This window comes from Arthrobacter russicus (assembly GCF_031454135.1).
Taxonomy (GTDB): domain Bacteria; phylum Actinomycetota; class Actinomycetes; order Actinomycetales; family Micrococcaceae; genus Renibacterium; species Renibacterium russicum.
Map to the genome: position 1 here is coordinate 1 of NZ_JAVDQF010000001.1, position 115343 is coordinate 115343.

The window sequence follows — 115343 nt, forward strand, 5'->3', positions numbered from 1 at the left end:
CGGGGTCCTGGCCGAATACAAGATCCCCGGCTTGTTCTTCGAACTGCGGGAACTGCCGCTCGGATCCTCCGGAAAGCTCAACCGGGCGCAGTTCGCGGAATGGATCGCCCGGGGAGACCAGCGTGTCCGGCGAATCGGCTGACCGGACCGCGGTCGTCGTTGCAGCCCGGCGCACCGCATTCGGCCGGGTCGGTGGCCTGCACGCGGGATTGGGCGCAGCCGAACTGCTGGCCCCGTTGCTCACTGAACTGGCCGCGGCATTGCCCGGTGCCCCGGATGACGTGCTGATCGGCAATGCCGTGGGCGGGGGCGGGAACCTGGCCCGGCTGGCGAGCCTGCGCGCCGGACTGCCGGTCCAGGTTCCGGGCGTGACCGTAGACCGGCAATGCGGCTCCGGACTCGAAGCGGTGATCCAGGCCTGCCGGCTGATCCAAGCCGGCGCCGGATCCGCGTATCTGGCCGGTGGCGTCGAGAGCATCAGCACGGCTCCGGCCAGGGCGAACCGGCGCGCGGACGGCAGCTTGGAATTCTTCGACCGGGCCCGGTTCGCGCCCGCCGAACTGGGTGATCCGGACATGGGCGTCGGTGCGGAGAATGTCGCCGGGGCCTTCGGCATCAGCCGGGAACGTCAGGACACCTTCGCCTTGCGCAGCCATCAGCTCGCCGCGGCCTCGGCCGCCGGATTCCGTGCCGAGATTTCGGGTCCGGCGGCAGACGAATGCCCACGCGGCCGGATGACGGCTTCGGTGCTGGCCCGATTCCCCGCCGCGTTCGTCCCAGGCGGCACCGTGACCGCGGGCAATTCCTGTCAGGACGCCGACGGGGCAGTGGCCTTGTTGGTGCTTTCCCGGCGTCGGGCTGAAGCGCTGGGCTACGCCGGCGGATTGGTGTTCCGCTCCGCGGCAGCCGCGGGAGTGGATCCGAATCTCCCCGGAATCGGAGCCGCGGAGGCGATCCGGAAACTGGGTGGTGTTCGGGCTGCGGGATTGATCGAAATCACCGAAGCCTTCGCCGCCCAGGTGCTCGCCTGTGCAGATCTGCTCGGTGTGCCCGAGCAGCAGCTCAACCTCAGTGGCGGGGCTTTGGCGCTCGGCCACCCCTATGCTGCTTCCGGTGCCCTGCAGGTGCTGCGCCTGTTCGGACAGTCAGCCGAACGCGGACCGGGAACGGAGTCGATCGCCGCGATCAGCATTGCCGGCGGCCTCGGGCTGGCCACGCGCTGGTGCTGGGAAGCGCTGAACGCGGGGGACGCCGGTCAGCCGAGCAGCTAGTCGCCCAAGCCGCTAGTCGCCCAAGCCGCGGGCGGCGAGCGCTTCGCCGGTGGATTGCGCCAAGCCCACCGTGGCGATCACGGTAGGCAGCACATGGGCACGGATCGAGCGCTCCAGGCCACGGGCCTTGGCAGCGTCGTGGACGTCGGCATAGGAGCCCAAGAGGTAGGGGATGCTGCGGAACATGATGCTCACGGTGAGCGCGAACTTCTCATCGTCCACGCCGAGCGGTCGCAGTGGCCGGACCAGCGCAGCCAAGCCGTCGAGAACTTCCTGCACCGGGGTGCTGAGGCTGAGCAGGCCGGCCGCGTAGACGCAGCTGAGCAAGACCGCGACGAGGTTCACCGCGACGGGCCAGCCTTCGGTCCAGCCTTTGCTCCAGAACTGGTATCCGGCCAGGAAAACCAAGACCGGCCAAAGCAGCTTCAGCGAGCCCATAAGGCTGCGCCAGGACAGTCCGGCCAGCGGGTAGCAGGCCACCAAACCGGCAAGCAACAGCAACACTGGCAACCAGCCGGGCGGCCAGAGCAGCGGGAGCAGGTAACAAAGCGCGCCGACGGCGGCCATGCCCAGCAGTTTGACCAGATACGGGGTCCGGTGCAGCCAGGAGTTTCCCGCCTGGTACTGCCCGATCAGAAAACTGTGCCCTCGCATTCAGGACTCCTGCCGCGGCCAAATCTCAGAACCGGCCAGTTCGCGGTAGCGTTCGATGCCCGGCCCGGGGGCGCCGTCGAAGGCGATGCTTCCCCGGTCCACCCACAAAAGCCGGTCGGCACCGGCAGCGAAGTCCAAGTCATGGGTCGCGAAGACAATTTGTTGATCCAGGCCGCCGAGCAGCTGCCGAAGCCGGTGCGTGTTGGCCAGGTCCAGCAGCGTCGTCGGTTCGTCCAGGACCAGCACCTCCGGCCGCACGGCCAGGACGCTGGTCAGGGCGACCAGCTGGCGTTCGCCGCCGGAGAGCGAATAGACGCTGTTGCCGGCAAGCCCGAGCAAACCGAACCGCGCCAGCCAGGATTCGGCGGCCGCCCGTCGGGCCGTCCGGTCCGGGTATTGCCGTCGCAGGGAAAGCTCGACGTCCTCCAGAGGTGTGGGCATGACCAATTGCGAGAGCGGGTCGGTGAACATGAACCCCACCGAGCGGCGAACCGCGGGTCCGTCCTTGGCGGTGTCCAGACCGTTGACCGTGACTGAACCGGCGCTGGGCCGGACCAGGCCATTGACCAACCGGAGCAGCGTCGACTTGCCAGAGCCGTTCGCGCCGATCACCGCGATCCGGTTTTCGGTCAGGTGCAGCGAAGTCGGGGCCAGCAGCTCCAGGTCCGCCGCCGCATCAGCGGCCGGTACGTGGACGGTCGCCGCGCTGAATTCGATCGGCATTCAGCGGTTCCGCAGCAGCTGGGGGAATGCCCGGTGCAGGCTCAACGCGAGCAGCACCGCGAGCGCGATTTTCACCAGGTCGCCCGGGATGAAGACCGCATCGGCAGTGATCGCCGCGGTCAGGCCGAGCTTGCCGTTGAGCATCATACCGACGATGCCGAGCGCGTGGTTGAGCAGCAGGCCGGCAATGCCGGCAATGCCGAGCCAGAGCGCCCGGGCCCGCAGATTCCGCCGGATGACGATTCCGGCGAGCAGCCCGACCAGCGCCGCAGCCAACGGGAAGCTCAGGATGTAGCCGGCGCTCGGGCCGGCCAGGATCGCCAGGCCGCCGCGGAATCCGGAAAAGATCGGCAGGCCGAGCAGGCCCAGCAGGGTGTAGAGGCCGACGGCGGCGAAGGCGCGGCCGGCGCCCAGGAGCAACCCGGTCAGTGTGATGATCAAGGTCTGCAGCGTCAGGGGCACGCTGAGCACGTTTCCGATCTGCAGCGGCGGCACCACCGCGGCGACTACCAGCAGGGCGGCGAAGACCGCGATCAGCGACAGGTCCTGGGCGCCCCAGCGACGGCGGACCGATCGGCCGGCGACCGCGGTACGGGCCGGAGTGCTGAGCGGGGTCGGATGCTGCGTCAAGGGGACTCCTGGGCTGGCTGGCCGGGAATCGCTGATTCCCGGTTTGCCGGTTCGCGGCCGGCAACGGATGGTGCGGATCGAACTCATTGAACGTAGTTCAATGATGATACAGCGGACCTGGCCGGGTGGCCGAGCGGGCTCGATGCGATCCGTTCTTGTTAATAATGTGTAAAGCCATTGACCTGTGACCTGGAACACGGAATCATCGTGCTTCGGAATCTTCGCCGGTTGTTCTTCTGGCGTTTGAAATCGATTCCACCATCATTTGCGACCATGTCGCGGGCTCAACCAGGCAATCGCCGTCGTCAGCCCGGGCACAACCAAGGGGAGCGTTCTTGAGCAAGATCTTGAAAAAGACTGCGCCGGCGAGCTTGATCGGTTTAGTCATCCTGTCCGCCAGTGTGCTGTCCGGAGCGGGCGCCGCAGTCGCCGGTCCGGGCGCGCCCACTGCGACGGCCCCGGCAGCGCGCCCGGCCCTGCCCCAGGCGCTCAGCGCAGAAGGACTGCTGTCCCGCCAATCGATAGCCACCTGGGCTCCCGGAGCCTCCGCGTCCTCGAAAACCACGGCTCCGGGGAAGACTGCGGATGCCGGTCGGCGGTTGCCACTGGACCCGAGTGATCCGATAATCCAGGGCGAAAAGATGCCGGCCGATCAAGGCCTCCCGGACAGTGCGCAGCAGTTCGCTGTGCCCGGTTCGGCCGGGAGCTTCAAGTTCACCCGTCCGGTCAGCGGCGGCACGAGCACCGGTGCGGTGCCGGCCGGGCTCGACGAGTTTTACGCGCAAAAGGTCTCCTGGGGTTCCTGCACCCCCTTCGATGCTTCGAACTTCCGGGGCTGGATCGATTATTTGGCGCAACGCGACCCGTCCAAAGGATTGGCTGCCAGCTGCGCTTACGTGATCGTGCCGGTCGACTACAAAAACCCCTCCGGGCCGACCGCAGCGATCGCCGTGGCCAAAGCCTCCACCGGCCTGGGCGCGGACGGCAAGCCCAAGCACGCATTGTTCGGAAATGCGGGCGGGCCGGGGCAGCCGTCTTTGCCATTCACCGGACAATGGGCCGGCCAGTACCGGAACTCGTTGGCCGATTACGACATCGTCGGCGTGGACACCCGGGGCGCCGGTGCTTCGTTGCCGCAGATCCGGTGCGCCACGGACAAGTTCCTGCAGGCCCAGTCCGAGGGGATGGACGGGCTGGCCAGCACCACCGAAGGTTTGGCCAAGCTGGACCAGATCAACCGGGCCAACACGGAAGCCTGCTACACCAACACGGGCTTGGGCTTCCTGAATCCGGACGGCACGAAGTTCAGCGCCGAAACCTACTTGCCCAAGGTGAGCGTGGACGATGAAGCCCGCGACATGGATGTGATCCGGTCGGTCCTCGGAAATGCCAAACTGAGCTATCAGGGCGGATCGGACGGAACCGGCGTCGGCTACACCTACGCCCAGGAATTCCCGGAGAGCACCCGGGCGATGATCCTCGACTCGCCCGAGAACCCGTTCGAGAACAACCCGGCGGAAGCAGCCAAGTTCCAAGACATCACCGGGCATCCGAAAGCCGATCCCTATGCCCAGGACCGGGGTTTCCAGGACACCTTCAACCAATTCGCGGCCAAATGTGCGCAAGACGACGGCTTCGACTTCGGCGGCACGAAGGTGCCCTGCGCCCTAGGCACGAATGCGGACCGGGCGACCCTGATCGGTGCCTACCAAGCGATTGCGCAGAAGGCCTTCGGCGGCACCACCTACTACAGCGAGTCACTCAACCGGCCGTTGAGCTTCAAAGACTTCACCCAAGCCACCACCGGCGCGCTCTACGGGTCGAGCAACTGGGCCCAGTTGAACGCCGGGCTGGCCGCGGCCAAGGAAGGCGGAGACGTCAAGGACCTGTTCGAGCTCAGCGACGGCTATTACAGCTGGGATGGCAAGAGCTCGTACCCCTTCTTCGTGGTGGCCACTTTCCCGACCATTGCCTGCCAGAACTTCACCGCGGACGCGACCGATATCACGGCAAAGGGGTCCTATGCGGCTGCGCCCTACAAAAACCCGGGCAACGACGCGGCCACCGGGGTGCAGCGCGACGGATTGGACAGCAGTTTCGGCTGGTGCGATTTCTACCACACGAAAAATCAGAAAGCCTTGGCCCAGTCGGTGAAGGCGTTGCCGAACATCTTGGTCGTGGCCTCCTCGCACGACCCGGCGACGCCCTACGTGGGCGGCGTGGTGATGGCCAAAGGGCTGGGCGCCAGTTTGCTGACCGTCGAGAACCCGCAGCACATCGCCCTCGGCCGGAACATCACCTGCGCCAACCAGATCGCCGAGACCTATTTGAAGGACCTCACGGTCCGCACGGATCTGCCCGGCAAAACCGGAATCCAGGTGCTCGATCTGAGCCAGCGCCCGATCGACATGGACAAGAACGTGGTCGGCAACCAATGCCGGGTGGATACTGCGAACCGGCCGGTGCCGACGATCGCCCCGGCGGCTGCGGTGGTCGGAGCCAAGGAGGCGGTTCAGCTGACCGCGAGCGGTTTGGTGCGCGGCGCGGCCTACCGGTTTGCGCTGACTGCCGCGGACGGCGCGGAGCTGCCCGCCGACGCCGCGGCGAAGCAGTACCCCGCGGATGCAGACGGTCGATTGCAGATTCCTGTGACCCTGCCGGCCTCGCTCAACGCCGGTCAGTACGGATTGGCGTTGGTCGGAACCGAAGACGTGAATCGCAAGATTCCGGTGGCGCCGGGCGTGCTGACCGTGACCAAGGCGCCGCCGGTGCTCAACGTCGTGAAGCCGAGCTTGCCGGCCGGAACTGAGCAGACCGTGACCGGAAGCGGATTCGACGCCGGTTCGGTCCTGGCGTTGCAGTTCCATTCGACTCCGGTCGACCTGGGAAATGTCACGGTCGGCGCGGACGGCACCTTCAGCAAGAGCTTCGCGATTCCCGAGGACGCCGAGCCCGGCAGCCACAAGATCGTGGCGGTGGCGGCTGACGGAACCGCCGTCGAAAGCGGGTTCCAGGTTACCGCGAAGCTGCAGCCGCCGGTGTTGCAGCCGACGGGCAGCGACGGCGGTGCACCGGCTGCCGGTGCCGGGGCGGCGGGCCCGAACCCGGACCTGGCCGTGACCGGTGCCGGCGGCATGGTTTGGGCGTTCGGCGGCATCGGCACCGCGATGCTGCTACTCGGCAGCCTGGCCATGGTCTTGGTGCGGCGGAGCCGGGGAGCCGCGGCCTAGCCGAGGCGGACCGGTATCCGGATGCCGCGCTGCCGAGTTTCGGCAGTGCGGCATCCGGAGGTATTGCCGAAACCGCAGGCCGGCCGTCCTCGGTTTCGCGGGCCGCATTGGCGCCGTCGAGCAGCACCGGCGGTTCGGACTCCGCGCGGGTGGTCATGATCTGGTCGATTTGCGCGCCGAATTGCCCGATCTTCTCCGTGTTCTGAATCGGCGGCTCGCCTGCCTCGGCCAGCGGTCGATCGGCGTCGATGTACCGGGAACCGAGGTTGGAGGTGAAGGCGATGATGTAGTTCCGTTCGGTTTCGCCGGGCAGGGATTCGACGATGCCGGCATCGGAGCTATTGATCTCGGTCCAGCCGTTCTTGTGCGCGAAGGTAACCTCGGCCTGATCATTGCAAGGCTGCACGTCGGATCCGAAGTCGCCGATGCCCGGCAACACGATGTCCCCGGTCTGCGGATCGGTTCCGGTGAGCTGGAGCATGCCGAGACCCAATGCCCGGAACTCGGCATTGAGCGGATCAACTGGGTCCTCATCGTACAGCAGCTTGATCAGGGCCCAAGTGGCGTAATTGTCCGAATAGGTGATCATCTGGCTGAAGAAACTGCTGATCGGTTGCGATGAAGCTCCGACGCAGTCGGTACTGGGTCCCTGCGGCGCATAGTCGTAGACGTCGTCGAGCGAGATAGCGCCCTGATCGACCAAACGGAGGACCCCGAAGGCGACCAGCAGCTTCAGCTGCGACCCGGGGTAGGGGATCATGAACTCGGTTTCCGGTTCCGCGGAGCCGGGCAGCAGTGCGGTGCCGCCCAGACCGCCGTTGTCGGCCCAGAGCGCTTCGTCCCAATCGGTCCAGGTCACGGCGGTGCCGGTGGAGAAATTCTGGTCGATGGGGAGCACCAGGCCGTCCGAGTAGGCGGGGCTGGTCAGAACATTAGCGGCAGCCACCGGGGCCGAGGGGTCTAGCACCTCGGCGTCCAGCGGAGCCTCGGTGTCCAGCGGAGCCTCGGTGTCCAAGACTTCGGTGAAATTCTGGGACACGATGGCGGCCTGCAGTTTCTCTGCGAGGGACGATTGCTCTGGCTCGGCCTGGGTCGCTGGTGTGGTGGGTTCCGGAGCCGAAACCTGCGCTGCGAGCATGGAATATAACCCCACAACCAACAGGAGGGCCAAGAGCAAAGCTCCGGATAAAGCGAGTTTGAGCGGAGAGTTCATGTTGTCCAATGGCCGCGCGTTCCGGGCCGATGCGGCCACCGCTCGACTCGTTCGGTGGTTCGGCGCCGACGTGCTGTCCGGAGAATCAGGTTCATTCGAACGTGGCAATCTGTGCTGTGCGCGTATTGTGGCCCAGGGAAAAGGCTGTTGTGGGATGGCCGGTGGCCGCGTTGTGCCGGTGCTCGGTCGGCAGCGTAGACTGGACAAGCTTTTGCGTGCCCGTCGTCGTGTTCCGCACCGCACACCGCGCCGCCGCCCAACTCCCCACCGCTAAGGAAATCACTGTGATTACCGTCCAAGACCTTGAGTTGCGCGCTGGTGCGCGCCTGTTGATGGATGAGGTGTCCTTCCGGATCGACAAGGGCGACAAAATCGGTTTGGTCGGACGCAATGGCGCCGGTAAAACCACGCTGACCCGAGTGCTGGCCGGCGAGGGCTTGCCGGCCGCCGGCAAAGTGACCCGCAGTGGCGAGATCGGCTACCTGCCCCAGGACCCGCGGACTCCGGATATGGAGCAGTTGGCCCGGGACCGGATCCTGGCCGCCCGTGATTTGGACAAGGTGGTGACCAAGCTCCGTACCGCCGAAGCCGAAATGGCCTCCGAGGACGACAAAGTCCGGGACAAGGCGATGGCGCGCTACGACCGTCTGGAACAGGAATTCCTGGCCAACGGAGGTTACGCCGCGGAGTCCGAAGCCGCTGCGATCTCGTCCAACCTGGCGTTGCCCGAACGGATCCTGAACCAGCCGCTGCGTACCCTCTCCGGTGGCCAGCGCCGTCGGGTGGAGCTGGCCCGAATCCTCTTTTCCGGTGCCGAGACCATGCTCCTGGACGAGCCGACCAACCACTTGGACGCGGATTCCATCACCTGGCTCCGGGATTTCCTGAAGAACCACCAAGGCGGCCTGATCGTGATCAGCCACGACGTGGAACTACTGGAAGCGACCGTGAACAAGGTCTTCCACCTGGATGCCAACCGGGCCACGATCGACCAGTACAACTTGGGCTGGAAAAAGTACTTGGAACAGCGCGAGACCGATGAGCGCGCCCGCAAACGGGAACGCATCAACGTGGAGAAAAAAGCCACCGTGCTGATCGATCAGGCCAACAAGATGCGGGCCAAAGCGACCAAGGCCGTTGCTGCGCAGAACATGGCCCGCCGGGCCGAACGGATGCTGGCCGGCCTGGCGGAGGAACGGACCTCCGACCGGGTCGCCGCGTTGCGCTTCCCGGATCCGGCGCCGTGCGGCAAGACCCCGCTGACCGCGGAGGGGCTGAGCAAGTCCTACGGTTCGCTGGAGATCTTCACCGACGTCGATTTGGCGATCGACCGCGGGACCAAGGTCGTGGTGCTGGGCCTGAACGGCGCAGGCAAGACCACCTTGCTGCGGATGCTCGCCGGAGTCGACAAGCCGGACACCGGAACGGTGCTGCCCGGGCACGGCCTGAAGATCGGGTATTACGCCCAGGAACACGAAACTTTGGACACTGATCGCAGCGTCTTGGAAAACATGCGTTCGGCAGCGCCCGAGCTCCGGGACGCCGAAGTGCGCGGGATCCTGGGTTCCTTCCTGTTCTCCGGCGACGACGTCGAGAAGCCGGCCGGGGTGCTCTCCGGCGGCGAGAAGACCCGGCTGGCGCTGGCGACGATCGTGGCCTCGAGCGCAAATGTGCTGCTGCTCGATGAGCCCACCAACAACCTGGATCCGGCCAGCCGGCAGGAGATCCTCGGCGCGCTGCGCAATTACACCGGATCAGTGGTTTTGGTCAGTCACGACGAAGGCGCGGTCGAGGCGCTCAATCCGGACCGGGTGGTCTTGTTGCCGGACGGCGTGGAAGACCACTGGAGCGAAGACTACCTGGACCTGATCACCCTGGCCTGAGGCCCTGGTTTCAGCGCACTTGCAGTGGCTGCGCGCCGGTGATCCGGAGCAATTCCGGGTACTCGATGGAAAACATCGAGAGGTGGTCGCCGGCACCGGCCCAGAGTATCGGCTGTTCGGCCAAACTGGCGTCGACGATGGTGCGGATCGGCCGCGGGTGGCCCAAGGGAGCCACTCCGCCGACGTGCTGGCCGGTGTGCTCGAAGACGAAGGCCGGGCTGGCCCGGCGGATTTTGCCGCAACCGAGCAGGGTCGCGACCAATCCGGTGTTCACCCGTGCAGCGCCGCTCGCCACAATCAGCAATGGTTCTGCGGCCAACTCGAAGATCAGGCTGTTGGCGATCGAGCCGAGATCGCAACCGAGCGCCTTGGCCGCGGCCTCGGCGGTCGGCACACCGTCGTCGAGCGTCACGATGCGGTCTTCGGCGCCGGCAGCCAGCAGGGCCTGGCGCACCAAGCCGACCGGATCGGGCAACTCGGCGCCGGGGCCCGGCGAGTCAGCCACGCAGGGTGTCCTGGGTTTCCGGCCGTGCCGCTTGCGGCCGGGGCGTCGGCGATGTCCGCATCGGAGCCTGACCGCCCTCGAAGCCCTGGGCATCCAGCATCGCATCCTCTTCCTGCTCCGCGCTGGCTTGCCTGCGGTGCCGCCGGGCCGCAGCCTTGGCGGCGTTCTGGAATGCCGAGCCGCGACCCAGCTCGTCTTCCGGTTGCAGGCCGCCTTCGGCTTCCAAGCGATTGAGCTTGGCCTGTTGGAAGGCGATGTAGCCGAAGCCTATGAAGAACAGCACGCCGAAGGCGAACCATTGCATGGCGTAGGACAGGTTGGTGCCTTCATTCACGCTGGGCACCAGGAAACCCGCCGGGTTCTGGGCTGCGGCCGGAGTTTCCTGGGCCATCTGCAGGTAGGCGCCGGTGAGCACCGGATAGCTCAGTTCCCGGGCATAGGCCGGCAGGTTGATCGAGGCGATCTGCCCCTCGGGCGCACCCCGGGCCAATTCCGGCTCGCTCGGCTTCAGCCGGCCGACGACGGTGATCTGGCCGCTCACCGGTTCCGGGATCAGATCCGGGCGGCCGGCTTCCTGGTTGCCGATCGGCAACCAGCCCCGGTCGATGATGACGGTCTCGCCGGTGACCAACCGGAACGGGACCACGACTTCGTAGCCTGGTTGGCCGTTGAGCGGCCGATTCCGGACCACTCGCTGGTCGCTCACCTGATAGCTTCCGGTGAGCTGGACCTGAGTCCATTCCTTGGCCTGGTCGAACTGGCTGAAAACCGGTTTCGCGGCTTCGAAACTGATCGGTGCCGCCGAATAGTTGTTGGTGATCCGGGTGATGTTCTGCACCACCTCGGCCCGGCGTTCCATCTGCCAGACGCCCAGACCTGCGGCGACCGTGGCGAAGAACGCAGCCAGCACGAAATAGCCCAGCCAACGCCTGCTGAAGAGGAAGCGGTACATCAGTGCCCCGCTTCGCCGTCGATGGCAACGGTGTCCCGGAAGAAGCCGCGCAGTTTCAAATAGTCCTCCAACCATTCCCGGTGTTCATCACAGGCCGACCAGATCTTGAGCCGTTCCGGTGTGTGCACTTTCGGATTGTTCCAGCGCAGATTCCAGCGGGCACCCGAACGGCACCCTTTGCGCGAGCATTGTGCGGCGACCGGCCCGTCCGCGGTGCCGAGGCTGTCCAGGAAACTCATGCGGCGCCGTCCTGCTGGGCCGGCGGCGGATCCGCTTCGGCATCAGGCACCACTTCGCCCTGCAGCAGCACCGGTTCGGGTTCCGGGGCCGGCTCGTCCGCGGCCGGCAGCTCGGCTTGCGGCGCGTGGTCCAGCAGAGCGTTCTCATCCGGGCTGACCGTATCCCCGCCGCCATTGGCGATGATCACTGCGAACCACGGGATGAACACGGCGCCGAGGATCGGCAGCACTTTCCACCAGCCGGGAACCACGAAGAGCAATCCCAGGCAGACCATGCGGATTCCCATCGCTACGCCGTATTTGACCATCCGAGCGCGCATGTCTTCGCTGTGCGCGGTGTGCGCGCTCGTGATCTTCGCTACTTCGTCGCCTTGGCTCAAGGTCTGGTGTCTGCTCACTGAGGTCTGTTCTGAACGGAATCGGGATTCGTCGTCGGGCCGGGATGCAGGCCCATCCCATTCTCCCACCGCTTGAGTCCGCGGACAAACAGGCGGCGCCCTTGGCGTGCCCGGCCTCGCCTCGGCAGTTCCCGGGCCCGGAACCGATAGGATCTTAGGCGAGCAAGCGAATCGGACAAGAGGAACAGGTGCAGGAGATGGCTGACGCCGCAAACGGCCGCAGTGTGTTGATCACTGGCGGAAATCGGGGGATCGGCTTGGCGATCGCCGAGGCTTTCCTGGCCAACGGGGACCAGGTCGCGGTGACTTTCCGCAGCCAGACGGAGCTGCCGGAAGGGATCTTGGGCGTGCAGGCCGATGTCACCGACGAAGCCAGCGTCGATGCTGCCTTCAGCGCAGTCGAAGCCGCGCATGGGCCGGTGGAAATCGTGGTGGCCAACGCCGGGATCACCAAGGACACCTTGTTGCTGCGGATGAGCGAGGACGATTTCACCTCGGTGATCGACACCAATCTCACCGGTGCTTTCCGGGTGATCAAGCGCGCATCGCGGGGCATGATCAAGCTGCGCAAGGGACGGGTGATCCTGATTTCCTCGGTGTCCGGGCTGTACGGCGCGCCCGGCCAGATCAACTACTCGGCGTCCAAGGCGGGCATGGTCGGAATCGCGCGTTCGCTGACCCGGGAACTCGGCTCGCGCAACATCACCGCGAATGTGGTGGCGCCCGGCATGATCCGGACCGATATGACGGACGAACTGCCCGAGCAGACCAAGCGGGACTACCTCGCTGCGATTCCGGCCGGGCGGTTCGCCGAGGCTTCGGAGGTCGCCGACGTGGTGCGCTGGCTCAGCAGCGACGAAGCCGGCTACATCTCCGGTGCGGTGATCCCGGTCGACGGCGGACTGGGCATGGGCCATTGAGCCCGGCGGATCAAACGGATTTTGAGGAAGCATTCAGGAAAGGCAGCAAAATGGCAGATTTGACCGGCAAAACGGCGCTGATCACCGGTTCTTCGCGGGGGATCGGGGCCGATGTGGCGAAGTTCTTGGCCGCCGAGGGTGCAGCCGTAGTGGTCAACTACCGGCAGAAGGCGCCGCGCGCGAACAAGGTCGTGGCGGAGATCGAAGCCGCCGGCGGCAAGGCGGTTGCGGTGGGCGCAGACCTGACTGCGGCCGAGGGGGTCAAAGCCCTGGTCGACGCCGCAGTGTCGAATTTCGGCGGCCTGGATTACTTGGTGCTCAACGCATCCGGCGGCATGGAGACCTCGATGGGTTCCGACTACGCCTTGGCCTTGAACCGGGATGCCCAAGTGGCGATGCTCGAAGCTGCTGCGGAGGTGATGCCGGCAGGATCCCGCGTGGTATTCATCACGAGCCACCAAGCGCACTTCATCAACGACGTCGCCACGATGGACGCCTACGAGCCGGTGGCGCGCAGCAAGCGCGCCGGTGAAGACGCGTTGCGAGCTTTGATCCCGGATATGGACGCGAAGGGGATCAGTTTCGTCGTGGTCTCCGGTGACATGATCGAGGGAACGATTACCGCGACCTTGCTGGACCGGGCGCAACCGGGTGCCATCGAAGCCCGCCGTGCGGATGCCGGACGGCTCTATTCGGTCGCCGAGTTCGCCGCCGAAGTGGCCAAAGCGGTAACCGCCGACCTGCCGACCGGGCACACCGAATACGTCGGCGGCGCGGAGTCGTTCCGCAAATAGCCGCTCCGCCAACCGCAGGCCCGTCCAATTCGCCGGTTCAGTGGGCAGAGACGTCTGAGCCCACTGAACACCTGAGTTGGACGGGCCTGCGGCGTCGGTGCCGGAAGGTCAGAGGCCGGCCAGGTCCACTACCAGGTCGAGCCGCCAGATCGCGGCATCTGCGGCCTCGACCACTGCGGGCTTGGCATTGAAGGCGACGCTGAAACCGGCTGCGGACATCATGTCCAGATCGTTGGCGCCGTCGCCGATCGCGATGCTCGCGCCGAGCGGAATGCCGACTGCAGCGCTCCATTGCCGGAGCGCCTGCGCCTTGGCCGCGCGATCGATGATTCGGCCTCGGACCCGTCCGGTCAGCCGGCCGTCCTCGACTTCCAGATCGTTGGCCGTGGCGAAATCGAGGCCCAAGCGAGCGGCGATCGGAGCCAGGATTTGGCTGAACCCGCCGGAGACTGCGGCAACTGTATGGCCGCCAGCCCGGGCCGTGCGGATCAGCCGTTCGGCGCCAGGGGAGAATCGGATCGCCTCGTGGACCTCGCCGAATACGGTTTCCGGCAGGCCGGCCAAGGTCTGCACCCGGGCATGCAGGCTCTGTTCGAAATCGAGCTCTCCGCGCATGGCTGCTTCGGTGACCGCCCGGACTTCCTCGGCCCGCCCGGCGTGCGCGGCGAGGAGTTCGATGACTTCCTGTTGGATCAGCGTCGAGTCGACGTCCATGACGATCAATTTCTTGGCGCCTTCGCGCAAGGAGGTGGGCACCAAAGCGGTGGAAACCGGTGCTTTGGCGAAGGTTCCACGGAGCAGGTCCCGGGTTTGCCGGATCTGCTCGGACGGCAGTTCCAGAGTCTGGCTGTGGAACGAATAATCCGGCGTCCGGCCGTCTCTGGGGCCGGTGGTGGAGTCCGTGAACCGGGCGATCGCTTCGTCGAATCGACGGCATTGCTGTGCGGTCAGTTCGGGGGCATAACAAAATGCGGCGTAACGATCGGGCATGGCCTACAGTCTACGCACTGCCACGGTTCGCGTTCGATACATGACGTGGCCTAATGTCTTGTTCTATGGGTGATGTTCTCGAATTGGCTTCCGTGCGCGTTGTGCGCGGCACAACGACCATGCTGGACGATGTTTCGTGGACGGTCAAAGAAGGTGAACGGTGGGTGGTGCTTGGCCCCAACGGCGCCGGAAAGACCACCTTGCTGCAGATCGCCGGGGCCCGGATGCATCCGACGTCGGGCATGGTGGGGATTTTGGACGAAATCCTGGGCGCGGTGGACGTTTTCGAATTGCGGCCCCGGATCGGCTTGGCTTCGGCCGCTCTGGCGAAGCAGATCCCGGAGCACGAAAAGGTGCTCAACGTGGTGGTGACCGCGGCATACGGAGTGACCGGCCGCTGGCGGGAGAGCTACGAGCGCGACGACGAACGGCGGGCTTTCGCTTTGTTGGACGCCTGGGGCATGTCGACCTTCCTGAACCGGCCGTTCTCCTCATTGAGCGAAGGCGAACGCAAGCGGGTGCAGATCGCCCGAGCCTTGATGACCGATCCGGAATTCCTGCTGCTGGACGAGCCGGCCGCCGGCCTGGACCTGGCCGGGCGGGAAGACCTGGTGCAGCGGCTGACCGGCTTGGCAGAGGATCCGACGGCGCCGGCGATCGTCCTGGTCACCCACCATCTCGAAGAGGTCCCGCCCGGCTTCACGCACGCATTGTTGATGCGCGACGGCGGTGTGGTCGCGCAAGGCGAAATCGCCGAGGTGCTCACTGAAGAACACCTCTCCAAAACTTTCGGCATCGCGCTGGAGGTGACCCGGCACAACGGGCGCTTCAGCGCCGTAGCGCGCTAAGGCTCCGGGGGCTCTGATGCTCGACCTGACCTGGTGGAGCGGGGTGCTCGTCGCGATTGCCGGCCTCTGGGCCGGTACGGTCAACACGGTGGTGGGTTCCGGGACTCTGGTGACTTTCCCGGTGCTGGTCGCTCTGGGCACAATCCCGGTGACCGCATCCATTTCCAACGCGATGGGCTTGGTCGCCGGAAACGCCTCCGGCGCTTGGGGCTACCGCAAAGAACTCAAGGGCCTCGGCGGCCAGGTGCTGAAGCTGCTCCCGGCCTCGATTCTGGGCGGCATCGTGGGCGCCTGGCTGCTGCTGCATTTGCCCGCCACGGTGTTCGGCATCGTGGCGCCGATTTTGATCGTGGTCGCGTTGGTGATGGTGATTTTCCAGCCGAAACTGCAGCGTTGGGTGGCCGGGCGGCGCCGGGACGGCGGAACCGGCCCCAGCCATTCGGTGCTGCTGACCGTGCTGGTTTTCCTCACCGGCGTTTACGGCGGCTATTTCGTCGCGGCCCAGGGAATTCTGCTGGTCGGGATCTTCGGCATCCTGCTCAGCGGCACCATGCAGGCGGCCAATGCGATGAAAAACGTACTGGTGCTCGCGGTCAACGTGGTGGCGGCGCTGTCCTATCTGATTTTCGCCTTCGACCGGATCGATTGGCCGGTGGTCGCGGTGATTGCGGTCTCCTCGCTGATCGGCGGGTACATCGGCTCGACGATCGGCCGCAAACTCAAGCCCGTGGTGCTGCGTACTTTCATCGTGCTGCTGGGCCTGGTGGCGCTGTACTTCATGCTCGGCAAACTCTTCGGCTGGGCGTGATCATCCGGCTGGACTCGGCGGACGACGCGCGGGTCAAAGATTACGGCAAGCTCACCGATACCCAGCTGCGGCGCAGCGTCGAAGCCGCACAAGGGCTGTACATCGCGGAGAGCTCCAAGGTGCTGCGCCGGGCGTTGGCCGCCGGCCACCGGCCCCGTTCGTTCTTCATGGCGGAGAAGTGGCTGGACAGCCTGGCCGATGTCTTCGCCGCCCACCCGGAGACGCCGGTGTATTGCGGCTCGGATGCGGTGCTCGAGGAAATCACCGGCTTCCACTTGCACCGCGGCGCGTTAGCAGCGATGGACCGGCCCGAGCCGGTGGATTTCCGCAGTCTGCTGGCTGGTGCCCGGCGGCTCGCGGTACTGGAAGACATCGTGGACCACACTAATCTGGGTGCGATTTTCCGTTCTGCCGCCGCGCTGGACGTCGATGCGGTGCTGATCAGCCCGCGCTGCGCGGATCCGCTGTACCGGCGCAGCATCCGGGTCAGCATGGGCACGGTGTTCCAGGTGCCCTGGGCCAGGCTGCCGCAGTGGCCCGATGATCTCGGGGTACTCCAGGTGGCTGGCTTCCGCACCGTGGCCTTGGCCTTAGCCGACGACGCTCTCAGCCTTGACCAGTTGGCGGCGGACCCGCCGGAGCGGCTCGCCTTGATCCTGGGTACCGAGGGGGAGGGGCTCAGCGCGGCGACCCTCGCCGCGGCCGATGCCTCGGTGATGATCCCGATGAGCGGCGGAGTCGATTCGCTCAACGTCGCGGCGGCCTCCGCGGTGGCGTTCTGGGCGGTGCGGTAGCGGTTTGGTAATAGTTTTGGTAGGAGTGTAGGTCGGGGGATCCTTTCCTGTAGCGGTTTGTCTCGACACGGAACTCGACACGCGGAACGGAGCAATAAAGCGTTTGTGCTCGAATTGAGTGGCATACTGAAGTTCAATGTTAGTTCTAAGCAGCGATTCCAAATTTTCATCTAGGAGGTTCACCGTGGTTCCAAACTCGCCTGTCGATGCTCTCGGAGTCCACGCTAATGGCGTTCGCGACCTACTTGTCGAAGTCGTGAAGTCCAGGCATGATCGCTTTGCGGAAGCGCACCAGATTTCGGGATCGCGGTACGGAATGGCGTTTGGAGCCCAGTGGCGAGACCTACTTGAAGACGTCCGAGAAGCGTTAACGGAGCGCGGCTTCCAGTCGCACAAACTAGCTCCGGCGGGTTACAAAATTCCTGTGATCAACGACTGTCTCGTCTATGTGTGGAGAGTTTCAGGTGCCGTTGACTCGGTCGCTTCGTTCGCGTCGAGCCCTACGCGGAAGAACGGCTTCTTAGCGTCGCCTCCCGATCCGATGCTTTTCGACCCGGCTCTATTAGCCGAGCCGTGCCCGGTTGATGACTCGGACGAAGAGACCGAGCTTGAAAGCATTGTTCGCGTTGTAAGCGACACGATGCCGTTGGTGCTCGTCATGGTGCAGTCGTCTCCTAGGCAACTACGTTTGATCGAATGGGCGGTCGCTGAACTTAGCCATGTGACCGGCGAGATTTTGCTTCACGGTCAGAGAGTCATTTGGGAACCGGAGCTCATTACAGCCGATGTTGCATCCGATATCGAGTCGTTCGATAGTGGCATTCCAGTTGCGCCAGCAGTCGAGCTGCAGAAACAGGAGGCGACGCGGCCGGATGCATGAGTATACTCCGAGCCCGTTTTACTTGCCTGGTTCCGGGCACACTCATGGACGTTTCGAGCCTGCAAGATTGACCCAGGCTCGGGTTCGTGTCGGGGTGAGTAAATCGGATCTTGCCGTTGAGATTGGGGTGTCTGCCGCTGCGATTGGCCAATACGAAGCGGGGGTAAACTCGCCGCGCCCCGACGTGCTTGACCGGTTAGCGCGGACACTGAATGTTCGTCCTGGTTTCTTTGGTACGGGTCGTCCTCTGGCGCGTATCGATACCGTGAATGCGCATTTCCGGAGCTTACGATCCGCCCGCGTCAGTGATCGACAAAAAGCAATCGCTACGGCAGCCATGGTGTGGGAACTGACGTTTGCTCTTGAGCGCTACGTGAAACTTCCTGTGGCTGATATTCCTGCGTTGGCAGCAGGGGCATCGCCTGCAGCTGCTGCAGACTCGTTACGCAAGCACTGGGGACTGCCCGACGGGCCTGTTAAACACCTCGTTGCTACAGCTGAGTCCAACGGCATAGTTGTAGTGGTACGGCCGCCCGGCGAGATTGACGCGGTGGATGCATTCTCAGCGGTGATCATGGATCGTCCTCTCGTCATAACTACGCCTCGCAGGATAGAAAACGTCTTTCGCCACCGCTTTTCGATTGCACACGAGATCGGGCACCTGTTATTGCACGCCGATTGTGGTGAGCACAGTGCGCTGATCGAAAAAGAAGCTGACGAATTCGCTGCAGCTTTCCTAACTCCCACATCTTCGATCGATGCGGTTCTCCCACAGCGCCTTGATTTGTCAGCGCTAGACCGTCTAGGCAGGACCTGGGGTGTCTCATCGCACTCGTTAGTCCGCCGGATGGTTGAGCGTGGCCGTACTACTGAGTCGTCAGCGCGTCGGGCTTACCAGCGTTTAGCGGCGCTTGGCGATTCCGGTGCCGATCCGACTAGCTCCTATGCGGGTGAGGTCCCGACACTATTGAAAAAGGCGGTGGCGCTGGCTGGAGACTATGGGGTTGGAGTACCCGAACTGGCTGAGATCTTGAAGCTCAATATCCCGCAAGTACAGGATCTGCTCGGAATGCCGGATCAACGTCCAGTATTGCGTCTCATCGATCATGACTGAAAATCAAGGCACCCGTCATGCACTAGGGCCGGGCTCTATCAATATTCCGGTGCTTTAGTGTGCTGTGGTCGTCAGCCGACGTGCTCCGCATGATATTTAGTTGTGGTTCGGCCTGACCTGTCTGACAGGGTAGGTCCTGCTTTCGGTAACACTTTGGCAGAATTGCTATTCATATCCATGATGGGAGGAGCCGTGGCAGCAGGAGATCAGCTTTGCTCGACCGAGGATTGTGGCAAACCAGGGGCTTTCAGGACGATGTCTAAGCCGACCTGGTGTACTGACTGCCTGAACGACATTGTCGCTGAGCTGGGCTTAGAACCCGTTGTTCCATTCTCGGGTCCCAAAAAGTACTGGCGTACACGGTGCCTGAGATGCAACGCGGAATGCGATTACCGCTTCGAATACCTTCTTGAACTGAGAGGCAGGAACGGACCTGTCTGTCGGCGCTGCTTCTGGAGAGCGCAAGCAACGTTGATCGGCTACTCTGAAAAACCTGTCAACAGAGAACAGCTGGCTGAGCTCTTGCAGGTAAACGGCTTCGAACCGGTAGAAGATCTCACGTCGATCGCCAGCTACGAGCACGCACTCATAACGCGGTGCAAGCGGTGCGGGCGTCAAGAGGCGAGGCGACCGGGTGACCTTGGCTGGGGTTGCAATTGCCAGCGCAACCCCAAGTCGGGGAGCACCCCGAAGCCGAGCAACGGGAAGCAGAAAGACCTCCTGTGCGACTCCGAGAATGATGCTTTGCAATGGTGGGACTATGAAGCCAACGACGACGCTAGCTTCAAGACCGTGACTCTACGAGCCCAGCGTGTCTGTCATTGGGTGTGCCCTGAGCACGGGCACAAGTTCACTGCGGCCGTCTTAGAGATTACGAGGCTTCCAGACTGTCCGCAATGTCGGCAGCGAAGGCGCGAGGAATATGAGCGCTATCGAGAAACTCCGGTGAGTGCCGTGGCCGAATTATTGGCCGCCTGGGACGATGAAGACGAAGCCTCAGCGGTGATGGTTGCTTCTGGCGCATTACGCAGATTTGCCTGCTCCGAGGGACACCACCCCCGGGTGAGCCCCTATACATATCTCAGCGCAGGCTGTCCGGCGTGCCGCAGCAACGCCACAAGACAGAGGGGCGAAGCGACTTTGCGGCAGACTCTGCCAGAGATCGCCGACCAATGGCATCCCGCGCTCAACGGGTCCAAGTGGAACCCCGACACCGTCGGACATGATTCTAAGAGGACTGTCTGGTGGAGAGCGGAATGCTGCGGACACGAGTGGAAAGCGCCCATAAAGGACCGTGACAAGTACCGCCGCCTGCGATGCCCCTGCTGTGAGACGATTCTCGGTTCGCTTGCTTGGGTGGATCCAGGCCTAGCCGCTGAGTGGAGCCTGGAGAACCCCCTGAGCGCCTGGCATATCCGCCCCACTGCGTCGACCCCATTCACTCCAAAATGGGTATGCTCGGTAAACACCGAGCATTGCTGGGAGGCTTCTCTCCCGTCCCGCTCAGCCGGGGCCGAGTGTCCGGAGTGCCGAAAAACCGGGAAATCCAAGGTCGAGCTCGACCATTTCACCGAATGCAAGAAGGTTTTCACCGGAGTGCGCTCGGGTGCATCCTTGCGGGACCCAGTCTTCGCGACCCGAAAAAGCTGGACGGTTGATATTCTCGCCAAACACGGCGATCGGAAAGTCGCAATTGAATATGACGGCTTTTACTGGCACTCACCAGCCGCAAAGGTAGAAGTGGACCATCGAAAGTCTTTGGACCTGCTCGCCGCAGGTTACACGGTTGTTCGCCTGCGAGAAGATGACCTGCCAGGCCTTGGCATCGAAAATGAGCAATATCTGGAGATCCAGGTTTTCTCGAGAGCGTCGCGACCTTCGCACATCATCTTGCAGATTCTCACCTTGCTCGGGGGGGGAGATGAAGACCGGAAGCAATAGATGAGGGCACCAGTTGAAGCGGGATCCCGTATGGCGATTTTGTTGGCCGCGGCCGATGCTTCGGTGATGATCCCGATGAGCGGGGGAGTCGATTCGCTCAACGTCGCGGCGGCGTCAGCGGTGGCTTTCTGGGCGGTGCGCGATAAGACCACTCAGTCACGGCACAGCGCTTCGGGATAGTGTGGTGTTATGCGCAAAGGTGACGTAGTCGAAGATTTCGAGCTGCCCGACCAATCGGGTACGCCGCAGCGGCTGAGCACGCTGCTCGAGAACGGGCCGGTGGTGCTGTTCTTCTACCCGCTCGCGATGAGCGGCGGCTGCACCAAAGAAGTCTGCCATTTCCGCGATGTGGACGCCGAGTTCAAAGCGCTCGGCGCCCAGCAAGTGGGAATCAGCCGGGACAGCGTGGCGCGCCAAGCCGAATTCGCCAAGCGCACCGGGATCGACTACCCGTTGCTTTCCGACGAAGCCGGCGAGGTCGCCGAGGCCTTCGGGGTGAAACGGCGCCTGCTGGCCAAGGCCCTGCCGGTCAAGCGGGCCACCTTCGTGATCGACACCGATGCCCGGATCCTGGAGACGGTGTCCAGCGAAACCGACATGAACGGGCACGCCGACCAGGCCCTCGCCGCACTCAAGGCCCGGCAAAGCTGAGCCGTTGCCGCGCAGATTCCGCTTTCTGGCCGACCCAGGGTAAGATTGAATGTTGCGTTGTGCGCCCTCGATGATTTGCAATGAATTCCGAGGCGCTACCGCAGCTCCTATCCGTGAAGTACCGGGGCTGGCAAAATCCAGGCCCACCCGAGAAAAAGGCACAAACGTGAAAAGCGATATCCACCCGAAATACGAAGCAGTCGTCTTCAACGACCTGGCTTCCGGCACCAAATTCCTGACCCGGTCCACCGTTTCTTCGGACAAGACCATCGAGTGGGAAGACGGCAAGACCTACCCGGTCATCGACGTCGAAATCTCCTCCGAGAGCCACCCGTTCTACACCGGCAAGCAGCGTATCATGGACAGCGCCGGCCGGGTGGAGCGCTTCAACGCACGCTTCAAGGGCTTCGGCGGCAAGAAGTAAGCCACGTCGAGTCCGCACGAAGCGGGCCGGAACACCTTCGGGGGTTCCGGCCCGCTTTTTGTTTGCCTCGAAGCTGCTCCGGCTCAGGCCGCTGCGGCCAGAATCACCTTAACCACTTCCTCCGGGTGTGACAGCATCACCGAGTGGCTGGCCCCTTCGATTACCGTGGTCTGGGCGCCCATTCGCTCGGCGCAGGCAGCTTCCAGTTTCGGATTGATGATCTGATCGTTGCCGGCCACCACGTACCAGGTGGGCACGTCTTTCCAAGCGGGTGCACCACTAGCCCAGGTGAACCGGCCGGCGTCGCTCGGTCCTTGGGTCGCGGCATTGATCCGGGCCTGCTCTTCCGGCAGGTCCGGTGCGAAGTACGCCACATAGTCGTCTTGGCTGAGCGTGAACCGGCCTTGCGGATCGAGCACGAACTTACTGGCCGAGGGTAAGGCGCCGTACTCCTCGGTGAGACCACCGGCGGATTCGCCTTCTTCTGGGCCGAACGCCGCGACGTAGACCAGCGACTTCACATTCGGCGCGCCCTTGGCCGCGTTGCTGATCACGAAACCGCCGAAGGAGTGTCCGACGACGACGGTCTCGCCGTCGAGCGTGTCCAGCAGTTCCCGGACCTTCTGCACGTCATCCGGGATCGAGCTCAACGGCTGCTGCGCGGCGACCACATGGTGTCCGGCGGCTTGCAGCGCCGGGATCACCCCGGCCCAGGATGATCCGTCCGCGATCGCGCCGTGGACTAAAAGGATATTTGCCATTGTTGTTCTCCTCGGTTGGTTTGAAACACAACGGACGAGGCTCCTACGACCTCCCCCATACGCTTCAAGCTACGGGGGAGCCCTAAACTGGTCAAGGGATTTGCTCTGCGGGAAAGGTGTCAATTGGCTGAGAAAAACGTCGTCCACGGCGAGTACAAAGTGCCCGGGGGCAAACTGGTGGTGGCCGATCTGGAGGTCGCCGACGGGGTGTTGCAGCGTGTGTCGATCAACGGCGATTTCTTCCTGGAACCGGATGAGGCGTTGACCGAGATCAATGCCGCTTTGACCGGCCTTCCGGTGGCGACGTCCGCGCGGGAGTTGGCTGCCGCCGTCGTGCGCGGAGTGCGTCCGGAGGCGGTGCTCTTCGGCTTCTCCGCCGAGGCCGTGGCGATCGCCGTGCGCCGGGCATTGAAGTTGGCGACGAGCTGGACCGACCACGAGTTCGAGATCATTCCGCCGACACCGCTCGACACCTATCGGCACGTCGCGATGGACGAGGTGCTGACCCGCCAAGTCGGTGCCGGATTGCGCAAACCGACGCTGCGGTTCTGGGAATGGGAAGCACCCTCGGTGGTGATCGGCAGCTTCCAATCGGTGCGCAACGAGGTCGACGCCGACGGTGTGGCGCGCTACGGGGTCACCGTGGTGCGCCGGATCAGCGGCGGCGGCGCGATGTTCATGGAACCCGGCAATGCGATCACCTACTCGTTGTACGTGCCGCAGAGCCTGGTCGACGGTTTGAGCTTTGCCGACTCCTATCCGTTCTTGGACGCCTGGGTGATGGCGAGTCTGCAGAAGCTCGGCATTTCGGCGCACTACGTCCCGTTGAACGACATCGCCACCGAGCAGGGCAAGATCGGTGGCGCGGCGCAGAAGCGGCTCAGCAACGGAGGGCTGCTGCACCACGTGACCATGTCCTACGACATCGATGCGGACAAGATGACGCAGGTGCTGCGGATCGGCCGGGAGAAACTCTCGGACAAAGGCATTGGTTCGGCGAAGAAGCGGGTCGACCCGTTGCGCCGGCAGACCGGCTTGGCCCGCGAAGCGATCATCGAAACCATGATGGAGACCTTCGAGGAACTGCATTCCGCAGAACGGGTCCCGCTCAGTGAAGCCGATCTGGCCGCCGCCGACGATTTGGTGACCGCGAAATTCCACACCGACGGCTGGACCAACCGGGTTCCCTGAGCCGGGTCGCGGGCTGGTCTGGCCGGCCAGCCCAGTCGGTTCGCTGGAACCGTCCACTTGGGCGCAGTTGAGCCGGGCTGGGGCTGGCTGAACCCGGCTCAACTGCGCCCAAGTCAGTTGACCGTGACGGCCGGCCGCAGAACACTACCCGCCTACCGCGACCGCCTCGACCTCCACCAGCTGGCCCGGGTAGCCGAGGACCGCCACGCCGAGCAAGGTGCTCGGCGCATCGTGGTCGCCCATCGCGGCACGCACCGCGCGCCATGCGGACACCAGATCATCCCGGTCGCTGCTGGCCACGTAGACCGTGGTCTTGAGGATCGAGGACAATCCGGAGCCGGCATCCTGCAGCGCCACCTCCAGGTTCCGCAGGCAGAGTGTGGCCTGTTCCGCGAAGTCGAGAGCGGGCACTTCGCCGGCCTCGTCCAAGGGGCAGGCCCCGGCGGTGAAAACCAATCTCGGGGCCTCCGTGGATGCGGCGTAGGCGTACTGGGCGACGTCGGACAGGCTGGGGCTACGGTGCAGGACAGGATCCACGCCGATCAGAATACCAACGCACCGGAGGTCCGTGCGCGGTCGGGAATCAGGCCAGCTGCGCCCGCAACGACCGTTGCAGTTGGTCCAGGCACTCGATCACGATCCGGCGCAGGGCCTGGGGTGCTTCGGCCCGGTCCGCCAGCCAGTCGGTGGCCCGGCGCACTACGTCGTGCTGGTCCAACGGCAGCCCGGGTTCGGCGTCCTGCTCCGGAAACAGCCCGCGGACGATGCGGCTGGAGATTTCGATGCTGCGGCTGGACCAGATTCCGTCAAGCACTTCGAAATAGCCGGCCCGGTAGGGTTCCAGAAGCGAGCCCGGGCCAGCCCGGAAGCCCTCGATGCTGGCACTGATTTCCGCATTCGAGAGCGAGTCGGATTCCACGACCTCGGACCAGACCGCAGCCTTCACCGGAGCCTCCGGACGGGCCGCGGCAGCACAACGGTAGCCGATCGCCGCGGTCGAACTCTTGTCGGTTGCCAGTTCGGCGGCCAGCTCCGGCAACGCGGCCGAACCATTGGCGGAGAGCGCCTGCAGGAGCCGCCAGCGGAGGTCGGAGTCCACTGCCAGCCCGTCTGGTCCCTGGCCGGCCAGGGTGTCGCGGAGCAGTTGGTTCGCCGACGTCGAATCCCGGGCGAGCAGCGCCAGGCTACGCATCCAAGCCAATTGGACTCCCGAGCCCGGGATCGCGGTGCGGGCCTGAGCCATGGAGGTCTGCAGCAAAGCTTCGAGCAGTTCCGGCCGCTGGTCGGCCGGGCTCAACCGTTGGACCGCGATTCGGGCATTGTCCAGGAGCGTGGCGAGGACCCCGTCCTTGGTGATCACGGAAGCGAAATGCCGGACCGCGCCGACGAAGTCTGCGGCAGGCAGCACCGCATCCCGGGTCATATTCCACAGGGCGGACCAGCAGAGCGTGCTGGCCAAAGGATCGTCGAGCCGGTCCAGCGAACCCAGTACCGTGCGCAAGGATTCCGGGTCCAACCGGACCTTGGCGTAGCTGAGGTCATCGTCGTTGAGCAGCAAAAGCTCCGCCTGCCGATCGCCGGCCAATTCCGGGACCTCGGTCCATTCGCCGCTGACCTCGACCGGAACCGAGCGGGTCCGCAGCAAGGTGCCATCAGCGGTGCTGGAGTACAGGCCGATCCGCAAGGTGTGCGGCCGGTGCGCCGGCCGGCCGGTGATCGGGTCCTGGGCCTGCTGCTGGATCCGGACCCGGCGATAGTGGCCGTCGGCGGACTCGATTTCCGCGCTGAGCGTGGAAATGCCCGCGGTCTGCAGCCAAGCTGCGGCCCAGGCGTCCATGTCCCGTCCCGCAGCCGCTGCGTCGTTCCGGGTGGCACCGGCCAAAGCGGTCAGGAAGTCCTGCAGTGTGGTGTTTCCAAACGCATGGTCTTGGAAGTACTTCCGGGCGGCGCTGAAAAAGGCCTCCGGCCCGACGAAGGCCACCAGCTGCTTGAGCACGGATGCGCCTTTGGCATAGGTGATGCCGTCGAAATTCTGCTTTGCGGCTTCCAGATCGACGATGTCGGCCACGATCGGATGGGTGCTGGGCAATTGGTCCTGGACATAGGCCCAGCCTTTGCGCCGATTCGCGAAGTTGACCCAGGATTGGGCGCCCCAATCGGTGGTCTCGGCCACCGCAAGCGTGCCCATGTAGTCGGCGAAGGACTCCTTGAGCCACAAATCGTCCCACCAGCGCATGGTGACCAGATCGCCAAACCACATGTGGGCCATTTCGTGCAGCAGCGTGTTCGCCCGTTGTTCGTATTGCATCTCAGTGGCCCGCGAGGTGAAGACATAGCCGTCGCTGAAGGTGACCAGACCGGGATTCTCCATCGCGCCCAAGTTGTATTCCGGAACGAAAGCCTGGTCGTATTTCCCGAACGGGTAAGCGAAGTCGAAGAGCCCGTGGAAATAGTCCAAACCCCGTTTGGTGAGCTCGAAGACCTGCTCGGCGTCGAAGCTGGCCGCCATCGAGGCACGGCAGTACGCGGCCAGCGGGACGTCGACCACGCCGGACCAGTGCGACTCGAACCTGGCATACTCGCCGGCCAGGATGCAGGTGATGTAGCTCGAGATCGGTTCCGTGGCGGCAAACACCCAGCGGCTCAAGTCCGGTGCGCTGGCCAGCGGGCTGACGGCTTCCGCAGCACCGTTCGAGGCGACCTGCCAGTGCGAAGGCGCGATCACTTCGATCCGGTAGCGCCCCTTCAAATCCGGTTGTTCGAAGTTCGCGAAGACCCGGCGTGCGTCGGCCGGCTCGTACTGGGTGTAAAGGTAGATTTTTCCGTCTTCCGGATCCAGATAGCGGTGCAGTCCTTCACCGCTCCGGGAGTATTGCGCGGTAGCGGTGACCAGGACCTGGTTTTCGGCTTGCAGATCCGGAAGCACGATCCTGGCGCCCTGGTAATCGACCGGCAGTTCGCGCCCGTTGAGGTTGACCCGCTGCACCGAGCTGCCCACGAAGTCCAAGAAGCTGCTTTCGCCCGGGACCGCGCTGAAGGTGATGATGCTCTGCGTGGTGAAGCCGTCTGCTTCAGCGGAGACCGCGCTGCGCAGGTCGACCGTGACGTGGTAGTCGTGCACCGAGATGATCCGGGCGCGTTCTGCGGCTTCGGCGCGGCTCAGGTTAAGGGCTTGGGAGTTGAAAACAGGCACCAGGACATCTAATCATGAGCCGGGCGCAATCGGTGCCGGGCGCAGGCCGTCCGGCTAGTGCGAAATCAGCTGTACCGCAAGCAGGCCGAGTACCGCGACGAGCAGCCAGGAGAGCAGCGCCATGGCCACCGCGCGGAGTCCGGAACCGAGCAACTCGCGAACCCGGATCGCCGATCCGAGGCCGAACAGGGCCGCGCCCAGCGCGATGTCCTGCAGCACCGAACCGGCGTCGCGCACTCCTTCGGGCAACCAGCCGGTGCTGCTCAAGGCGATCATCGCCAAAAAGCCGAGCACGAACAACGGCACGATCGGAGGCAGGGCGCCGATCGCACCGGCGGGCCGTTTGCGCCGTTCCAACAGCGAAGCCGCGGCGACCATCGGCGCCAACAGGATCACCCGGGTCAGTTTGATCAGGATCGCCGCAGCCAAGGCGCCGGCGCCGGCGGTCTGCGCGGTCGCCACGACTTGGCCGACGTCGTGCACCGAAGCACCCACCCATTGCCCGAAATGCAGGGGAGTCAGGCCCAAGGGCACCATCAGCAGCGGCAGCATACCGATCGCCAAAGTTCCGCACAGCGTGACCAGGGCTACCGGGAGGACCGTATCGCGTTGTTTCGTACCACGCACCGCGGCCATCGCACCGATCGCCGAGGCCCCGCAGATGGAGAAGCCGGTGGCGATCAACAAGGGGGCGTCGCCGGGCAGCCGGAAGATTTTTCCCAGCCCCCAGACCCCGGCGAAACTGAGCAGGACCACGCCGGCCACTATGGCCAGGGTCTGCCAACCCAGACCGAGCAGGTCGCCGAGCACCAGTTTGAGTCCGAGCAGGACGATCCCGACCCGCATCAGGTGTTTGCCGGCGGCATTCAGCCCGGGCCGGAGAACTCCGAAGACCGGTCGCGAAATCCCCGGCAGATTCGCGGCCAGGATGCCCAACACCACTGCGATCGTCATGGCCGGAAGCACCGGCACCAGGGAATGCAGGGCGAGTGCTGCAGCTACCGCGACCAGGCTGGCGAACAGTCCCGGGACCAGCGGGCGGGCGGCGGCCATGGCGGCGGAAGCTGAACGGGGCACTGTTCCACTCTAGTCACCCGGGACGGCGCGCCGGCCCGTTCCCGGACATGCCGTGTTTCGGGAAACCGGCGCGTCGAGTAGCATGTGTCACTCCGGCGGAGGCGATGGCGGGTCATCGCGGAGGTGATCCAGCGAGGTTGCGATGTCGGGGCGAATTGATCGGGGAGGCCGGAATGGAAAGTGTCGATGCGGAGCTGGCCGGCAAAAGGTGGCAAGGTAATCCCATGTCAGCTGAGTTGTTCCAGGATTATGACGCAGGGATCGCGCGCAGCGGAGCCTACGACGAAATGTTCACTGCGCAATTGCAGCCCCGGGACTCCTACCGGCAGATCGGTGCGGCTCTCGACCAGCTGACGCTCTCCGACGTCAGTGCCCGGGCCGATTCGATGGCCCGGACCTTCTTGGACCGCGGGGTGACCTTCGACTACGCCGGGGAGGAACGTCCGTTCCCGCTGGACATCGTGCCCCGGGTGATCGCTGCCGATGAATGGACCGTCCTGGAACGCGGAGTAGCACAACGGGTGCGTACTCTGGAGGCCTTCCTGAATGACGTCTACGACAAGATGAATGTGGTCAACGACGGGGTCGTGCCGCGGTCTCTGATCACCTCAAGTGCGCATTTCCACCGGCAGGTCTCGGGATTCACGCCCTCCGGCGGCGTCCGGGTGCACGTCTCCGGGATCGATGTGATTCGGGATCAGGCCGGCGTCTTCCGGGTCTTGGAAGACAACGTCCGGGTGCCGAGCGGGGTTTCCTACGTGTTGGAGAACCGGCGGGCGATGGCCAAGGGATTGCCTGAAGCCTTCGGCCAACAGCGGATCCGCCCGGTGGAGGAATACCCCCGGCGGCTGCTTTCCGCGCTGCGCAAAACTGCCCCGCAGGGCGTGGATGATCCGACCGTGGTGGTGCTGACCCCCGGAGTGTTCAATTCCGCTTATTTCGAACACACCTTATTGGCCGGGCTGATGGGGGTGGAACTGGTCGAGGGCCGGGACTTGATCTGCCGCGGCAACCGGGTCTACATGCGGACCACCGCGGGGGACCAGCGCGTCGATGTGATCTACAAACGGATCGACGACGAATTCCTGGACCCGCTGCAGTTCCGCTCCGATTCGATGCTCGGTTGCCCGGGGCTGGTCAATGCCGCCCGCGCCGGCGGGGTGACGATTGCTAACGCGGTGGGCAACGGCGTGGCGGATGACAAGCTGGTGTATTCCTACCTGCCGGATCTGATCCGTTACTATCTGGGCGAAGAACCGGTCTTGGCCAATGTGGACACGTTCCGGCTCGAGGAGCCGGAAGCCCGGGAACAGGTGCTGGACCGGCTCGAAGAACTGGTGGTCAAGCCGGTGGACGGATCCGGTGGCAAGGGCCTGGTGATCGGCCCGGATGCGTCGAAGGCGGAACTGGACGCCTTGCGGGCCCGGGTGCTGGCCGATCCACGCGGCTGGATTGCACAGCCGGTGCTGCAGCTGTCCACGGTGCCGACCCTGTCCGGCGACCGCTTCGGCCCCCGGCACGTCGATTTGCGTCCGTTCGCAGTGAACGACGGCGACGACGTCTGGGTGCTGCCGGGCGGATTGACCCGGGTGGCCTTGAAGGAAGGATCCCTGATCGTCAACTCCTCGCAAGGCGGCGGCTCGAAGGACACTTGGGTATTGTCGGACTCGCCGGTGTTGCCCTTCGAACGGGTCGCGCGGCCATCGGTGACGATCCGGGAGCAGGTTTCGGTCTGGCCGATCGAATCGAACTGGCAGGATCGGCAGTCGGACCAATGAGGCTCCATCGATCGCACTACGGAAGGGGAATCCATGCTCAGCCGGATTGCTGAATCACTGTTCTGGATCGGCCGGTACGTCGAGCGGGCCGACGGAACTGCCCGGATCCTCGACGTGCACTTGGAACGACTCAACCATTTGCCGCTCGACGAGCAGCAAAGCGTGGCCCAGGAACTGCTCTCAGTCATGGGCGTGCGGGCATCCGGCGAGGATTTCGGCCTGAACGAACTGCTCCACGCGCTGGCCTATGACCGGCAGAGTGCGACCTCGATTTCCGGATCGCTGGGCGCGGCCCGGGAGAATGCGCGGCGGGCCCGGGAAACGGTATCGTCGAGTCTCTGGGAAAGCCTCAACACGACGTATTACGGGCTCAATCAGCACCGCAAAGACGTGGTCGGCACTTATCGGTTCTGCAACTGGGTCCTGGAACGCACCGCGATGGTGCGCGGCCTGGCGGACACCACGGTCAGCCACGACGAGTCCTGGCAGTTCTTGGTTCTGGGACGTTCCCTGGAGCGGGCGGATATGACTGCCCGGATGCTTTCCACCCGGGACGTGCTGTCGGCCGGGATGTCCTGGGTGAACATGTTGCGCTGCGCCGGAGCTTACGAGTCCTTCCTGCGTACCCGCAAGGCGGCGTTCAGCGACGAGCACGCCGCGGAATTCCTGTTGTTGGACCGGCTGTTCCCACGTTCCATCGTGTACGCCCTGCGCGATGCGGACGAATGCCTGACCACGCTCGACCCTTCGGCGCAACGCGTGGGTTTCATCAACGATGCCCGCCGGATCGTCGGCCAGGCTCGGACCTTCCTGGAGTTCCACCGGACCGACGATCTGATGAGCGAATTGCCCGAACACATGGAGCGGGTGCAGAAAGCGGTATCCCAAGCTTCGGATGCGATATCCCGGAAGTATTTCAATCAGGCGGCAGAGCTCGCCTGGGTGGGGGAGGTTTCATGAGCCGGTTGCGGATCGAGCACACCACACGCTACGAGTACCACAAGCGGGTGACACTCTCCTACAACGAAGCGAGGATGACTCCGGTGACCGATCCGCAGCAGGTGGTTTTGGAATCGGTGCTCAAAATCTCGCCGAGCTTCGCTGCGGTCAGCTCCTACCGCGACTACTGGGGCAGCCGGGTCACCGCTTTCGACATGCAGGCCCCGCACGAGCGGCTGGAGGTCACTGCGGCGAGTACGGTGGAGGTCTACCGGGCCGAGCGGGTGGCCAACGACGACGACGTGTTGAGCTGGGCGGAACTGCGCTCGCCGAAAACCGCCGAAGCATTCAGCGACTGGCTGCCGCAGACGCCGCTGAGCACGCCGGGCAGCGACGTCGAGTCGTTGGTGCGGGAAGCAACCGCGGGACTGGACCCGAACCGTGCCGCGATGACCGTGTTCGAGTGGATGCGCAGCGAAATGGAATACGTCAAGGGGATCACCGGAGTGCACACCAGCGCCGCGGAAGCCTGGCTGGAACGCAAAGGAGTCTGCCAGGACCTGGCGCACGTGGGCATCGGAGCACTGCGTTCGCTCGGCATCCCGACGCGTTATGTTTCGGGTTACATCCATCCCAAGGCGGACGCCGACATGGGCCAGATGGTCGCCGGCCAATCGCATGCCTGGCTGGAATGGTGGGACGGCGAATGGCGTTCCTGGGACCCGACCAACCATAAGCCGGCGGGCGATCTGCACGCTTCGGTGGCACGCGGCCGGGATTACCGGGACGTGCCGCCGCTGAAGGGAATTCTCTCCGGCGGCGGCGGATCGGTGCTGGATGTGCGGGTGGAGATCACCCAGCTGGTCTAGCGCTTCACCATGGGTGTTTCACCAGGGACTGGGCTTGAAATCCTTGAGGAAGCTGCCGTGCAGATCGGTACCGGCTTCGCCCATCACGATCGGATCGTAGACCCGCGCTGCGCCGTCGACCAGATCCAGCGGGGCGTGGAATCCCTCTTCGGCAAGCCGGACCTTGGTGTAATGCGGCCGTTCGTCGGTGATCCACCCGGTGTCCACTGCGGACATCAGGATCCCGTCGGTATCCAGCATCTCCTGCGAACTGGTCCGGGTCATCATGTTCAGTGCGGCCTTGGCCATGTTCGTGTGCGGATGGCCGGGACCCTTGTACGCCCGGGAGAACTGGCCTTCCATCGCGGAGACGTTCACGATGTACTTCCGACGCGCAGTGGAGCGGCGCATCGCCGGGCGGAGCCGGGAAACCAGGAGGAAAGGCGCGGTGACGTTGCACAGTTGCACCTCCAGCATCTCCAACGGATCCACCTGGTCGACCACCTGGGTCCAGGAGTTGATCGTGGCCAGGTCCGGAACCAGGCCGCCGGCATCGATCGCGGTGCCGGCTTCGATCCGGTCCAAGGTGGCCGAGCCGGTGGACAAAGCCAATGAGGTGATCGCATCGGCGGCGAGCACCGGATGTTCGTTGACCGAGCTGGCCAGAGCGAGCGGATGCTTGTCATGGGCGTGGCCGAACGTGAGGATCCGGGGCATCTTTCCGGCCAGGTCGTCGGGCAACGGTTCGTTTTCCGCCTCGACCAGCGGCTGGTAGGCACCGGGGCTGCGCCGCACCGTCTGCGCGGCGTTGTTGATGATGATGTCGAGCGGGCCGGCTTCGTTGAGCGAATCGGTCAACGCCATCACCTGCGCCGGATCACGCAGGTCGATGCCGACGATCTCCAGCCGGTGCAGCCAATCCGCGGAATCCTCCATTGCGGCGAAGCGCCGCGCCGCGTCCTGCGGGAACCTGGTGGTGATCGTGGTGTGCGCGCCGTCGCGCAGCAGCCGCAACGCGATGTACATGCCGATTTTGGCCCGGCCGCCGGTGAGCAGGGCGCGCCGTCCAGTCAGATCGGTCCGGGCATCGCGCTTGGCGTGGTTGAAGGCCGCGCATTCCGGACAGAGCTGGTGGTAGAAATAGTCCACCTGGGTGTACGGCTGCTTGCAGATGTAGCACGGGCGCGGCCGGATCAAGGTGCCGGCGATCTCCCCGGTCGCCGAGGATTGCAGCTTGTTGCCCCGGGTCTCGTCGTCGATCCGGTCCGGTGCCGCAGTCGCGGTCAAGGCGATCACGGCTTGGTCTGCGGCGTTGACCGCATCCCGTTTGCTGGTGCGCCGGTAGCGCTTGACCGCTTTGAACATCTTGCCGGTTGCCCGGCGTACTGCGACGTATCGCGGGTCCTCCTCATCCAGGAGATGCACCGCGCCGAGCACGCGCACCGCGGCTTCGATCTGTTCTGCGGTCAACTGTTCTGCGGTCAACTGTTCTGCGGCCAACTGGTCCGCGGGCAACTGGGCCGCAGCGCTTGCGTCGGCGTCGGAAGCCGGGTCTTGATCAGGATTGCTCACCGGGCAATTTTACCGGGTTTTCCGGCGGCTCCGGTGCGGCGCCGGAGTCGCCGCTCAGGCCGGGATCTCCTGGCCCTTGGCCAGTACGGTGATCCCGGAGGGGGTGACCGTGAACCCCCGGGCGGCATCGAGCGCCGGGTCGACGCCGACGCTCGCCCCGGCCGGAACCCGCACGTTCTTGTCCAGGATCGCCCGGTGCACCACGGCGCCCGGCCCGATCGAGACCTTGTCCATGAGCACCGAGTCGGTGACCGTGGCGCCGTCGGCGACGTAGACGTCGTGCCCGAGCACGCTGCCGGAGACCCGGCCGCCGGAGATCACCACGCCATTGGCCACAATCGAATCCTCCGCGGTGCCCGCCGCGCTGTTGCTGCGGACCAGCTTCGCCGGAGGCGAGATCGACTGCCGGGTATAGATCGGCCATTCGAGGTTGTACAAGTTGAACACCGGCAGTGGCGAAATCAGGTCCATCTGGGCGTCGTAGTAGGAATCGATGGTTCCGACGTCGCGCCAGTAGTACCGGTCGCGGCTGGTGGCTCCCGGGATGTCATTGTGGTTGAAGTCGTAGACCCCGGCCTCGCCGCGGGCCACCAGATAGGGGATGATGTCGCCGCCCATATCGTGTTTGGTGTCGAGCTGTTCGGCGTCGTGCCGGAGGGCTTCGAGCAAGGCGTCGGTGTCGAAGACGTAGTTGCCCATCGAGGCCAGGAACTGGCCCGGATCCTCGGCCAAACCGGGAGTCTGCGCGGGCTTCTCCACGAAGGCCGCGATTTTGCTCGGGTCTGCCGGATCGGTTTCGATCACCCCGAACGACGGTGCAAGTTCCAGCGGCTGCCGGACGCCGGCCACGGTCACCGAGTTTCCGGAGGCCAGGTGAGCTTCGACCATATCGGCGAAATCCATCCGGTACACATGGTCCGCGCCGACCACCACGACGATGTCCGGTTGGGCGTCATGGATCAGGTTGAGCGATTGGTAGATCGCATTGGCGCTGCCCAGGAACCAGCTTTTGCCGACCCGTTGCTGCGCCGGCACCGAGGCGATGTAATTGCCCAGCTGGGTGGACATCCGCCAGGTTTCCGAGATGTGCCGGTCGAGCGAATGCGATTTGTACTGGGTCAGCACCACGATCTGCCGATAGCCCGAGTTGACCAGATTGGACAGCGCGAAGTCGATCAGCCGGTAACCCCCGGCGAAGGGCACCGCGGGTTTCGCCCGATCCGCCGTCAACGGCATCAGCCGGTTTCCCTCGCCGCCAGCCAGCACGATAGCCAGAACTTTCGTTATCGCCATGACAGATCCCCTTCGCCGTCGATATGGAGTTAATTCGGCTGGCCGCGGTGCGAGCCGGTTCCACGCCGAACACCTTCACACTAGAACACCCGGAGCCCATGCACTACCGTATGAGCGTGCGCATCGATATTGTGACCAAAGAATTCCCGCCCGAAATCTACGGCGGAGCGGGTGTGCACGTCGCCGAGCTGTCCCGGGTGCTCGCCGGCTCCGTGGAGTTGCAGGTGCACGCCTTCGGCGCGCCACGGGACGTCGAGTTCCACGGTGCTTCGGTGCACTCGTATCCGGTGCCGGAGGAATTGGCGGAGGCCAACCCGGCAGTCCAGACCCTGGGCGTGGATTTGGCGATGCTCTCCGAAATCGCCGGTGCGGATCTGGTGCACTCGCACACCTGGTACGCCAATCTGGCCGGGCATCTCGCGGCCATGCTGCACGGCATCCCGCATGTGCTCAGCGCGCATTCGCTGGAGCCGTTGCGGCCGTGGAAGGCAGAACAGCTCGGCGGGGGATATGCGGTGTCCAGCTGGGTGGAGCGGACGGCCTACGAGTCCGCGGCCGCGATCATCGCGGTGTCCGCCGGGATGCGCCGGGACATCCTCGAATGCTATCCGGGAGTCGACCCGGGCCGGGTCAAAGTGGTGCACAACGGCATCGACGTGGCGCGTTGGCAGCCTGCGGAAAACCCCGAAGCGGTCCGTGCCTTGGGCATCGATCCGGATCGGCCCAGCGTGGTCTGGGTGGGCCGGGTGACCCGGCAGAAGGGAGTGTCCTACCTGCTCCGGGCTGCGGCTTTACTGCCGGAACGGGTCCAGGTGGTGCTTTGCGCCGGAGCTGCCGACACCCCGGAACTCGCGGCGGAGGTGGCCGCCCTGATTGCGGAGCTCAAGTCGGCCAGGGGCGCAGACGGCGTGGTGCTGATCGAACGGATGCTGCCTCGGGACGAATTGATCCAAGTGCTCTCCAGCGCCACGGTTTTCGCCTGCCCGTCGATTTACGAGCCCCTGGGCATCGTCAATTTGGAGGCGATGGCCTGTGGCGCGGCGGTGGTGGCCAGTGCCGTCGGCGGAATCCCGGAAGTGGTCGACGACGGTGTCACCGGCGTCCTGGTGCCGCTGGAACAAGCGGCCGACGGCAGCGGCAAACCGCAGGACGCCGAGCAGTTCGTCCGCGATTTCGCCGCTGCGCTGACCTCGGTGCTGGAGGATCCGCAACGCGCCGAGGCGATGGGCCAGGCCGGGATCCGCCGGGTGCAAGAACACTTCTCCTGGGAATCGATCGCGGAACAGACGCTCGAGGTCTATCGCTCAGTTCTCTGATCGAACCAGTGCTCTGCTCGAACCGGTACGCTGACCGGCCGGGCGCGCTCAGTGGTGGTAACCGGGCGTCGGCTGCGGGTCGGGGAGCGGTGCGGAGAGTGATTCCAGGTATGCGACCTGCTCGCGGAAGTCTTCCAGGAAGTCCATTGCGAGGTCTTTGCTGAATCCGCTGCGCACCACGATCCGCTGCACGGTGATCTCGGTGAGATCCGCGGGCATGGGGTAGGTGGGAACCTGCCAGCCGGACATCCTGAGCCGGTCCGAGAGCTGGTGCAAATCCCAGTGCCGCTCGTGGCCCGACCGCAACCGCCAGGCGAAGACCGGGATGTCCGAGCCGTCATTCCAGAGTTCGAAGGGCTCGAGCTTGCCGATTTCCCGGGAGAGGAACAAGGCGATGTCCCGGGACGCGCCCTGCACCGCGCGGAATCCGTCGAAGCCGAGCCGGAGGAATTGGTAGTACTGCAGCAATACCTGGGCTCCCGGCCGGGAGAAATTGAGCGCGAAGGTTGGCATGTCGCCGCCCAGATAGCTGACCCGGAAAATCAAGTCCTCCGGCAAAAGCTCCGCCGAACGCCAGACCACCCAGCCCACGCCCGGGTAGACCAGGCCGTATTTGTGCCCGGAGGTGTTGATCGAAGCGACCCGGGGCACCCGGAAATCCCATTCGAGTTCGGGTTGCAGGAAGGGGGCGACCATCGCGCCGGAGGCTCCGTCCACATGGATCGAGAGATCCAGCCCGGTGTTCTTGTGGATCTTGTCGAGGGCCTGCGAAATCTGCAAGACGGGTTCGTACATGCCGGTGTAGGTGACGCCCATGATCGCCACCACGCCGATCGTGTTCTCGTCCACGTAGTCGGCCAGATCGTGTCCGTCGAGCACCCGGTGGTCTTCCGAGATCGGCACGTAACGGGCTTCCACGTCCCAGTAATTGCAAAACTTCTCCCAGCAGACCTGCACTGCCGAGCTGAGCACCAGGTTCGGTTTGTCGGTCGGCAATCCATGCCGGCGCCGGGTGTGCTGCCAACGCCGCTTGAGCGCCAGACCACCGAGCATACAGGCCTCCGAAGAGCCGATCGTCGAGGTGCCGATCGAGCGGGCCGGGTCCGGGGCATGCCACAAATCGGCCAAGATCCGCCAACAACGGTTTTCGATCGCCGCGGTGTGCGGGTACTCGTCCTTGTCGATCATGTTCTTGTCCGCTGATTCGAGATAGAGCCGATTCGCTTCCGGATCCATCCAGGTGCCGACGAACGTCGCCAGGTTCAACCGGGAGTTGCCGTCCAGCATCGCCTGGTCATGCACGATCTGGTAGGCGGTCTCCGGCAACGACTCTTCCTTGCGCAGGGTGAACCGGGGGAACTCGGTCCGTTCGCCGGGCCGGGTGAAGATCGGATTCAGCGCGAGTCCTTCATGGTCCCGGGGGTCTTGGTTGTGCATGGGCGGTTTCCTTTCCACGACGGTGCTGCATCCGGGCAGCCATTGGCGGTCGATGCCAGCCTATGGCCTGGGGCTTTCGATTTGCCAAGAATCTGCCGCCGCGCTCTGTCCCCGGTCCGATCGGTCCGGCACCTGGAGAGGGCAAAGTGCAGCGCTGCCCCGCTTCCGGTGCCGGAAACGGGGCAGCGCTGCAGTTGACCGGGGTTATTTCTTGTTCTTGGCCGCTTGCTTCTGCTTCAGCAACAGGATCTTTTCGTCGATCGGCGCGGAGCCGCTGGCGCGCTGGGCCCGGAAATAGTCAGCCGCTTCTTCCTGCCGGATTTGTTCCGCGCCGGAAGCAATCGGCGCCCGCAAATGCTCCTGGGTGTATCCGAAGGCGTCCACCAGATCCACCGCGTGCGGCCGGATTTTGGCCAACAACCGGTTGATGTAGTCGCCCACGGTGCGGCCGCGCTGCATCGAGATCCGGCCGTTCATCAAGTACCAGGACAGGTGCTTTTCGATCAGACCGAGACCGAAAAGGTCGCGCAGCCAGGTCAGCACCTCTTTGGTTTTCGGGTCTTCGATCGACTTCAAGCCCTCGGTGAAGGCTTCCCATTGCAGCAACTCGGCATGCGCCCGGGCAGCTTCCACCAACTCGTGCTGGTGCTGGTTGAAGATTTCCGCGCCTTTGCTGCGCGGAAGCTTCGCCGCTTCCTGGAGTGCTCCGCCGACGTCGGCGACCATGCCTTGGACGCGTTCGCTCAGCAACGCCCGCTGGGTTTCCTCGTCACGCAGCGCCATGGCCGAGCGCTGCACCGAACCGGTGTCCGCGACGAACTGGGCGACTTGCCGCAGCCCGGTCTTGTTGATCGCCAGATCCGCGGCCTGGTTGAAGGCGTAGCGCGCCATCACGCCGAAGTCGACGTTCTTGAATTCCTTGGCGTAATCGGTGAGCAGCCGCTTGGCGACGAGCTGCAGCAAGATCGTATTGTCGCCTTCGAAGGTCACGTAGATGTCCAAATCCGCGCGCAACGAGGTGAACCGGTTTTCCACCAGGAACCCGGCTCCGCCGCAGGCTTCCCGGCATTCCTGGAGCGTGTCCAGCGCGTGCCAGGTGGAAAGCGACTTGAATCCCGCGGCAAGCGTCTCTAGGTCTTCGCGGTCCTCATCGGTGTCGTGTGCTCCGGAGAAGACGCCGTCGAACTTCTGCAGCAGCTGCTCGTGCGCGAAGCTCGCCGCATAGGTGGTGGCCAGCAGCGGCAGCAACCGGCGTTGATGGCGTTGGTAGTCCAGCAGCACGTCTTCTTCGATGTCCGAGCTGGCGTTGAACTGACGCCGCTGCGCGGCATAGGTGATGGCGATCTGCAGCGCGACCTTGGACGCGGCCACCGCGGCGCCGTCGAGCGAGACCCGGCCCTGCACCAAGGTGCCGATCATGGTGAAGAAGCGCCGTCCCGGGCTGGCGATCGAGGACGTGTACTCGCCGTTCTCATCCACGTTGCCGTAACGGTTGAGCAGATTGGTCCGTGGCACGCGGACGTGGTCGAAGTGCAACCGGCCGTTGTCGATGCCGTTGAGGCCGCCTTTGATTCCATCGTCCTCACCGCCGACCCCGGGCATGAACTGGTGGGTCACCGGGTCGCGCAACTGGACGTAGAAGGCATGGACGCCGTGGCTGACGCCTTTGGTGATCAACTGGGCGAAGACCACCGCAGCCAGGCCGTCGATGGCGGCATTGCCGATGTAGTCCTTCCAGGCCGCCCGGAACGGCGTGTTGATCACGAACTCATCGGTGGCCTCGTCGTAGGTGGCGGTGGTGGCGATGGATGCCACATCCGAGCCGTGCCCGGTCTCGGTCATCGCGAAGCAGCCGGGGACTTCCAGGCTCATGATTCCCGGCAGCCATTTGTCCTGGTGCTCGGTGCTGCCCAGGTGCATGACCGCGGAGCCGAAGAGGCCCCACTGCACACCGGCTTTGATCTGCACCGAAGGATCGGCGGTGACCATTTCTTCGAAGCCGGCCACATTGCCGCCGTGGTCCTCGTCGCCGCCGAGCCGCTTCGGGAAGGCCCGGTGCACGGCCTTGAAGTCGACCAGCAATTTGAGCTGGTTGAACGCGCGTTCGCGCTGTTCGGTATGGGTCAGGCCCTCCACCTTGTGCGCCCGGGTGTCTGCGGCCAGCTCCCGGGCGAGTTTGCGGATGTCCGCCCATTTGCCGAGCAGCAGCTCGCCGAGCTCGGCCGTGTCGATGTGTCCGTCCGGGTCCCCGTTGGAACCGGTGAGGGCTTCGCGAGAGGTAGTTTCGGTCATCGTGTTCCTCTTTTTTCGGGTGCGGTTAGTTCTGAACTTATTCCGTTGAAAAGCCATCTGGTGATGTTTTGCGCCATGGTTTCGGCATCGGGACGGGTGCTCGGATCGCTGGTGAGCCACAGCTCGCCCGCAGTGCGGACCATGCCGATGGCTGCGGTCGGCCAATAGAGCGCCAATGCAGTGTCCGCGCGGCCCAGGTGTTCGCCCAGGGGACTGGACACCATGGAGATGATTGCGTCGAAAAAATTGCCGAGCGCGCCGGTGGCATGGGTGATGTCCTGGGTGAACATCGATTCTCCGGTGAGGCTCTGCGTTGCGAACACGTAGACGTTCGGCGACGTCTGCGCCATGGTCAGGTACGCCGAGACCATGCTGTTCAAACCCTGCTCCGGGGTTTTCGCGGTCTGCCCCGCGGCCAGGACCTTTTCCTGCATCCGCCGGATCACCATCTCGCCGAGCGCCTGCTGCAAACCGGCCTTGTCGCCGAAATAGCGATAGAACACTGATTTGGATGTTCCGGCGGCGGCGGCGACATCGTCCATCGAGGCGTCCGGGCCGAGTTTGTGAATCGCCAGCCGGGCAGCCTTGATCAGCTCACGGCGTCGTTGTTCACGATGCGTGGCCCAACGGGCAGACCGCCCATCGACGGCTTCGGCGCCGCCGTCCATGTGCACCATCCCTGCGGTATTCACGATACCCAGCGTATCAGGTACGCTAGGTATCGGTAACCTCTTGCGGGAAGACACCCGCACCGAATGGAAATCCGCTGGGAAACAGGAGCAACGCATGGCCGCCACATCGAGCAACACCCCGCGCAACCGCAGCACCGCGACGTCCACCGCTGCCAATACCGCAGCCAAAGCTGCCGCGCCGAAGGCGGCGGTTCAGCCCAAGGCGGCGGAACAGTCTTTGGCCGCCAAACACCACACCGCACGCGACGCCGTCGTGATCGGCGGCAACCGGATTCCGTTTGCCCGGACCGGTGGCGCTTACACCTATGTCTCGAACCAGGACATGCTGACCGCGGCCCTGGACGGCCTGGTGGCGCGTTTCGGCCTGCAGGACGAACGGATCGGCGAAGTCGCCGCCGGTGCAGTGCTCAAGCACGCACGCGATTTCAATCTCGCGCGTGAAGCGGTCCTGGGTTCGGCGCTTTCCCCGGAGACGCCGGCCTACGATTTGCAGCAGGCCTGTGCCACCGGCCTGGAGGCCGTGCTGGGCCTGGCGAACAAAATCAAGCTCGGCCAGATCGACTCGGCGATCGCCGGTGGCGTGGATTCCGCCTCGGATGCGCCGATCGCGGTCAGCGAGGGCCTGCGCCGGATCCTGCTGGACCTCAACCGGGCCAAGACCACCGGCCAGAAGCTCAAGCTGCTCAGCAAGATCCGGGTCAAAGACCTCACACCGAATGCGCCGAATACCGGCGAGCCGCGGACCGGTTTGTCGATGGGCGAGCACCAGGCGATCACCACCGCGCAGTGGAAGATCTCCCGGCAGGCGCAGGACGAACTCGCCCTGGCCAGCCACCAGAACCTCGCGGCAGCCTATGACCGCGGCTTCTTCGACGATCTGGTGACTTCCTACAAGGGCCTGGCCAAAGACTCGAACCTGCGCGGTGACACCTCGCTGGAGAAACTCGGCAAGCTTTCGCCGGTGTTCGGCAAGCGGTTGAGCACCCCGGCGACCATGACCGCGGGCAACTCGACCCCGCTCACCGACGGTGCTTCCACGGTGCTGCTCGGCAGCGAAGAGTGGGCGAAGCGCAAGGACCTGCCGATGCTGGCCCGGGTGATCGACGGCGAAGCCGCCGCGGTCGACTTCGTGCACGGCAAGGACGGCCTGCTGATGGCGCCGGCGTTCGCAGTGCCGCGCCTGCTGGCCCGCAATGGGCTGACGCTGGCGGACTTCGATTTCTACGAGATCCATGAAGCCTTCGCCGGAACTGTGCTGAGCACCTTGGCCGCTTGGGAGGATCCGGAGTTCGGCCGGGAGCGCTTGGGCTTGGACGGCGCGTTCGGCTCGATCGACCGCAGCAAGCTCAATGTCAATGGATCCTCGTTGGCGGCCGGGCACCCCTTCGCCGCCACCGGTGGCCGGATCGTCGCTTCGCTGTCGAAACTGCTGCATGAAACCGGGCTGGTGGGCGGGCGCCCGGCGCGCGGTCTGGTTTCGGTCTGCGCGGCCGGCGGCTTGGGCGTCGTGGCGATCCTCGAAGCCTATGTCCCGGAGGCGAAGTAACCGTGGCTCGAATCAAGGCCGATAAGTACACCGAGTTCGTCTCCGCCGGCTTCGGCAAGGATCTGGCCAAGCGTTTGGGCTTGCCGCAGCCGGCGATCCTGCGCCGCTTCGACCCGGCGGCTCCGTTGCTCACCGGGCCGGTGCTCGTGGTCGGCAAGGGTTCCGGCGCGGACGCGCTGGCCCAAGCGCTGTTGGATTGGCAGCTCGACGTGCGGCGTACCGCGACACCGAAACAGAAGCTCGGCGGCATCATCCTGGTGCTCGATGAGATCAGCGATCCCACGGAGCTCTCCGAGCCGGTGCGCACGGTCGGCGCTTCGCTGCGCGATTTGGCCGCCAATGCCCGGGTACTGACGATTTCACGGCCCTCCTCGGCCGCGCAGGATCCGGCTCTGGCCGCGGCCCGGCACGGCGTTGACGGTTTCCTGCGTTCGCTCGCAAAAGAGTTGCGGGCCGGCGGAACCGCCAACGGCATCCTGCTCGAAGACGGGGTCCCGACGACGGCACCGAGCGCCTTGGGCGCACTGCGGTTCTTCCTGTCCGGGCGTTCGGCCTTCGTCGACGGCCAGTTCGTCACGGTTTCCTCGGAGAAAGGCGAGCTGCCCGCGGACTGGGCCCGGCCGCTGGCCGGGAAAGTCGCAGTGGTCACCGGGGCCGCTCGCGGCATCGGCGCGGCGATCGCCCGGACCCTGGCCCGCGACGGAGCCGAGGTCATCGTCGTCGACGTGCCGGCTGCGGGCGATCATCTGGCCGCAGTGGCCAATCAGGTCCGCGGAACCGCAGTGCAACTGGACATCACCCGGGACGACGCCGCGGAACGGCTGCTCGCGCACGCCGCAGAACGCTACGGCCGCTTGGACATCGTGGTGCACAATGCCGGGATCACCAGGGACCGGCTGCTGGCGAACATGGATCCGGGCCGTTGGGAATCGGTGATGGCGGTGAACATCGCCTCGCAGTTGCGGATGAACCGGGCACTGTTGGCCTCGGACCTGTTCCAGAACCGTCCGCATATCGTTTCGGTGGCCTCGACCAGCGGCATCGCCGGCAATCGCGGACAGACCAATTACGCAGCGTCGAAAGCCGGTGTGATCGGCATGGTGCGGGCAACCGCTCCGTTGCTCGACGGCGTCGACGGCACCATCAATGCGGTGGCGCCGGGCTTCATCGTCACCGAAATGACCGCGAAGATCCCGTTTGCCACCCGTGAAGTGGCCCGTCGGCTCAATTCCCTGCTCCAAGGCGGCCTGCCGGAAGACGTGGCGGAGACCATTGCGTTCTTCGCCAGTGAATCTGCCGGCGGGATCAGCGGCAATGTGCTCCGGGTCTGCGGCCAGAACATGGTGGGGCAGTGATGGCCGCCGTGGTGGACTTGCCGGGGTCGCCGTCGTTGGGCGGTCTGTACGCCGCCGCGCTCAAGGACCAGGCGCTGGGCGCTTTGGGGCTGGCGAAGCGTTCGAAGACTTTCCCGGAGACCGAGTTCCGGGTCTCCGGGGTTCGCCCGGATTCAGTCAAGCTGGGCGAATTCAACCGTTTGATGCACGGTGCCGGACGGGATAGCGTTCCGGCCGGCTTCGTGCACATCATGAGTTTCCCGATTTCGGTGGCGCTGATGGGCAGCACTGGATTCCCGGTGCCTTTGCTGGGTTTGGTGCACTTGGACAACAAGGTGCAGCAGCACCGCCGGATCGATCCGGGCGAATTGCTCGACTTCCGGATCAAGGTGCAGAATCCGGCCGGTCACCGCGCCGGAACGCAATTCGAGATCTCGGCACAGGCCCGGGCCGCCGGTAGCGATGAGCTTTTGTGGCAAGGGCTTTCCACCTACCTGGCCAGGGGAGCCAAGCTCGGCTTGCCGATGGCGCCGGATCACCGTGAGCCGTTCAATGCGCCGGATGCCAATGCGTTGTGGCCGCTGGCCGCGGATCTGGGCCGCCGTTACGGGGCGGTGTCCGGCGATATCAATCCGATTCACACGAGCAAGCTCGGTGCCAAAGCGCTCGGCCTGAAAACCACGATCGTGCACGGCATGTACCTGGCGTCCCGGGCGCTGACCGCCGCGCTGCCGGCCGGCGTCGAGGCCTATCGCTGGGACGTGGAGTTCGCCACCCCGACCTTCATTCCGGGCTCGGTGGCGGTGCGTTTCGAGACTGAATCCGAGCCGGCTTGGCAGGGCACCGATTACCTGGGCTGGAATCCGCGCAGCGGCAAGATCAATTTCAGCGGTTCGATCAAACCACTGTGATTTGCCCCTGGTGATCCGGCTCTGACTCCCGGACGGCTGCACCGCATATGCTGAGCAGATGAGCACCGACCTTAGCTTCGAAGCAGCCGAACAACTCGACCTGGACGATCCGTTGCAGCAGCACCGCGATGCCTTCATCGGCAGCGATGATCCGGCGCTGGTCGCGTATCTGGACGGCAATTCGCTGGGCCGGCCGTTGCGGGCCAGTGCGGAGCGCGTCGGCAGCTTCATCGCCGAGCAGTGGGGCGGCCGGTTGATCCGCGGTTGGGATGAGAACTGGCTGGGCTTGCCGGCCAAGATCGGCGACGATTTGGGCCGGATCATGCTCGGGGCCGCAGCCGGGCAGTGCACGATCGGCGACTCGACCACGGTCCTGCTGTACAAACTGTGCCGTGCTGCAGTGGCGGCTCGGCCCGGGCGGAACGAGATCGTGATCGATACCGACAACTTTCCGACCGACCGGTACATCGTGCAGGGGATTGCCGCCGAATGCGGCTTGACCCTGCGTTGGATCCGGCCCGCTTACGACGGCGGGGTAACCGCTGAAGACTTGGCTGCAGTGATCGGCGAACAGACCGCCTTAGTGCTGCTCAGCCAGATCGCCTACCGGTCGGGGTATCTCGCGGACATGGCAGGGTTGACCTCGATCGCGCATGAGCATGGCGCGCTGATCCTGTGGGATCTGTGCCACTCCGCGGGCGTGCTGCCGGTGGAACTGGATGCCAGCGGAGCGGATCTGGCGGTGGGCTGCAGCTACAAATACCTCAATGGCGGTCCTGGTGCGCCGGCTTTCTGCTACGTCCGGTCCGAGCATCTGGAAACCCTGAAACAACCGATCCAGGGTTGGCTCGGCAGCGTGGACCCGTTCCAGATGGGGCCGGATTACCGCCCGGCTGCCGGGATCCGCGGATTCACCTCGGGCACCCCGCCGATTTTGGGCATGACCGCGCTGCGGGACATGGTCGAGCTGATCGATGCGGTGGGCATCGACGCGGTCCGGGCGAAATCGGTCGCACTGACCGACTACGCGGTGGCCTTGTACGACGGCGTGCTCGCTCCGCTGGGCGTCGAGCTGGCGTCGCCGCGGGATCCGGCCCGGCGCGGTGGCCATGTGACCATCGACCACCCGGCGTTCCGCACAGTGACTGAGCAGCTATGGGAACAAGGAATTATTCCGGATTTCCGCAACCCGGATGGCATCCGATTGGGCTTGTCCCCGTTGTCCACGAGTTTCACCGAGCTGTGGATCGGCGTGGATGCCATCCGGGCCGCGCTGGGCACTAATCGATAGAGGAATCGGCAACGAAAACTCGTCGGTGGGGTTCTCACAACTTTAATCTATTTTTTGGATTATAGGGTTTCGATACTGAAATTTTGTTGTTAGGCTGCTGAATATTGATTGCAGGGCACCACGCTGCTGCGACTTTGCCTACTTGTTGGGGGAACTTCCGCGATGGCTGGTTTTTGGTTTCGTTCGGTGGCAGTGGTTGTTGGTTCGGCGGTGTGTCTGACCGCTTTGGCCGGCACAGCAGGAGCGGCGGATCTTCCACCTGCGCCGCCGCAGGTGGAGTATCCCGAGCCGAGCGTGTGGGAGGCCCCGTCTGAGGTTAATCGGACTCCGGTTGGCGGAGCGCCGTCGGGCGTTTGGGCTGAGACGCCGGCGCAAGGCGCGGCGACCTTGGAAGAACGCCCGGCTCCTTTATCCCGGCAGGCGCAGTCGGCTCCTTTGCGGGAGGCAGCCGCCGCTCCGGCAGCTAGTTCGCAATTGGGGGTCTTGCCGTATTACGCCCTGCATCAGATTCAGCTGACCAAAGGACTGACCGCCGCGGTGAATATGGCGACGGGCAATCTGGTTTTGGCGCATCAGAACTTGGCGATGAACGCCCCGGGCGTCGCTCCTCAGTTTTCCGAGGTCTACAACAGAACAGCCTGGACACCGTCCCCGGATCGTTGGGCGGCAACTGGCGGGGCTCCTACGGCCAGGACATCGGCGTTGCCTATAGTGCGGATCGGAATCAGGTGACGTTCCGTGATACCTCCGGGTTCAACCAGGTCTTCACCAAGAACGCTGATGGATCTTGGAAGTCGCCGGTCGGGTTGAAAGCCACATTGGCCACTCCGGCGGACGGGACGATGCAGGTCACCTATAACAGCTCCGGTCAGAAACTGACGTTCTCGCCAGGTGGATTCATCGTCTCTGATGTCGATCGAAACGGTATCGGCACCACCTACGCTTACACCGGCACTCAGCTGGCTTCGATCACTGATGCTGCTGGAAGAGTTTCGACGGTGACCAAGACCGGGGCTGAGACTACCGTGAAACTGCCGGACAGTCGGGTGGTCTATTACAAACGCGATGATGCCGGACGACTGATTCAAACCGGAGTAAAATCTAATCCGGCACCGGCAACCAAGCTCGCGATCTCTAACGAATTCAGTTATGGCAGCAACGGCAAAGTTGCCTCTGCGACTTTGAACCGGGCCAACTCGTCCTATGGAACAGTCGGCGGAGTGAAGGTCACCTACAACTTCGCATACGACGAGGCCGGCAGGGCAGCATCCGTGACGCTGCGTTCTGAAGGTGCGGACCAGAACGCACCCAAGGTATATGCCGAGCGAGTCACGAAATTCGCATACAACGATACGAACACGGTGGTGACGGATCCGGCCGGGAAGAATTCCACGGTCAATCTCGATGCCCAGGGTCGGCAAATTTCTTCGGTGGATCAATTGGGTCGGACGAGATCCCAGGACTGGACGGCGAATAGTGATATCCAATCGGTGACTTCGGGTTCGGCTACCGGTGGGCCAGCTGGAGACGTGACCAAGTACGAATACGATTCGCTGGGCAATCAGTCCGGTGTTTCCTTGCCGACCGGCGCCGCAGCCTCAGCCGCTTATGCACAGAACGCTGATTGCAACAACGGTGGCTCTGGCAACGCTTACCAGGTCAAGTGCGCCACCGATGCGCAGTCGAACAAATCGACATTCGCCTACGACGGACAGAACAACATGATCTCCGCCAAAGACGAGACAACCGGCGGGCAGAAATTCCAGATCACCAGGGAAAAAGCCGACCGCAGCGTGTCCGGGGCCTTCGCCGGTATGACATGCTCCTCCACTGATGCAAACGGCAAGGTCACCACATTCGGCTACAACACGAACGGTGATTTGACCAAAGTAACCCCACCTGCGCCCTTGAAGCCAACAACGTATACGTATGACTCAGTGAGTAGGCCGAAAACAGTCACCGATCCGCGCGGCACGAAAGTCACGTACAACTACAACGCCACCGATGCGCTTTTTTATACAAACCAGCCCTCAGCTGACGGAAACACTGCCAATGCATCTTTGGGGTTTGACGGGTTGGACCTCGATTCGTCCAATAGGTACAACTACTCCGATAGCACTTATCCCAGTCCGACCGGCCGGGGAGCCACGGAGCAACGGTTCACGAGGTTCAATATTTTCGGGGATCCGCAAGGCCCGCGGATCTACCGTTACAACAGCCAACCGGATTTGGATAAGTCGGCAACCCCAGACGCGAATGGCAATCTCGCCGATTTTTGGGGCAACTATGGCGAGGGTGGATACGACTACCTTGGCGGGTATGGTCGGGATGCGGCGAATCAACTGACCAATGCGGGAACAGCCTCGTCCCGGAGCTGCACGGCGGCGAGCCCTGCTCCTGCGGGATCGGATTGCATTGCTTACGAGTACAACAGCGCCGGGTCAGTGACCAGCCAGGTTTTCCCGGGTGGCGCGAAGAAGACCACAACTTATGACATCTCCCAGCGTCCCACGCGGAGCACCGTCAAGGACGCGACCGGCGCGGTGGTTTACGACGTCGGCTATGTTTTCAAAGACGTCGCAGGCACTGATCGTGGACTGTTGCAGACCAAAACCTCTTATGTCGAAGAAGGCGTCGCTGCTGGCGCGGTATCGACCTATGCCTATGATTCGAAGAACCAACTCATCAATGCCACCGAGCAGACCGGGGCAACGGTGAGTGCCTCGTGGGCTTATGAATACGATCCTGCGGGCAATCGAATCAAGACTGTCACCACGGGTGCCTCCGGTTCGCCGGCGGAGACCAAAACATATTCTTTCAACGACGCGAACCAGATCACCGCTTCCTCAGCCAAGCCTTCGGGTTGGATCTATGACGAGGCCGGGAACATGACCGCGAATCCGGAAAGCAGCACCCAGTTCGCTTGCAACACTCGAAACGGCGCCCGGAACATTACCAAAAATGGGACTGAAACGAAGTACCAGTACATGGGCCAGGGAAACACCAACCGAGGCGAGAACGGGACGGTGAAGGAATACCAGACCCAGCTCGGTTTGGAGATGACCGTGGACGGGAACGAGAAGACAACCTATTTTCGGGATCCGAACGGGAACATTCTCTCTAAAAATACCGGAAGCACGCGTATCTACTACGTCACCGACGCTCAAGGTTCAGTCATCGCCCTGTTGGACAGCGCTGGCAAAAAGGTCGGCGGCTACTCATACGACCCCTACGGAGTAGGCCGTACGGTCACACCGGGTGCGGCAGAAACCAACACGCTTCGCTACATCGGAGGGATCTACGACAGCGCAACCGGACTCTATAAACTCGGCGCCCGCTACTACGACCCGGCCCTGGGTCGCTTCACCCAACAAGACCCCTCCGGGCAAGAAGCCAACCCCTACACCTACGCGGTCAACAATCCGATCAACAACTCAGACCCCAGCGGGTTGCTGACGGCAGGTAGTGCCGTAGGCTTCGGTATCGGATTTGCGTTTACCGCAGTCATCACTGGAGCCTTTTGTGCCGCTACTCTAGGTGGTTGCGGTTTTGTTGCTGCTGCCGCTATCGGCGCAGTAGCGGGCGGAGTCGGAGGATTTACCGGTGGCGCTGTAGCAGCAAAAATTGATGGAGGAGATGTGAGAACTGGAGCCTTTACCGGAGGACTATTTGGAGCCTATACTGGCGGATTAGGCCGATCTGGATCTTTCCTCGATGGAATTTCTGCACTATTTTCTTAGGATATAAATTGATTAAAAAGCCCGCAACAATTGCCTTCTTAGCTGCCGGAATTGCGGCCACGGTTTTGATCGGATTATTTTTTGGGTGGGAGAAGTCTCTTTACGCGATCGTTGGCGTAGGAGTTGGCCTCGGTGCTTTTGTTGGAATTTCTGCAGGAAATCGAAGTGCGAAAAAAACTGACGAGTATAGAGAAAATTTGATTCGTAAAAAATCTCCAGATCGAAATAATGATGCTTAACTGATTTATCGTCTAAATTAAATACAATTAGTCTCGGATGCCAACGTGAGAAAAATGTCCAACAAAAGGTTTACACTCGCGTTCTTTGCATAACAAAGTCAACTGATGTCCACGATTCGGATGACAAACAGTCAGAGTAGATGAGCTGTGGTTGGCTATTTCATGAAGAATTCGGCAACGGTGCGATTAAATTCTGTCCGGGTTACAACCGCTCTACCAAAGAGCAGTAACACAAGAACGATGTACTCAGCGGCATGACCGGACTACTTACGACTGAAGAACTTGTCCGGAGGCTGCAGCTCGGCGGTGCTGATGGCTTCGGAAGCGGGGCGTGGATGCCATCCAGGCCGCTCTGGGCACAGAGCAGTAAGCGAACTCCGAAGACTAATAGCGTGAAGACTAATAACGTCAGGGACGAAAGGCCGTGGGTATGGAACTGGACTCGGCGATCAGCGGTTGGGTGCATGGTTGGGCGCATTCGAGGCGGAGCGGCTGGCCGGAGCCGATGGCCGGTGGCTTCTCGATTGCCGTGCACAACGCGAAAGAAGCGACGCGCTACGTTCTCCAAGACGGCAATCCGGATCGAATTCGGGCGCTGGCTGCGGCGGTATCTCAGGAGCTGAACTGGATCAAGGCTCCGGGTACTGAGGCAGGGCTGCGCGATTGTTTCCCCGAAGGTTGGCAGTTCGGCCCACCCCTGTTCCTGATGGGCACAGGGCTTTCCGCAGTGCCGTCGGAACTGCAGTTGTTGCCGCCCGGTTATCGGCTGTTCGTCGAGCCTGAGGCCAATGCCCGCCAGGTCTGGATCACGGACCACGACGGCGCGCCTGCCGCACGGGGCCGAATCGGCATCGCGGGCGGGGTCGCCGTGGCGGACCAGATCGTCACGGAAACCGCACATCGACGTCGGGGGCTGGGGCGGGCGATGATGAACTCCTTGGCCGCCGAGGCGGTTGCCGGAGGCTGCAGCTCGGCGGTGCTGATGGCCTCGGAAGCGGGGCGTGGACTCTATTCCGCCTTGGGTTGGGAACTGCTGAGCCCGTTCGTCGAGGTCTGCTACCGCTCGGCACCGAGTTCGTAGAAATCCGGCCGACCGTGCCGCAAGCGCAACTGGGCATCCGCCGGGACCGCATCGCGGCGGAGCAGTTTGAGGCTGCCATCGGCCAGCTTCAGCGGCGCGGAATGCCACGGGGTGGTCCACACCGAATCGGAATCCAGCAAGCGCAGGCCGAACTTCTCCGAATCCGGCGGTTGCGGATGGATTGAAAGCCGCACCGCCTCCGGGAATTCTTCTGCGACGATGCCGCCCCAGGCCATGCTGCGTTGCAACACCTGGTAAGCCCGACGTCGGCAATCACGTTGCAGTGCCGAACGCGTGCCTTGGTGGTCTACCGAGTCGTCGACCAGGAATCTGATGATGCCCCGGTAAAGCGTGGCCAGCGTCGGATCGGCGCGCACTTGGCCGCGGAGTTCGTCAAGGCCGGGACCGTACTGCTCGATGATCGCTTGCCGGCGGGGTTGCTCCATCCGGCCCGGGTAACGGTCGCGGAGCGAAAAGAACACCAAGTGCTTCAGGCCTTCAGCCTCTGCGGTTTGCCGTAGGTCGTCGAAATAGGCGTCGATGGCATCCTGGTCTACGCCGATCGCGTCGGCGAAAATATGCCCGTCACTACAGATCGCCAAGCTCACGCCAGCCGGATGCACCGCCTCGATCTGCGCGCACAAAGCATTGAGGAATCGCAGCGAAGCGCGTTCTCCGGCGTCGGGCAGTGCGCCCATCACCTTCGCTGGATTGGGGGATTTGCAAGGAAACCCGGGCAGCGCGAAGAGCAGCCGGCGGTCGGTGCCGGCCACCTCTCCGAGCGCTTCGAGAATCCGCGGAAAGTCCGCCGGGCGGCTGGACCCGCGCGGCTCGGCGGTGCGCCGGTACGGCAACAACAGCTCCAGGATCCGGTGGGCCGGGGATCGGACGGCGGCCACTGCGGTCATCGACGCAGCTCCCGGTAGCTCACGGGAAGGCTTTTCAGGCCTCGCGTCAACACCGCGGCAATCCACGATGGCGGTTCGGCGGAGGAGTCCAGGGCGAGCCCCTCGAGCCGGTCGAAAAGCCTGCCCAGGCCCCAGGCCAATTGGCTCCGGGCCAAGGCCGCGCCAGGGCAATAGTGCGGGCCGGCACTGAAACCGAAGTGACTGCTGCGCCGTTGCCGGCTGGATTTGAGCTGCGCAACGGATTCGGACCGCCCGCCGAAATCCAGCCGGTCGCCGCCGGGCAAGTCCCGATTGGCCGCATTCAGCGCGACGATCACCGAATCACCCGCGGGGATCCGGGTTCCCCGAAAATCCGTGTCGACCGTGAAGAAGCGCCAAGTGGCCAGGGCGAAAGCTCCGTCGTAACGGATCAATTCATCGATCCACAGCGACCGCGCCTCCGGCCGGGAGACGAAATCGGCCCGGGCTTCCGGGTGCTGCAACAAGGCCAGCATCGAGGTCGACAGCTGGTGGGTCACCGGTTCCTGACCGGCCACCAAAAGCTGAAAGACCAACGAGGACAGCTGGTCTGCGCTCAAGCTCCCGGCAGCCTGTGCCCGGACCAAACGGGCCAGCAGCCCGGAGCGTTCCGGCCGGGCGGCGTCAGCGACCACTTCGGCGATGTACGCCTCGAGCTCCCGCAAGAGCCGTTCATACTCGGGACGCCAAGGGTCGTCCGGTCCGACCGGCTGCACCACCTTGCCCCAAGCGGGGTCGAAGCCGTCGGCGAGCCGGGGCGGCAAACCGATCGCGAGCGAAAGCACCCGGAAAGGCAGCAGCGCCATGTATTCCGGAACCAAATCCAGGCCTCCGGAATCGGGGAAGCCATCGATGAGCTGATCGGCGTGATCCGCTATCCGGCCTTCCAATTCCGTTGCTGCGCGCGCGGAGAACGCGGGCAGGATCAGTTTCCGCATCCGGGCATGCACTTCGCCGTCCTGGTGCAGCAGATGCGACTGCAAACGGGTGTGCTGCGGTTCCGGCATGATCGAGGCTTTGGCCCGCCATCGCGGATTGCCGACGTCGTGGTTCTTCCGGATGTCCGGATGCTGCAGGAGTTCAGCGGCGGCGTCCGCCCCGGTGACCAGCCAGGCGTTGACCCCGCTGGGGAAGCGTACCCGGTGCACCTGCCCGTTCCTGGTAAGGTGCTGGAACACCCGGTAGGGATCCTGGACGTAGGCTGCGCCGAACAGCTGCACCGCGCCTTCGGCATCCCGTTCGAACGGCTCAGCGCGATCGGCTCCGAGCCCGGTCACCGGGCAGCTCATCGGGACTCCTCGGCGTCGTCGGAGGCGGGGTCGCCGACTGCCGCAGGTGAGTCGGAGCTCGCCGTGAAGTTGCGCAGCCGCAGGCTGTTGGTCACCACGAAGAGGCTGGACAGGGACATCGCCGCACCGGCGATGAGCGGATTGAGCAGGCCGAAGGCGGCCAATGGGATCGCCGCCACGTTGTACACGAAGGCCCACACCAGGTTTCCGCGGATGGTGCGCAGGGTGCGTCTGGACAGCACGATCGCATCGGCGACCACGCGCAGGTCCGGACGGATCAGAATGATGTCGGCAGACTTCATCGCGACGTCGGTGCCGCTCACCATGGCCATGCCCAAATTGGCAGTGGCCAACGCCGCCGCGTCATTGATCCCGTCGCCGACCATCGCAATCCGGCGCCCGGCTGCTTGCAGATCCGCCAGAACCTTGGCCTTTTCCGTCGGCAGTACCCCGCCGATCGCCTGTTTCATGCCCAACTGGGCGGCGACGTCGTCTGCGGCGCGCTGCCGGTCCCCGCTGAGCAGCACCGTGTGCAGGCCCAGTCCGTGCAGCATTCCGACGGCTTCGCCGGCGCCTTTGCGCAGCGAATCCTGCAGCGCGTAGACCGCACGGGCCACCCCGTCCACGGCCAGGAAGACCAAGGTTCCGGTGGCGTCGTCCAAAGCGGACGGCGGGCGTGGCACGCCACGTTCGGCCAGCAGCGCAGCACTTCCGACCAGCACTTCTGCGCCCTGGACCACGGCCCGGACGCCTCGGCCCGGCAGCGCGCCGAACTCTTCGGCGAGCGGGGCGCGCAAGCCGTTCTGCTCGGCGAAGCCGATGATCGCCCGGGCTGTGGGGTGTTCCGAGTCGGCCTCCGCAGCGGCGGCCAGCGCGGTGAGCTGTTCCGGGGTCTGTGGGCCGGCCGGGTCCGCGCCGGCCGCGACGTCGAACACCGCCATCCGGTGCACGCTCATTTCGCCGGTGGTCAGGGTCCCGGTTTTGTCCAGCACCACGGTGTCGATGCGGCCCGAAGATTCCAGCGCCTGTTGGCTTTTGATCAGGATGCCCAGCTGGCTGCCGCGGCCCACGCCGACCATCAGGGCCATCGGGGTAGCGAGCCCCAACGCGCAGGGGCAGGCGATGATCAGCACCGAGATCGCGGCGCCGAAGGCCTTCTCCGCGGAGTTTCCGCTCAGCATCCAGGCGGCGAAAACCAGAACCGTGAGTACCAGGATCACCGGAACGAAAACCCCGACGATCCGCTCCACGAGGGCTTGGATATTGGCCTTGCGAGTCTGGGCGTGTTCTGCGAGCGCGGCCAGTTGGGCCAGCTGTGTGCTTTCGCCGACCTTGAGCGCACGGACCAGCAGCCGTCCGTCGAGGACCACGGTCCCGCCGATCAGCCCGTCGCCGGGCGCTACCGGTTTGGGCTCCGGTTCGCCGGTCATCGGCGAAGTGTCCACGCCGGCCTGGCCGGCGAGCACTTCGCCGTCGCAGGCCACCCGCTCACCGGGCCGGACCACGAACTGTTCGCCCACCCGGAGCTGCGAGATTGGAATCAGGGATTCCTGTCCGTCGCGCAGCACCCGGACCTCGCCGACCGCGAGCTTCGCCAAGGCGCCGAGCACCCCGGAAGCCTTGTGCCGCGACTTGGCTTCGAAATAGCGCCCAGCCAGCAGGAAGGTGGTGACGCCGGCGGCCACTTCGAGGTAGATCGAGTCTGCTCCCGGCGGGGTCTGGCCGAAGCCGACCCAATAGCCCGGAGTGGTTTTGTCCGAGAAGATGATCGCGAAAACCGACCAGAAATACGAGGCCAGCACGCCGAGCGAAACCAAGGTGTCCATGCTGAAGCTGCCGTGCCGGAGATTTTTCGCCGCGGCCCGATGGAATGGCCAGGCGCACCAGAAGACCACCGGAGTGGCGATCAGCACGCACAGCCAGTCCCAGAACGGAAAGCGCAGGTCTGGCACCAGGGCGAGCACGATCGCGAGGTTGCCCAACGGCAGGGTCAGGACCGCGGCCACGATCAGCCGGCGCAACAACATCGCGCTGCGTTCCGGGGCGCTGGTCTCCGGCATCGAAGAAGCGCTCCGGACCACTGCGGTGGCTCCGTAGCCGGCCGCCTCCACGGCGGCCACGGCCTCCGCGGTCCGTTCCGCGGGCAAGCCGCGCAGCACCGCCCGTTCGGTGGCGAAGTTGACCGTTGCCGCCACGCCGTCGAGCTTGCCGAGTTTCTTCTGGATCCGCACCGCGCAGGCCGAACAGGTCATTCCGGTCAACTGCAGTTCGATCGGCGGGTGTTCCGCCGCCGCGGTCCCGGGTTCGTCCAGCCGTGTGTCCATCACTGCTCTCCTTGCCGGGCGGCGTCGCGATTCGGCTGCTCGGGTTGCGGCCGGTTGCGGTCGGAAAGCGCCGCCAGCATGTCGTTGTAGTTGTCCAGGCTGTCGTCCAATCCCTGATCACCCCGCCGGTCCTTGCGTTTGGCCTCGCGCTGATCGGATCTGGACCATTGGGTGAGCAAGGCGATCACGACCACGATCAGCGGCAATTCGCCGGCTGCCCAGGCCACTCCGCCGCCCAGGTATTGGTCGGCCTTGAAATCGGTGTTCCAATCCGGTTGCAGGGAACGGTAGAAGTTTTCCCCGATGATCGTGGTCGAAGACATCACCGCGACCGCGAAGAAGGCGTGGAACGGCATTGCGGCGAGGGTGAAACCCAGTTTGCCGATGTAGGGCATCGGGCGGGGCGCGCGGTCGATGCCGATCACGATCCAGTAGAAGAGGTAGCCGGAAATGATGAAGTGCAGGTTCATCGCCTGGTGCGCCCAGTGGTAGCGCATGCCGAGTTCGAACAGCGGCGAGAAATACAGCGCGTAATAGGAGCCGACGAAGATCGCGAAGACCAGGAGCGGATTGGTCAGGAAGAGCGAGATCTTCGAATGCATCAGGGCATTGATCCATTCCCGCGGACCGCTGGGCGCACCGGGCTTGGCCGGGCGCAAGGCGCGCAGTGCCAAGGTGACCGGACCGCCGAGCACCAGGAGCACCGGGGCCAGCATGTTCAGTCCCATGTGCCCCATCATGTGCAGCCCGAAAGATCCAGGCGAGCGTTCCGCCCAGACCGACGAGGTGAAATAGTAGACCGCGAGCCAACCGAGCAGCCAGCTGATGGTCCGGCCCTTGCTCCAGACATCGCCGCGGTTGCGCAGGGTGCGCACGCCCAGCAAGTAGAGCAGCACCGCGATGATCGCAATGCTGCTGAACAGCACGTTGGCGCGGCCGGGCAACAACCAGCCGATGAAGCTGCGGGCTCCGTCGATGGAAAAACCGAGGAAGTTCTCCTGGGTGCTCTGCACCAGCAGGTAGCGCGGCGGGATCGTCCGTTGCAGGGCGAGCAACGCGCCGAGGAAGACCGCGCCCAAGCCCAGCAGCGCGGTCAGCCGCCAGCGATAGCCGGCCGGGACCTTGGCCTGCTCGGCCATGGCTCGGTTGAACTGCCGGGCATTGGACCAGGCCAGCAACGCCGAGCCGGCGGCGGCGAGCAGCGCGACCAGGAAAATCGTTCCGTAGCTGGAATCGGTGGGGGCATTTCCGGCCAGGCCTTGGTAGGCCACGGCGGCGTAGCCCACGAGCGCGACCCCGGCGCAGATCCAGGACATGACGTGGAACCGCCGGAACCCCTGTGCGCTGAGCTTTCCACCAGCGGCCAAGAACCAGTACACACCGAGCAGGCTGCTGAGCCAGAGCAGCGCCGCCGGCACGGCGAAGCCGGCCGCATCGGAGGCGAAATCATGGTCGGCACCGACCGAAACCTGGCCGACCAGCACGGTGAGCAAGACCGCCGAGCAGAGCAGCACGAGCGAGACGAACCGGCTGACCCAGGTCTGCCACAACAACAGGGCCGGGACGATCACCGCTGCGCATAGTGCGGCGAACACCCAAGCCTGGGCTGCCTGGGTGGTGTCCAGGAAGACCATGAAACTGCTGGAGACCACCCAGTTGAGCGGGACTCCGTTGTTGTCCGCGGCGATGAAACCGATGAGCAGCAGACTGCTCAAGCCCCAGACCACGGCGAAGCCGGCGGCACGCCGGGCCGCCGCCCGGCCGGAATCCCCAGCGGCATAGCCCGGACCGCCGAAGAAGCAGAGCAGTCCCAGCTGGGCGAGCGTGGCCACCGCGCCGAGCCACGCGACGGTCCGCAACACCGAGGTTGCCACGGCGGTGAATACGCCTGGATAGCCGCGGTTCAACGAAGCGTAGAACTCCTCGCCCTGCAACAGCGGAAGGAGCAAGGCGAGCAGGACCAGTGCGCCGGCGACGCCGGCCGGCAATGCCGGATGCGGCCGGATTTTGGGCCGAGGCAAGCCGGTGCGGTCGTTCGGGAGCGCGTTCATGCACAGGCCTCAGTGATCTGGGCGGCGGGGTTGCTGCGGGCTGCCGGGCCGAGCGGTGCGCACTGGATGCCGGCTTTGCCGGTGAGCCGGTTCCGGGTCAGCTCGGCTGCGACGCCGAACACCAAGCGCATGTTTTCCGGGTTGAGCACCGTTTCCGGCGGGCCGGCGTCGTAGATTTTTCCCTGGTGCATCAGCAGCAGATGATCGGCGTGCGCCAGCGCCTGATCCAAATTGTGCAGGGCCAGCAATACGCTGCGGCCGGTCGCTCCGGAGACGAAGCCGTCCAGCAAAGCCAGCAAGTCCAATTGCGCGGCGATGTCGAGGTGGTTGGTGGGCTCGTCGAGGATCAGCAGCGGTGCATTCTGGCACAGCGCCCGGGCCAACAGCACCCGTTGCCGCTCGCCACCGGACAGCGAAGCGAAATCCCGTCCCGCCAATCCGGTGCAGCCGGCGTCCTGGAAGGCCTGTTCGATCAGCGCCCGGTCGGCCGCGTCAAGGCCGCTCAGGGCGCGGGCGAAGGGCGTCCGGCCCATGCTGACCACTTCGTAAGCGGTGAAGCCCAGGCCTTGGCTCTGCTGCTGCGGCAAGACGGCGCGGCTTCTCGCCGCCGCGCGTGCGCTCGACTGCCAGATGTCGCTGCCATCGATCAGCACCGAACCGTGGTTCGGCTTGAGCGCCCGGTAGGCGGCCCGGAGCAGGCTGCTTTTGCCCGAGCCATTGGGTCCGACCACCGCAGTGATCGACCCGGGTTGCAGCGTGAGCGTGGCATCGTCGAGGATCGCCCGATGGCCGATGCGGACCGTCACGTTGTTCAATTGGAGACTCATACTGCGCGTTCCTCTTTGCGGGTGCGGAGCAGCCAGAGGAAGAATGGTGTTCCCAAGGCTGCGGTGAAAATGGTCAGCGGATATTCGTTCGGCGGATCGATCAACCTGGAAGCCAAATCGATGAGCACCAGGAAAATCGCTCCGCCGGCCAAACTCAGCGGCAAGAGCTTCCGGTAGTCGGAGAATCCGAGCATCCGGAGTCCGTGCGGGATGATCAAGCCGACGAAGCCGACCGCGCCGGCCACGGTGACCGCCACGGCGGTCAGCAAGGCGCTGGCGACGAGCAATTGCCAGCGCAGCGAGTTGACGTTGATCCCGAGGGCGACGGCGTCGTCGTCGCCCAGGGCCAGGGCGTTGAGTTGCCGGGACCGGGCCACCAGGAACAGTGCGGTGATTCCGGTGACCACGGCCAGTATCGGCAGCTGCGACCAGGTGGCGCCCGCGGTGCTGCCGAGCATCCAGAACAAAATGCCCCGGACCTGGGCCGGGTCCACATGCAGTTGGATCAGCGTGGTTCCGGCCATCGCGGCCTGGCCGAGCGCGACGCCGGCCAGCACGATCCGGTATCCGGAGAGTTTTCCGGAGCGTTGCGCCAAGAAAACCAGCAGGAGCAAGGTCAGCAGGGCGCCCACGAAAGCTGCGGCGCTCACCCCGAGCCCGGCCAATGCCGTGCTGCCCAGCGCCATGACCGAGATCGCCCCCAATGACGATCCCGACGAGACACCGATCACGAACGGATCGGCCAATGGATTGCCCACCACGCCTTGCAGGACTGCGCCGGCCATCGCCAAGGCCGCTCCGACCAAGGCGGTGAGCAGGACCCGGGGGAGCCGCAACTGCCAGATGATCTGCTGGTTCAGCAGCATGCCCGGATCGGCAGCCGCCGCGCCCTGCCCGCTCAGGTTGCGGCCGATCACCGCGAAAATCTCCCCGGGCGGGACGGCGACCTGGCCCAATGCGGTGGCCAGCATGATGCTGCCCGCCAGGCCGATCAGCAGCAAAGCCGCAGCCAGCCCCGCTTTGCCCACCGGACGGTGGGCGAAGCGGACGGCCGCAGACGTTGCGCCGACGGCTTCCGGCGGTCTAGTTGAACGCATCTGGGTGTGCGACCTTGGCGATCTTTTCGATGGCGATGGCGTTCTGCGGTCCCAGGTATGCGCTATCCGCCAACGTCACATAGCGGTTGTTTTTGGCAGCCGACCACTGCGGATAGGCGGCGAAGATCTTCGCCGCCTCGGCGGCGAGGTCCTCGCCGGCGCTGAATCCGCCGAGGACCAGCACCTCGACGTTGGCCGCAGCCAGCTGCTCGGCACTCAGGCTCCGGGTGAAGGTCCGGTCTTTCCCGGAGAACGCGTTGCTGGTTCCGGCGGCCTCCAACAACGAGTCATAACTGCTTCCGGTCAGGACCGCCGGCAATCCGCTGGAGTTCATCATGGACATCCCGGGGACCGCGATCAGCGCTTGCGGTTTGTCGTTGTTCCCGGGCTTGGTGGCAGCTTCCTTCTGCACTGCCGCCTGGACCTTTTGCACGCGTTGATCGATCTGGTCCGAGAGCTCGAGAGCCTTCGCCTCGACGTCGAAGACATGGCCGAGCAAAGCGTAGTAGGTCTTGGCCGAAGTCCAGGACGCTTGGGCCAGATCCTGCTTTTCCGCGTCCGTGGCGTCGGTTTTGCCGAGTGCGCACTGCGCTGGATTGACCAGGGTTTTGGCTCCGATCGCGGCCAACTGTTCCCGTGTCGCCATGCCCTTGCCGGCGTCGAAAGCGGCCGACGAATTGGCCAGCACCAGATCGGGCTTGAGGCTGAGCAGGGTCTCGGCGGGGATGTCCTTGCCGGTCGGCGTGTTTCCGTTGGCCGAAGGCAAGGCATTGATCTTCTCCGCCATGCCCGGCTCGTCGTAGACCCCGTACCGTTGCGCATTGGCGATCACGGTTTTGTCCAGGCCCAACGCGATGACGCTCTGCACCTCTGCGATGGATTGCCCGTTCAGGATCACTACTCGGCTCGGTGCCTGGTCGAAGGTTTGGCTCAGACCGCAATTTTCTACGGTATAGGGGTAACTGGTGGCCTTTGCCGACTCAGTCGGCGGAGCCGGGGAATTGCCGGGCGAATAGCCGGCGGTGCTGCCGCAGGCGGCAACGGCCAGCAAGGTTGCGATGGCGCCGACGGCGATTGCCGAACGGGAAAGGGGATGCATGGGTTCTCCGAAAGAAGCTGAACAGAATGGCTGGCAACCGATGCCGGGGTGCTGCAGAACGCAGGCCCGGCCGATTGGTCGGAAACTCGGAACCCGCAGCAGAGCGGGATCCGCAGACTGCCGTGGCAGGAACTGCACGGCTGATCGACCGGTGGCTGGAAGGCGCCGAACCGGTGGCTAGTGCGTGCTGAGCAGCCGAGGAGGTCCGCGGTATTGCAGCCGCAGGAAAACGTCACGTGAGTTGAATGCAGCCAGCCGGGTGCGGGCCGCGACCCGCGGATGGACTTCCTGAGCCGGCAGCAGCGCGGCGAGCAGCCGGAACAATGGGCGTAGCAGCAGCGCCAGGATTCCGACGAACTGCCGGGCGACCCGCTCGCCCCGATGGAAGGCGGCGATGGTCAGCAGCGCGGCGCCCAGGTGCGCGGCGAGCATGGTGAGGTCCATCCCTGCCACCGCCGGTTCGGCGACCCCGGCCGGAACCCCGAAGAACGCATGGTGATGACCCGCGGGCACGGCGCTGGACGGGCCGAAACCAGCGTCGCCGAGCAGCGCGAAAAGCCCGTGGAAAATCACTTGGGAAAGCAGGACCGCGACGGTCAGTCTGGGCAAGCTCAGCGTCTTCCCGGCCAGCGCGGTGCAGACCAGGGCGGACAGCACGAGGGCGAGCAAAAAGGCGATGCCGAGTGGGAAGGCGCCTCCGCCGATGGTGTGCGAACAGGCAGCGACGGTGGTGGCGAACAGGGCTGCGATCCAGCCGCGGACGAATCGCGCACTGTGTGCGTTCATCTGGCCGGCCTCCTCCGCGATTCGATGCCACGCGTTCCGGAACGATTCTACACGGCGTCGAAATTCAGGTGCGTTGCCGGAACAGTCTATCCGTGCCAGCTGGCCGTTGTCGTACCACGGCCTCGCAGGCAGCCCGGTGCTGCGGTAGTCCGCCCCGGAGCCTGCGGCACGATGTCCGAGGATTTAAAATTAGGTAACCTTACTATGCAAAAATTAATGACTTCAGCGAGGGCCTTTGCCGCAGATTAACTAGAGACTTTGGTAATTTTGGTAACCTACTATGCGTAAATTAGTCGACCAATTCCGTTGCAACCCTGACTAAGTCGCCTTAGTCGAATCTCGTTGAATCATGGAAATTGCTTCGTGGATCGATTGTGAATAGACAATAAAATATTCAATGTGTTAGCCTCATCGTGTGTTCTTGGGGGAGGATCGCCTTTCGTAGCCACGTTCTTTGGGGGGATGCGCTTGTCGCGACCGCGTTTTTGGGGGGAACGGTTGTCGTATTTCAAACTGTGTGGAACACGCTCATCGTAGTGTTCCGGATTGCTGAATATTTTAGTAATCCGGAACTGGCTGATCGGATGTCCATGTTTATTCAGAGAAAGCGAAAGAAGTCTTCGTTGAAGGTTTTCTTTGCGTCAGTTATTTCAGTATTTTTAGCGGTTGGTCTGGTCGGGGCTGTGGCTGTTCCGGCATCGGCCGATGTCAACGACTATTCGATCGGCATCACTGCGCCGGAATCCGTCGGAGTCGGTGACGGCTTCACGTACACCGTGACGATCGACGGCGACCCGGTGGTCAAAGGGGCGGTCTTGACCGCGACCTTGCCGGAGGGGGTCGTTTTCGAAGCGGTTGCGACCGGGGAAGACTCCCCTGTGGCGGCCTATGAATACGATCCGGTAACCAGAAAGGTTTCCTTCGTCTTGAAGGACCTCGAAAAGCCGCTTTCGTCTTTTAATTTTTCGGTGACCCAGGACGAAAACGAAGCCAAAGACGAGAGCTCGGTCTTTGATGTACGAATCGAAGGTTCTGCCACCTCGACCGGCAGCGTTCCTGCCGATACCGCAACCACCAGAGTGACCGGGCAGTGGGGCTACCACGCGACCAAAACTTTCAGCACCCTGGTCGGCTCCGGAAATCGCGAAGTCACCTACTACTTCAATGTCGGCGGGCCTGGTCCGGACACCAACACGTTCACCACCTGGGCCCAGCGGCTCAGCGACGTGCTGCCGGCCGGGGCGGAGATTCGCGGGACCTCGGCCGCCCCGGGAGTGTGGACGATCACCCCGGCGGCGGATGGCGGCACGTCGGCGGTTTGGCAGCGCGACGGTCGGTACGGACCGGAGGCCTCCTCGATGACCACGGAGACCGCAGTCTGGCTATCGGTGTATTATCCGCCATCCGTCTTCCCCGATGGGCAGTTGCCGCCCGCAAATACCGTGGCGCTCGAGGTCAAGGACAACAGCGGGAACTGGCGGGCCCAGACACCGGGGAACACCCAGGTTCCGGAGCTCGGACAGGGATCCAGCAAGAAGATTTCGCTCGACAAAACCATCATGGGGGAATCTGAAACGTCGACGGTCGGAAACGGGATCTGGCAGAGCAGTTATCAGGTCCGGGCCTCTTATCAGAACAGTCTGGACGCCGAAAAGCTTGATCGTTTGGTGGTGACTGATCAATACGCGGGCAACGAAGAGTTCTTCGACCATATGGAAAATTACCGAATGGCCGTCCGTTTCAATGCGGTTCTGCAGGCGGACGCGTTGCCCTTCAGCTATGAATACACGACGAACGTTCGCACTTCATGGCAGAGCTTCGATACCAGCGGATTGGACACCGGAACCGACTTCCTCCTGACCACCCAGGTCGAGGGTTCGCAGAACTTTCAGAACGCGGACGGGTACAGCCAGGTCCTCAATCTCCCAGCAGGCGAGCGGATCACCGGATGGCGCGTCACGGTCGGTCCCGGAGGGGCCATGATCTCCGGCGGATCACAGGTGACGGTGACTCCCGGATTCATCGCAAGTTACCCGTCGCTGAAAGATGGAAGCGCTGCGCCCAGCACGCCCATCTCGAACCAGGCCGTGGCCGATGGAGTTCTGTCCAGCGGGGCCGTCATGAACCAGGCTTCGGATGAAGCGAAGGTCAAGGTCGTCGACGTGGTTCCGATCATTACCGTGATCACCGCGCCGAGTGCGATCGAGGTGGGTGGCACTGCGGTCTACCAGGCGAAAATCGCCAACCTCGATCCAGCTGGACGTTCGTACCAGGATTCAGTGATGCGGGTGGTACTCCCGGCCGGGGTCTTCTATGATCCTGAGGTCGGGGTCAGTGCGGTCTATGAAAAAACTCCGACAAGCGGCATCCAGGTTCCGTTGGAAGGCCAGGGCCTGAGCGTGCGCACGGAAAGCATTCGGGTAGCTGGTGTGGAGCGCCAGGTCGTGGTTTTCGATTTCAAGCAACTCGAATCGGTGCGTTCCTGGGATTCGGCCAAGGACCGCCGGGAGCCCGCGGACATGTTCGACTACAATCTTCCGGTCCGGGTTCTGCCGCAGGCCTATGATCCCAACGTCTCCCGGGTCACCGCAGAGTCTTGGGCGTACACCACCGACCAGCCCTATTCGGGGATTGAAATGTGGTTTGCAAGCGGCTATTTCGACCAGGACGTCCATGGATTCAGCACTGTCCTGGAACGCATCGCCAAGTCCACCGGGACCTCGCGGGTTTTGACCGCAGGTGGGCTTTTGGTAGGCAAGATGGTCCGCGATGCGGACAAGACTGATTGGTCGTTGAGTGACACGGTGGAGTCGCCGGGCCGGGCCGATTGGCAGATCTATGTCACCAACACCCTGCCTGATCCGCTGACCGACGTGGTGCTCTTCGACCGGCTGCCGGCTCCGGGCGACGGGAGGGGGTCTGACTTCCAAGTGACCTTCTCCGGTCCCGCCGTGGCGAATATTCCAGGGGTGAAAATCGAGTACTCTACGGATGCGACGGCGGCGGACAACGGCAGCTGGAGGGAAAGCCCTGAAGCGGCCACCGCTATGCGGCTCAGTTTGCCGGCGATCGCAGCTGGGGAGTCAGTGACCGTCGTGGCTCCGACCACAGTGCCAGAAGGGGTTCGACGCCAAGCCGCGGCGATCAATGACGTGAAGGCCAGTGGTCTGTACCAGGGGCTGAAGCGTGATTTCGTCTCGAATCAGGCGAAGATCCTGGTGGATTCGGACGATCCGGTCACGCCGCCGACCGTGGAGCCACCGATCACGCCGCCGACCGTGGAGCCACCGATCACGCCGCCGACCGTGGAGCCACCGATCACGCCGCCGACCGTGGATCCGGGGGGCGGGACGTCCGAAAATCCATCGCCATCGGAATCCGCAGTGGCAGGCGAATTGCCGACGACCGGCAGTGCCGCCACCGGCATGGCGGTCATGGGCGGGATCTTGCTGCTGCTCGGCCTGGCCACGCTGCTGCTGAAACGTCGTGGGGGACACTGCTGAGCGGCTCTCGGACGACTCACTGATCCACTAACGATTGGCATCGAATCCGAAGCGACCGGAGGGAGTGGCTGGAGTGCGCTCGAACTGCGACCCAGCCACTCCGTCCGGTATTTTGCCGAGCCGGGTTCCGGCCGCTGCGGGGAATTTGGCGCGATTGTTGTGAGCACTGGGCGAAGACCCGATTCTTTCTGCGCCGAAAGACCGCAGGCGGATCAAATTGCGGTCGGGCGCCCGGGAAGGAATTTGAATGATAAGGAACGGAGAACCTCTGCTCGGGTCAAAGCCCTCGCCGTCGGCATCGTTGCGGGTGATTGAGGCTCTGCGGAAACTCGGACCTTTGACGCGCCGCGAGTTGGGCGAGCAGACCGGATATTCCAGGGCCACGGTCTCCCAGGTGACGAATCAACTGATCGATTCGGGAACTTTGGATGAGTTGGGCGAGTGGGAACCGGCGGACGGGCCCCGGGCCCGGGGTCGACCGTCGGCGAAAGTCCGGTTGAATCCACTCAGAGCCACCCAAGCAGGTTTGGAAATTGCTTGCAACCGGATGGCATTTGCATTGTGCGACAACGCCGGTCTGTTGATTCTTAGCGGCAGCGAGCCGATTTCGCGGAAAATTGGGCTGCCCGAGCAAGCCAACCGGCTCACCGCGATGGTGCAAAGGCGGGCGGCCGAGGCCGGAATCGATTTAGCCAAGTTGGACCGAGTGGTGTTGGGGCTACCGAGATCGCAGTTTCCGGAAATGTCGTCGGCGAGCCAACCAGGTGAAGCTTTCCGCACGACCGAGCCGCTGATCGAGTCGCTCCGCCAGGTGATTCAGGGGGGCTTCGGTGCGCCGCTGAGCCTCGTCAACAATACGCGGATGCGTGCACTGGCCGAGGCCCAGTATTTTCGGGGCAACGAGTCCGATCTGTTTTTCTTGGGAGTCGACCACGAGATCATCGGTGCTCTCGTGCTTGGCGGCGTCCTCCAAAACGGGAGCCATGGGCAGGCCGGCGATCTCGGTCATGTCTCGGTGCGCCTGGATGGTGCGCCATGCAGGTGCGGTAACCGAGGTTGCCTGGAGCAGGTCGCCAGCATGCCGGCTCTGCTGGCTGGCGAGGGACTGGCAGATCCGGGTGAACTGGCCGAGGGCATTCTGGCCGGCGGGTACGCGGAGCCGCTGGCCAACGCAATCCGGGGGCTGAGCCAGGCCACGGCAGCGGTCGTGACCTTTTTCAACCCCGGGACCTTGGTACTGGGCGGCAGCGTCATGCAACTTCCAGGATTTTTCCAGTCGGCAAAGCTGGCGGTGCTCGGCTCGGTTCCGGGTCGGATCAGCAGCTCATTGCAGGTGGAACCAGCCGCCGGGGATGGCGTATCAGGTGCCATCGGGGCCATGATTCTGGCTTTCCAATCCGGTTGACCGGGCTGTCGCGACCGATTTGCCGACCGGGTCACGACAGCCCGGCGCCGAAAGTCAGGCCTGGCCGGCCACGGTGCGGAAACCCAGGTTCCCGCTGGCCGAATCGGGCGTATTCGAGCTGCGCGCGGCCACCCGGTAGCGGTTGCAATAGGAAGCATGGCAGAGATAGCTGCCACCCCGCATCACCCGGGCGATTCCGCTTTCCGGACCGACCGGATTGCGGTCCGGACTTTGCGCGTAATAATCCGCCGAGAACCAGTCGGCGCACCATTCCCAGACATTTCCGGCCATGTTCCGAAGCCCGAGGCCGTTGGCCGGGAAACTGTGCGCCGGTGCGGTCCCCAGGTAGCCGTCCTCGAGCGTATTGCCGGAAGGAAAAGTCCCTTGCCAAATATTGCTGTGCGGCTTGCCGCCGGGGCAGAGCTCGTCCCCCCAAGGGTAGCGCGCCCCGGCGAGGCCGCCGCGGGCGGCGAATTCCCACTCGGCTTCGGTGGGCAAGCGGCGGCCGGCCCATCGGCAGTAGGCCATGGCGTCATGCCAGCTGACCTGGACCACTGGGTGGTCCGGAATGCTTCGCCAATCCGAGCGGCTGCCGGCCGGATGGCGCCAGTCGGCCCCGCGTACGGTCAGCCACCAGGGGGCGCCGCCGACGGCGTGGAGAAGTTCTTCCGGGCCGCCGTCGAAGAGCAGATGGAACACCGCAGAGTAGCCGAAGCGTTCCGATTCGGTCCGGTATCCGGTTGCGCCGGCGAAGGCGGCGAATTGCGAGTTCGTCACAGCGTGCAGATCGATCGCGAACGGATCCAGACTGACCTGGTGCACCGGCAGCTCGCCGTCCGCCGGGTAGCCTTCGGCGAAGGCGTCGCCCATGGCGAAACTGCCGCCGGGCACCTCCGCCGTCGGATGCCCGGCCAGTTCTGGCGCAGCGGCCGTCATCCCGTCCGGTTCCGGGACAACCCGAGGGTCGAGGGGGTGGTTCGGGGAATCCGGGGTGCAGCAGCCCATGATGCCTTTCGAGGGACGAGTGTTGTCATAATATGACAGAGTCTGATTGAGATATTCGATTTTGCATCATGAAATGTCGCGAGGCGGTGGCCGGACGGCAATCCACGGAAAGTCTGGGAGCGCAATCGATGAATGGACGCAAATCTCCGAATGTACTCCTGATCTGTGTGGACCAATGGCGCGGTGACTGCCTGTCCAGCCAAGGGCATCCGGTGGTGAAAACGCCGTACCTGGATTTGTTGGCCCGGGACGGGGTGAACTTCGATGCCGCATATTCGGCGACGCCCACTTGCGTGCCGGCCCGGGTGGCCCTGATGACCGGGCAGTCGCAAGAACGGCATGGCCGGGTGGGCTACCAGGATCTGGTGCCGTTCCAGGAAGCGCACCCGGTCCCGACGCTTGCCGGGTCGTTCCGCGATGCCGGGTATCAAACCCAATGCGTGGGTAAAATGCACGTCTACCCGGAGCGCGCCAGATTGGGTTTCGACGACATCCGGTTGCACGACGGGTTCCTGCACGCTGCGCGACGCCGTGCCGAACGGGATTTGGCATCGATCGACGACTATCTGCCCTGGCTGCGGAAACAGCCCGGGATGACGGCGACCGAGGACTACACCGACAATGGGCTCAACTGCAACAGCTACACCGCCCGGCCCTGGGACAAACCGGAGTCGACGCATCCGAGCAACTGGGTGGTCACCGAGGCGATCGACTGGCTCCACCGGCGTGACACCACGGCGCCATTCTTCCTGTATCTTTCCTTCCATCGCCCGCATCCGCCGTTCGATCCGCCGCAATGGGCGTTCGAGCAGTATCTCGACGCGCCCGTGGCGGATCTGCCGATGGGGGACTGGCTCGATGACTATGCCGAGTTCCGGGCCGACGGCGACGCCGATGCGGTAGTCGGTGCCGCAGACCCGGAGAGCCACCGCCGCGCGGTCGCCGGCTACTACGGGCATATGAGCCATATCGACGGCCAGATCGAACGGTTCCTCGCCGCGCTGGAGAATTTCCAGCTGCGCGAAGAGACCATCGTGGTCTTCACCTCGGATCACGGCGACATGATGGGCGACCACGGGATGTACCGCAAAGGCCAGCCCTATCAGGGCTCGGCGCGGATCCCGCTGATCATCTCGGTGCCAGGCGCGACTACTGGGCTGCGCCGGCACGTCGCAGACGTCGTGGAATTGCGAGACCTGATGCCGACGCTGCTGGATGCGGCCGGAATCCCAGTGCCGGATTCGGTGGACGGAAAGTCCCTGTTGCCGATCGTCCTGGACCCCGTTGCGGGACCGGTGCGCGAGTATCTGCACGGCGAGCACGTCCTGCTCGGCCAGTCATTGCAATGGCTCACCGATGGGCGACGCAAGTTCGTCTGGCTGTCCGGCAGCGGCCGCGAGCAGTTCTTCGATCTGGAGCAGGACCCGCAGGAGCTGAGCAATCTGGCCGCGGATCCGGATCGCGCGGAAGAAGTCGGCCAGTGGCGGGATCGGCTGATCGAAGCACTCGAGGGCCGTGAAGAGGAATTCGTCGCGGACGGCGGATTGCTGGCCGGCCGGCTGGTTCACCCGACCGCAGCACGGATCCGGGGGCTTGCCCGAAGCTGAATGCGGTGCCTGAGGAACAAAAGTGCTCCCGGATCATGTGATCCGGGAGCACTTTTCGATCGTGCGCGGAGGGGGACTTGAACCCCCACCCCGTTTCCAGGACTAGCACCTCAAGCTAGCGCGTCTGCCATTCCGCCACCCGCGCAGGTGGACTTTCCCAAGCCTCTTTCCGGATCGAAAACCGGTCTGAAACTCACAAAAGCAGCGAGAAAAACCATAACACGACTCAGGGCGAAACTCGGAATCGAAGGCCGGCCTGACCGGCGGTAGGCTGGGAACACACCCAATGGCGTACAGCGATCGGAGAGTCAGGCGTGGCAGAGCTCAGCAGCAACCAGATTGCCTCGGAGGAAGTCATCCGGATTTGCCGGGATTTGATCCGGATCGACACCTCGAATTACGGTGACGGCACCGGCCCGGGGGAACGCCAAGCCGCGGAGTACACGGCCGGTCTGATCGAAGAGGTCGGCTTGGCGAGCACGGTATTCGACTCCGCACCCGGACGGACTTCGGTGCTGACCCGGATGCAGGGCAAAGATTCGACCAAGGGCGCGTTGGTGGTCCACGGGCACCTGGACGTGGTTCCGGCGCAGAAGGAGGATTGGTCGGTCGATCCTTTCGGCGCCGAAGAGAAAGACGGTTTGATTTGGGGCCGCGGCGCGGTGGACATGAAGGACATGGACGCCATGATCCTGACCGTGATGCGTTCCATGGCCCGGGAGGGCAGAGTCCCGGAACGCGACCTGATCTTCGCGTTCTTCGCGGACGAGGAAGCCGGCGGCACTTATGGATCGCATTGGGCGGTGCAGAATCGCCCCGAGCTGTTCGAAGGCGCAACCGAAGCCATTTCCGAAGTCGGCGGGTACTCCACCGAAATCGGCGGGCGGCGCACCTATCTGTTGCAGACCGCGGAAAAGGGACTTTCCTGGTTGCGCTTGGTTGCGCATGGCCGGGCCGGGCACGGTTCGCAGATCAACACCGACAACGCGGTGACCAGGCTGGCTGCCGCGGTGACCCGGATCGGCCAGTACGAGTGGCCGATCGAGCTGACCAAGACCACGCAACAGTTCCTGGACGGCGTCACCGAGCTGACCGGGGTCGAATTCGATCCGGACAATCCGGAGCTGATCCTGAAAGAGTTGGGCACGGTCGCCCGCTTCGTGGGCGCGACGCTGCAGAACACCACCAATCCGACCGTGCTGCGCAGCGGATACAAGCACAACGTGATTCCGGGCAGCGCGGAAGCGCTGATCGACGCCCGGACGCTCCCGGGACAGCAGGAACAGGTGCTCGAGATCGTCCGCGAGCTGGCCGGCGAGGGGGTGGACGTGAGCTACTCGCACCGGGACGTCGATCTGGAAGTGCCGTTCTCCGGCAACCTGGTGGATTCGATGATCGACGCGTTGCACGCGGAGGATCCCGGTGCCAAGGTGCTGCCGTATACGTTGTCCGGCGGAACCGACAATAAGGCACTGAGCCGTCTGGGCATCACCGGCTATGGCTTCGCCCCGTTGCAGCTGCCGAACGATTTGGACTTCGCCGGGATGTTCCACGGCGTCGACGAGCGGGTCCCTGCCGCCTCGCTGCACTTCGGCATCCGGGTGCTGGACCGGCTGCTGAGCAACTACTGATGGACCGCGCGCAGTTGCTTGCCGAGCTGCTCGACGAGGAGCTGCTGCAGCGTTTCCGGTTCCGTGCGGCCGAGGCCGACCGGGAGAACCGCTTCTTCGACGAGGATCTCGCCGAACTGGCTGAGCTCGGCTATTTGGCGGCCTTCGCCCAACCGGGTGCTTCATTGCAGGCGGTGGTGCGGGCGCAGCGCCGGCTCGCCACTGCGGCGCCGGCCACCGCATTGGCAGTCAACATGCACTTGGTCTGGACCGGAGTGGCGAAGCTGCTCAAGGACCGCGGGGACGATTCCCTGCAGTTCGTGCTCGACGAGGCATCAGCCGGCGAAATCTTCGCCTTCGGGAACTCGGAAACCGGAAACGACTCAGTGCTCTTCGACTCGACCACGGTCGCCGAACCGACCGGGCGCGGCGGCTACCGGTTCACCGGCAAAAAGATCTTCACTTCGCTCTCCCCGGCGTGGACCCGATTGGGCGTTTTCGGCAAGGATTCCTCGGGCACGGAGCCGGTGCTGGTGCACGGATTCATCGATCGCGGCCAGCCCGGATACTCGATTGCGGACGATTGGGACACGCTGGGCATGCGGGCCAGCCAGTCGAACAGCACCGTGCTCGACGGCGTCGAGATACCGGCCGCACGGATCTTCCGGGAACTCCCGGTCGGCCCCAACGCCGATCCGTTGATTTTCGCGATCTTCGCCAACTTCGAGATTCTGCTCGCCGCGGTGTATGCCGGGATCGGCGAGCGGGCGGTGACCTTGGCCGCCGAGGCTGCCAAACGCCGTCGTTCTTTGAAAAACGACGCACCCGCCGCCAGCGATCCGCTGATCCGGGCCAGAGTGGCGAAGGCCGCGATGCTCATGGATGGCATTTACCCGCAGATCGACGTGCTGGCTGCGGAGGTTGACGGGCAAGCAGATCACGGTACGCAATGGTTCGCGAAGCTGGTGGGTTTGAAAATCCGGAGCACCGCCGCGGCGCGCGAGGTCGTCGATTTGGCGATCCAGGTCAATGGCGGGGCAAGCTACTTCACCGGGAACGAATTGGGCCGGCTCTACCGGGACGTGCTCGCCGGGCAATTCCACCCGTCGAGCGAAGACTCGGCCCTGGGCACCATCGCCACCGCGTGGTTGGGGCCGGTACCGGACCCGGCGGGGGAGTCGGACTAGACCGTCCGCTCGACCCGCAGGACTTTGCGCCGCAGCCAGAATTGCCGGCCGCCACCGATGTACAACCGGCTGCGTTGCAGTTCCCATTTGCCGTATTCGGCGTGCTCAACCAGGCGTTGCCGCGCTTCGTGCAACGACTCGCGCGGGCTGACCGTGAGCACCAGATACTCATACTGCCGGGCGTAATCCCGTTCCCGTCGGACTGAGGCTTCCTGGCCGCCAGATGGAGTCCGCCGGCCAAATTCTTCTCTCATGACTCCCCATTTTCATCCCATTAGGGCTAACGTCGTCTTTATGAGCATAGATCCGCGTGTCGCATTGCAGTCCCTGATCTCAGCGCTCGAGGAGCATTTGGCTGCTTCAGTGGCTCGTCGGGGTGACGATGATCCTGCCGTAGAGGCAGCTTATCTTGCCATCGCCGACGCCTTCGAGGTCTATGAAGAAGTACTTTACGATTCGTACGGCGAAGTCACGCCTCTGGTCATCTACGAGGACGATTCCGACGGTGACGACGAGTTGGACGACGAGGACGAAGACCTCGAACCGATCGAGAACTAACCGGAAACTTCGTCGAGCACTGCCGAAATCTGTTCCGGCAACGGTTCCAGGCTGGCCGACAAGATCGACTGCAGTTGCGCCGGGGTCCGAGGGCCGACCACCGCGCTGGCCATCGCCGGTCGATCCAGCAACCAGCTGAGCGCGACGTCCAGAGGAGCCCGGTCCAGGCCTTTCGCCGCGGTGACCAATGCCTCGGCCACCCGGCTGCCGGGGCCGCTCAGATAGGGCTCGACGTAGCTGGCATGTTCGCCGGCGCCCCGGGAATCGGCCGGGATCTGGCCGCGGTACTTTCCGGTGAGCACGCCTCGGCCCAACGGGCCCCAGGCCATCAGGCCGATGCCGGCGTCCTCGGCGGCCGGCACCACTTCCGCTTCGGCTGCTCGGTTGAGCAGCGAATACTCGACCTGTTCGGCGACCAAGGTGCTGCCGGAACTCAGCGCCGCCTTGGCCAATTGCCAGCCGGCGTAATTCGAGATCCCGGCATAACGTACCCGGCCGGATTGCACCGCGTGGTCCAGCGCGCTCATGGTCTCCGCCAAGGGCACGTGCGGATCCCAGGTGTGGGCCAGCCAGAGATCGAGGTAATCGGTGCCCAGGCGGGCCAGCGAAGCGTCGAGTCCGGCGAGCAGGCCGCGGCGGGAGCAATCGACCATCCGTTTTCCGTCGCGGCGTTCGATGCCGGCTTTGGAGACCAGGACCAGATCCGCCCGGGGTACCACGTCGCCGAGCAACTCGCCGATGATCGCTTCACTGCGGCCCTCGCCGTAGCTGACCGCGGTATCGACCACGGTGCCACCGGCTGCGACGTAGGAACCCAGCAAATCCCGGCATTGGTCCTCGTCCGTGCCGCTGCCCCAGGTCATCGTGCCCAGGCTCAGAGTGGAAACTCGCAGGCCGCTGTGGCCGAGGAAACGTTGCTGCATGAAAGAAGTTTACGGGTGAATGGCATAAGGTCAGGTACGTGAATTGGTTAGAAGCAGCTTTCTTGGGACTTGTGCAGGGATTGACCGAATTCCTCCCGATTTCCTCCAGTGCCCATCTGTTCATCGTGAGCAAGCTCTTCGGCCTCGCGGACCCGGGGGCGGCGTTCACCGCCATCAGCCAGCTGGGCACCGAGGCCGCCGTCGTGGTCTTCTTCTGGAAGGACATCGTCCGGATCATCAAGAGCTGGTGGCTTTCGATCGTCGGAAAGCTGCCGCGCAATGACCCGGACGCCCGGATGGGCTGGTTGGTGATCATCGGGTCCATTCCGATCGTGGTGATCGGGATCTTCTTCCAGGACCAGATCGAAGGCGCGCTGCGCAACCTCTGGATCGTGGCGACCACCTTGATCGTCTTCGGCGTGATCCTGGCGGTGGCGGATGCGCTCGGCAAACACCAGCGCAAACTCGAGGAACTGACGGTCAAACACGGCATCTTCTACGGGCTGGCGCAGTGCTTGGCGCTGATTCCGGGCGTCTCCCGTTCCGGCGGCACGATTACCGCAGGCCTGCTGATGGGCTACACCCGGGAAGCCGCCGCGCGGTATTCCTTCCTGCTGGCCATCCCCGCGGTGCTCGGCAGCGGCTTCTACCAGCTGTTCAAAGTGTTCGTGAAAGGCGAAGGGGTCCAGGGCCCCTACGGCTTCGGCGAAATCGTGCTGGCCACGGTGGTCGCCTTCATCGTCGGCTACATCATCATCGGTTGGTTCCTGAAGTTCATTTCGCACAACAGCTACCGGCTCTTCGTCTGGTACCGGATCGCTTTGGGGCTCGCGGTGTACTTGCTGCTGGGCTTCGGCGTCATCCCGGCGATGAACTGAACGCGGTCGGAACACCCCCCCGCACAAGAACCCCCGCGAAAGAAAGCTGATCCCGTGAAATCCTGGTCCACCCGGCCGCGACCCGAATTGCCCGGACGACTCGACGGACTGGCGCTGTTCGACACCGTCGAAGGGGCATTGCTGCCGCTGCCGACCGAAGGCGCGGCGAGCCTCTATGTTTGCGGCATCACTCCCTACGATGCGACCCATATGGGCCATGCGGCGACTTATCTGGCTTTCGACTTGTTGGGCCGGGCCTGGCGGGATGCCGGCGTCCAGGTGAGTTTCGTGCAGAACACCACTGACGTCGATGACCCGCTGTTGGAGCGGGCCGCGCGTGATGGCGTGGACTGGCGCGATCTGGCCGCGCAGCAAATCGAACTCTTCCGTAGCGATCTGACGGCCTTGAACATCATCGCGCCGGAGCATTACATCGGTGTGGTGGAAGCAATCGAATGGATCGTCCCGGCGGTGGAAGAACTGGTCGCCGGAGGCTTCGCCTACCGGCTCGACGGTGGGGACGTGTACTTTGACCTGGCCGCCGCGTCTGCTGCGGAACGGGTGCCGGTAACGCAGGGTTGGTGGCTGGGGCAGATCAGCAGGCTCTCCGAAGCCCAGATGCTCGAACTCTCCGCCGAACGCGGCGGGGACCCGGAGCGGCCCGGCAAACGCCATGCCTTGGATCCCATGCTGTGGCGCGCCGAGCGCGCCGGCGAACCGTCTTGGCCGGGAGCCTCGCTGGGCCCGGGACGGCCGGGTTGGCACATCGAATGCACGGTGATTGCCAGGAAATTCCTGCCGGCGCCGTTCACCGTGCAGGGCGGTGGATCGGATCTGGTCTTCCCGCACCACGAAATGGGCGCCGGCCATGCTTGGGCGCTGGACAGCACACCCTTGGCCCGGCGTTACGCGCACACCGGAATGGTGGGGCTGGACGGCGAGAAAATGAGCAAGTCGAAGGGCAACCTGGTGTTGGTCTCCGCGTTGCGCGCACAAGGCGTCGATCCGATGGCGATCCGGCTCGCCATGCTGGCCAATCACTACCGGACGGATTGGTCTTGGACGGAACAATTGCTGGCGGCCGCCCAAACGCGGTTGATCGCCTGGCGGCGGGCCTTGGCCACCGCGCCGGTGGGTTCCGGCACGCCGCTGCTCGCCGAATTGCGGGCTGCCCTGGCTGCGGATTTGGATGCGCCCGCGGCGTTGGCCGCCGTCGACCGCTGGGCCGATTCGGCTGCTGAACCGGACGCGCCCAAGGGCGATCCGGCGGAAGCGCAACTGGTCGCCGATGCGATCGAGTCGTTGCTCGGCGTCGTGCTTCGCTGAGCCGGACGGCCGCCGGAAGCGTCAGGGTTTTTCTTTTCCGCGCCGCCGCAGGTAGCGCTCGAACTCCCGGGCAATCGATTCTCCGGTGGCTTCCGGCAGATCTGCGGTGTCCTTGGCCTCCTCCAGCTGATGCACATACGCGGCGATCTCCGGATCTTCGGTGGCCAATTCGTTCACCCCGCGTTCCCAGGCGTCGGCTTCTTCCGCGATGTCGGCGGTTTCAAAGGGCACTTGGAGCAGTTCTTCGATCCGGTGCAGCAGCGCCAACTGGGCCTTCGGCGAAGGGGACTGGGCCACGTAGTGCGGCACCGCGGCCCAGAGCGAAAGCACCGGCAGGTCCCGTTGCTCCGCCGCCTCGGCCAGGACGCCGACAATGCCGATCGGCCCCTCGTATTGTGGCGCCTCGAGATTGAGCCGCTCCCGGAACGCGCTGTCATCGCTCGAGGAGGTCACCGGGATCGGCCGGCTGTGCGGGACGTCCGCCAACAGCGCGCCGACCAGGATCAAGCAATCCGCGCCCAGCTCATCGGCATGCTGGAGCAGCTCCGCGGTGTAAGCCCGCCACTTGTACGACGGCTCGATGCCGTGCACGAAGACCAGATCCACCGGATGGTCCGGCAAAGCCGCGCGGCTCAGCCTGGTGGTGGGCCATTTGACCTTCCGGTTCCCGGCCGCATTTCGCCTGATCACCGGGCGGGTGAATTGGAAGTCGTAATACTCATCCGCTTCGATCCGGGCGACCTTCTGCGCGCCCCACAATTTGCTGAGATATTTGAGCGCATCGCTGGCGGCATCACCGGCGTCATTCCAACCTTCGAATGCGGCAAGCATGACGGTGATCCGTTCCCCTTCGGGGACCGGAGGCAGCAGCTTGCCGGCTTCAGCAGCGTCATCGAATCTGTTCACCTTCCCACCCTACGTCGCGGTACCGGAGTGTGCCCGCCGCATACAGCTGCGACACAGCCGCCTTCGCCGAGAGCTTAGCCCGGGCCGACGGTGCGGCGCCGGGCTGCCGGGCCGCTAAAATGGGTTCATGCATTCTTCTCTCAGCAATTCCTCCGTGCCCGGGGCCGACGGAACCGCGGCCGCGCAGGGTTCCCCTGCTGAGCAACCGGTGTCCGAGAGCTGGTTGAAAGCGGTGCTTTGGGATATGGACGGGACCCTCGTGGACACCGAACCGCACTGGATCGACGCCGAGCGGGCGCTGGTCGAGGAATTCGGTGGAACGTGGCAGCACAGCCAGGCGATCGAGCTGGTCGGCCAGTCCTTGTGGCACTCCGCCGGGATCCTGCAGCAGGCTGGCGTCGCGCTGGGCAAGCGGGAAATCATCGACGAACTCACCCGGCGCGTGATCGGACGGATCCGGCTGGAACTGCCTTGGCGCCCCGGAGCCCGGGAGCTGCTCGCCGATCTGCGCAATGCCGGAGTCCGTTGCGCCCTGGTGACCATGAGCGAAGGCCCGCTGGCCGCTGAAATCCTCGCCGCCTTGCCGGACCGCAGCTTTGAATTCATGGTGACCGGAGATCAGGTGGAGCACGGAAAGCCGCATCCGGAGCCTTATTTGCGGGCCATCGAACAGCTCCGGGAAACCGACCCGGAGCTGGCTGCGGCGCACTGCCTGGCGCTGGAAGACTCGGTGCCCGGAGTGACTTCGGCCTTGGCTGCCGGGCTGCTGACCGTGGGCATTCCGCACACCGTGCCGCTTCCGGACGATCCGGCCCGGGTCACCTGGGACACGTTGGCCGGCACCACCGCGGCCGATCTGATGGCGTTGAAGGCGACGGCCCAGACGTGAGCGGTCAAGAGCCACAGGCTGAATTGCGGGTACGGCGGGAAGGGATTCCGCTGGGCCGGATCGCCGGAGTCCCGATCATCCTCGCCTATTCCTGGTTTCTGATCGCGGCCTTCACCGTGCTGGTCTTCGGTCCACAGGTGAGCGAGCTTTTCCCGAGTCTGGGCATCGGCGCGTACGGTGTGGCCTTGGTATATGCCTTGTTGTTGCTGTTCTCGGTCCTGGTGCACGAACTGGCCCATGCCTTGGCAGCCCGGGTCTACCACTGGCCGACGCAGAAGATCGTGCTCAACCTCTGGGGCGGGCATACCCAATTCGAAAACTTCACCGCGACGCCGTGGCGTTCCCTGGTCGTCGCGCTCAGCGGGCCGTTGGCCAACTTCGTGCTCGCTGGGATCGCTTACCTGGTGCTGATGAATGTCTCAGCTCCGATCAACATCACGGCCCGCGTGATCATCCTGCTGCTGAACATCTTCGTGTGGGCGAACTTCCTGATTGGCATCTTCAACGTGCTCCCGGGCTTGCCGCTCGACGGCGGACGCCTCGTCGAGTCGATCGTCTGGCGGGTCACCGGAAGCCAGGAGAAAGGCACTGTCGCGGCCGGTTGGGCGGGCCGGGTGGTCGTGGTCCTCCTGCTGGTCGGCGTGCTCGGCGTGCCGTTGCTGACCCGCCAGCCGCTGAACATCCAGACTGCGCTGTTCAGCCTGTTCATCGCCGGATTCCTCTGGGTCGGGGCGAGCCAGGCGATCAGCGGCGCCCGGATGCGTTTGCGTCTGCCGGAGATCAGTGCCGGCAAGCTCAGTGGGCCGGCGATCGGGATGTCCGACGAGGTGTCGGTGTCCCAAGTGCTCAATACCGTCTCGGCCAACCCGAGCGTCAGTGTGGTGCTGTGCGGACGGGACGGCCGCCCGGCCTACCTCGTGGATCCGCTGGTCTTGGCCACGGTGCCGCTGACCGCAGCTGCGTCCACGCCCGCCACTGCGGTTTCGCATGCTTTGCCGGAGGGCGGGTATGTCCCGGAGTCGGCTTCCGGCCAGGAACTCGTGCAGTACCTGGCCCAGCTTTCCGGGAGCGAATACGCGGTGATCGATCCGCGTGGACAAGTCACCGGATTGTTGCGCCAACGCGTGGTGGTAGCCGCGATCACCGGGAAATCTCTCCCTGACGCTTGAGGCCGGTAAGCACCGGAAACAGCGCGGCGACGGTCAGGAAGCCAGCCGGGTTCCGGCGTCGGAATCATTGGCTTCGTCGGACCGGCGGATGCTAGCCCACACCGAGTCCAGCGAAAGCCCCAACACCTCGGTGATGGCCGCGATGGTTGAAAAGGCCGGAGTGGCCACCCGCCCGGATTCGATCTTCCGGAGCGTTTCCGGCGAGACACCGGCGTCGAGCGCGGTTTCGAGCATCGACCGTTCGCCCCGGGCCCGGCGCAGGACGGCGCCCAGGCGCTGTCCTCGGGCTACTTCTTCGGCAGTGAGCGGTAATCTGACCATGGATCCAATTGTAATACCGGGATAACATGGCCGGTATAGTTATTGGCAAGATGGTCATTGGTTTAGTCGAAACGAGAACGGCATGATTGAAATCCTGAACCCCCTCGAGCTGGCCCGGGCAAAGGTGACCGGCGCGTTGGTCGCGGATATCCTGCAGAGCGTGAAAAATCGCAGCACCGTCGGTACGAACTTGCTCGAGATCGACGGCTGGGTGCAGACGATGATCGCCGAGGCCGGAGCGCAGTCCTGTTACGTCGACTATGCGCCGGCTTTCGGGCGTGGTCCGTTCGGACACTACATCTGCACGTCGGTCAACGACGCGGTGCTGCATGGACTGCCACACGACTACCAGTTGGCCGACGGCGACCTGCTGACTCTCGACCTGGCCGTGCTCAAGGGCGGAATCGCCGCGGATTCGGCGATAAGTTTCCTGGTGGGCGATTCGCGGCCGGCCGGGAGCCTCGAGCTGATCGATGCGACGGAACGCGCACTGGCCGCCGGGATCGCGGTCGCCGGCCCCGGTGCCTACACCGGCGACATCTCCTACGCGATCGGTTCGGTGCTCAGCGAAGCCGGCTATCAGATCAACACCGAATTCGGTGGGCATGGCATCGGATCGACGATGCATCAGGATCCGCATATTTCGAACTCCGGCCGGCCCGGCCGCGGATTCAAGCTGCGTCCGGGATTGCTCCTGGCGCTCGAGCCGTGGATCATGGCCGATACCGCGACCTTGGTCACCGACCCCGACGGTTGGACGCTCCGCAGTGCAACCGGCTGCCGCACAGCGCACCGCGAGCACACCATTGCGATTACCGACGATGGAGCTGAGATCCTCACTCTGCCGACCTCGGTCTGAGTCGATTCCGCAGCTGGGCTCAGTCCTCAGCTTTTGGCTGACTTGGGCGCAGTTGAGCAGGGTGTAGGCGGGGATTACCCTGCTCAACTGCGCCCAAGTGGGGATATCTGTGTCAATGCCGCGGGTCCCTCGCGCGCTACGCTTAGAGCCAGGCTTGATTTTGTCTTTTGGAAAAACAGAATGGACTTTCGTTACGTGAGCAATGTGATCTCCCCGGAACCGCAGGACCGACCGCACGGGGCAGCTGCCCGCCGTGGACCGTTCCGAGTCGGTGAGCGGGTCCAATTGACCGACGAACGCGGTCGGATGAATACGATCACGCTGACCGACGGAGCAGCTTTCCATACCCACAAAGGCTTCCTCAACCACGAAGAGCTGATCGGGAAATCCGAAGGCTCGATCGTGGCGAACACCACTGGCCAGCTCTACCAGGCGCTGCGGCCGCTGCTGAGCGATTTCGTGTTGTCGATGCCTCGTGGCGCAGCGGTGGTCTACCCCAAGGACGCCGGGCAGATCATCACGATGGCGGACATCTACCCGGGTGCCCGGGTGGTCGAGGCGGGCGTCGGATCCGGGGCGCTCTCGATTTCGCTGCTGCGCGCGGTCGGCGACCAAGGCTACCTGCATTCCTTCGAACGGCGCGAAGAGTTCGCCGCGATCGCCCGTGGGAACGTGGAGACCATTTTCGACGGACCACACCCGGCCTGGCAGATTTCGCTGGGCGACTTCCAAGACGAAGTGGTCAAAGCGGAGGCGCCCGGCAGCGTCGACCGTGTGGTCCTGGACATGCTCGCACCCTGGGAATGCCTCGATGCGGTGGCCACGGTGTTGGCCCCGGGCGGAGTTTGGATCAACTATGTGGCCACCGTGACCCAGTTGTCCCGGACCGCTGAGGCGATCCGGGCAGACGGCCGGTTCACCGAACCGGATGCCTGGGAATCCATGGTGCGCGGCTGGCATCTCGAAGGCCTGGCGGTGCGGCCGAACCATCGGATGGTCGCGCATACCGGATTCTTGTTGGTGACCCGCAAGCTGGCCGACGGCGTGACCTCGTTGGCCTTGAAACGGCGGCCTTCGAAAACCGAGTTCAGCGATGAGGACCTGGAAGCCTGGACTCCGGGCTCGGTCGGCGAACGCTCGGTGTCGGACAAAAAGCTGCGCCGCGCGGCGCGGGATGCCTCGGCGACCACGCAGACCCGGGGCCATGTTGCGCCGGCGCAGCCGACCGTGCCGCGTCCGGCGGCAGAAGATTCTGTCCAGGAAACGGACCAGGCACAAAATCCCGACGCTTAGTGTTCTAGATTGGTAGGGGAGGGTCGCTTCTCGTTGGAGCGGCCGCTAAGGAGCTGATCACGATGACCCACATTCCGGCAGAAAATCCGAGTGGATCCGAAGCCAAGGACTATCCGGCTTTGGAACGCCAGTTCAACGTGCTCCGGGACAAGCTCCGTGCCGTGGACAAACAACTGTCCGCAGCCACCCAGACCAACGGCAAGATGACTTTGATGCTGCAGACGGCAAAAGCCGAGATCCTGCGGCTCAAAGCGGCCTTGGAAAAAGACGGCCAGGCGCCTTACGGCTTTGCCACCGTGGTCCAGATCAATCCACGGCGGAACTCTGCGCCGGGGGCGGGGCAGGCCGGCGGCGTCGCAGTGACCGAAGAAACGGTGGACATCGCCTACCAGGGGCGCAAGATGCGGGTCGGGTTGAGCCCGCTGGTCAATATCGCCTCGCTCAGCCCGGGCCAAGAAGTGCTGCTGAACGAATCTTTGACCGTGGTCGCCGGTTTGGGTTTCGACCGGACCGGGGAAATCGTGACGGTCAAAGAACTGCTCGGCACCGACCGGGCGTTGGTGACCGGCCGGGCCGACGAAGAGCGCGTGGTCAAGCTCTCCGGGGCTTTGATGAGCCAGAAAGTCCGGGTGGGCGACGCCTTGTCCACGGATTCGCGGACCGGGTACGCCTTGGAGAAGATTCCGCGCTCCGAGGTCGAGAACCTGATCCTCGAGGAAGTACCGGATATCTCGTATCACGATATCGGCGGACTGGGCCCGCAGATCGAGCAGATCCGGGACGCCGTCGAGCTGCCTTTCCTGCACCCGGACCTCTACCGGGAACATGGTTTGAAAGCCCCCAAAGGCATCCTGCTCTACGGCCCGCCCGGCTGCGGCAAGACCCTGATCGCCAAAGCCGTGGCGAACTCGCTCGCAGCGCGGGCGGCCGAACGCAGCGGGCAGAAGGAAACCAAGAGCTTTTTCCTGAACATCAAAGGCCCGGAACTGCTGGACAAGTACGTCGGCGAGACCGAACGGCAGATCCGGTTGATTTTCGCCCGGGCGCGGGAGAAGGCTTCGGACGGCAGCGCGGTGGTGGTTTTCTTCGATGAGATGGACTCGTTGTTCCGCACCCGGGGGACCGGGGTCTCTTCCGACGTGGAAACCACGATCGTGCCGCAGCTGCTCAGCGAGATCGACGGCGTCGAACGCCTGGACAACGTGATCGTGATCGGCGCCTCGAACCGCGAAGACATGATCGACCCCGCGATTCTGCGTCCTGGACGGTTGGATGTGAAGGTCAAGATCCAGCGTCCGGACGCTGAGGCGGCCGCGGACATCTTCGCCAAATACGTCACCGTGGACCTGCCGTTCCACCGGGACGACGTCGAGGCGCACGGCAACAGCGCCCAGGCCACCGTCGACGCGATGATCCAGCGCACCGTGGAAGCCATGTACTCCACGGACAAATCCAATGAGTACCTCGAAGTGACCTACGCCAACGGGGACAACGAAATGCTTTACTTCAAAGACTTCAACTCCGGCGCCGTGATCCAGAACGTCGTCGACCGGGCGAAGAAGTATGCGATCAAAGATCTGCTGACCACCGGGGACAAGGGGATTCGGATCGATCACATGCTGCGCGCCGTGGTTGATGAATTCCGGGAACACGAAGACATGCCGAACACCACCAACCCGGATGATTGGGCCAGGATTTCCGGCAAAAAGGGCGAACGGATCACGTACATCCGTACCATCGTCCAGGGCAAAGCCGGGCAAGAACCAGGCAAAACCTTGGAAACCTCGCTCAATACCGGCCAATACCTGTGACCCGGGGGTCCGAAGTCCGGCAGGCCAAGGGCGCGTCGGGATGACCGCGATCCGGGTGATGGGCGCGGAAACCGAGTACGGCATCCATGTGCCGGGCGCCCCTGGACTGAACGCCACCTGGCTCTCCAGCCAAGTGGTGCACAGCTACGCGATGTTCGCCGCGCAGCATGCGGCAGGGGGTGCGGAGACCCGTTGGGACTACACCGACGAGAATCCTTTGGCGGACGCCCGCGGCTGGGCCCTGCCTCGGGACCAGGCGCATCCTTCGCAGCTGACCGATGACCCGGCCGCCGCAGCGCCCTCGGGTGAATCGTGGGCCGGACCGGGCGGCCGCCCGGATGTGCTCACGGCTGCCGGAATCGCGCTGTCGGACTGGGATTCGGCGGACGGCGCTTTGGACACCGCGGACCGGGTGGACGCCCCGCCGATGGTGATGAACATGGTGCTCGGCAACGGGGCACGCCTGTATGTCGACCACGCGCATCCGGAGTATTCCTCGCCGGAAGTCACCAACCCGGAGGACGCGGTCACCTGGGATTTCGCCGGCGACGAGGTGGCCCGACGGATTCTGGCGGATCTGGCCGAGCGGCGGGCCAACGGCGAGCCGGAGCTGCCGGAGATCCAGCTGTACAAGAACAACACCGATTCCAAAGCCGCGTCCTACGGCAGCCACGAGAACTATCTGATGCCCAGGCAGCTGCCGTTCGGCCAGATCGTCTCCGGGCTCACGCCGTTTTTCATCACCCGGCAGCTGATCTGCGGAGCGGGCCGAGTAGGGCTTGGCCAAGACGCCGCGGTCCCGGGCTTCCAGCTGAGCCAACGGGCCGACTTCTTCGAGGCCGAGGTGGGCCTGGAAACCACGATCCGGCGCCCGATCATCAACACCCGGGACGAGCCGCATTCGGTGGCCGACAAGTATCGCCGGCTGCACGTGATCATCGGCGACGCCAACCTTTCCCAGGTCTCGCACTACCTCAAGTTCGGCAGCACTGCCCTGGTGCTCGACCTGATCGAGCGCGGGCTGGCTCCGCAACTCGAGGTCTGGGAACCGGTCGAAGCCCTGCAAGCCGTCAGCCATGATGTGTCCGGGCAGAACAAATACCGGTTGATCGACGGCCGGCGGGTCACCGCCTTGGACATCCAGTGGATGTATTTCGAAGCGGCGCAGCGGGCCGCCGAGCAACGGCCGGACCGGCACACCGCGGGCGTGCTGCAACGCTGGGCGGATGTGCTCACCGGATTGGCCACCGGATACCGCGAGGTCAGCGGCAAAGTCGAATGGGCGGCAAAGCTCGCGTTGCTGGAACAGTACCGGGAGCGCGATGGCCTGGCCTGGGACGATCCCAGGCTGGCGTTGATCGATCTGCAATGGGCCGACGTCCGGCTGGACAAGGGACTGGCGAACCGACTGCAGGTGCGCGGACGTTTGGACACCGTGGTCAGTGCTGCCCGGATCGAATCCGCCGTGCTCCGGCCGCCGGAAGACACCCGGGCCTATTTCCGCGGCGAATGCATCCGGCGCTTCGGGGCCAGCGTGGTCGGCGCATCCTGGGACTCGGTGATCTTCGAGCGCCCGGCCCAGCGCAGACTGCAGAAGGTCCCGACCCGCGAACCGTTGCGCGGCACCAAGGCGTTGACCGGCGAGCTCTTCGAAGCCCACGCGGATCTGGAGGATTTCCTGCAGAGTCTGCTCGGCGGGATCTGATACCGGACAACTCCGGGCGGGCATGGCAGGATGAGGAATGAAAGTACCTTCGACAGCAGGAGTGCGTGATGGCAGGTCAGGAGCAGCAAAGCAGTAGGCCGCGCGAGGAAGAACAGGACGGCGCGGACACGCCGATCCCGGCCCCCGCCGTCCCGCAGGCAAGCGCGCATACCGAAGGGCTCGATGACCTGCTCGACGAGATCGACGGGGTGCTCGAATCCAATGCCGAAGAATTCGTCCGTGGATTCGTGCAAAAGGGCGGACAGTAGGCCGCAATGGATGCCCCTTCGAATCCGCGCCCGGCACCGGGCTGGCGCAGTCCCGGGGAACGTGTGGTCCGGGACCTGGCCGCCGCGGCGACGTCGTCGTTCAGCGAGCATTTGGCGCAATCGCGTCCCGACCTGTTGCCCTTCAACCAGCCGCTGCCGCCGGGTGCGTTGCCGGTCACCCCGCACGCCACCACGATCGTGGCGATGACCTTCGCCGGCGGCGTGCTGATGGCCGGCGACCGGCGCGCCACGATGGGTACCATGATCGCCAGCCGGCACATTGAAAAGGTTTTCCCGGCGGACGGTTACTCGGTGTTGGGGATTGCCGGCACCGCAGGTTTGGCGATCGACATCACGAAGCTCTTCCAAGTGGAATTGGAGCACTACGAGAAGATCGAGGGCACGACCCTGTCCTTGGAAGGCAAGGCGAACCGGCTGGGCGCCATGGTCCGGGGCAATCTGCCGATGGCGCTGCAAGGGCTGGCAGTGGTGCCGCTGTTCGCCGGCTACGATCCGGCTTCCGCGCAGGGCCGCCTGTTCTCCTATGACGTCACTGGTGGACGGTACGAGGAACTGGAGCACCACAGCGTGGGTTCCGGCTCGGTCTTCGCACGCGGGGCGATGAAGAAGCTGTGGAAACCGGGGTTGACCGAGGCGGAGGCGATCCGGGTGTCGATTGCCTCCTTGTTCGACGCGGCCGACGACGACTCGGCCACCGGCGGCCCGGACGTGGTGCGGAAGCTCTGGCCGATCGTGTACACCGTGACCCGCAACGGCAGCCGGAAGGTGGCCGAGCACGAACTCGGCGAAGTAGTGGCATCGGTGCTCGCAGAACGCACCGAACTCGGCCGGGAAGCCTGAAGGAGCCGACCATGACGCAGCAGTTCTACGTCTCGCCCGAACAGGTCATGAAAGACCGTGCGGATTTCGCGCGCAAGGGCATCGCCAGAGGCCGGTCAGTGGTGGTGGTGTCCAGTCTCGACGGCATTGCCTTGGTGGCGGAGAACCCTTCGCCGTCGCTGCACAAGATCGGTGAGATCTACGACAAGATCGCCTTCGCCGCGGTCGGCAAGTACAACGAGTTCGAATCGCTCCGGCAAGCCGGGGTCCGGTATGCGGACGTGCGCGGCTATTCCTATGACCGGGAAGACGTCACCGCACGCGGGCTGGCGAGCGTCTATGCGCAGAGCCTCGGCGCGGTCTTCACCGCGGAACAGAAGCCGTTCGAGGTGGAGCTGGCGGTCGCCGAGGTGGGGGCGAACCAGGAACAGGACCATCTGTACCGGTTGACCTTCGACGGTTCGATCGCCGATGAGACCGGCTTCATCGCCATGGGCGGCCAGGTCGACTCGGTGCACCAGGTGGTCGCCGGCGGCTGGCAGCCGGGCGCCGGGCTCGCCGATGTGATCCGGCTCGCGGTCCGCGGCCTGGCGGCGGACCGCGAACCCGCAGTCGATCTCGACGCTGCGACCTTGGAAATCGCGGTCTTGGACCGGAACCCGGAAAGCGGCCGCGGTACCGCCCGGGCCTTCCGCAGACTCGGGCCGGCCGAAGTCACCGCTGCGCTGGACGAATCGGCTTCCGGCTAGCAAACCGGCATTGGCCGACTGGAACCGGCGGCCGGCCGAAAGCCAGTCGTTATCGCAGATCAAGGGAGCAGCATGGACCGTAGGATTTTCGGCATCGAAACCGAGTTCGGAATCACTTTTTCGAGCCGAGAGTCGCGGCCGCTCTCACCCGAAGAAGTCGCCCGATACCTGTTCCGGAAAGTGGTCAGCTGGGGGCGGAGTTCCAACGTCTTCTTGGCGAACGGCTCCCGGCTGTACCTCGATGTGGGCTCGCATCCGGAGTATGCCACTGCGGAATGCGACGACATCGCCCAGCTGATCGCGCACGACCGGGCCGGTGAGCTGATCCTCAATGATCTGGTGGCCGAGGCGGAGAGCCGTTTGGCACTGGAAGGCTTCAAGGGCCAGGTCTACCTGTTCAAGAACAACACCGACTCGGCCGGCAATTCATACGGCAGCCACGAAAACTATCTGATCGGGCGGCGCGGCGAGTTCAGCCGACTGGCCGAAATCCTGATTCCCTTCCTGGTCACCCGGCAGCTGATCGCCGGTGCCGGCAAAGTGCACCAGTCCGACGGGAACGCGAGCTACTCGTTCTCGCAACGGGCCGAACACATCTGGGAAGGCGTCTCCTCGGCCACCACGCGTTCCCGACCGATCATCAACACCCGGGACGAACCGCACGCCGATGCGGAACTGTACCGGCGGCTGCACGTGATCGTCGGCGATTCGAACATGTCCGAGACCACCACGATGCTCAAGGTCGGCACCGTCGATTTGATTCTGCGGATGATCGAAGCCGGCGTGATCATGCGGGACCTGCGGATGGAGAACCCGATCCGATCGATCCGGGAGATTTCCCAGGACCCGACCGGCCGGGCGCCAGTGAAGCTGGCCAACGGCCGAGTGCTCGACGCGCTGCAGATCCAGCGCGAATACTACGAAAAGACCTCGGAATTCTTGGCCGGACATGGCGCGCACAACGCTTTGGTACCGCGGATCATGGACCTCTGGAACCGCACCCTGTCGGCGATCGAAGATCAGGACACCAGCGGCATCGACACCGAAATCGATTGGGCGATCAAGAAGAAGTTGCTGGATTCGTACCAGGCTAAGCACGATCTGGCCGCGGATTCGCCCCGGCTGGCGCAAATCGATTTGGCCTACCACGACATTTCGCCGAGCCGTGGTTTGTTTTACCTGCTGCAGAACCGCGGTGCCGCGGCCAGAGTGCTCGACGGCGATGCCGCCCAGGCTGCGGTCGAAGCGCCGCCGAACAGCACCAGGGCCGCCTTGCGCGGCCGGTTCGTCCGGGCCGCGCAGGCCGCGGGGCGCGACTACACGGTGGACTGGGTGCACCTCAAGCTCAACGACCGGGCACATCAGACGGTGCTGTGCAAAGACCCGTTCCGGAATCAGGACGAACGGGTCGATGCACTGATCGACTCCCTGCTCGGCCAAGGTGACTTTTCAGACTGAACGGCTAAACTGGCCGGGGCCGGTACCGGCCGACGAGTTCCCGACGAATTGAGTGTTTGTGCGCCGATCTTTGGCCGTAGCGGCCGCTATTGTCCCTCTGGCTCTCCTATTGTCCGCCTGCGGCGGTGGCGGCGACCCGGCATCTTCCAGCGCGTCCAGCTCGGCCTCGGCGAGCGTGCCGGCTGCGAATTCGGAACTGCTGGACAGCGTCAAAGTCACGCCCGGAGAAGCCGGCAAAGCCCCCACGGTGGACTTCCCGAAGCCCCTGAATATGCCGCAGATCGCCATGAAACTGACCAATGAAGGCAGTGGTGAAACGGTGGTCGCCGGTCAGCAGGTGACGCTCCGTTCGGCATCCTTCAATGCGCAGGACGGCACGTCGAACGGCGAGAGCTTCAGCCAGGGCACCGGCACCGAGATCCTCCTCGACGACAGCTTCAAGGCCCAGGCCGCGCTGCCGTACAGCGTGATCGTCGGCGCGAAGGTCGGCGCCTACTTCGCCTATGGCGTACCGGCGCAACCGGCGGCGCAAGGCGCAACCGCGCAACCGGCTTCGATCGAGGTCTACTACATCGAATCGGCCAAAACCCCGCCGCCGCTGCCGACCCTGGCCACCCCGGAGGAGTCCAAGCAACTCGATTCGGACGGCAAGCTGCCCAGCGCGACCTTCGACGACAAGGGCGTGCCCAGCATCCAGGTCCCGGCCGTCGACCCGCCGGCGAACCTCGTGGTGAAGGTGCTCAAAGAGGGCAGCGGAGACGCGCTGAAGTCCACGGATTCGGCCAACGTCGAATACACCGGCTGGAAGTGGACCGACCCGAGCACCCCGTTCGACTCGAACTACGGCAAGGGCTCGCCGTTCAAAGTCACCTTGTCCGGCGGTGTGATCAAGGGCTGGCTGATGGGCTTGGTGGATCAGAAGGTCGGCTCGACCGTGATGCTGGTGATCCCCGCGGCCCTGGGCTACGGCGACAACCCCAGCGGCGGACAGCCCGGCGGCACGCTGGTCTTCGTGGTGAACATCCAGGCCAAGGCCTAGCCGACGAGATTTTCCGATTCAACGACTACCCTTTGAGGAGCATCATGTCTTTTGGACAACGTGATTACGACCGCACCAAACCGGAAATCGATTTCCCCGAGCATGAAGTCCCCACCGAATTGGTGATCGAGGACTTGATCCCGGGCGACGGCGCGGAGGTGCAGCGCGGGAACACAGTCTCGGCGCATTACGTCGGCGTGGCCTTTTCCACCGGCGAGGAGTTCGACTCCTCCTGGGGCCGCGGCAACCCACTCGACTTCACGGTCGGCGTCGGCCAGGTCATCCAGGGTTGGGACCAGGGCCTGCTGGGTATGAAGGTGGGCGGCCGGCGCCGGCTGGAGATCCCTTCGGAACTCGCCTACGGCGAACGCGGCGCGGGTGGCGCGATCGCGCCCAACGAAGCGTTGATCTTCGTGGTCGACCTGGTCGGCGTCCGCTGAGCGCGTACTGAATCACCGGGTGCCGGGAGCGGACACGCATTTCGCCTAAGCTGGAGGCGTGTCCGCTTCTCGTACCGAGCGTTTGCTCAATCTGCTGATCGCCCTCCTGGAAACCCGGACCGGGCGCAGCAAGGAATTTTTGCGCCAGAACATTCAGGCGTACCGTGATTCGCCCTCGGAGGAAGCCTTCGAGCGGATGTTCGAGCGGGACAAAACCGACCTCCGGGCGATGGGCATCCCGTTGGAAGCCCGGACCGAAGCAGGGCTCTTCGAGGAAGATCCGGGAACCACTTCATACCGGATCCCGAAAGAAAAATACCGGCTTCCGGAACTGCGGTTCAGCGTTCAGGAAGCGGCGGTGCTGTCGCTTTCGGCGCGTCTCTGGGGCCGGGCGGCCCTGGGCACCGCGGCTGCCCGAGCGGTACGGAAAATCGAAACCAGCGGGGCGCTGCCGCAGGAGCCCTCCGCCGAGCCGCTGCTCGAACCCCGGATCAGCACCCGGGAGCCTGCCTTCGAGGACTTGTTGGAGGCCGCCACAGCGCGCCAGGAAATCAGCTTCGACTATCAAGGCCGCTCGGATGCGGCACCTTCGGCGCGCCGGGTGCAGCCCTGGGGCCTGGGCCAGAAGTTCGGCCATTGGTACCTGATCGGCTTCGACCTGGACCGGCAGGCGCAGCGGGTCTTCCGGCTGTCCCGGATCGATGGCCCGGTGGTCGCCGACCCGCGGAGCAGCTTCGAACGCCCCGCGGATTTCTCGGTGTCGGCGTCTTTGGACTCCATGGTGCTCCCGGCGGAACAGCCTTCGGTGCTCCTGGTCCAGGACGGCCGTGCCCAGGCATTGCGGGACCGGGCCAAGCCGTTGCCGGACGACGTCGGGCAAGCCGCCCAAGCGGGCTGGGACGTGCTGAACGTGCCGTTCGGCTCCGAGCCGGCCTTCGCGAGTGAACTGGCCGGTTGGGGATCCCGCGTGGCGGTCCGCGCGCCGGAGGGCTTGCGCGCCGCAGTGCGCAGCCGGCTGTTGGGCGTGCTCGAGGCGGCAACGCAGCCGCTGCCGGATCTTTCGTCCGCGGTGGCCGGCAGACCGGCGGCACGGAGCAAAACCACGGCCCAGGATCATTTGCGCAGATTGGTCGATCTGGTGCCGTTCCTGGTGCACCACCAAGGCCTGCACCTGGACGAGATCGCCGCCGAGTTCGGCATCACCAGGAAACAACTGGAGGCGGACCTCAGCCTGATGATGGTCAGCGGCCTGCCCGGCGGTCTGCACGGGGACTTGATGGACGTCAGTTGGGAGAGCGGCCACGTTTTCATCGCCGATGCCGAGGAGCTCTCCGAACCGGTTCGATTCAGCCTCGATGAAGCCTCGGCGCTTCTGGTCGGCTTGGAGGCGCTGAGCGCTTTGCCCGGAGGGTCCGGGGATTCCGCAGTTCGATCGGCTGCCGCGAAGATCAGCGCTGCGGCGGATGAAGCCGCCGGTGGCATCACCGGAACCGTCGGGGTGCGTTTGGCGGCCCCGGAACATGCCGGGACGCTGGCGCTCCTGCAGCGCGCGATCCGGGAACAGAAACAGCTCCAGCTGCGGTATTTGGTGCCGCACCGCGACGAAATCACGGAACGGACCGTGGACCCGCAGCGGGTGTTCTCCAATGATGAAGCCTGGTACCTGCAGGCTTGGTGCCACAGTGCGGAGGCGCAACGGATCTTCCGGCTCGATCGGATCCGGGAAGCCGCACTGGGCGGCCCGGTGGACTCTCCGGAAGCCGGCCCGGGATCCGATTTCCCCGAGCAACTGTTCAGCTCGAGCGCTGCGGACACCGAGGTCACCTTGCTGCTGGACGGATCGGCGCGTTGGGTCGCCGACTATTACGATGCCCAGCGGGTCGCGGATCTCCCGGCGGCGCCGGAAGGCGGTCGGCGCTGGTGCCAGATCGCCACGATCCGGGTCGGCAGCGTCGGCTGGTTGCCGCAGTTGGTGGCCCAGCACGGTGGCGCGATCCGGGTGCTCGAGCCCGCGGACCTGGCGGCGGAAACTGTCCGCTGGACCGAAGCGGCCCTCGGCAACTACCAGGAGTAGTCGACGAGGGCCGTCAGCGGTCGGAACCGGGAGGATCAGGACTCGGCCAGCGCCTTGCGCCGGCCCCTGCGGACCAGGGCGAAGTAGCCGATGGTCAGCAAGGCGTACCAGACCGGTGCCACGAACAGGGCGATCCGGGTGTCTTCGAAATAGCCCAGCGTGACGATGATCAAGGCGAAGAAGACCAGCACCGTCCAGGCCATGAACCGCCCGCCGGGCATTTTGAACTTCGAGGCGGCGTGCAGCTCGGGGCGCTTCTTCCGGTAGGCCAGATAGGAAACCATGATGAATCCCCAGACCGTGATGAACAAGATCGCCGAAATCGAGGTCACGAAGGTGAAGGCCGCGCCCACGGAATTGTCCGCGTAGAGCAGCGCCACGCCGGGCAGCAGCGCCAAGCAGGAGAGCATCAGCGCCCGGGCCGGCACTTTGTTCCGGGACAGTTTGTAGAAGGTCTTCGGCGCTTCACCGTCACCGGCCATGCCGTACATGATCCTCGAGGTGGAAAAGATGCCCGAGTTGGCGCTGGAAGCCGCTGAGGTGAGTACCACGAAATTGACCACGCCGGCGGCCGCCGCCAAGCCGATCAAGGCGAACATTTCGACGAACGGGCTCTTGTCCGCCTGGGCGTAGCGCCACGGGGTGACCGCCATGATCACGATGAGTGAGCCCACGTAGAACAAGAGCACGCGGATCGGAATCGAGTTGATCGCCCGCGGCAGGGTCTTTTCCGGGTCTTTGGTTTCGGCCGCTGCGGTGCCGGCCAACTCGATGCCCTGGAAGGCGAAGATCGCGATCTGGAATCCGCCCAGGAACCCGATGAAACCGTTCGGGAACATCCCGCCGTCGTTCCAGAGATTCGCCAGCGAGGCGGTGTCGCCATTGGGCGAGCGGAAGGCGATCGCTACCAGCACGATCCCGATGACCACCAGTGCGATGATCGCGACCACCTTGATCAGGGCGAACCAGAATTCCAGCTCGCCGAAGAGCCGGACCGCAACCAGGTTCAGGACCAGGAAGAGCACAATCGTCAGCAGCGCCGGAATGAACAGCGGAATGTCCGGTGCCCAGTACTTCACGTAGCCGGAGATCGCCACCAAATCGGCGATGCCGATGATGATCCAACAAATCCAATAGGTCCAGCCGACCATGAATCCGGCCCACGGGCCGATCAGATCGCCGGCGAAATCGGCGAAGGTGCGGTAGCCCAGATTGGAGAGCAGGATTTCGCCCATTGCGCGCATGACGAAGAAGAGCATGAAACCGATGATCATGTAGACGAAGATCACGCTGGGGCCGGCGACGCTGATCGTCTTGCCGGAACCCAGGAAGAGCCCGGTGCCGATCGCCCCGCCGATCGCGATCAGCTGGATGTGCCGATTGCTCAGTCCTCGGGTGAGATGTTGGCCGTTGTCGTCGTGTTGCTGGGGGGCTGCCGGATCGGCGCCCGACGGCTTGGTCGGTAGTGTGGGCATGAATCCTTCTGAGTGTCTCTAGACTGGTTCCATGCCTTGGTGGTCATGGATCGTGATCTGGGTCGCATTGTTGGCCCTCTCCTTGTTATACGTTGTGCTGCTCGGAATCAAGTTGTGGCGGCATGTCGTGCGTCTGGGAAAGGAATTCAGCGAAGCCTCTGCCCGAATGGGCAACCGGACCGGAGGGCCCGACGGCGAGCTCCCGGGGGGCGCCGCGGAAACGCCGCTCCCGGAACGCGAACCCGGTTGGGCGGTTTCCAGCGACCCGGCCCTGCTGGCCGAGGAATACCGGGCCGGCAAACGCCGACGGCGGATCGATCGAGTCCGACGCCGGGTGGCCCGGCGGCGGTTGCGCGGGCAGGCGCAGTCGTTGCGCGACCTCGAACTGGTCAAAGCGAACAAATAGCAACAACGGCTCCGCGGACGCGGTAGGATGAATCAGCAAACCGAAAGGAATCTTCGTGGGGTTTTTAAGAGAGCCGTGGGTTATCGGCATCATCGTTTTGGTCCTTGTGCTGCTCTTCTTCGCCCCGAAGCTTCCGGGGATGGCGCGCAGCCTGGGCCAGTCGTTCCGGATCATCAAATCCGAGGTTCGCGAGTCGAAGAACGACGGCAAAGAAGCTGAACAGAAAAACAGCGCTGCCGAGCCGCCGGTGGAGGGCACCGTGGTGAACCCGGTGAACCCCAACAATGCGCCCGGCACCGGCACCACTACCGGGCAGACGACTCCGCCTGGCAACACCCCGGCTTAGCGCCACAGCGGGACGTGGCACTTTTCAAGGGGCGTAAAGCCAACCCCGAGGGGCGGATGTCCCTCAAGGAACACCTGATCGAGCTGCGCAACCGGCTGATCAAAGCGTCGATCGGGTTGATTCTCGGCGCAGTCGCCGGATGGTTTTTCTACGATCCGCTGTTCGCCGCGATTTCGGAGCCCCTGGTCAAATTGGCCAAGGAACGCAACTTCGATGCCGGCGTGAACTTCGCCGGAGTCGCGACGGCATTCGATTTGCGGGTGCAGGCCGCGTTCTTCCTGGGCGCGATCATCTCCTCGCCGATCTGGATCTATCAGATCTGGGCGTTCATCACGCCGGGGCTCAACACCAAGGAACGCCGTTACACCTTCGGGTACATGTTCGCCGCGGTGCCGTTGTTTTTGGCCGGCGCCTATTGCGGCTGGTGGGTGATGCCGAACATCGTGTACGCGCTCACGTCGTTCACCCCGCAAGGCGGCACGAACTTCATCCAGGCCACCGATTACATCACCTTCATCATGCAGCTAGTGCTCTTCATGGGCATCGCTTTCCTGGTGCCGGTGGTTCTGGTCGGCGTGAACATGGCCGGCGTGCTGCGCGGCAAGACGATGTTCAAAAGTTGGCGGATCACGGTTCTGGCGGTCACCATCGTTTCCGCCATGGCCGCACCGGGCAATGACGCCTTCACGATGTTCCTCTTGGCCGGGCCTCTGCTGTTGCTGTATTTCGGCGCGATGGGTCTGTGCGTGTTACTGGACCGGCGGCGGGACAAGCGTGCTGCGAAACGCGTCCAGGAGACCGAGGACACCGCTGATTCCGCCACGCCGCTGAGTGATTTGGGCAACCTGTAGCAAAGCTCGGCCCGGTGGGGGCATAGGCTGGTTCCATGCGTGCACAGTCCTCGGTCCATCCTGATGAGTCGGCGGGCAACTCGCCGGCCGAACGATTCGAAGCTGCGAAGCAGCGGCAAGCCGAATCGCAGACCGAGTTCGGCGCTTTCAAAGAAACCTTCGACTTCGGGCTGGACGACTTCCAGGTGACGGCTTGCCGGTCCTTGGAAGCCGGTCGGGGAGTCCTGGTCGCCGCGCCGACCGGCGCCGGCAAGACGATTGTCGGGGAATTCGCGGTCTACCTGGCGTTGTCCCGCGGGCTCAAAGCCTTTTACACCACGCCGATCAAAGCCTTGAGCAATCAGAAATACTCCGAACTGGCGGCGAAATACGGCGCGGCCGACGTCGGCCTGCTGACCGGGGACTCCTCGATCAATCCGGAAGCCTCGATCGTGGTGATGACCACTGAAGTGCTGCGCAACATGCTCTACGCCGGCTCTGATTCCTTGGACGATTTGGCTTTCGTGGTGATGGACGAGGTGCACTACCTCGCCGACCGGTTCCGCGGTGCGGTGTGGGAAGAGGTCATCATCCACCTGCCCACCGATGTCCAGGTGGTCTCGCTCAGCGCCACCGTCTCGAACGCGGAGGAGTTCGGCGCCTGGCTCGATACCGTGCGCGGATCGACCGACATCATCGTTTCGGAACACCGGCCGATCCCGTTGTGGCAGCATGTGATGGTCGGCAAGGACATCGTGGACCTGTTCGCCGGCGATACTTCTTTCGACCAGCTGGCGGTGGCCGATCGGGATGCGGTTCCCGCGGTCAACACGGAATTGCTGGAATTGGCCCGCACCGAGTCCGAAAACCGGTCCCGGGGCCGCTTCGCGCATGGCCGCGGCGGGCGCAGCGGCGGCGGCAAGCAATGGCACGGGCGCAAGGGACAGGCTGCGGGTCGCGGCGATGCCCCACAGTCGCCGGCCCGGACGGCCAGCCGGTCGCAGGTGGTGTTGGCCCTGGAGCGGGCCAATCTGCTCCCGGCGATCTACTTCATCTTCTCCCGCGCCGGCTGCGATGCCGCGGTGCGCCAATGCGTCGACGCCGGAATCATGCTGACCACCGAGGCGGAACGCCAAGAAATCGCGGCGTTGATCGACGCCGCGAGCGAGGACATTCCCAGTGACGACCTGGATGTGCTCGGATTCTGGTCCTGGCGCGAGGGGCTGCTCCGCGGTATCGCTTCGCACCATGCAGGAATGCTGCCGACCTTCAAGGAAGTCGTCGAGTCCTTGTTCGCCCGGGGGCTGGTCCGGGCGGTCTTCGCCACCGAAACCCTGGCCCTGGGCGTCAATATGCCGGCCCGATCGGTGGTGTTGGAAAAACTCGAGAAGTTCAACGGCGAGGCGCATGTCAACATCACGGCGGGGGAATACACCCAGTTGACCGGGAGGGCCGGCCGCCGGGGCATCGACGTGGAGGGCCATGCCGTGGTGCTGTGGCAACCGGGAACCGATCCCGGTGCGGTGGCCGGTTTGGCTTCACGGCGAACCTATCCTTTGAACTCGAGTTTCCGGCCGACCTACAACATGAGCATCAACTTGATCGCCCAGTTCGGCCGGGCCCGGGCCCGGGAGATTTTGGAGTCTTCGTTCGCGCAGTTCCAGGCGGACCGATCAGTGGTCGGCTTGGCCAGGCAAGTGCGCAGCAGGGAGGAATCACTGGCCGGCTATCGCGAGTCGATGACCTGCCACCTCGGAGATTTCGCGGAGTACGCGCGATTGCGCCGAGAGCTTTCCGATGCCGAGAACGCCGCCTCGAAACAGCACAGCCGGGCCCGGCGCGATGCGGTGGACGAATCGCTCGCCGGACTGCGGCCGGGTGATGTGCTGGAAATCACTGCGGGCCGGATGCCGGGGTTCGCAGTGGTTCTGAGCAATGATCCGAATCTGCACGAACCCAAGCCCACGGTCCTGACCGATGCCCGCGAAACCCGGCGGATCAACCGGCATGACCTGGACGGCCCAGCCGTGCCGATCAACAAACTGCGGATTCCCAAACAGTTCAATCTGCGCCAGGCCAAGGATCGCAAGGACCTGGTGGCTGCACTTCGGCATGCCGTGCAGACCGCAGAGCCCGCGGCGGCGCAGCCGCCTGCGTTCAGCAGCTCCCGGCAGGTCGAACAGGAGGCGAAGATCAGCGCCCTGCGGCGGGCGCTGCGCGGGCACCCGTGCCACGGTTGCAGCGACCGGGAGGCGCATGCGCGTTGGTCTGAACGCTGGTGGCGGTTGCGCCGGGAAACTGATGCCCTGGTCCAGCAGATCCAAAGCCGCACCGGGACCATCGCGAAGACTTTCGACCGGGTGTGCGGCGTGCTGGAGAGCTACGGATTCTTGACCCCGGCCCCGGGCGGCGAAGGCCGGGAGCTGAAGCCGACTGCGGATGGCCAGCGGTTGCGCCGGATCTACGGCGAAAAAGACTTGTTGATCGCCTTGTGTTTGCGTGAAGGCGCCCTGGACCAGCTTGAAGCAGCGGAAATGGCGGCCTTCGCCTCGGCACTGGTTTATCAGTCCAAGCGTGAAGAGCGCGGGCTGCGCGTGAAGATGCCGAGCGCGGCCCTGGACGCGTCGATGGACGTGCTGGTCCGGCAGTGGTCGATGTTGGAGGACCTCGAGTCGCAGAGCCGATTGCCGTTGACCTCGGAACCCGAATTCGGCTTGGTCTGGCCGATCCACAAATGGGCCCGCGGCCGGCATCTGGAACGGGTGCTGGAGGGCACGGACCTGGCTGCCGGGGATTTCGTCCGCTGGGCCAAGCAAGTCATCGACCTGCTGGACCAATTGGCCTCGGTACCGGGTCTGGCGCCCGGGGTCCGTAGCGCCTGCGTCGAAGCGATCGAACGCATTCGGCGCGGCGTCGTGGCCTATTCGTCGTTGGCCGAATAGCGCCGAGCAACCGCAACTGCATGTCGTGGGCCTCATCGCGGGCTCCGGAAGGAAGACAATGGCTTTGACCCTTTACCGCAATGGATCCGTGTACAGTGCGGCTGATCCACTGGCCAGCGCAATGCTCGTGGACGGGAACACGGTGGCCTGGGTCGGCGGCGAACATGCGGCCACATCGGTCTACGACTCTTCGATGCGGCTGGTCAATTTGCGCGGGGCGCTGATCACACCGGGCTTCGTGGACTCGCATGTGCATCTCACCGAAACCGGGGTTGCGTTGGAGTCCTTGGATTTGGGTGCGGCGAATTCGTTGCAGGCGCTGCTGGACGAGGTTGCCGGAGCGGTCCGGAGCCCGGGGGTGCTGCTCGGATTCGGTTGGGACGAGACCGCTTGGCCGGAAGGCCGGCCGCCGACCGCCGAAGAGCTGGACCGGGCCGGATCAGGTGCCGAGATCTATCTCGCCCGGGTGGACGTGCATTCCGCCGTGGTTTCGAGCAGTCTGGCCAGGCGTCTGGAGCTGCCCGGGTTGCCCGGTTGGCGTCCCGACGGCGTGGTGACCGGCGAAGCGCACCGGATCGTGCGCGATGCGGTGCGGGACTTCGACAGTGCCACCAGGGAGCGCTACCAGACAGCCGCCTTGCATGCCGCGGCCGCCTCCGGCCACGTTGCGGTCGCGGAGATGGCGATCCCCGGGGCAGGTGCACTGGCGGATCTGGGCAGATTGATGCAGCGGTCCGCCTCGGAGCCGGGGTATCCGGAAGTCCTTCCGTACTGGGCTCAGGCGATCAGCAGTGCCGAGCAAGGCCGGGAAGTGCTCCGGGATTTGGCAGAACACGGAGTCCGGCCGCGCGGGCTCGGCGGGGATTTGAATGTCGATGGTTCGATCGGATCCCGGACCGCGCGCCTGCGTGCGGAGTACGCCGACCTTCCGGGGCGCCGGGGGACCCTCTCCCTGGACGAAGAGCGCATCGCCGAGCATCTTGCGGCTTGCAGCGAGCTCGGTTTGTCCGGCGGATTCCACATCATCGGCGATGCCGGCATGGATGCGGCGGTGGCCGGCCTGCGGCGGGCCGCAGAGACCGTGGGAGCGGCGGCCGTACGAGCCGCAGGGCACCGTTTCGAACACGCCGAGATGATCGATCAGGCGGCGATTGCGGCCCTCGCCGAGTTCTCGGTGACTGCGAGCTTGCAACCGGCCTTCGACGCGCTCTGGGGCGGCCCCGGAGGGCTCTACGAGGCACGTCTGGGCGCTGGTCGGTCCGGACGGATGAACCCGATCGCGGAGCTGTTCGCTGCCGGTGTCCCGGTCTGTCTCGGTTCCGATTCGCCGGTCACCCCTTTCGACCCCTGGGCCGGAGTCAAAGCATGTTTGGCCCATCATCAGCCGGCGCAACGGATTTCGGCCAGGGCGGCCTTCCTGGGTTACAGCCGTGCCGGTTGGCGTGCGGCGAAGGAGCAGGATCCGATGATCGGGCAACTCGTCCCCGGTGCGCCGGCGAGTTTCGCGGTCTGGCAGGTCGACGAACTGATGGTGCAGGTAGCCGATGAGCGGGTGCAGTCATGGAGCACCGACCCCAGGTCCCGCACCCCGCTGCTGCCGGCTTTGGACACCGAGAATGCTCCGCAGTGCCTGCTCACCGTGCACCGCGGCGAAGAACTCTACGCTGCCGCCGAGGCAGATTTCTAGGCGCTCCGGAAGAATTGGAGAACTCATGGGGGACGACACGCCGAAGCCGTCCGGAATACGAAAATATTCCGTAAAATTTGGTATTCGGATATCCCCGCCTGACCTGCGGAAACACACAAAGCCGCAGGTCAGAAGGATATTGACAGTTCGAACACAGCACGTAGGATTTTAGCTCAACGGGTTTCTTCAAGAAGCAGTTGGGGAAAGGCCTGGCCACGGCGAGACCAGTATTCCGGCAATGATTCGGGTGCATGTCCGAATCAGCACCGAAGAATGCTGTGCGTCGGTGGCTCTTGTAACGGGTAGGTTCACGCGTCAGTAGAAAACAGTTTGGATGCACCACGACGGCGGCATCGGAATTGGCCCGAAGGCGCGTGAACCTACCCATTTCCTTGCCCGTATAATGGATCTTTGGTGCCAGCTGAGCAACGAAAGGCCATTGCGTGCGCGTCCTGACAATTATCCCGACCTACAACGAGCTCGAGTCGTTACCGAAGACGTTGACTCGACTCCGCGAGGCGGTTCCTTCAGTCGATGTGCTGATCGCAGATGACAACAGCCCGGACGGCACCGGTGAACTGGCTGACCAGTTTGCGGCAGCCGATCCGCAGGTGAAGGTCTTGCACCGGAAGGGCAAAGAGGGCCTGGGTGCGGCCTATATCGCCGGATTCAACTGGGGTCTCGAAGCCGGTTACGACGTCCTGGTGGAAATGGACGCCGATGGCTCGCATCAGCCTGAGCAGTTGCCGTTGCTGCTCGACGCGGTCGAGCAGGGCGCCGATTTGGTGCTCGGCTCCCGTTGGGTGCCCGGTGGGAAAGTGGTCAACTGGCCCTTGCACCGGAAGCTGATCTCGCGCGGTGGAAGTCTGTATTCGCGGATCCTGCTCGGCGTCAGATACCGCGACATCACCGGAGGATACCGGGCCTTCCGCCGGGAAACCCTGGAGCAGATCGACCTGACCAAGGTCGATTCGGTGGGCTACGGATTCCAGGTGGACATGCTGTGGCGGGCCGCGCAGCTCGGCTTGAAGATCGTCGAAGTTCCGATCACGTTCGTGGAACGCGAATTCGGGGCCTCCAAGATGAGCGGCAACATTTTCCAAGAAGCGGTGCTCAATGTCACCAAATGGGGCTTGACTGCGCGCTGGAACAAACTGACCGGCAAGCAAGCGAAGCGGTAACCGGGCTCACCGGCAAAGCTGCGCTGGGCCGGGACTGGCAGGAGCACGGAAAAGGGCGGAACCAACGGTTCCGCCCTTTTCGGTATTGCGACTAGCTGACTTTTTCGCCGCGCTTGGCCCGGAGGATCTTCAAACGGTCATCGAGGATCTGCTCCAGTTCCGGCACCGAGCGGCGTTCCAAGAGCATGTCCCAGTGCGTGCGGACGGCCTTTTCATTCGAATCGACCGGCTTTTCGCCATCGACCAGGATCGCTTCTTTGCCGGTTTTGGAAACCCACACCGGCGGAATCTCGGCTTCTGCGGCAAAGGTCACGAAAACCTGTTCGCCGTCTTCGCAACGGTACTCCACGCGTTGCCGCGGAGCCGGCTCCACGCCGGATTCCGTCTCCATGCTCTGGGCGCCCAGACGCATGCCACGCAAGCTGCGATCACTCATGATTTCTCCCTTTGCTCAAAATCTCTGCCTTGGCTTCAACGTCGCACGGCGGCACTCTGTTCCCACTCGGAAAGCCGCCGCCGACGGATAGGCAAGGTTTCCATTATAGCTGCCCGGCACCCGCCTTCGCGCAGGCTCAGGCGCTGTGGCTGCCTCCGCTGCTGCCGCTCGGCGGTTCCGGTGCCTCGAATCCGGCTTCGGCGCCGGCCTCGGCGCTGTCCGGGCTGACTTTTCCGAGCACGTTGCCGATGCCTTTGAGCGCTTCGCCGACCTCGGACGGGATGATCCAGAGCTTGTTGGACGAACCGTCGGCTAGTTTCGGCAAGGTTTGCAGGTACTGGTAGGCCAGGAGCTTCTGGGTCGGGTTGCCCTTGTGGATGGCGCCGAAAACCTTCTGGATCGCCTGCGACTCACCGTCGGCGCGCAGGATCGCCGCCTTGGCGTCGCCTTCGGCCTTCAAGATCGCCGATTGCCGCTCGCCTTCTGCGGTGAGGATCTGCGATTGCTTGGTGCCTTCGGCGGTCAGGATGGCAGCCCGGCGGTCCCGCTCGGCGCGCATCTGCTTCTCCATCGAATCCTGGATCGACAGTGGCGGGTCGATCGCTTTGAGCTCCACCCGGGAGACCCTGATGCCCCAGCGTCCGGTGGCTTCGTCGAGCACGCCACGGAGTTGGCCGTTGATCTGGTCCCGGCTGGTCAGCGCCTCTTCGAGATTCAAGCCGCCGACCACATTGCGCAGGGTCGTCGTGGTCAGCTGTTCCACGGCCTGGATGTAATTGGCGATTTCGTAAGTCGCGGCCCGGGGGTCGGTGACTTGGAAGTACACCACGGTGTCGATGGAAACCACCAGGTTGTCTTCGGTGATCACCGGCTGCGGGGGAAACGAGACCACCTGTTCGCGAAGGTCCAGCAGCGGGAGCAAACGGTCCACGAAAGGGATCAAGATCGTCAATCCCGGGTTGAGCGTGCGCTGGTACTTGCCCAGCCGCTCGACCACGCCGGCCCGGGCCTGCGGAATGATCCGCACCGAGCGGACCAAGACGATCACGACGAAGATGATGAGAACCAGCAGCACGATTGTCAGTGCTACGCCTCCGGCATTGCTACCCATTTTCCCTCTGTTCCCTTGCGGTTTCGGTCATCGGTTCAAATTTGGACGTGCGGCTCCGGCCGTGCGGGGCTCAGGCTCCGGCGGAAGCCGCGGAATGTCCGGCTTCGGGGCGTGCCGGCAGCGCGGCGACCACTGCGGTTGCGCCGTCAATGGAGACCACTTCGACGTCGGTCCCGGCAGGAAGCGGCACACCGTCCTTGCTCCGAGCGCTCCAGATGTCACCACCGATTTTGACTTGGCCGGCGTCGGCGCTCACCGGGGCGATGACCAAGGCGGGATGGCCGATGAGCCGGGCCACATTGGTCCGCAATTCGCCGGGGCCCTTGTGCAGGTGCCGCAGGGCGATCGGCCGGACGAAGAAGATCATGGCCAGGGCGACCACGCAGAAGACGATCACTTCGACCCACAGCGGCGCGCCGAGCACATCGGCGATCAGCGCGGCGAGCGCGCCCACCGACATCATGATGAAAAAGAGGTCCAGGGTCAGCATCTCGATGACCGCCAGGACCAGGAAAAGAATCAACCACAGCGCCCAACCGTTGTCGAACAACCACTCGAACATTGAATCCCCCTTGATCTGCAGCCAGCTGATACGAAGTATCCAATCAGCCTACTACGTGGGGATTTCGGGCACAGCACATCCGGACAATAAATCTAATCTGAGATCTTATTGAGACCAAGCCTCAGATCACGGCTTGCAACGGCATCCGAGCCGGGGCGCTGCCGACGCTCCGCGAAGCGCGCAACAGTGCCTGCACGCCGGCCGCGAGTTCGTCCTGGCGATAGGTGAACGGGATCCGCAGGAACCGTTCGAAGGCCCCTTCAAGACCGAACCGCGGCCCGGGCACCAGGGCCAGGCCCTCGCTGCGTGCGGCCAACGCCAAAGCCGAGGAAGAGACGTCGCCGGTGTTGATCCAGAGCGACATGCCGCCGTCGGGCACGTGGAGCTGCCACTGCGGAAAATTGGCTTGGATTTCGGCGACCAGGAAATCCCGTCCGCTGCGCAAGTCCCGACTCCGGTTGGCGACCATCAAATCGGCGTCGCGCAACAGCGCGATGGAGGCCAGTTGTTCCAGCATCGGAGTGCCGAGGTCGAAGGCCGGCCGGGCCCGTTGGACCCGGGCCAGCAAGTCCCGGGAGCCGCGGATCCAGCCGATCCGCATGCCGCCCCAGGCGAGCTTGCCCAACGAGCCGATGGTGACCACGGTACCGGAGAACGCAGCCATCGGCGGCAATTCGCCACGATCGATGTCCAGCATCGCGGTGGTTTCGTCGGCGATCAGCACGGTCCCTTCGCGTTGTGCCAAGCGGGCCAGCCGTTCCCGGTCCTCCGCGGACATGCTGGCCCCGGTCGGATTCTGGAAATCCGGCATCAGGAAGGCCATGCTCGGAGCCGCCCGGCGGATCAGCATCTGACCCTCGGCGATGTCCCAGCCATCGGCTGAGCTGACCGGCATGGCGAGCAATCGGGCGCCGGCGCCCAGAAACGTGTCGATCGCGTGCGGGTAGGTCGGGTGTTCCACCAGAATGCGTTCGCTGGGCGAGTAGATGGTGTGCGTCAGCAAACTCAGCGCGTGTTGCGCGCCGAGCGTTATCAAGATCTGGTCCGCGCTAGTGGGCAGGCCGCGGCGTCCGTAGTGTTCGGCGACCGCGGCGCGCAATTCCGGCAGGCCCTGCATGTCGAAGCCGTGGTGGCCCAAGTAGGCGGGCAATTGCTCCACCGCGAATTGGTAGGCCGCGGGGAGCCCGGGATAGGCGGCAGCTGCGGCCTTGGTGAAATCCAAGGCCAGTTCCTGCGGGCCGCCCGGGCCGCCGCGCTTGCCGTCGGGGAGCACCAGGGTGGAACCGGATCCTCGGATGCTGCGCAGATACCCGTCATCGCGCAGTTGCGCGTAGGCGGCGGCAACCGTGGTCCGGGAGATCTGCAAGGCGGTGCTGAGCTCCCGCTCCGCGGGCAGCCGGGTGCCGCTCGCCAAACGGCCGTCGATCAACATGACCCTGATCCGGTCCGCCAAGGCGAGGTAAGCGGCCCGGTGGGTACGCCATTCGCCGAGTTCCCGGGCCATCCTCCGTGCGGAGACAATTTGGTTCATGAGTCCACTTTAAGCCGAATTGGCTACCTGGTCCCACGCCAAAGAGCGAGAATTGGCTCTTTCCGGTGGGGCCAATTGCTCGCAAGCTGTCAGTAGCCGGGAAATTTGGCCGAAAGGTCCCGGCTCGATGCCGTCCAAACCCTGCGGGTCCGCCCGGCCTCGAATGCTGCTTTCCATGAATCGCCACAACCAAGAATCGAGAGTGCAAGCCGCCGCATGAAGACGTTTCTCACCACCGGGAACCTCCCGGTCAGGCTGGTCCGACTGTTCTTGGGCCTGTTCGCCTACGGTTTTGCGATCGCGTTGATGATCCGGGCCAATCTGGGCGCTTCTCCTTGGGATGTTTTCGGCCAAGGCCTGGCGCACAGCACCGGACTGTCCTTCGGCATCTGCACGATCCTCATCTCAGCCGGCGTGCTGCTGCTCTGGATTCCGTTGCGGCAATGGCCGGGGTTCGGAACCTTGGCGAATGCGCTGTTGATCGGGATCTTCGCGGATCTGAGTTTGGCCATGCTGCACCAACCCCAGGCGCTGTGGCTGCAAGCCCTGATGTTTCTCGCCGGGCTGGTGCTGCTGGCCTTCGCCACCGCGTTGTATGTCGGAGCCCGGTTGGGGCCCGGCCCGCGGGACGGTCTGATGACCGGGCTGGTTCGGCGCACCGGGAAACCGGTCTGGATCATCCGGACCGGAATCGAGGTGGTCGTGGTCGCGATCGGATTCCTGCTCGGCGGCGTCGCCGGGCTGGGCACCTTGGTCTTCGCGTTGGGCATCGGCCCGGTGACCCAGCTGGCGTTCCGCTTGCTGAGCGTGGATCTGCACGCGGTGCGCAGGCCGGTAGCAGCGCTCAGCGGCCGGGCAGGCGCAGCACCGGTGGGTCGGTCGGCGTCGGCAGCGGCCGGAAAGCTGAAATCCTGAAGCCGAAGTGGACCCGGTATTCGGCCTGGTCCATCGCCCGGAGCGCCTCCGGGTCCAGGTGGTGGCCGGTGGGGCCCATCAGGAGCAAGTCTTTCGCTTCTGCGTTGTGCAGCGTAGCAGCAACCCGGATCTCAGTTTCCGCCAAGCTGGTGAACCGGCCTTCGACGGCAGCTGCGAGGGCGGCCTGTTTTTCCGGTTGTTGGCCGAGCCTGCCGTCCAGGGCGGGCAGCCCGGAAAGATGCTCCGGCAGCGGGGTGGCGATCACGAGCAACCCGTCCGGGCGCAGCACCCGGTGGAATTCGTCGATGTTGCGCGGCGCGAAGACCACGAACAGGGCGTCGGCGCTGTCCGCAGCCAACGGCAACGGCCGCCAAAGGTCCCAGACCAGGGCGAGCATTCCCGGATTGGCCCGGACCGCGTGGCGCAAGGCTTCCGGGGACAAATCCAGACCGATCGCCGGATAGCCGGAAGCAGCACCCCGGAGCAGCCCGGCGAGGTAATGCCCGGTCCCGCAGCCGGCGTCCACGATCAGTGGATTTGCGCCCGGCTGCGGAGCGAAATCGGCAAACGCCCGGTCGAGCCCTTCGACCAAGGGTTCGAAATGCCCGGAAGCCAGAAACGATGCCCTGGCCCGAACCATCGAGGCGGAATCCGGGGTGAATTTGCTGCTGCTCCCAGTGATCAGATTCAGATACCCGTGCCGCGAGCGGTCGAAGCGATGCCCGGATTCACAAGCCACTCCGGCAGTGCCCTCGGCAGTGAAACTGAACGATCCGGCGCAGACCGGACAGATCAGCGCGCCCAGCGGTTGCCCGGGCCAGGGTTTGGGTTCCATCCGTCAATCCTAGGCTGCCCGGCGCAGCGGCGTTCACCCGCCGGGAGCCCTCGACGCGGGCTGCCGATAGGACTAGGCTCACCTAGCGTGAAACCAACTCATCTCCCACTCGTCAACTCCGTTTCGGCACCCACTCTGCATCCCGACGGGAGCGCCGCGGTCGTGGCGGTGTCGCACCCGGATTTCGATGCCGACGGTTATGTCGGACAACTGTGGCGGGTGCCGGTCGACGGCTCGGCTGCGCCGCGCCGGATCAGCAGAGGATTCCGCGACTCGGCTCCTCGGTATTCTCCGGACGGGAAGGTATTGGCCTTCATCCGCTCGGCTCCCGGCAAAGCCGGCCAGATCCACATCGTGGACGCGGCCGGCGGCGAGCCGCAGCCGATCACGGACCGGAAGCTGGGCATCGAGTCCTTTGACTGGTCGCCGTCGGGGGAGCAGATCGTGTTCGCCTCGGCCGAACCGGAGCCGGGCCGTTATGGGACCGTGGAAGGAGTGGGGCCGAATGCTGAGGACCCGCGCCTGATCACTTCCTTCAAATACCGGATGAACGGCGACGGTTTCATCCTGGACAAACCGGTCCAGGTGTTCATCGTCGACGTTCCGGCAGTGGATGCCGAGCCGCTGGTCGAGCCGCAGGGCCGGGCCAAGCAGCTTGCGGCCGATTCCGGCACGGCCGCACCGTTCTCCGCGGTGCCGCAGCCCCGCGCCTTGACCTCGGGGCCGTTGCTGCACTCCGCGCCGCGGTTCAGCGCCGACGGCGACCGGGTCTATTTCACCGCTGACGATCCGGCGCGCAGCGACCTGTGCACCGAGCTCTACGTGATGCCGGCCGAGGGCGGGGAGGCCACGCAACTGAGCAACCAGCCGTTTTCCGGGTTGTCCGTGTACCGGGCGCAGGAATCTGCGGACGGCGCCTGGCTCTTCGTTCTGGCCGAGGATCTGGGCATGCGGGGGATGGACTTCGTCGGGAGCCAAGTCGGCGTCTATGCGGCACCGAGCGACGGTTCGGCGCCTTGGCGGCGGTTGACCGATCAGAACCAGCAGGACTTCGGGGAATCTCCGGATCTGGTCCGGATCGGTGCCGATGCGGTGCTGGCCCTGGAGCGGCACCGCGGTGCGCAGCGGGTGTGGAAAATCAGTGCCGCCGGTAGCGAGCTGCTGTTCGATGCCAATTTGGTGGTGACCGCGGCCGCCGCTGCGGCCGGGACTGTGGTGCTGTCCTATACCGGGCCGGACAGCTTCGGCGATCTGGGAGTCCTGATCGACGCCGGCACTGTCGACGCCGGCACTGTCGACGCCAGCACTGTCGATGGCGGCACTGCCGATGGCGACACTGCCGACGGCGGGCTGCGCCGGCTCAGTGACTTCTCCGCGGCGTGGCGGGCCGAAGCCCGGACGGTGCCGGCGGTCGAACACACTTTCGCCGGATCGGACGGCTACCCGGTGCACGGCTGGGTGCTGCTGCCGGAAGGTCCCGGACCGCATCCGGTGCTGTTGAACATCCACGGCGGGCCGTTTTCGCAATACGGCTGGGGGATCTTCGACGAAGCACAGGTTTATGCCGGTGCCGGCTATGCCGTGGTGATGTGCAATCCGCGCGGCTCCGGCAGTTACGGCCGGGACCACGGCCGGGCGATCAAGGAGGCTTTCGGCACCTTGGACCTGGCCGATGTGATGAGTTTCCTGGACGGCGCGCTGGCGCAGTATCCGCAATTGGATGCGCAGAGCCTCGGTGTGATGGGCGGATCGTACGGCGGCTACCTGACCGCCTGGACGATCAGCCAGGACCACCGCTTCCGGGCGGCAATCGTGGAACGAGGCTTCTTGGACCCGGTGAGCTTCGTCGGATCCTCGGACATCGGCTGGCTGTTCCCGGACGAATACAACGGCACCGACCCGGAGCGGATCGCCGCGCAATCGCCGATGGCTCAGATCGGCCAGGTCCGAACGCCGACTATGGTGATCCATTCGGAAGAAGACTGGCGTTGCCCGATCGAGCAGGGGCAACGCTATTTCGTCGAGCTGAAGCGGCGGGGAGTGGAAACCGAGCTCCTGGTGTTCCCGGGTGAAAGCCACGAGCTCTCCCGCTCCGGTTTGCCACGGCATCGGAAGCAGCGCTTCGAACACATCCTGCGTTGGTGGGCGAAGCACCTGCCGTCCGCGGCGAATCCGGCAATTCCGGAGGAGTCCTAGAAGCCCAAGCCGCGCTGGGCCAGCCCGATGCCGGGTTCGGCCCAGCGTGCGGCATACTCCGCATTGCTGGCCAGCGATCGGAGGATTGCCTTGTCGAGGTAGAGTTCGCCGGCCAGATGGTCGGTCTCGTGTTGCACGATCCGGGCCGGCCAACCGGAAAATTCACGGTACTGGGCCACGCCGTCGGGTGATTCGAAATGCAGGCCGACGGCCCGGTGGCGCGGCACCACGGCCTGCCAGCCGTCGACTGAAAGACAGCCTTCGTAAAACTCGGCCATTTCCGGGCCCAGCGCTTCATAACGCGGGTTGAGCACCGCGAAGAACTCCAATTCGGTGCGTTCCCGGAGTGTTGCGGCTTCGGGTTCGATCAGGTGCCGGTCTTCGAGCACCGCGAGTTGCAGGCTGATACCCAGCTGCGGCGCGGCCAAGCCGACTCCGGGCGCGGCGTGCATGCAACGGCGCAGCAGATCGATCAGTTCGGTCAGCTGCGCGGGCTCGAGCTGGCAGGTCCACCGAGCGGCCGGCGTGCGCAGAGCCGGATGCCCGGCTTGCACGATGGCCGGAAGCACGCCGTCGGCTGCTGCGGCCAGCATCGCGGCGACTTGGTCTTGCAGGGGTGCGCTCGGGTTCTCGGCCATCCGGCCATTCTAAAACGGCCGGGCTCCGATTCGGCACCGTGTTCCGGAGCCGTCCGCAGCTGCGGGTGCCGGGGATATGCTGAGTTCATGGCCGATCCGGACGAACACCGATTCTATGTTTACTTCCAGCAAGGCGCGGCGGCTCTGCCGGATGCGGTGCAGGCTTTGACGCTGCACGATCTGAGTGCCGGCGCGCTCGATTCGGTGCCGGAGTCCTTTTCGGTTGTCGCTGAAGGCCTCGAATTCGTGGTCACCCTGGACGAGTCGGCCGCAGCCGCACAACATGCCAGGGCGATGGCTGAGCAAACCGGGTTCCGAGGTCTTGCCGCTTGCGATGCCAGGTTCGCCGTCGAGGTCGCTGACCTTCCGGCCGCCTTGTCCGAGATCAACACCATGATGGAGTTGCAGGGCGCGTTGCAGGATTGCTGCAACGGGTACGTGGTCTTGGCGTGGAACGACGGGGTCGTCGAGCCGTGGACAGTCGAAAGCTGACCCGACCTGGGACGGCGGCTCAGTCCGCTGCCAAGCCGAGCCTTCGGATGATTTCCGCCGCCTCTTCGGCCGGGGCATGGCCGATGCCCACCGTGATCGACCGTTCGTCGGGTTCCGGGGGCTGCAAGGCTTCGAATTGCGAATCGAGCAACGCGGTGGGCATGAAATGTCCGTGCCGGGCCGCCAACCGGTCCTTGATTTCGGCCCGGCTGCCATGCAGATAGACGAAGACCACACGCTTCGGGCTGCCTGCGGCGAGCCGGTCCCGGTAGGCCCGTTTCAGCGCAGAGCAGGTCACCACCGCCGGCAGCCCGGCGGCTTCATGCGCCCCGATCCATTCCGCGATCCGATCCAGCCAAGGCCAACGGTCGGCATCGTCCAGCGGGATCCCGGCGGACATTTTGGCCACATTGGCGGCCGGGTGCAGGTCGTCGCCCTCCAGATAGTCCCAACCGAGCTGTCCGGCCAACAATGCGGCCACGGTTGATTTTCCGGATCCGGAGACGCCCATCACCACGAGAATCGGCTGCTGGTCCATCAACTCACCCCCCACAACTGTAGCAACCCGGACAAGAGCATCACGAGCCCGAATCCGATCACTGAGATCAGTGTCTCCATCACTGACCAGGTTTTGAAAGTCTGCCCCACGGTCAACCCGAAAAGCTCCTTGACCAACCAGAAGCCAGCGTCGTTGACATGCGAAAAGAACAAGGAGCCGGCGCCGATCGCCAAGGCCAGCAGGGCGGCTTGGCTGGGCGGCAACGAGGTCGCCAACGGCGCCACGATTCCGGCTGAGGTGATCGTGGCCACGGTTGCCGAACCGGTGGCCAGCCGCAAGGCCACGGCGATCAGGAAGCCGAGTAACAACACCGAAAGCTGCGCCGATTGGGCCCATTTGGCGACTGTGTCGCCGACCCCCGCGCCGATCAGCGATTGTTTGAAGCCGCCACCGGCGCCGACGATCAGGATCACCGCGGCGATCGGGCCAAGGCTTTGGCCGATTTTCTTGCCCAAGGCTGCCCCGGACAGCCCGACGGCGTAGCCGAAGGTGACCATGGCGAGCAGTACCGCCAAGGTCATGGCCACCAGGGGCTGGCCGAGGAAATCGAAGAACACCCGGACCGGACTGGGGTTCTTGGCGTCCGGTGAAAGGATGTCGATGACTGCTTTGAGCAGCATCAGGAACACCGGGAAGACGATGGTCAAGACGGTGACCGCGAAGCTGGGCGGCCGTTTCACGTCGGGATCGATGCCCTCGCGCGTGGTGTCTACGCCGCCCGCGGTCTTCGGTGCGCCGACCGGAACCCAACGGGCGGCCAGTGGGGCGAACAGCGGTCCGCAGATGATCACCGTGGGCACCGCGACGAGGATCCCGAAAATCAAGGTCAGCCCGAGCGGCGCACCGACGGCTTGGATCGCAATCAGCGGTCCGGGGTGCGGTGGCACCAGGCCGTGCAGCACCGAGAGCCCGGCGAGCGCCGGGATCGCGATCCGCATCAACTTGCTCCCGGAGCGCTGGGCCACCAGGACGATCACTGGCAACAGCAGCACCAGGCCGATCTCGAAGAACATCGGCAGGCCGATGATGACCGCGACCAGGGCCATCATCCAGGGCACTTTGGCCCCGGAGACCTTGGCTAGCAGGGTGTCCACGACCTTGTTGGCGCCGCCGGAATCCGCCATCAACTTGCCGAGCATCGCGCCCAAGCCGATCAGCAGGCCGACCTCCTGCAACACCGAACCCACGCCGGCTTCGTAGTTGCCCACCACCTTGCCGAGTTCGACGCCGGAGCCGAGGCCGACCACGGCAGCACCTAGGGTCAGCGCGAGGAAAGGGTGCATTTTGAAGCTGGCGATCAGGACCACGATCAGTGCGATGGCCACGGCGGCGACCACGATCAAGAGCGTGTCACGGCCGTTCCAGGATTGTGCGGCGGCGACCTCGGTGCTGAGCGTCGCGGTGGGTTGGAACATGGAACCTCATTGTCCGGATGGCCCCTTGATTCGGGGCTGCTGGGGGTATTGTGTGTCAGATTATCCAGAAAGTATGCTTTATTCAATGTCTGCTCAATATAAAGCAGATGCAGATGATGGAGATGGCTTGATGACGGAGCAGGAGCGGCGCGGACGTGAAGACTTCGTCCACGGGTTCGGCCAGGACATCGTGGCCGGAGTGCTGTCGGCCGGCAGCATCCTGCGCACCGAAGATTTGCAGCAGCGATACCGCTGCACCCGGTCCGTGGTCCGGGAGGGGACCCGGGTGCTGCAGGCCTTGGGGCTGGTGTCCGCGAAGCGCAACGTCGGGGTCCGGGTAGCCGGGTCGGCCCACTGGAATGTCTTCGACCGCCAGGTGATCCACTGGCGGCTCAACGGGCCGGACCGGGACGGGCAGTTGTTGTCGATCACCGAACTGCGGCTGGGCATCGAACCGCTCGCGGCCAACTTGGCGGCGGCACGGATCGGTGCCGCCGAGGGCCGCCGCTTGACCGGTCTGGCCGGGGAACTGCTCGCGGCAGGCAACGCCGGCGACTTGGCCACGTTCCTGGCGATCGACATCGAATACCACGCCACGATCCTGCGCGCTTCCGGGAACGAAATGTTCGCCCATCTGCACGAAGCCGTCGGCGAGGTGCTCAGCGGCAGGACCGCGCATGGATTGATGCCGGAACAGCCGCAATCCAGAGCTCGCCACTGGCACGTCGGCGTGGCGGATGCGATCCAGCGCGGCGCGGCGTCGGAAGCGGAAGACCAGATGCGCAAGATCGTGCTGTTGGCAGCCGAAGAAATGCGTTCCCTGCTCGGGGTTCCGGGCCAGCGGCAGGATTCCTGAGCTGCGGGCTCCGGCCCGGCAACCGGTGGCAGGGAGGTTGGCCGCAGCGGCGCCGAGCCGATAACATCAGGGAGGCTGGTTGCGGTCCCCGTATGCCGTCTTCCACACAGCCGGAACGCGCCCAGGAGGCTCTTTTGTCGGAATCGTCAGCTCGATCCATCTCGCTTACCGTGGACGGACTTCCACGCATTGTAGCTGAGGGGACTACGGGCACTGAGCTGTTCCGGGATCGCCGTGATGTGGTGGTGGCCCGGGTCGACGGCGATCTCCGGGATCTCGACCAGCCGCTGCCGGAAGGCTCGACGGTGGAGGCGGTGACCATCGAATCGCCGGAGGGCCTCGAGGTGCTGCGGCACTCCACCGCGCACGTGATGGCGCAAGCCGTCCAGCAGCTCCGGCAGGATGCGAAACTGGGCATCGGCCCGTACATCACCGATGGTTTTTACTTCGATTTCGACGTCGAAGAACCGTTCACCCCGGAAGATCTCAAGCAACTCGAAAAGATGATGCTCAAGATCGTCAATTCCAACCAGCGCTTCGTCCGCCGGGTGGTGAGCGAAACCGAAGCGATCGAGGCGATGCGGAACGAGCCGTACAAGTTGGAATTGATCGGACTCAAGGGCGGCGGCGCGGAGGCGGCCGAGGGCGCTTCGCAGGAAGTCGGCGCCGGGGAGCTGACCATTTATGAAAACCTGGACCGCGAGGGCAAGGTGGTCTGGCAGGATCTTTGCCGTGGCCCGCATCTGCCAAACACCAAGCTGATTTCGAATGCCTACGCGCTGACCCGCAGTTCGGCTGCTTATTGGCGCGGAAACCAGGCGAACAAACAATTGCAGCGGATCTACGGCACCGCCTGGCCGACTAAAGACGCGCTCAAGGCCTACCAGGAACGGATCGCCGAAGCGGAACGCCGGGACCACCGGAAATTGGGCACCGAGCTGGATCTGTTCTCCTTCCCGGACGAGTTGGGTTCCGGCCTGCCGATCTTCCATCCCAAGGGCGGCATCATCCGCAAGGAGATGGAAGACTACTCGCGCGCCAGGCATACCGAAGCCGGCTACGAATTCGTCTACACGCCGCATATCACCAAGGGCCACCTTTACGAGGTTTCCGGGCATTTGGACTGGTACCGGGACGGCATGTTCCCGCCGATGCAGGTGGACGCCGAGCTCAATGAGGACGGCACCGTCCGCAAGCCGGGCCAGGACTACTACCTCAAGCCGATGAACTGTCCGATGCACAACCTGATTTTCCGCTCGCGGGGCCGTTCCTACCGGGAACTGCCGTTGCGGCTCTTCGAATTCGGTTCGGTCTACCGCTATGAGAAATCCGGGGTAATCCACGGTCTGACCCGGGTGCGCGGGATGACTCAGGACGACGCACACATTTACTGCACCCGGGAGCAGATGAAGGACGAGCTGACCGCAACTCTGAACTTCGTTCTGGGTTTGCTCAAAGACTACGGTCTGGCGGATTTCTATTTGGAACTCTCCACTAAGGACCCGGAGAAGTACGTCGGATCCGACGAGGTCTGGGAAGAAGCCACCCGCACCCTGGCCGAAGTGGCAGCCGAATCGGGCCTGGAACTGGTGCCCGATCCGGGCGGCGCGGCTTTCTACGGACCGAAGATCTCCGTCCAGGCCCGGGATGCGATCGGCCGGACCTGGCAGATGTCCACGATCCAACTGGACTTCAACCTGCCGGAGCGCTTCGAGCTGGAATACCAGGCGGCGGACGGCTCCCGGCAGCGGCCAGTGATGATCCACCGGGCGCTTTTCGGTTCGGTCGAACGATTCATGGGCGTGCTCACCGAGCACTATGCCGGGGCCTTCCCGGCCTGGTTGGCTCCGGTGCAGGTGGTCGGGATCCCGGTGGCCGAGGCATTCAACGACTACATGGCCGACGTCGTCGCGCAATTGCGGGCCGCCGGAGTGCGGGCGGATCTGGACCTGTCGAGTGATCGGTTCCCGAAGAAGATCCGCACGGCCAGCAAGGACAAGGTCCCGTTCGTGCTGATCGCCGGCGGCGAGGATGCGGAAGCCGGTGCGGTGTCGTTCAGGTTCCGGGACGGCAGCCAGGACAACGGGGTGCCGGTCGCCGAGGCGATCGAGCGCATCGTCCGGGCCATCCGGGAACGCGCCACGGACGCGGAATTGACCTCGGGCAGCGCTGATTCCGAGTCGGTTCCGGGTTCCTGAACCGTGGACCAGTCGAAGCCCGCTGATCGAAATCCAGAGTTGATTCGCGCCCGGTACCGGAAGGTGTGCTGATGACTGAGCAAACCGATGATTTCGAGCTCGCCGGGGTGCCGGACGCCTTTCAACGGTTGTGGACGCCGCATCGCCTGGCCTACATCAAGGGCGGCCAGGGCCAGTTCGGCAAGGGCGAACAGGACTGCCCGTTCTGCCTGGCGCCGACCAGATCCGATGCTGATTCGCTCATCGTGCACCGCGGCGAGTCCTGTTTCGTGGTGCTGAACCTCTTCCCGTACAACCCCGGCCACCTTTTGGTCTGCCCGTACCGGCACATTCCGGATTACACCGATCTCACGGTTGCCGAGACAGCCGAGTTCGCCGAATTGACGCAGACCGGGATGCGGGTGCTGCGTTCGGTGGCGAATCCGTCCGGTTTCAACCTGGGCATGAACCAGGGCGTCACCGGGGGCGCGGGCGTCGCAGCGCACCTGCACCAGCACATCGTGCCCCGCTGGGGCGGCGACGGGAACTTCCTGCCGATCATCGCGCAGACCAAGGCGATCACGCAGACCTTGGCCGAGGTCTGGGATCAGGTCCGATCAGCCTGGCCCGAGGACTGAAACCATGCTGAACAAATATGCCCGCGGATTGTTCGCCGCGATTTTCCGGCCGATTGCTTTGTTCCTGGTGCGCCGCGGGGTTTCCCCGGACACGGTGACCATCGTCGGCACGCTCGGCGTGATGGCCGGGGCTTTGGGTTTCTACCCGCTCGGCCAGTTGTTCTGGGGGACCGTGCTGATCACGGTGTTCGTCTTTTCGGACATCGTCGACGGGCTGATGGCCCGGCAGCTGAACCGGAAAGGGCCCTGGGGGGCTTTCCTGGACTCGTTCCTGGACCGGGTCGGCGACAGCAGCGTCTTCGTCGGCATCGTGATCTGGTTTTTCACCGGGGGAGCCAATCCGGCGATCGCAGTCTCGGCTCTGATTTGTTTGGTGCTCAGTTCGCTGGTCTCCTACAGCAAGGCCCGGGCCGAAGGCCTGGGCCTGACCGCGAATGTGGGCATTGCGGAACGATCGGAACGCCTCGTGGTGGTGCTGGTGGCCACCGGCCTGGTCGGGTTGGGAATCCCGGACTGGGTGCTGCTGGCGGTATTGCTGCTGCTGGCGGTGGCAAGCCTGGTCACGGTATTCCAACGGGTGTTCACGATCCGTCGCCAGGCCTTCGAGATCGCGGACGCCGAACCTCCGCGCTGAAGGCTTCCGCGACGGTGCAGGCCACGGAAAATCCTGTGGCCCTTAAAGCGCAGTTTTGCCGAAAAATTGGACTTGTCCGCGCCTCGGGGGACTAGCATCGACGCTAGTTGAGCGGTCTGCCCCGGCAGGCCAATCCGATGCCAATTCAAAGCCAGTTCACTGTGGTCTGTGGTCACTGTGGCTGATCCCAGGAAGCGTGAGGAAGTAACAATGAGCGAATCGACGACGTCGGTCACCGGAAGCAGCCGGGTCAAGCGCGGCATGGCGGAAATGCTCAAAGGCGGCGTGATCATGGACGTGGTCACCGCCGAGCAGGCCCGGATCGCCGAGGACGCCGGTGCAGTCGCGGTCATGGCGTTGGAACGGGTGCCGGCCGATATCCGCGCGCAGGGCGGAGTTTCCCGGATGTCCGATCCGGACATGATCGATTCGATCATCGCCTCGGTGTCCATCCCGGTGATGGCCAAAGCCCGGATCGGGCACTTCGTCGAAGCCCGGGTGCTGCAATCCCTCGGCGTCGACTACATCGACGAATCCGAAGTGCTGACCCCGGCCGATTACACCAACCACATCGACAAATGGCAGTTCACCGTGCCCTTCGTCTGCGGGGCCACGAACCTGGGCGAGGCACTGCGCCGGATCAACGAGGGCGCGGCGATGATCCGTTCCAAGGGCGAAGCCGGAACCGGAGACGTGTCCAATGCGACCACGCACATGCGCCAGATCCGGGCGGAGATCAGCCGGCTCAGCTCGATGGCCGAAGACGAACTCTACGTCGCGGCGAAGGAGCTTCAGGCACCCTACGAACTGGTCAGAGAAGTCGCCGAACGCGGCTCCTTGCCGGTGGTGCTGTTCACCGCGGGCG

99 protein-coding genes, 1 tRNA gene and 2 pseudogenes (1 of these 102 running past the window's edge) are annotated in these 115343 nt (G+C 64.3%); 61 read left to right on the top strand and 41 right to left on the bottom strand.

Annotated features, from left to right (window positions below; genetic code table 11):
- Positions 1–122 precede the first annotated feature (122 nt).
- Positions 123–1271, top strand: coding sequence for a thiolase family protein (locus JOE69_RS00005; RefSeq protein WP_309794990.1), 1149 nt, complete (start codon positions 123–125; stop codon positions 1269–1271).
- Positions 1272–1283: 12 nt separating this feature from the next.
- Here JOE69_RS00005 and JOE69_RS00010 read toward each other — a convergent pair whose 3' ends face one another.
- From JOE69_RS00010 to JOE69_RS00020, 3 genes are read right to left on the bottom strand one after another with little or no spacing between them, the layout of a single operon-like run.
- Positions 1284–1925: an energy-coupling factor transporter transmembrane component T family protein gene (locus JOE69_RS00010; RefSeq protein ID WP_309794992.1), complete on the bottom strand. Its 642-nt coding sequence runs from the start codon at positions 1923–1925 to the stop codon at positions 1284–1286.
- Positions 1926–2648 carry an energy-coupling factor ABC transporter ATP-binding protein gene (locus JOE69_RS00015; protein ID WP_309794993.1) on the bottom strand — a complete coding sequence of 241 codons (723 nt, stop codon included), beginning with the start codon at positions 2646–2648 and terminating at the stop codon, positions 1926–1928. It lies immediately after the preceding gene.
- A complete protein-coding gene (locus JOE69_RS00020) occupies positions 2649–3278 on the bottom strand; it encodes a biotin transporter BioY (RefSeq protein WP_309794995.1) in 630 nt (209 codons plus the stop codon).
- Between the two features lie 641 nt (positions 3279–3919).
- Between JOE69_RS00020 and JOE69_RS00025 the strand changes: the two are divergent.
- Positions 3920–5611: pseudogene (locus JOE69_RS00025) on the top strand (alpha/beta fold hydrolase); the annotation flags it as partial.
- 682 nt (positions 5612–6293) lie between these two features.
- On the opposite strand, the gene JOE69_RS00030 reads toward JOE69_RS00025, so the two are convergent.
- Positions 6294–7646: a serine hydrolase gene (locus JOE69_RS00030; protein ID WP_309794997.1), complete on the bottom strand. Its 1353-nt coding sequence runs from the start codon at positions 7644–7646 to the stop codon at positions 6294–6296.
- Positions 7647–8005: 359 nt separating this feature from the next.
- Between JOE69_RS00030 and JOE69_RS00035 the strand changes: the two genes are divergently transcribed.
- Complete coding sequence (locus JOE69_RS00035) at positions 8006–9604, top strand: ABC-F family ATP-binding cassette domain-containing protein (RefSeq protein ID WP_296362094.1); 1599 nt, start codon at positions 8006–8008, stop codon at positions 9602–9604.
- Between the two features lie 10 nt (positions 9605–9614).
- On the opposite strand, the gene JOE69_RS00040 is transcribed toward JOE69_RS00035, so the two are convergent.
- From JOE69_RS00040 to JOE69_RS00055, 4 genes are read right to left on the bottom strand one after another with little or no spacing between them, the layout of a single operon-like run.
- The gene (locus JOE69_RS00040; protein WP_309794999.1) at positions 9615–10109 is read right to left on the bottom strand and encodes a YbaK/EbsC family protein; all 495 of its coding nucleotides are present in this window, start codon (positions 10107–10109) and stop codon (positions 9615–9617) included.
- A complete protein-coding gene (locus JOE69_RS00045) occupies positions 10102–11061 on the bottom strand; it encodes an SURF1 family cytochrome oxidase biogenesis protein (RefSeq protein WP_309795001.1) in 960 nt (319 codons plus the stop codon). Before JOE69_RS00045 ends, JOE69_RS00040 begins: the two co-directional genes overlap by 8 nt.
- Entirely contained in the window at positions 11061–11300 is a 240-nt protein-coding gene (locus tag JOE69_RS00050) for a hypothetical protein (protein ID WP_309795002.1), read from the bottom strand. Before JOE69_RS00050 ends, JOE69_RS00045 begins: the two co-directional genes overlap by 1 nt.
- Positions 11297–11698 carry a DUF3099 domain-containing protein gene (locus tag JOE69_RS00055; protein WP_296361725.1) on the bottom strand — a complete coding sequence of 134 codons (402 nt, stop codon included), beginning with the start codon at positions 11696–11698 and terminating at the stop codon, positions 11297–11299. Before JOE69_RS00055 ends, JOE69_RS00050 begins: the two co-directional genes overlap by 4 nt.
- Positions 11699–11895: 197 nt before the next feature.
- Here JOE69_RS00055 and fabG point away from each other — a divergent pair, with 197 nt between their 5' ends.
- Both fabG and JOE69_RS00065 read left to right on the top strand, forming a co-directional pair.
- Positions 11896–12618: a 3-oxoacyl-ACP reductase FabG gene (fabG, locus tag JOE69_RS00060; protein WP_309795005.1), complete on the top strand. Its 723-nt coding sequence runs from the start codon at positions 11896–11898 to the stop codon at positions 12616–12618.
- 50 nt (positions 12619–12668) lie between these two features.
- On the top strand, positions 12669–13412 hold the full coding sequence (locus JOE69_RS00065; protein WP_309795007.1) for an SDR family oxidoreductase: 744 nt from the start codon (positions 12669–12671) through the stop codon (positions 13410–13412).
- A gap of 108 nt (positions 13413–13520) precedes the next feature.
- Here JOE69_RS00065 and serB read toward each other — a convergent pair whose 3' ends face one another.
- Positions 13521–14402 carry a phosphoserine phosphatase SerB gene (gene serB, locus JOE69_RS00070; RefSeq protein WP_309795009.1) on the bottom strand — a complete coding sequence of 294 codons (882 nt, stop codon included), beginning with the start codon at positions 14400–14402 and terminating at the stop codon, positions 13521–13523.
- 65 nt (positions 14403–14467) lie between these two features.
- On the opposite strand from serB, the gene JOE69_RS00075 reads away from it, so the two are divergent.
- The 9 genes and pseudogenes from JOE69_RS00075 to JOE69_RS00115 all read left to right on the top strand — a co-directional run bounded on the left by JOE69_RS00075 (position 14468) and on the right by JOE69_RS00115 (position 21862).
- Positions 14468–15250, top strand: a complete 783-nt coding sequence (locus tag JOE69_RS00075; protein WP_309795010.1) for an ABC transporter ATP-binding protein — start codon at positions 14468–14470, stop codon at positions 15248–15250.
- Positions 15251–15266: 16 nt separating this feature from the next.
- The gene (locus tag JOE69_RS00080) at positions 15267–16058 is read left to right on the top strand and encodes a sulfite exporter TauE/SafE family protein (RefSeq protein ID WP_374709655.1); all 792 of its coding nucleotides are present in this window, start codon (positions 15267–15269) and stop codon (positions 16056–16058) included.
- The gene (locus JOE69_RS00085; protein WP_309801060.1) at positions 16049–16852 is read left to right on the top strand and encodes a TrmH family RNA methyltransferase; all 804 of its coding nucleotides are present in this window, start codon (positions 16049–16051) and stop codon (positions 16850–16852) included. The genes JOE69_RS00080 and JOE69_RS00085 overlap by 10 nt, the downstream gene beginning before the upstream one ends.
- Before the next feature lie 541 nt (positions 16853–17393).
- A complete protein-coding gene (locus tag JOE69_RS00090) occupies positions 17394–17732 on the top strand; it encodes a hypothetical protein (protein WP_309795013.1) in 339 nt (112 codons plus the stop codon).
- A 67-nt stretch (positions 17733–17799) separates the two neighbouring features.
- Positions 17800–18846 carry an XRE family transcriptional regulator gene (locus tag JOE69_RS00095; protein WP_309795015.1) on the top strand — a complete coding sequence of 349 codons (1047 nt, stop codon included), beginning with the start codon at positions 17800–17802 and terminating at the stop codon, positions 18844–18846.
- A gap of 255 nt (positions 18847–19101) precedes the next feature.
- Positions 19102–20787, top strand: a complete 1686-nt coding sequence (locus JOE69_RS17910) for a zinc-ribbon domain-containing protein (RefSeq protein ID WP_510183257.1) — start codon at positions 19102–19104, stop codon at positions 20785–20787.
- Between the two features lie 42 nt (positions 20788–20829).
- Positions 20830–20967, top strand: a pseudogene (locus tag JOE69_RS00105) (TrmH family RNA methyltransferase); the annotation flags it as partial.
- 9 nt (positions 20968–20976) lie between these two features.
- Complete coding sequence (locus JOE69_RS00110; protein ID WP_309795018.1) at positions 20977–21438, top strand: peroxiredoxin; 462 nt, start codon at positions 20977–20979, stop codon at positions 21436–21438.
- 166 nt (positions 21439–21604) lie between these two features.
- Positions 21605–21862 carry a type B 50S ribosomal protein L31 gene (locus JOE69_RS00115; protein WP_296361734.1) on the top strand — a complete coding sequence of 86 codons (258 nt, stop codon included), beginning with the start codon at positions 21605–21607 and terminating at the stop codon, positions 21860–21862.
- 83 nt (positions 21863–21945) lie between these two features.
- Here the strand turns inward: JOE69_RS00115 and JOE69_RS00120 are convergent, their stop codons facing one another.
- On the bottom strand, positions 21946–22623 hold the full coding sequence (locus JOE69_RS00120; protein ID WP_309795020.1) for an alpha/beta fold hydrolase: 678 nt from the start codon (positions 22621–22623) through the stop codon (positions 21946–21948).
- 123 nt (positions 22624–22746) lie between these two features.
- Between JOE69_RS00120 and lplAB the strand changes: the two genes are divergently transcribed.
- The gene (gene lplAB, locus JOE69_RS00125) at positions 22747–23814 is read left to right on the top strand and encodes a lipoate-protein ligase LplAB (RefSeq protein WP_309795022.1); all 1068 of its coding nucleotides are present in this window, start codon (positions 22747–22749) and stop codon (positions 23812–23814) included.
- Between the two features lie 144 nt (positions 23815–23958).
- On the opposite strand, the gene JOE69_RS00130 is transcribed toward lplAB, so the two are convergent.
- The 3 genes from JOE69_RS00130 to JOE69_RS00140 are packed head-to-tail and all read right to left on the bottom strand — an operon-like array spanning position 23959 to position 28084.
- Positions 23959–24351, bottom strand: coding sequence for a RidA family protein (locus JOE69_RS00130; protein WP_309795024.1), 393 nt, complete (start codon positions 24349–24351; stop codon positions 23959–23961).
- 46 nt (positions 24352–24397) lie between these two features.
- Complete coding sequence (pepN, locus tag JOE69_RS00135) at positions 24398–27007, bottom strand: aminopeptidase N (RefSeq protein ID WP_309795026.1); 2610 nt, start codon at positions 27005–27007, stop codon at positions 24398–24400.
- Positions 27008–27061: 54 nt separating this feature from the next.
- Positions 27062–28084, bottom strand: a complete 1023-nt coding sequence (locus JOE69_RS00140; protein WP_374709656.1) for a YeiH family protein — start codon at positions 28082–28084, stop codon at positions 27062–27064.
- Between the two features lie 224 nt (positions 28085–28308).
- Between JOE69_RS00140 and JOE69_RS00145 the strand changes: the two genes are divergently transcribed.
- From JOE69_RS00145 to JOE69_RS00155, 3 genes are read left to right on the top strand one after another with little or no spacing between them, the layout of a single operon-like run.
- Positions 28309–29862 carry a circularly permuted type 2 ATP-grasp protein gene (locus JOE69_RS00145; RefSeq protein WP_309795028.1) on the top strand — a complete coding sequence of 518 codons (1554 nt, stop codon included), beginning with the start codon at positions 28309–28311 and terminating at the stop codon, positions 29860–29862.
- Between the two features lie 33 nt (positions 29863–29895).
- Complete coding sequence (locus JOE69_RS00150; protein WP_296361740.1) at positions 29896–30822, top strand: alpha-E domain-containing protein; 927 nt, start codon at positions 29896–29898, stop codon at positions 30820–30822.
- Positions 30819–31670, top strand: a complete 852-nt coding sequence (locus tag JOE69_RS00155) for a transglutaminase family protein (protein WP_296361741.1) — start codon at positions 30819–30821, stop codon at positions 31668–31670. The genes JOE69_RS00150 and JOE69_RS00155 overlap by 4 nt, the downstream gene beginning before the upstream one ends.
- An 18-nt stretch (positions 31671–31688) precedes the next feature.
- On the opposite strand, the gene JOE69_RS00160 is transcribed toward JOE69_RS00155, so the two are convergent.
- Both JOE69_RS00160 and glgC read right to left on the bottom strand, forming a co-directional pair.
- Positions 31689–33164: an SDR family NAD(P)-dependent oxidoreductase gene (locus tag JOE69_RS00160; protein WP_374709733.1), complete on the bottom strand. Its 1476-nt coding sequence runs from the start codon at positions 33162–33164 to the stop codon at positions 31689–31691.
- A 111-nt stretch (positions 33165–33275) separates the two neighbouring features.
- Entirely contained in the window at positions 33276–34514 is a 1239-nt protein-coding gene (gene glgC, locus JOE69_RS00165; RefSeq protein WP_309795029.1) for a glucose-1-phosphate adenylyltransferase, read from the bottom strand.
- Positions 34515–34630: 116 nt separating this feature from the next.
- Between glgC and glgA the strand changes: the two genes are divergently transcribed.
- Positions 34631–35830, top strand: coding sequence for a glycogen synthase (gene glgA, locus JOE69_RS00170; protein WP_309795031.1), 1200 nt, complete (start codon positions 34631–34633; stop codon positions 35828–35830).
- A 48-nt stretch (positions 35831–35878) separates the two neighbouring features.
- On the opposite strand, the gene gad is transcribed toward glgA, so the two are convergent.
- The 3 genes from gad to JOE69_RS00185 form a co-directional block, all read right to left on the bottom strand.
- Entirely contained in the window at positions 35879–37267 is a 1389-nt protein-coding gene (gene gad / locus JOE69_RS00175; protein WP_309795033.1) for a glutamate decarboxylase, read from the bottom strand.
- Between the two features lie 204 nt (positions 37268–37471).
- Positions 37472–39559, bottom strand: coding sequence for an acyl-CoA dehydrogenase family protein (locus JOE69_RS00180; RefSeq protein ID WP_309795035.1), 2088 nt, complete (start codon positions 39557–39559; stop codon positions 37472–37474).
- The gene (locus JOE69_RS00185) at positions 39556–40236 is read right to left on the bottom strand and encodes a TetR/AcrR family transcriptional regulator (protein WP_296362101.1); all 681 of its coding nucleotides are present in this window, start codon (positions 40234–40236) and stop codon (positions 39556–39558) included. The genes JOE69_RS00180 and JOE69_RS00185 overlap by 4 nt, the downstream gene beginning before the upstream one ends.
- A gap of 109 nt (positions 40237–40345) precedes the next feature.
- Here JOE69_RS00185 and JOE69_RS00190 point away from each other — a divergent pair, with 109 nt between their 5' ends.
- The 7 genes from JOE69_RS00190 (at position 40346) to JOE69_RS00220 (ending at position 50393) form a co-directional block, all read left to right on the top strand.
- Positions 40346–41797: an acetyl-CoA C-acetyltransferase gene (locus JOE69_RS00190; RefSeq protein ID WP_309795037.1), complete on the top strand. Its 1452-nt coding sequence runs from the start codon at positions 40346–40348 to the stop codon at positions 41795–41797.
- 2 nt (positions 41798–41799) lie between these two features.
- Positions 41800–43152: a 3-oxoacyl-ACP reductase gene (locus tag JOE69_RS00195; RefSeq protein ID WP_309795039.1), complete on the top strand. Its 1353-nt coding sequence runs from the start codon at positions 41800–41802 to the stop codon at positions 43150–43152.
- On the top strand, positions 43152–44042 hold the full coding sequence (locus JOE69_RS00200) for a MaoC/PaaZ C-terminal domain-containing protein (RefSeq protein WP_309795041.1): 891 nt from the start codon (positions 43152–43154) through the stop codon (positions 44040–44042). The genes JOE69_RS00195 and JOE69_RS00200 overlap by 1 nt, the downstream gene beginning before the upstream one ends.
- 58 nt (positions 44043–44100) lie before the next feature.
- Complete coding sequence (locus JOE69_RS00205) at positions 44101–45333, top strand: kynureninase (protein ID WP_309795043.1); 1233 nt, start codon at positions 44101–44103, stop codon at positions 45331–45333.
- A 728-nt stretch (positions 45334–46061) separates the two neighbouring features.
- Positions 46062–49073 carry an RHS repeat-associated core domain-containing protein gene (locus JOE69_RS00210; RefSeq protein ID WP_309795045.1) on the top strand — a complete coding sequence of 1004 codons (3012 nt, stop codon included), beginning with the start codon at positions 46062–46064 and terminating at the stop codon, positions 49071–49073.
- Between the two features lie 8 nt (positions 49074–49081).
- Positions 49082–49312: a hypothetical protein gene (locus JOE69_RS00215; protein WP_309795047.1), complete on the top strand. Its 231-nt coding sequence runs from the start codon at positions 49082–49084 to the stop codon at positions 49310–49312.
- A gap of 430 nt (positions 49313–49742) precedes the next feature.
- Entirely contained in the window at positions 49743–50393 is a 651-nt protein-coding gene (locus JOE69_RS00220) for a GNAT family N-acetyltransferase (protein WP_309795048.1), read from the top strand.
- On the opposite strand, the gene JOE69_RS00225 is transcribed toward JOE69_RS00220, so the two are convergent.
- From JOE69_RS00225 to JOE69_RS00260, 8 genes are all read right to left on the bottom strand, one after another.
- Positions 50369–51301 (bottom strand): L-tyrosine/L-tryptophan isonitrile synthase family protein, encoded by a 933-nt coding sequence (locus JOE69_RS00225; RefSeq protein ID WP_309795050.1) that lies wholly within the window; start codon positions 51299–51301, stop codon positions 50369–50371. The genes JOE69_RS00220 and JOE69_RS00225 overlap by 25 nt on opposite strands.
- Positions 51298–52608: a cytochrome P450 family protein gene (locus JOE69_RS00230; RefSeq protein ID WP_309795053.1), complete on the bottom strand. Its 1311-nt coding sequence runs from the start codon at positions 52606–52608 to the stop codon at positions 51298–51300. Before JOE69_RS00230 ends, JOE69_RS00225 begins: the two co-directional genes overlap by 4 nt.
- Positions 52605–54932 carry a heavy metal translocating P-type ATPase gene (locus JOE69_RS00235; RefSeq protein WP_309795055.1) on the bottom strand — a complete coding sequence of 776 codons (2328 nt, stop codon included), beginning with the start codon at positions 54930–54932 and terminating at the stop codon, positions 52605–52607. The genes JOE69_RS00230 and JOE69_RS00235 overlap by 4 nt, the downstream gene beginning before the upstream one ends.
- Positions 54932–56983 (bottom strand): cytochrome c oxidase assembly protein, encoded by a 2052-nt coding sequence (locus JOE69_RS00240; RefSeq protein WP_309795057.1) that lies wholly within the window; start codon positions 56981–56983, stop codon positions 54932–54934. The genes JOE69_RS00235 and JOE69_RS00240 overlap by 1 nt, the downstream gene beginning before the upstream one ends.
- Positions 56980–57810, bottom strand: coding sequence for an ABC transporter ATP-binding protein (locus JOE69_RS00245; RefSeq protein ID WP_309795059.1), 831 nt, complete (start codon positions 57808–57810; stop codon positions 56980–56982). Before JOE69_RS00245 ends, JOE69_RS00240 begins: the two co-directional genes overlap by 4 nt.
- On the bottom strand, positions 57807–58907 hold the full coding sequence (locus JOE69_RS00250; protein WP_309795061.1) for a FecCD family ABC transporter permease: 1101 nt from the start codon (positions 58905–58907) through the stop codon (positions 57807–57809). The genes JOE69_RS00245 and JOE69_RS00250 overlap by 4 nt, the downstream gene beginning before the upstream one ends.
- Positions 58894–60006, bottom strand: coding sequence for an ABC transporter substrate-binding protein (locus JOE69_RS00255; RefSeq protein WP_309795063.1), 1113 nt, complete (start codon positions 60004–60006; stop codon positions 58894–58896). Before JOE69_RS00255 ends, JOE69_RS00250 begins: the two co-directional genes overlap by 14 nt.
- Positions 60007–60183: 177 nt before the next feature.
- Complete coding sequence (locus tag JOE69_RS00260; protein WP_309795065.1) at positions 60184–60792, bottom strand: hypothetical protein; 609 nt, start codon at positions 60790–60792, stop codon at positions 60184–60186.
- 683 nt (positions 60793–61475) lie between these two features.
- Here JOE69_RS00260 and JOE69_RS00265 point away from each other — a divergent pair.
- Both JOE69_RS00265 and JOE69_RS00270 read left to right on the top strand, forming a co-directional pair.
- Positions 61476–64295, top strand: a complete 2820-nt coding sequence (locus JOE69_RS00265; protein WP_309795067.1) for an LPXTG cell wall anchor domain-containing protein — start codon at positions 61476–61478, stop codon at positions 64293–64295.
- A 559-nt stretch (positions 64296–64854) separates the two neighbouring features.
- The gene (locus tag JOE69_RS00270) at positions 64855–65700 is read left to right on the top strand and encodes an ROK family protein (RefSeq protein WP_309795069.1); all 846 of its coding nucleotides are present in this window, start codon (positions 64855–64857) and stop codon (positions 65698–65700) included.
- A 54-nt stretch (positions 65701–65754) separates the two neighbouring features.
- Here the strand turns inward: JOE69_RS00270 and JOE69_RS00275 are convergent, their stop codons facing one another.
- Entirely contained in the window at positions 65755–66705 is a 951-nt protein-coding gene (locus JOE69_RS00275) for a formylglycine-generating enzyme family protein (RefSeq protein ID WP_445344327.1), read from the bottom strand.
- A gap of 128 nt (positions 66706–66833) precedes the next feature.
- Between JOE69_RS00275 and JOE69_RS00280 the strand changes: the two genes are divergently transcribed.
- Positions 66834–68312, top strand: a complete 1479-nt coding sequence (locus JOE69_RS00280) for an arylsulfatase (RefSeq protein ID WP_309795074.1) — start codon at positions 66834–66836, stop codon at positions 68310–68312.
- A 62-nt stretch (positions 68313–68374) separates the two neighbouring features.
- On the opposite strand, the gene JOE69_RS00285 is transcribed toward JOE69_RS00280, so the two are convergent.
- A tRNA-Leu gene (locus JOE69_RS00285) sits at positions 68375–68457 on the bottom strand.
- Positions 68458–68626: 169 nt separating this feature from the next.
- Here JOE69_RS00285 and JOE69_RS00290 point away from each other — a divergent pair.
- Together JOE69_RS00290 and JOE69_RS00295 are read left to right on the top strand one after the other, a co-directional pair.
- Positions 68627–69943, top strand: coding sequence for a M20/M25/M40 family metallo-hydrolase (locus JOE69_RS00290; RefSeq protein ID WP_309795076.1), 1317 nt, complete (start codon positions 68627–68629; stop codon positions 69941–69943).
- Positions 69943–71109: an acyl-CoA dehydrogenase family protein gene (locus tag JOE69_RS00295; protein WP_309795078.1), complete on the top strand. Its 1167-nt coding sequence runs from the start codon at positions 69943–69945 to the stop codon at positions 71107–71109. Before JOE69_RS00290 ends, JOE69_RS00295 begins: the two co-directional genes overlap by 1 nt.
- On the opposite strand, the gene JOE69_RS00300 is transcribed toward JOE69_RS00295, so the two are convergent.
- Positions 71106–71363: a DUF5703 family protein gene (locus JOE69_RS00300; RefSeq protein ID WP_309795080.1), complete on the bottom strand. Its 258-nt coding sequence runs from the start codon at positions 71361–71363 to the stop codon at positions 71106–71108. The genes JOE69_RS00295 and JOE69_RS00300 overlap by 4 nt on opposite strands.
- A 40-nt stretch (positions 71364–71403) precedes the next feature.
- Here JOE69_RS00300 and JOE69_RS00305 point away from each other — a divergent pair, with 40 nt between their 5' ends.
- Positions 71404–71667, top strand: a complete 264-nt coding sequence (locus JOE69_RS00305; RefSeq protein WP_296361766.1) for a hypothetical protein — start codon at positions 71404–71406, stop codon at positions 71665–71667.
- Here JOE69_RS00305 and JOE69_RS00310 read toward each other — a convergent pair.
- Positions 71664–72590, bottom strand: a complete 927-nt coding sequence (locus tag JOE69_RS00310) for an aldo/keto reductase (protein ID WP_309795083.1) — start codon at positions 72588–72590, stop codon at positions 71664–71666. The two genes, JOE69_RS00305 and JOE69_RS00310, sit on opposite strands and share 4 nt — an antisense overlap.
- A 38-nt stretch (positions 72591–72628) precedes the next feature.
- Here JOE69_RS00310 and JOE69_RS00315 point away from each other — a divergent pair, with 38 nt between their 5' ends.
- Positions 72629–73468, top strand: coding sequence for an undecaprenyl-diphosphate phosphatase (locus JOE69_RS00315; RefSeq protein ID WP_296361768.1), 840 nt, complete (start codon positions 72629–72631; stop codon positions 73466–73468).
- 54 nt (positions 73469–73522) lie between these two features.
- A complete protein-coding gene (mshC, locus tag JOE69_RS00320) occupies positions 73523–74794 on the top strand; it encodes a cysteine--1-D-myo-inosityl 2-amino-2-deoxy-alpha-D-glucopyranoside ligase (RefSeq protein ID WP_309795085.1) in 1272 nt (423 codons plus the stop codon).
- Between the two features lie 21 nt (positions 74795–74815).
- Here mshC and JOE69_RS00325 read toward each other — a convergent pair whose 3' ends face one another.
- Positions 74816–75700 (bottom strand): PAC2 family protein, encoded by an 885-nt coding sequence (locus tag JOE69_RS00325; RefSeq protein WP_309795087.1) that lies wholly within the window; start codon positions 75698–75700, stop codon positions 74816–74818.
- Positions 75701–75827: 127 nt separating this feature from the next.
- On the opposite strand from JOE69_RS00325, the gene JOE69_RS00330 reads away from it, so the two are divergent.
- Positions 75828–76589 carry an HAD family hydrolase gene (locus tag JOE69_RS00330; RefSeq protein WP_309795089.1) on the top strand — a complete coding sequence of 254 codons (762 nt, stop codon included), beginning with the start codon at positions 75828–75830 and terminating at the stop codon, positions 76587–76589.
- Positions 76586–77758, top strand: coding sequence for a site-2 protease family protein (locus JOE69_RS00335; RefSeq protein WP_296361771.1), 1173 nt, complete (start codon positions 76586–76588; stop codon positions 77756–77758). The genes JOE69_RS00330 and JOE69_RS00335 overlap by 4 nt, the downstream gene beginning before the upstream one ends.
- A 33-nt stretch (positions 77759–77791) precedes the next feature.
- Here the strand turns inward: JOE69_RS00335 and JOE69_RS00340 are convergent, their stop codons facing one another.
- Positions 77792–78079: a helix-turn-helix domain-containing protein gene (locus tag JOE69_RS00340; protein WP_309795094.1), complete on the bottom strand. Its 288-nt coding sequence runs from the start codon at positions 78077–78079 to the stop codon at positions 77792–77794.
- An 82-nt stretch (positions 78080–78161) separates the two neighbouring features.
- Here JOE69_RS00340 and map point away from each other — a divergent pair, with 82 nt between their 5' ends.
- The 11 genes from map to JOE69_RS00395 all read left to right on the top strand — a co-directional run bounded on the left by map (position 78162) and on the right by JOE69_RS00395 (position 90616).
- Positions 78162–78938, top strand: coding sequence for a type I methionyl aminopeptidase (map, locus tag JOE69_RS00345; protein WP_296361774.1), 777 nt, complete (start codon positions 78162–78164; stop codon positions 78936–78938).
- A 180-nt stretch (positions 78939–79118) separates the two neighbouring features.
- Entirely contained in the window at positions 79119–80231 is a 1113-nt protein-coding gene (locus tag JOE69_RS00350; protein ID WP_296361776.1) for a tRNA (adenine-N1)-methyltransferase, read from the top strand.
- 62 nt (positions 80232–80293) lie between these two features.
- Entirely contained in the window at positions 80294–82042 is a 1749-nt protein-coding gene (gene arc / locus JOE69_RS00355) for a proteasome ATPase (RefSeq protein WP_374709657.1), read from the top strand.
- A gap of 40 nt (positions 82043–82082) precedes the next feature.
- On the top strand, positions 82083–83747 hold the full coding sequence (gene dop / locus JOE69_RS00360; RefSeq protein WP_309795096.1) for a depupylase/deamidase Dop: 1665 nt from the start codon (positions 82083–82085) through the stop codon (positions 83745–83747).
- A 68-nt stretch (positions 83748–83815) separates the two neighbouring features.
- Complete coding sequence (locus tag JOE69_RS00365) at positions 83816–84016, top strand: ubiquitin-like protein Pup (protein WP_296361779.1); 201 nt, start codon at positions 83816–83818, stop codon at positions 84014–84016.
- 6 nt (positions 84017–84022) lie between these two features.
- Positions 84023–84877 carry a proteasome subunit beta gene (gene prcB, locus JOE69_RS00370; protein ID WP_309795098.1) on the top strand — a complete coding sequence of 285 codons (855 nt, stop codon included), beginning with the start codon at positions 84023–84025 and terminating at the stop codon, positions 84875–84877.
- 11 nt (positions 84878–84888) lie between these two features.
- Complete coding sequence (gene prcA / locus JOE69_RS00375; protein ID WP_309795100.1) at positions 84889–85605, top strand: proteasome subunit alpha; 717 nt, start codon at positions 84889–84891, stop codon at positions 85603–85605.
- 72 nt (positions 85606–85677) lie between these two features.
- Positions 85678–87063, top strand: a complete 1386-nt coding sequence (gene pafA, locus JOE69_RS00380) for a Pup--protein ligase (protein WP_309795102.1) — start codon at positions 85678–85680, stop codon at positions 87061–87063.
- Positions 87064–87172: 109 nt separating this feature from the next.
- Entirely contained in the window at positions 87173–88102 is a 930-nt protein-coding gene (locus JOE69_RS00385) for an FKBP-type peptidyl-prolyl cis-trans isomerase (protein ID WP_309795104.1), read from the top strand.
- A gap of 44 nt (positions 88103–88146) precedes the next feature.
- The gene (locus JOE69_RS00390; protein ID WP_296361788.1) at positions 88147–88542 is read left to right on the top strand and encodes an FKBP-type peptidyl-prolyl cis-trans isomerase; all 396 of its coding nucleotides are present in this window, start codon (positions 88147–88149) and stop codon (positions 88540–88542) included.
- A 58-nt stretch (positions 88543–88600) separates the two neighbouring features.
- Positions 88601–90616, top strand: a complete 2016-nt coding sequence (locus tag JOE69_RS00395; protein ID WP_309795108.1) for a helix-turn-helix transcriptional regulator — start codon at positions 88601–88603, stop codon at positions 90614–90616.
- A 35-nt stretch (positions 90617–90651) separates the two neighbouring features.
- Here the strand turns inward: JOE69_RS00395 and cycA are convergent, their stop codons facing one another.
- Positions 90652–92091: a D-serine/D-alanine/glycine transporter gene (cycA, locus tag JOE69_RS00400; RefSeq protein ID WP_309795111.1), complete on the bottom strand. Its 1440-nt coding sequence runs from the start codon at positions 92089–92091 to the stop codon at positions 90652–90654.
- Between the two features lie 31 nt (positions 92092–92122).
- Between cycA and JOE69_RS00405 the strand changes: the two genes are divergently transcribed.
- The 6 genes from JOE69_RS00405 (at position 92123) to JOE69_RS00430 (ending at position 99483) form a co-directional block, all read left to right on the top strand.
- Complete coding sequence (locus tag JOE69_RS00405) at positions 92123–92497, top strand: hypothetical protein (RefSeq protein ID WP_309795114.1); 375 nt, start codon at positions 92123–92125, stop codon at positions 92495–92497.
- Between the two features lie 55 nt (positions 92498–92552).
- Positions 92553–92843 (top strand): Sec-independent protein translocase subunit TatA, encoded by a 291-nt coding sequence (locus JOE69_RS00410; RefSeq protein ID WP_309795116.1) that lies wholly within the window; start codon positions 92553–92555, stop codon positions 92841–92843.
- A 56-nt stretch (positions 92844–92899) separates the two neighbouring features.
- Entirely contained in the window at positions 92900–93694 is a 795-nt protein-coding gene (gene tatC / locus JOE69_RS00415; RefSeq protein ID WP_296361795.1) for a twin-arginine translocase subunit TatC, read from the top strand.
- Positions 93695–93729: 35 nt separating this feature from the next.
- Positions 93730–96615 (top strand): DEAD/DEAH box helicase, encoded by a 2886-nt coding sequence (locus tag JOE69_RS00420; protein WP_309795118.1) that lies wholly within the window; start codon positions 93730–93732, stop codon positions 96613–96615.
- Between the two features lie 58 nt (positions 96616–96673).
- On the top strand, positions 96674–98302 hold the full coding sequence (locus JOE69_RS00425) for an amidohydrolase (RefSeq protein ID WP_309795120.1): 1629 nt from the start codon (positions 96674–96676) through the stop codon (positions 98300–98302).
- A gap of 443 nt (positions 98303–98745) precedes the next feature.
- Positions 98746–99483 carry a polyprenol monophosphomannose synthase gene (locus JOE69_RS00430; protein WP_309795122.1) on the top strand — a complete coding sequence of 246 codons (738 nt, stop codon included), beginning with the start codon at positions 98746–98748 and terminating at the stop codon, positions 99481–99483.
- 91 nt (positions 99484–99574) lie between these two features.
- On the opposite strand, the gene JOE69_RS00435 is transcribed toward JOE69_RS00430, so the two are convergent.
- The 4 genes from JOE69_RS00435 to yczR all read right to left on the bottom strand — a co-directional run bounded on the left by JOE69_RS00435 (position 99575) and on the right by yczR (position 103123).
- Positions 99575–99919, bottom strand: coding sequence for an RNA polymerase-binding protein RbpA (locus JOE69_RS00435; RefSeq protein WP_296361800.1), 345 nt, complete (start codon positions 99917–99919; stop codon positions 99575–99577).
- Between the two features lie 136 nt (positions 99920–100055).
- Positions 100056–101030, bottom strand: a complete 975-nt coding sequence (locus JOE69_RS00440) for an SPFH domain-containing protein (protein WP_309795124.1) — start codon at positions 101028–101030, stop codon at positions 100056–100058.
- 70 nt (positions 101031–101100) lie between these two features.
- Complete coding sequence (locus JOE69_RS00445; protein WP_309795126.1) at positions 101101–101592, bottom strand: NfeD family protein; 492 nt, start codon at positions 101590–101592, stop codon at positions 101101–101103.
- Between the two features lie 121 nt (positions 101593–101713).
- Positions 101714–103123: a MocR-like transcription factor YczR gene (gene yczR / locus JOE69_RS00450; protein ID WP_309795128.1), complete on the bottom strand. Its 1410-nt coding sequence runs from the start codon at positions 103121–103123 to the stop codon at positions 101714–101716.
- A gap of 216 nt (positions 103124–103339) precedes the next feature.
- Here yczR and yczE point away from each other — a divergent pair, with 216 nt between their 5' ends.
- Entirely contained in the window at positions 103340–104038 is a 699-nt protein-coding gene (gene yczE, locus JOE69_RS00455; RefSeq protein ID WP_309795130.1) for a membrane protein YczE, read from the top strand.
- Here the strand turns inward: yczE and JOE69_RS00460 are convergent.
- Entirely contained in the window at positions 103968–104873 is a 906-nt protein-coding gene (locus JOE69_RS00460; RefSeq protein WP_309795131.1) for a methyltransferase domain-containing protein, read from the bottom strand. The genes yczE and JOE69_RS00460 overlap by 71 nt on opposite strands.
- Before the next feature lie 87 nt (positions 104874–104960).
- Here JOE69_RS00460 and JOE69_RS00465 point away from each other — a divergent pair, with 87 nt between their 5' ends.
- Positions 104961–107069: a S9 family peptidase gene (locus JOE69_RS00465; protein ID WP_309795133.1), complete on the top strand. Its 2109-nt coding sequence runs from the start codon at positions 104961–104963 to the stop codon at positions 107067–107069.
- On the opposite strand, the gene JOE69_RS00470 is transcribed toward JOE69_RS00465, so the two are convergent.
- Positions 107066–107707 (bottom strand): peptide deformylase, encoded by a 642-nt coding sequence (locus JOE69_RS00470; protein WP_309795135.1) that lies wholly within the window; start codon positions 107705–107707, stop codon positions 107066–107068. The two genes, JOE69_RS00465 and JOE69_RS00470, sit on opposite strands and share 4 nt — an antisense overlap.
- Positions 107708–107794: 87 nt before the next feature.
- Between JOE69_RS00470 and JOE69_RS00475 the strand changes: the two genes are divergently transcribed.
- Positions 107795–108199: a hypothetical protein gene (locus JOE69_RS00475; RefSeq protein ID WP_309795137.1), complete on the top strand. Its 405-nt coding sequence runs from the start codon at positions 107795–107797 to the stop codon at positions 108197–108199.
- Between the two features lie 19 nt (positions 108200–108218).
- Here the strand turns inward: JOE69_RS00475 and JOE69_RS00480 are convergent, their stop codons facing one another.
- The gene (locus JOE69_RS00480) at positions 108219–108737 is read right to left on the bottom strand and encodes a gluconokinase (RefSeq protein WP_309795139.1); all 519 of its coding nucleotides are present in this window, start codon (positions 108735–108737) and stop codon (positions 108219–108221) included.
- Positions 108737–110173 (bottom strand): GntT/GntP/DsdX family permease, encoded by a 1437-nt coding sequence (locus tag JOE69_RS00485; protein ID WP_309795141.1) that lies wholly within the window; start codon positions 110171–110173, stop codon positions 108737–108739. The genes JOE69_RS00480 and JOE69_RS00485 overlap by 1 nt, the downstream gene beginning before the upstream one ends.
- Positions 110174–110303: 130 nt before the next feature.
- Between JOE69_RS00485 and JOE69_RS00490 the strand changes: the two genes are divergently transcribed.
- The 5 genes from JOE69_RS00490 to pdxS all read left to right on the top strand — a co-directional run.
- Complete coding sequence (locus tag JOE69_RS00490; protein WP_309795143.1) at positions 110304–111029, top strand: FadR/GntR family transcriptional regulator; 726 nt, start codon at positions 110304–110306, stop codon at positions 111027–111029.
- A 92-nt stretch (positions 111030–111121) separates the two neighbouring features.
- Entirely contained in the window at positions 111122–113227 is a 2106-nt protein-coding gene (gene thrS, locus JOE69_RS00495; protein WP_309795145.1) for a threonine--tRNA ligase, read from the top strand.
- Between the two features lie 71 nt (positions 113228–113298).
- Positions 113299–113844 carry an HIT family protein gene (locus JOE69_RS00500; protein ID WP_309795147.1) on the top strand — a complete coding sequence of 182 codons (546 nt, stop codon included), beginning with the start codon at positions 113299–113301 and terminating at the stop codon, positions 113842–113844.
- 4 nt (positions 113845–113848) lie between these two features.
- Positions 113849–114478: a phosphatidylinositol phosphate synthase gene (pgsA, locus tag JOE69_RS00505; protein ID WP_309795150.1), complete on the top strand. Its 630-nt coding sequence runs from the start codon at positions 113849–113851 to the stop codon at positions 114476–114478.
- Positions 114479–114688: 210 nt separating this feature from the next.
- Positions 114689–115343 carry the 5' portion of a pyridoxal 5'-phosphate synthase lyase subunit PdxS gene (gene pdxS / locus JOE69_RS00510; RefSeq protein WP_296361825.1) on the top strand. It continues 245 nt past the right edge of the window, so only the first 655 of its 900 coding nucleotides appear in the window; it begins with the start codon at positions 114689–114691; its stop codon lies beyond the right edge, outside the window.

Coding starts and splice junctions, on each gene's coding strand:
- JOE69_RS00080 (WP_374709655.1), top strand. CDS start 15,267: ATGCTCGACCTGACCTGGTGGAGCGGGGTGCTCGTCGCGATTGCCGGC.
- prcA (WP_309795100.1), top strand. CDS start 84,889: ATGACGCAGCAGTTCTACGTCTCGCCCGAACAGGTCATGAAAGACCGT.
- JOE69_RS00190 (WP_309795037.1), top strand. CDS start 40,346: ATGGCCGCCACATCGAGCAACACCCCGCGCAACCGCAGCACCGCGACG.
- JOE69_RS00420 (WP_309795118.1), top strand. CDS start 93,730: ATGCGTGCACAGTCCTCGGTCCATCCTGATGAGTCGGCGGGCAACTCG.
- JOE69_RS00340 (WP_309795094.1), bottom strand. CDS start 78,079: ATGGTCAGATTACCGCTCACTGCCGAAGAAGTAGCCCGAGGACAGCGC.
- pafA (WP_309795102.1), top strand. CDS start 85,678: ATGGACCGTAGGATTTTCGGCATCGAAACCGAGTTCGGAATCACTTTT.
- JOE69_RS00200 (WP_309795041.1), top strand. CDS start 43,152: ATGGCCGCCGTGGTGGACTTGCCGGGGTCGCCGTCGTTGGGCGGTCTG.
- cycA (WP_309795111.1), bottom strand. CDS start 92,091: ATGCCCACACTACCGACCAAGCCGTCGGGCGCCGATCCGGCAGCCCCC.
- JOE69_RS00145 (WP_309795028.1), top strand. CDS start 28,309: ATGTCAGCTGAGTTGTTCCAGGATTATGACGCAGGGATCGCGCGCAGC.
- JOE69_RS00250 (WP_309795061.1), bottom strand. CDS start 58,907: ATGCGTTCAACTAGACCGCCGGAAGCCGTCGGCGCAACGTCTGCGGCC.
- JOE69_RS00225 (WP_309795050.1), bottom strand. CDS start 51,301: ATGACCGCAGTGGCCGCCGTCCGATCCCCGGCCCACCGGATCCTGGAG.
- map (WP_296361774.1), top strand. CDS start 78,162: ATGATTGAAATCCTGAACCCCCTCGAGCTGGCCCGGGCAAAGGTGACC.
- JOE69_RS00470 (WP_309795135.1), bottom strand. CDS start 107,707: ATGGCCGAGAACCCGAGCGCACCCCTGCAAGACCAAGTCGCCGCGATG.
- tatC (WP_296361795.1), top strand. CDS start 92,900: ATGTCCCTCAAGGAACACCTGATCGAGCTGCGCAACCGGCTGATCAAA.
- JOE69_RS00185 (WP_296362101.1), bottom strand. CDS start 40,236: ATGGTGCACATGGACGGCGGCGCCGAAGCCGTCGATGGGCGGTCTGCC.
- JOE69_RS00390 (WP_296361788.1), top strand. CDS start 88,147: ATGTCTTTTGGACAACGTGATTACGACCGCACCAAACCGGAAATCGAT.
- fabG (WP_309795005.1), top strand. CDS start 11,896: ATGGCTGACGCCGCAAACGGCCGCAGTGTGTTGATCACTGGCGGAAAT.
- JOE69_RS00015 (WP_309794993.1), bottom strand. CDS start 2,648: ATGCCGATCGAATTCAGCGCGGCGACCGTCCACGTACCGGCCGCTGAT.
- JOE69_RS00480 (WP_309795139.1), bottom strand. CDS start 108,737: ATGGACCAGCAGCCGATTCTCGTGGTGATGGGCGTCTCCGGATCCGGA.
- JOE69_RS00230 (WP_309795053.1), bottom strand. CDS start 52,608: ATGAGCTGCCCGGTGACCGGGCTCGGAGCCGATCGCGCTGAGCCGTTC.
- yczR (WP_309795128.1), bottom strand. CDS start 103,123: ATGAACCAAATTGTCTCCGCACGGAGGATGGCCCGGGAACTCGGCGAA.
- JOE69_RS17910 (WP_510183257.1), top strand. CDS start 19,102: ATGTCTAAGCCGACCTGGTGTACTGACTGCCTGAACGACATTGTCGCT.
- JOE69_RS00090 (WP_309795013.1), top strand. CDS start 17,394: ATGCTTTTCGACCCGGCTCTATTAGCCGAGCCGTGCCCGGTTGATGAC.
- JOE69_RS00155 (WP_296361741.1), top strand. CDS start 30,819: ATGAGCCGGTTGCGGATCGAGCACACCACACGCTACGAGTACCACAAG.
- JOE69_RS00445 (WP_309795126.1), bottom strand. CDS start 101,592: ATGTTCGAGTGGTTGTTCGACAACGGTTGGGCGCTGTGGTTGATTCTT.
- JOE69_RS00110 (WP_309795018.1), top strand. CDS start 20,977: ATGCGCAAAGGTGACGTAGTCGAAGATTTCGAGCTGCCCGACCAATCG.
- JOE69_RS00240 (WP_309795057.1), bottom strand. CDS start 56,983: ATGAACGCGCTCCCGAACGACCGCACCGGCTTGCCTCGGCCCAAAATC.
- dop (WP_309795096.1), top strand. CDS start 82,083: ATGACCGCGATCCGGGTGATGGGCGCGGAAACCGAGTACGGCATCCAT.
- JOE69_RS00300 (WP_309795080.1), bottom strand. CDS start 71,363: ATGAGAGAAGAATTTGGCCGGCGGACTCCATCTGGCGGCCAGGAAGCC.
- JOE69_RS00245 (WP_309795059.1), bottom strand. CDS start 57,810: ATGAGTCTCCAATTGAACAACGTGACGGTCCGCATCGGCCATCGGGCG.
- JOE69_RS00260 (WP_309795065.1), bottom strand. CDS start 60,792: ATGAACGCACACAGTGCGCGATTCGTCCGCGGCTGGATCGCAGCCCTG.
- JOE69_RS00440 (WP_309795124.1), bottom strand. CDS start 101,030: ATGGGTAGCAATGCCGGAGGCGTAGCACTGACAATCGTGCTGCTGGTT.
- JOE69_RS00205 (WP_309795043.1), top strand. CDS start 44,101: ATGAGCACCGACCTTAGCTTCGAAGCAGCCGAACAACTCGACCTGGAC.
- JOE69_RS00255 (WP_309795063.1), bottom strand. CDS start 60,006: ATGCATCCCCTTTCCCGTTCGGCAATCGCCGTCGGCGCCATCGCAACC.
- JOE69_RS00295 (WP_309795078.1), top strand. CDS start 69,943: ATGGACCGCGCGCAGTTGCTTGCCGAGCTGCTCGACGAGGAGCTGCTG.
- arc (WP_374709657.1), top strand. CDS start 80,294: ATGACCCACATTCCGGCAGAAAATCCGAGTGGATCCGAAGCCAAGGAC.
- JOE69_RS00150 (WP_296361740.1), top strand. CDS start 29,896: ATGCTCAGCCGGATTGCTGAATCACTGTTCTGGATCGGCCGGTACGTC.
- prcB (WP_309795098.1), top strand. CDS start 84,023: ATGGATGCCCCTTCGAATCCGCGCCCGGCACCGGGCTGGCGCAGTCCC.
- JOE69_RS00280 (WP_309795074.1), top strand. CDS start 66,834: ATGAATGGACGCAAATCTCCGAATGTACTCCTGATCTGTGTGGACCAA.
- JOE69_RS00050 (WP_309795002.1), bottom strand. CDS start 11,300: ATGAGTTTCCTGGACAGCCTCGGCACCGCGGACGGGCCGGTCGCCGCA.
- glgC (WP_309795029.1), bottom strand. CDS start 34,514: ATGGCGATAACGAAAGTTCTGGCTATCGTGCTGGCTGGCGGCGAGGGA.
- JOE69_RS00120 (WP_309795020.1), bottom strand. CDS start 22,623: ATGGCAAATATCCTTTTAGTCCACGGCGCGATCGCGGACGGATCATCC.
- JOE69_RS00490 (WP_309795143.1), top strand. CDS start 110,304: ATGACGGAGCAGGAGCGGCGCGGACGTGAAGACTTCGTCCACGGGTTC.
- JOE69_RS00180 (WP_309795035.1), bottom strand. CDS start 39,559: ATGACCGAAACTACCTCTCGCGAAGCCCTCACCGGTTCCAACGGGGAC.
- JOE69_RS00065 (WP_309795007.1), top strand. CDS start 12,669: ATGGCAGATTTGACCGGCAAAACGGCGCTGATCACCGGTTCTTCGCGG.
- JOE69_RS00350 (WP_296361776.1), top strand. CDS start 79,119: ATGGACTTTCGTTACGTGAGCAATGTGATCTCCCCGGAACCGCAGGAC.
- thrS (WP_309795145.1), top strand. CDS start 111,122: ATGCCGTCTTCCACACAGCCGGAACGCGCCCAGGAGGCTCTTTTGTCG.
- JOE69_RS00310 (WP_309795083.1), bottom strand. CDS start 72,590: ATGCAGCAACGTTTCCTCGGCCACAGCGGCCTGCGAGTTTCCACTCTG.
- JOE69_RS00485 (WP_309795141.1), bottom strand. CDS start 110,173: ATGTTCCAACCCACCGCGACGCTCAGCACCGAGGTCGCCGCCGCACAA.
- gad (WP_309795033.1), bottom strand. CDS start 37,267: ATGCACAACCAAGACCCCCGGGACCATGAAGGACTCGCGCTGAATCCG.
- JOE69_RS00220 (WP_309795048.1), top strand. CDS start 49,743: ATGGAACTGGACTCGGCGATCAGCGGTTGGGTGCATGGTTGGGCGCAT.
- JOE69_RS00305 (WP_296361766.1), top strand. CDS start 71,404: ATGAGCATAGATCCGCGTGTCGCATTGCAGTCCCTGATCTCAGCGCTC.
- JOE69_RS00010 (WP_309794992.1), bottom strand. CDS start 1,925: ATGCGAGGGCACAGTTTTCTGATCGGGCAGTACCAGGCGGGAAACTCC.
- serB (WP_309795009.1), bottom strand. CDS start 14,402: ATGCCCGATCGTTACGCCGCATTTTGTTATGCCCCCGAACTGACCGCA.
- JOE69_RS00405 (WP_309795114.1), top strand. CDS start 92,123: ATGCCTTGGTGGTCATGGATCGTGATCTGGGTCGCATTGTTGGCCCTC.
- JOE69_RS00075 (WP_309795010.1), top strand. CDS start 14,468: ATGGGTGATGTTCTCGAATTGGCTTCCGTGCGCGTTGTGCGCGGCACA.
- JOE69_RS00460 (WP_309795131.1), bottom strand. CDS start 104,873: ATGGAACCCAAACCCTGGCCCGGGCAACCGCTGGGCGCGCTGATCTGT.
- JOE69_RS00435 (WP_296361800.1), bottom strand. CDS start 99,919: ATGAGTGATCGCAGCTTGCGTGGCATGCGTCTGGGCGCCCAGAGCATG.
- JOE69_RS00500 (WP_309795147.1), top strand. CDS start 113,299: ATGACTGAGCAAACCGATGATTTCGAGCTCGCCGGGGTGCCGGACGCC.
- JOE69_RS00235 (WP_309795055.1), bottom strand. CDS start 54,932: ATGGACACACGGCTGGACGAACCCGGGACCGCGGCGGCGGAACACCCG.
- JOE69_RS00030 (WP_309794997.1), bottom strand. CDS start 7,646: ATGCTCGCAGCGCAGGTTTCGGCTCCGGAACCCACCACACCAGCGACC.
- JOE69_RS00475 (WP_309795137.1), top strand. CDS start 107,795: ATGGCCGATCCGGACGAACACCGATTCTATGTTTACTTCCAGCAAGGC.
- yczE (WP_309795130.1), top strand. CDS start 103,340: ATGAAGACGTTTCTCACCACCGGGAACCTCCCGGTCAGGCTGGTCCGA.
- pgsA (WP_309795150.1), top strand. CDS start 113,849: ATGCTGAACAAATATGCCCGCGGATTGTTCGCCGCGATTTTCCGGCCG.
- JOE69_RS00045 (WP_309795001.1), bottom strand. CDS start 11,061: ATGTACCGCTTCCTCTTCAGCAGGCGTTGGCTGGGCTATTTCGTGCTG.
- JOE69_RS00275 (WP_445344327.1), bottom strand. CDS start 66,705: ATGGGCTGCTGCACCCCGGATTCCCCGAACCACCCCCTCGACCCTCGG.
- JOE69_RS00330 (WP_309795089.1), top strand. CDS start 75,828: ATGCATTCTTCTCTCAGCAATTCCTCCGTGCCCGGGGCCGACGGAACC.
- JOE69_RS00365 (WP_296361779.1), top strand. CDS start 83,816: ATGGCAGGTCAGGAGCAGCAAAGCAGTAGGCCGCGCGAGGAAGAACAG.
- JOE69_RS00425 (WP_309795120.1), top strand. CDS start 96,674: ATGGCTTTGACCCTTTACCGCAATGGATCCGTGTACAGTGCGGCTGAT.